This is a genomic window from Trichocoleus sp. ST-U2, from assembly GCF_039961875.1.
Lineage (GTDB): Bacteria > Cyanobacteriota > Cyanobacteriia > Cyanobacteriales > FACHB-T130 > FACHB-T130.
Genome location: NZ_JAMPJY010000007.1, coordinates 57672 through 173014, shown reverse-complemented (window position 1 = coordinate 173014; position 115343 = coordinate 57672). Strand labels below are relative to the sequence as shown.

At 47.1% G+C, this 115343-nt stretch carries 103 protein-coding genes, 1 pseudogene and 1 riboswitch (1 of these 105 only partly in view); of the genes and pseudogenes, 45 read left to right on the top strand and 59 right to left on the bottom strand.

Going from position 1 to position 115343, the window contains the following annotated elements; all coding sequences use genetic code 11:
* Positions 1-1448, bottom strand: partial view of a GspE/PulE family protein gene (locus NC996_RS07040; protein ID WP_190413827.1) — the 5' portion only. The gene continues 544 nt to the left of window position 1, outside the view; only the first 1448 of its 1992 coding nucleotides appear in the window; the start codon lies at positions 1446-1448; its stop codon lies off the left edge, out of view.
* Between the two features lie 838 nt (positions 1449-2286).
* On the opposite strand from NC996_RS07040, the gene grpE reads away from it, so the two are divergent.
* The 6 genes from grpE to NC996_RS07010 all read left to right on the top strand — a co-directional run bounded on the left by grpE (position 2287) and on the right by NC996_RS07010 (position 8223).
* The gene (gene grpE / locus NC996_RS07035; protein WP_190689578.1) at positions 2287-3066 is read left to right on the top strand and encodes a nucleotide exchange factor GrpE; all 780 of its coding nucleotides are present in this window, start codon (positions 2287-2289) and stop codon (positions 3064-3066) included.
* 145 nt (positions 3067-3211) lie between these two features.
* Positions 3212-5170, top strand: coding sequence for a molecular chaperone DnaK (gene dnaK / locus NC996_RS07030; protein WP_190689688.1), 1959 nt, complete (start codon positions 3212-3214; stop codon positions 5168-5170).
* Positions 5171-5271: 101 nt separating this feature from the next.
* Complete coding sequence (gene dnaJ, locus NC996_RS07025; RefSeq protein ID WP_190526929.1) at positions 5272-6396, top strand: molecular chaperone DnaJ; 1125 nt, start codon at positions 5272-5274, stop codon at positions 6394-6396.
* Positions 6396-6671 carry a sulfurtransferase TusA family protein gene (locus NC996_RS07020; protein WP_190427803.1) on the top strand — a complete coding sequence of 92 codons (276 nt, stop codon included), beginning with the start codon at positions 6396-6398 and terminating at the stop codon, positions 6669-6671. Before dnaJ ends, NC996_RS07020 begins: the two co-directional genes overlap by 1 nt.
* Entirely contained in the window at positions 6668-7840 is a 1173-nt protein-coding gene (gene rsgA, locus NC996_RS07015) for a small ribosomal subunit biogenesis GTPase RsgA (protein ID WP_190689575.1), read from the top strand. The genes NC996_RS07020 and rsgA overlap by 4 nt, the downstream gene beginning before the upstream one ends.
* 17 nt (positions 7841-7857) lie before the next feature.
* Positions 7858-8223 carry a type II toxin-antitoxin system prevent-host-death family antitoxin gene (locus NC996_RS07010; protein WP_199303333.1) on the top strand — a complete coding sequence of 122 codons (366 nt, stop codon included), beginning with the start codon at positions 7858-7860 and terminating at the stop codon, positions 8221-8223.
* Here NC996_RS07010 and NC996_RS07005 read toward each other — a convergent pair.
* The 6 genes and pseudogenes from NC996_RS07005 to NC996_RS06980 form a co-directional block, all read right to left on the bottom strand.
* Positions 8186-8437, bottom strand: a pseudogene (locus tag NC996_RS07005) (alpha/beta hydrolase); the annotation flags it as partial. The gene NC996_RS07010 and the pseudogene NC996_RS07005 sit on opposite strands and share 38 nt — an antisense overlap.
* Before the next feature lie 293 nt (positions 8438-8730).
* Positions 8731-9792: an NAD(P)-dependent alcohol dehydrogenase gene (locus tag NC996_RS07000; RefSeq protein WP_190413822.1), complete on the bottom strand. Its 1062-nt coding sequence runs from the start codon at positions 9790-9792 to the stop codon at positions 8731-8733.
* 224 nt (positions 9793-10016) lie between these two features.
* The gene (locus tag NC996_RS06995) at positions 10017-10811 is read right to left on the bottom strand and encodes an SDR family oxidoreductase (RefSeq protein ID WP_190689572.1); all 795 of its coding nucleotides are present in this window, start codon (positions 10809-10811) and stop codon (positions 10017-10019) included.
* Between the two features lie 23 nt (positions 10812-10834).
* The gene (locus NC996_RS06990) at positions 10835-11929 is read right to left on the bottom strand and encodes an alpha/beta hydrolase (protein ID WP_190526917.1); all 1095 of its coding nucleotides are present in this window, start codon (positions 11927-11929) and stop codon (positions 10835-10837) included.
* A gap of 83 nt (positions 11930-12012) precedes the next feature.
* Positions 12013-12540: a cyclophilin-like fold protein gene (locus NC996_RS06985; RefSeq protein ID WP_199300422.1), complete on the bottom strand. Its 528-nt coding sequence runs from the start codon at positions 12538-12540 to the stop codon at positions 12013-12015.
* A complete protein-coding gene (locus NC996_RS06980) occupies positions 12540-13043 on the bottom strand; it encodes a cupin domain-containing protein (RefSeq protein WP_190689685.1) in 504 nt (167 codons plus the stop codon). Before NC996_RS06980 ends, NC996_RS06985 begins: the two co-directional genes overlap by 1 nt.
* Positions 13044-13403: 360 nt before the next feature.
* Here NC996_RS06980 and NC996_RS06975 point away from each other — a divergent pair, with 360 nt between their 5' ends.
* Entirely contained in the window at positions 13404-14387 is a 984-nt protein-coding gene (locus NC996_RS06975) for an AraC family transcriptional regulator (RefSeq protein ID WP_190413815.1), read from the top strand.
* A gap of 365 nt (positions 14388-14752) precedes the next feature.
* On the opposite strand, the gene NC996_RS06970 is transcribed toward NC996_RS06975, so the two are convergent.
* On the bottom strand, positions 14753-15646 hold the full coding sequence (locus tag NC996_RS06970; protein ID WP_348259980.1) for a class I SAM-dependent methyltransferase: 894 nt from the start codon (positions 15644-15646) through the stop codon (positions 14753-14755).
* A gap of 338 nt (positions 15647-15984) precedes the next feature.
* Between NC996_RS06970 and NC996_RS06965 the strand changes: the two genes are divergently transcribed.
* The gene (locus NC996_RS06965; RefSeq protein WP_190678255.1) at positions 15985-16380 is read left to right on the top strand and encodes a hypothetical protein; all 396 of its coding nucleotides are present in this window, start codon (positions 15985-15987) and stop codon (positions 16378-16380) included.
* A 326-nt stretch (positions 16381-16706) separates the two neighbouring features.
* Here NC996_RS06965 and NC996_RS06960 read toward each other — a convergent pair whose 3' ends face one another.
* The gene (locus tag NC996_RS06960; RefSeq protein WP_190413812.1) at positions 16707-16928 is read right to left on the bottom strand and encodes a helix-turn-helix transcriptional regulator; all 222 of its coding nucleotides are present in this window, start codon (positions 16926-16928) and stop codon (positions 16707-16709) included.
* 118 nt (positions 16929-17046) lie between these two features.
* Between NC996_RS06960 and NC996_RS06955 the strand changes: the two genes are divergently transcribed.
* Entirely contained in the window at positions 17047-17502 is a 456-nt protein-coding gene (locus tag NC996_RS06955) for a hypothetical protein (RefSeq protein WP_190689562.1), read from the top strand.
* 69 nt (positions 17503-17571) lie between these two features.
* Here NC996_RS06955 and NC996_RS06950 read toward each other — a convergent pair whose 3' ends face one another.
* The 4 genes from NC996_RS06950 to NC996_RS06935 form a co-directional block, all read right to left on the bottom strand.
* The gene (locus NC996_RS06950; RefSeq protein ID WP_190689559.1) at positions 17572-18951 is read right to left on the bottom strand and encodes a serine/threonine-protein kinase; all 1380 of its coding nucleotides are present in this window, start codon (positions 18949-18951) and stop codon (positions 17572-17574) included.
* Positions 18952-18997: 46 nt separating this feature from the next.
* On the bottom strand, positions 18998-20227 hold the full coding sequence (locus tag NC996_RS06945) for a DUF445 family protein (RefSeq protein WP_190689556.1): 1230 nt from the start codon (positions 20225-20227) through the stop codon (positions 18998-19000).
* Between the two features lie 140 nt (positions 20228-20367).
* Complete coding sequence (gene ubiE / locus NC996_RS06940) at positions 20368-21069, bottom strand: bifunctional demethylmenaquinone methyltransferase/2-methoxy-6-polyprenyl-1,4-benzoquinol methylase UbiE (RefSeq protein WP_190413808.1); 702 nt, start codon at positions 21067-21069, stop codon at positions 20368-20370.
* A gap of 66 nt (positions 21070-21135) precedes the next feature.
* The gene (locus NC996_RS06935) at positions 21136-22080 is read right to left on the bottom strand and encodes a response regulator (RefSeq protein ID WP_190689553.1); all 945 of its coding nucleotides are present in this window, start codon (positions 22078-22080) and stop codon (positions 21136-21138) included.
* Between the two features lie 244 nt (positions 22081-22324).
* On the opposite strand from NC996_RS06935, the gene NC996_RS06930 reads away from it, so the two are divergent.
* Positions 22325-23425, top strand: coding sequence for a RuBisCO accumulation factor 1 (locus tag NC996_RS06930; RefSeq protein ID WP_190526909.1), 1101 nt, complete (start codon positions 22325-22327; stop codon positions 23423-23425).
* 304 nt (positions 23426-23729) lie between these two features.
* Here the strand turns inward: NC996_RS06930 and NC996_RS06925 are convergent, their stop codons facing one another.
* The gene (locus tag NC996_RS06925) at positions 23730-25550 is read right to left on the bottom strand and encodes a glycosyltransferase family 39 protein (RefSeq protein ID WP_190689550.1); all 1821 of its coding nucleotides are present in this window, start codon (positions 25548-25550) and stop codon (positions 23730-23732) included.
* A gap of 231 nt (positions 25551-25781) precedes the next feature.
* Between NC996_RS06925 and NC996_RS06920 the strand changes: the two genes are divergently transcribed.
* Complete coding sequence (locus NC996_RS06920; protein WP_190689682.1) at positions 25782-28139, top strand: ATP-dependent helicase; 2358 nt, start codon at positions 25782-25784, stop codon at positions 28137-28139.
* 1 nt (position 28140) lies between these two features.
* Here the strand turns inward: NC996_RS06920 and NC996_RS06915 are convergent, their stop codons facing one another.
* The 4 genes from NC996_RS06915 to NC996_RS06900 form a co-directional block, all read right to left on the bottom strand.
* Positions 28141-28863, bottom strand: a complete 723-nt coding sequence (locus NC996_RS06915; RefSeq protein ID WP_199303331.1) for a PEP-CTERM sorting domain-containing protein — start codon at positions 28861-28863, stop codon at positions 28141-28143.
* 74 nt (positions 28864-28937) lie between these two features.
* Complete coding sequence (locus NC996_RS06910) at positions 28938-30227, bottom strand: choice-of-anchor tandem repeat NxxGxxAF-containing protein (protein WP_190689547.1); 1290 nt, start codon at positions 30225-30227, stop codon at positions 28938-28940.
* A 135-nt stretch (positions 30228-30362) separates the two neighbouring features.
* A complete protein-coding gene (locus NC996_RS06905) occupies positions 30363-30977 on the bottom strand; it encodes a PEP-CTERM sorting domain-containing protein (RefSeq protein ID WP_190689545.1) in 615 nt (204 codons plus the stop codon).
* A gap of 145 nt (positions 30978-31122) precedes the next feature.
* Positions 31123-31767: a PEP-CTERM sorting domain-containing protein gene (locus NC996_RS06900; RefSeq protein WP_190689542.1), complete on the bottom strand. Its 645-nt coding sequence runs from the start codon at positions 31765-31767 to the stop codon at positions 31123-31125.
* A 684-nt stretch (positions 31768-32451) separates the two neighbouring features.
* Between NC996_RS06900 and NC996_RS06895 the strand changes: the two genes are divergently transcribed.
* Positions 32452-32925, top strand: coding sequence for a tryptophan-rich sensory protein (locus NC996_RS06895; RefSeq protein WP_190413802.1), 474 nt, complete (start codon positions 32452-32454; stop codon positions 32923-32925).
* A 184-nt stretch (positions 32926-33109) separates the two neighbouring features.
* Positions 33110-34168, top strand: a complete 1059-nt coding sequence (gene galK / locus NC996_RS06890; protein ID WP_190413862.1) for a galactokinase — start codon at positions 33110-33112, stop codon at positions 34166-34168.
* A 54-nt stretch (positions 34169-34222) separates the two neighbouring features.
* Here galK and NC996_RS06885 read toward each other — a convergent pair whose 3' ends face one another.
* Entirely contained in the window at positions 34223-34666 is a 444-nt protein-coding gene (locus NC996_RS06885; protein WP_190689539.1) for a late competence development ComFB family protein, read from the bottom strand.
* 130 nt (positions 34667-34796) lie between these two features.
* Here NC996_RS06885 and rpmI point away from each other — a divergent pair, with 130 nt between their 5' ends.
* From rpmI to NC996_RS06865, 4 genes are all read left to right on the top strand, one after another.
* The gene (gene rpmI / locus NC996_RS06880; protein WP_190413800.1) at positions 34797-34994 is read left to right on the top strand and encodes a 50S ribosomal protein L35; all 198 of its coding nucleotides are present in this window, start codon (positions 34797-34799) and stop codon (positions 34992-34994) included.
* A 98-nt stretch (positions 34995-35092) separates the two neighbouring features.
* Entirely contained in the window at positions 35093-35449 is a 357-nt protein-coding gene (gene rplT / locus NC996_RS06875; RefSeq protein ID WP_190413799.1) for a 50S ribosomal protein L20, read from the top strand.
* A 98-nt stretch (positions 35450-35547) separates the two neighbouring features.
* On the top strand, positions 35548-36321 hold the full coding sequence (locus tag NC996_RS06870; RefSeq protein ID WP_190689676.1) for a transporter substrate-binding domain-containing protein: 774 nt from the start codon (positions 35548-35550) through the stop codon (positions 36319-36321).
* Positions 36322-36418: 97 nt separating this feature from the next.
* Entirely contained in the window at positions 36419-36946 is a 528-nt protein-coding gene (locus NC996_RS06865; protein WP_190413797.1) for a tetratricopeptide repeat protein, read from the top strand.
* A 284-nt stretch (positions 36947-37230) separates the two neighbouring features.
* On the opposite strand, the gene NC996_RS06860 is transcribed toward NC996_RS06865, so the two are convergent.
* The 5 genes from NC996_RS06860 to NC996_RS06840 all read right to left on the bottom strand — a co-directional run bounded on the left by NC996_RS06860 (position 37231) and on the right by NC996_RS06840 (position 44571).
* Positions 37231-39408 (bottom strand): hypothetical protein, encoded by a 2178-nt coding sequence (locus tag NC996_RS06860; RefSeq protein WP_190689536.1) that lies wholly within the window; start codon positions 39406-39408, stop codon positions 37231-37233.
* Positions 39409-39527: 119 nt separating this feature from the next.
* Positions 39528-40475: a glycosyltransferase gene (locus tag NC996_RS06855; protein ID WP_190689533.1), complete on the bottom strand. Its 948-nt coding sequence runs from the start codon at positions 40473-40475 to the stop codon at positions 39528-39530.
* Positions 40476-40549: 74 nt separating this feature from the next.
* The gene (locus NC996_RS06850; protein ID WP_190689530.1) at positions 40550-41647 is read right to left on the bottom strand and encodes a glycosyltransferase; all 1098 of its coding nucleotides are present in this window, start codon (positions 41645-41647) and stop codon (positions 40550-40552) included.
* A 105-nt stretch (positions 41648-41752) separates the two neighbouring features.
* Positions 41753-43045, bottom strand: a complete 1293-nt coding sequence (locus NC996_RS06845; protein ID WP_190689527.1) for an O-antigen ligase — start codon at positions 43043-43045, stop codon at positions 41753-41755.
* A gap of 125 nt (positions 43046-43170) precedes the next feature.
* A complete protein-coding gene (locus tag NC996_RS06840) occupies positions 43171-44571 on the bottom strand; it encodes an oligosaccharide flippase family protein (protein WP_190430197.1) in 1401 nt (466 codons plus the stop codon).
* An 874-nt stretch (positions 44572-45445) separates the two neighbouring features.
* On the opposite strand from NC996_RS06840, the gene NC996_RS06835 reads away from it, so the two are divergent.
* The 3 genes from NC996_RS06835 to NC996_RS06825 all read left to right on the top strand — a co-directional run bounded on the left by NC996_RS06835 (position 45446) and on the right by NC996_RS06825 (position 46602).
* Entirely contained in the window at positions 45446-45883 is a 438-nt protein-coding gene (locus NC996_RS06835) for a hypothetical protein (RefSeq protein ID WP_190689524.1), read from the top strand.
* Positions 45884-46095: 212 nt separating this feature from the next.
* Positions 46096-46275, top strand: a complete 180-nt coding sequence (locus NC996_RS06830) for a hypothetical protein (RefSeq protein WP_190436319.1) — start codon at positions 46096-46098, stop codon at positions 46273-46275.
* Between the two features lie 141 nt (positions 46276-46416).
* Positions 46417-46602, top strand: coding sequence for a hypothetical protein (locus tag NC996_RS06825; protein ID WP_190678293.1), 186 nt, complete (start codon positions 46417-46419; stop codon positions 46600-46602).
* Positions 46603-47304: 702 nt separating this feature from the next.
* Here the strand turns inward: NC996_RS06825 and NC996_RS06820 are convergent.
* From NC996_RS06820 to NC996_RS06805, 4 genes are all read right to left on the bottom strand, one after another.
* Positions 47305-48492: a glycosyltransferase family 4 protein gene (locus tag NC996_RS06820; RefSeq protein ID WP_190678295.1), complete on the bottom strand. Its 1188-nt coding sequence runs from the start codon at positions 48490-48492 to the stop codon at positions 47305-47307.
* Entirely contained in the window at positions 48489-49736 is a 1248-nt protein-coding gene (locus NC996_RS06815) for a glycosyltransferase family 4 protein (RefSeq protein WP_190689522.1), read from the bottom strand. Before NC996_RS06815 ends, NC996_RS06820 begins: the two co-directional genes overlap by 4 nt.
* Before the next feature lie 1214 nt (positions 49737-50950).
* The gene (locus tag NC996_RS06810) at positions 50951-53164 is read right to left on the bottom strand and encodes a polysaccharide biosynthesis tyrosine autokinase (RefSeq protein WP_190689519.1); all 2214 of its coding nucleotides are present in this window, start codon (positions 53162-53164) and stop codon (positions 50951-50953) included.
* 773 nt (positions 53165-53937) lie between these two features.
* Positions 53938-55734, bottom strand: coding sequence for a serine/threonine-protein kinase (locus NC996_RS06805; RefSeq protein WP_190689516.1), 1797 nt, complete (start codon positions 55732-55734; stop codon positions 53938-53940).
* A 455-nt stretch (positions 55735-56189) separates the two neighbouring features.
* Here NC996_RS06805 and NC996_RS06800 point away from each other — a divergent pair, with 455 nt between their 5' ends.
* The 5 genes from NC996_RS06800 (at position 56190) to NC996_RS06780 (ending at position 59257) form a co-directional block, all read left to right on the top strand.
* A complete protein-coding gene (locus NC996_RS06800; RefSeq protein WP_190430326.1) occupies positions 56190-56366 on the top strand; it encodes a hypothetical protein in 177 nt (58 codons plus the stop codon).
* A gap of 56 nt (positions 56367-56422) precedes the next feature.
* On the top strand, positions 56423-57106 hold the full coding sequence (locus NC996_RS06795) for an S-layer homology domain-containing protein (RefSeq protein ID WP_190689513.1): 684 nt from the start codon (positions 56423-56425) through the stop codon (positions 57104-57106).
* Between the two features lie 132 nt (positions 57107-57238).
* Entirely contained in the window at positions 57239-58108 is an 870-nt protein-coding gene (locus NC996_RS06790) for an FAD-binding domain-containing protein (RefSeq protein WP_242037699.1), read from the top strand.
* Between the two features lie 33 nt (positions 58109-58141).
* Positions 58142-58558 (top strand): hypothetical protein, encoded by a 417-nt coding sequence (locus NC996_RS06785; RefSeq protein WP_190689510.1) that lies wholly within the window; start codon positions 58142-58144, stop codon positions 58556-58558.
* A 15-nt stretch (positions 58559-58573) separates the two neighbouring features.
* Positions 58574-59257 carry a chromophore lyase CpcT/CpeT gene (locus NC996_RS06780; RefSeq protein ID WP_199303329.1) on the top strand — a complete coding sequence of 228 codons (684 nt, stop codon included), beginning with the start codon at positions 58574-58576 and terminating at the stop codon, positions 59255-59257.
* A gap of 238 nt (positions 59258-59495) precedes the next feature.
* On the opposite strand, the gene NC996_RS06775 is transcribed toward NC996_RS06780, so the two are convergent.
* A complete protein-coding gene (locus NC996_RS06775; RefSeq protein WP_190689507.1) occupies positions 59496-59714 on the bottom strand; it encodes a hypothetical protein in 219 nt (72 codons plus the stop codon).
* A gap of 213 nt (positions 59715-59927) precedes the next feature.
* Here NC996_RS06775 and NC996_RS06770 point away from each other — a divergent pair, with 213 nt between their 5' ends.
* The 7 genes from NC996_RS06770 to NC996_RS06740 all read left to right on the top strand — a co-directional run bounded on the left by NC996_RS06770 (position 59928) and on the right by NC996_RS06740 (position 68261).
* The gene (locus NC996_RS06770; RefSeq protein WP_190689504.1) at positions 59928-61013 is read left to right on the top strand and encodes an RNA ligase family protein; all 1086 of its coding nucleotides are present in this window, start codon (positions 59928-59930) and stop codon (positions 61011-61013) included.
* 167 nt (positions 61014-61180) lie between these two features.
* On the top strand, positions 61181-62536 hold the full coding sequence (locus NC996_RS06765) for a sorbosone dehydrogenase family protein (RefSeq protein WP_190689501.1): 1356 nt from the start codon (positions 61181-61183) through the stop codon (positions 62534-62536).
* A 33-nt stretch (positions 62537-62569) separates the two neighbouring features.
* Positions 62570-63862, top strand: a complete 1293-nt coding sequence (locus NC996_RS06760; RefSeq protein WP_190689499.1) for a pentapeptide repeat-containing protein — start codon at positions 62570-62572, stop codon at positions 63860-63862.
* A 131-nt stretch (positions 63863-63993) separates the two neighbouring features.
* Entirely contained in the window at positions 63994-64497 is a 504-nt protein-coding gene (locus NC996_RS06755; protein ID WP_190689496.1) for a pentapeptide repeat-containing protein, read from the top strand.
* Between the two features lie 143 nt (positions 64498-64640).
* The gene (gene pyk / locus NC996_RS06750) at positions 64641-66425 is read left to right on the top strand and encodes a pyruvate kinase (protein WP_190689493.1); all 1785 of its coding nucleotides are present in this window, start codon (positions 64641-64643) and stop codon (positions 66423-66425) included.
* 244 nt (positions 66426-66669) lie between these two features.
* Positions 66670-67605, top strand: a complete 936-nt coding sequence (locus NC996_RS06745) for an ABC transporter permease (protein ID WP_190411445.1) — start codon at positions 66670-66672, stop codon at positions 67603-67605.
* Complete coding sequence (locus tag NC996_RS06740; RefSeq protein WP_190689490.1) at positions 67602-68261, top strand: HAD family hydrolase; 660 nt, start codon at positions 67602-67604, stop codon at positions 68259-68261. Before NC996_RS06745 ends, NC996_RS06740 begins: the two co-directional genes overlap by 4 nt.
* 10 nt (positions 68262-68271) lie before the next feature.
* On the opposite strand, the gene upp is transcribed toward NC996_RS06740, so the two are convergent.
* From upp to NC996_RS06720, 4 genes are all read right to left on the bottom strand, one after another.
* Positions 68272-68907, bottom strand: coding sequence for a uracil phosphoribosyltransferase (upp, locus tag NC996_RS06735; protein ID WP_190426659.1), 636 nt, complete (start codon positions 68905-68907; stop codon positions 68272-68274).
* Positions 68908-69179: 272 nt separating this feature from the next.
* Positions 69180-70415 carry a URC4/urg3 family protein gene (locus NC996_RS06730; RefSeq protein ID WP_190689487.1) on the bottom strand — a complete coding sequence of 412 codons (1236 nt, stop codon included), beginning with the start codon at positions 70413-70415 and terminating at the stop codon, positions 69180-69182.
* Positions 70416-70487: 72 nt separating this feature from the next.
* Positions 70488-71753 carry a GTP cyclohydrolase II gene (locus tag NC996_RS06725; protein ID WP_190689484.1) on the bottom strand — a complete coding sequence of 422 codons (1266 nt, stop codon included), beginning with the start codon at positions 71751-71753 and terminating at the stop codon, positions 70488-70490.
* 483 nt (positions 71754-72236) lie between these two features.
* A complete protein-coding gene (locus tag NC996_RS06720) occupies positions 72237-72791 on the bottom strand; it encodes a DUF2808 domain-containing protein (RefSeq protein WP_190411440.1) in 555 nt (184 codons plus the stop codon).
* 526 nt (positions 72792-73317) lie between these two features.
* On the opposite strand from NC996_RS06720, the gene NC996_RS06715 reads away from it, so the two are divergent.
* Positions 73318-75135, top strand: a complete 1818-nt coding sequence (locus NC996_RS06715; RefSeq protein WP_190689482.1) for an iron uptake porin — start codon at positions 73318-73320, stop codon at positions 75133-75135.
* A 194-nt stretch (positions 75136-75329) separates the two neighbouring features.
* On the opposite strand, the gene NC996_RS06710 is transcribed toward NC996_RS06715, so the two are convergent.
* The 7 genes from NC996_RS06710 to NC996_RS06680 all read right to left on the bottom strand — a co-directional run bounded on the left by NC996_RS06710 (position 75330) and on the right by NC996_RS06680 (position 87182).
* Positions 75330-76430, bottom strand: a complete 1101-nt coding sequence (locus tag NC996_RS06710) for an ABC transporter ATP-binding protein (RefSeq protein ID WP_190689480.1) — start codon at positions 76428-76430, stop codon at positions 75330-75332.
* 150 nt (positions 76431-76580) lie between these two features.
* On the bottom strand, positions 76581-77387 hold the full coding sequence (locus NC996_RS06705; protein WP_347277800.1) for a carbohydrate ABC transporter permease: 807 nt from the start codon (positions 77385-77387) through the stop codon (positions 76581-76583).
* An 81-nt stretch (positions 77388-77468) separates the two neighbouring features.
* Complete coding sequence (locus NC996_RS06700) at positions 77469-78380, bottom strand: ABC transporter permease subunit (RefSeq protein WP_190436357.1); 912 nt, start codon at positions 78378-78380, stop codon at positions 77469-77471.
* Positions 78381-78507: 127 nt separating this feature from the next.
* Positions 78508-79836, bottom strand: coding sequence for an ABC transporter substrate-binding protein (locus tag NC996_RS06695; protein ID WP_190689477.1), 1329 nt, complete (start codon positions 79834-79836; stop codon positions 78508-78510).
* 589 nt (positions 79837-80425) lie between these two features.
* The gene (locus NC996_RS06690; RefSeq protein ID WP_190689475.1) at positions 80426-83080 is read right to left on the bottom strand and encodes a response regulator; all 2655 of its coding nucleotides are present in this window, start codon (positions 83078-83080) and stop codon (positions 80426-80428) included.
* Between the two features lie 204 nt (positions 83081-83284).
* Complete coding sequence (locus tag NC996_RS06685) at positions 83285-83746, bottom strand: response regulator (protein ID WP_190411433.1); 462 nt, start codon at positions 83744-83746, stop codon at positions 83285-83287.
* A 70-nt stretch (positions 83747-83816) separates the two neighbouring features.
* Positions 83817-87182: a PAS domain S-box protein gene (locus NC996_RS06680; RefSeq protein ID WP_190689473.1), complete on the bottom strand. Its 3366-nt coding sequence runs from the start codon at positions 87180-87182 to the stop codon at positions 83817-83819.
* A gap of 420 nt (positions 87183-87602) precedes the next feature.
* Between NC996_RS06680 and NC996_RS06675 the strand changes: the two genes are divergently transcribed.
* Both NC996_RS06675 and NC996_RS06670 read left to right on the top strand, forming a co-directional pair.
* Positions 87603-87788: a DUF4089 domain-containing protein gene (locus NC996_RS06675; RefSeq protein WP_190411431.1), complete on the top strand. Its 186-nt coding sequence runs from the start codon at positions 87603-87605 to the stop codon at positions 87786-87788.
* The gene (locus tag NC996_RS06670) at positions 87785-89185 is read left to right on the top strand and encodes an AtzE family amidohydrolase (protein WP_190689471.1); all 1401 of its coding nucleotides are present in this window, start codon (positions 87785-87787) and stop codon (positions 89183-89185) included. Before NC996_RS06675 ends, NC996_RS06670 begins: the two co-directional genes overlap by 4 nt.
* 320 nt (positions 89186-89505) lie before the next feature.
* Here NC996_RS06670 and NC996_RS06665 read toward each other — a convergent pair whose 3' ends face one another.
* From NC996_RS06665 to NC996_RS06650, 4 genes are all read right to left on the bottom strand, one after another.
* Positions 89506-89694, bottom strand: a complete 189-nt coding sequence (locus NC996_RS06665) for a hypothetical protein (RefSeq protein WP_190411487.1) — start codon at positions 89692-89694, stop codon at positions 89506-89508.
* 193 nt (positions 89695-89887) lie between these two features.
* Complete coding sequence (locus NC996_RS06660) at positions 89888-91273, bottom strand: aminotransferase class V-fold PLP-dependent enzyme (RefSeq protein WP_348259979.1); 1386 nt, start codon at positions 91271-91273, stop codon at positions 89888-89890.
* A gap of 199 nt (positions 91274-91472) precedes the next feature.
* Positions 91473-92102, bottom strand: coding sequence for a class I SAM-dependent methyltransferase (locus NC996_RS06655; protein WP_190532765.1), 630 nt, complete (start codon positions 92100-92102; stop codon positions 91473-91475).
* Between the two features lie 149 nt (positions 92103-92251).
* Positions 92252-92773, bottom strand: coding sequence for a hypothetical protein (locus NC996_RS06650; RefSeq protein ID WP_190689468.1), 522 nt, complete (start codon positions 92771-92773; stop codon positions 92252-92254).
* A 208-nt stretch (positions 92774-92981) separates the two neighbouring features.
* On the opposite strand from NC996_RS06650, the gene NC996_RS06645 reads away from it, so the two are divergent.
* Both NC996_RS06645 and NC996_RS06640 read left to right on the top strand, forming a co-directional pair.
* A complete protein-coding gene (locus NC996_RS06645) occupies positions 92982-94151 on the top strand; it encodes an FAD-binding oxidoreductase (protein WP_190689670.1) in 1170 nt (389 codons plus the stop codon).
* 76 nt (positions 94152-94227) lie between these two features.
* Positions 94228-95064 (top strand): sulfite exporter TauE/SafE family protein, encoded by an 837-nt coding sequence (locus tag NC996_RS06640; RefSeq protein WP_190689465.1) that lies wholly within the window; start codon positions 94228-94230, stop codon positions 95062-95064.
* Between the two features lie 219 nt (positions 95065-95283).
* Here the strand turns inward: NC996_RS06640 and NC996_RS06635 are convergent, their stop codons facing one another.
* The 8 genes from NC996_RS06635 to speB form a co-directional block, all read right to left on the bottom strand.
* Positions 95284-95739 (bottom strand): cupin domain-containing protein, encoded by a 456-nt coding sequence (locus tag NC996_RS06635; RefSeq protein WP_190411425.1) that lies wholly within the window; start codon positions 95737-95739, stop codon positions 95284-95286.
* A 70-nt stretch (positions 95740-95809) separates the two neighbouring features.
* The gene (locus NC996_RS06630; RefSeq protein ID WP_190689462.1) at positions 95810-96589 is read right to left on the bottom strand and encodes a cysteine hydrolase family protein; all 780 of its coding nucleotides are present in this window, start codon (positions 96587-96589) and stop codon (positions 95810-95812) included.
* A gap of 246 nt (positions 96590-96835) precedes the next feature.
* A complete protein-coding gene (locus NC996_RS06625) occupies positions 96836-97639 on the bottom strand; it encodes an ABC transporter ATP-binding protein (protein WP_190689459.1) in 804 nt (267 codons plus the stop codon).
* 108 nt (positions 97640-97747) lie between these two features.
* Positions 97748-98596, bottom strand: a complete 849-nt coding sequence (locus NC996_RS06620; RefSeq protein WP_190689456.1) for an ABC transporter permease — start codon at positions 98594-98596, stop codon at positions 97748-97750.
* Positions 98593-99612 carry an ABC transporter substrate-binding protein gene (locus tag NC996_RS06615; protein WP_190689453.1) on the bottom strand — a complete coding sequence of 340 codons (1020 nt, stop codon included), beginning with the start codon at positions 99610-99612 and terminating at the stop codon, positions 98593-98595. Before NC996_RS06615 ends, NC996_RS06620 begins: the two co-directional genes overlap by 4 nt.
* 28 nt (positions 99613-99640) lie before the next feature.
* The gene (gene hypB, locus NC996_RS06610; RefSeq protein ID WP_190678341.1) at positions 99641-100351 is read right to left on the bottom strand and encodes a hydrogenase nickel incorporation protein HypB; all 711 of its coding nucleotides are present in this window, start codon (positions 100349-100351) and stop codon (positions 99641-99643) included.
* Positions 100335-100721, bottom strand: coding sequence for a hydrogenase maturation nickel metallochaperone HypA (hypA, locus tag NC996_RS06605; RefSeq protein WP_199299643.1), 387 nt, complete (start codon positions 100719-100721; stop codon positions 100335-100337). The genes hypB and hypA overlap by 17 nt, the downstream gene beginning before the upstream one ends.
* A gap of 3 nt (positions 100722-100724) precedes the next feature.
* Positions 100725-101918, bottom strand: a complete 1194-nt coding sequence (gene speB, locus NC996_RS06600) for an agmatinase (protein ID WP_190689450.1) — start codon at positions 101916-101918, stop codon at positions 100725-100727.
* 116 nt (positions 101919-102034) lie between these two features.
* Positions 102035-102168: riboswitch (guanidine-I (ykkC/yxkD leader) on the bottom strand.
* A 101-nt stretch (positions 102169-102269) separates the two neighbouring features.
* Between speB and NC996_RS06595 the strand changes: the two genes are divergently transcribed.
* Positions 102270-102560, top strand: coding sequence for a hypothetical protein (locus NC996_RS06595; RefSeq protein WP_190411486.1), 291 nt, complete (start codon positions 102270-102272; stop codon positions 102558-102560).
* Here the strand turns inward: NC996_RS06595 and psbN are convergent.
* Positions 102520-102651 carry a photosystem II reaction center protein PsbN gene (gene psbN / locus NC996_RS06590; RefSeq protein WP_190411418.1) on the bottom strand — a complete coding sequence of 44 codons (132 nt, stop codon included), beginning with the start codon at positions 102649-102651 and terminating at the stop codon, positions 102520-102522. The genes NC996_RS06595 and psbN overlap by 41 nt on opposite strands.
* Positions 102652-102734: 83 nt before the next feature.
* Here psbN and psbH point away from each other — a divergent pair, with 83 nt between their 5' ends.
* Together psbH and NC996_RS06580 are read left to right on the top strand one after the other, a co-directional pair.
* On the top strand, positions 102735-102938 hold the full coding sequence (gene psbH, locus NC996_RS06585; RefSeq protein ID WP_190411417.1) for a photosystem II reaction center protein PsbH: 204 nt from the start codon (positions 102735-102737) through the stop codon (positions 102936-102938).
* 132 nt (positions 102939-103070) lie between these two features.
* Positions 103071-103343, top strand: a complete 273-nt coding sequence (locus NC996_RS06580) for a TatA/E family twin arginine-targeting protein translocase (protein WP_190411416.1) — start codon at positions 103071-103073, stop codon at positions 103341-103343.
* Positions 103344-103537: 194 nt separating this feature from the next.
* On the opposite strand, the gene modA is transcribed toward NC996_RS06580, so the two are convergent.
* Together modA and NC996_RS06570 are read right to left on the bottom strand one after the other, a co-directional pair.
* Positions 103538-104395 carry a molybdate ABC transporter substrate-binding protein gene (modA, locus tag NC996_RS06575; protein WP_242037698.1) on the bottom strand — a complete coding sequence of 286 codons (858 nt, stop codon included), beginning with the start codon at positions 104393-104395 and terminating at the stop codon, positions 103538-103540.
* Between the two features lie 59 nt (positions 104396-104454).
* Complete coding sequence (locus tag NC996_RS06570) at positions 104455-105189, bottom strand: response regulator transcription factor (RefSeq protein WP_190411414.1); 735 nt, start codon at positions 105187-105189, stop codon at positions 104455-104457.
* Between the two features lie 23 nt (positions 105190-105212).
* Between NC996_RS06570 and NC996_RS06565 the strand changes: the two genes are divergently transcribed.
* Both NC996_RS06565 and NC996_RS06560 read left to right on the top strand, forming a co-directional pair.
* Positions 105213-105494: a hypothetical protein gene (locus tag NC996_RS06565; RefSeq protein WP_190426037.1), complete on the top strand. Its 282-nt coding sequence runs from the start codon at positions 105213-105215 to the stop codon at positions 105492-105494.
* 464 nt (positions 105495-105958) lie between these two features.
* Positions 105959-106582 (top strand): CPP1-like family protein, encoded by a 624-nt coding sequence (locus tag NC996_RS06560; protein WP_190411412.1) that lies wholly within the window; start codon positions 105959-105961, stop codon positions 106580-106582.
* A 34-nt stretch (positions 106583-106616) separates the two neighbouring features.
* On the opposite strand, the gene NC996_RS06555 is transcribed toward NC996_RS06560, so the two are convergent.
* The 3 genes from NC996_RS06555 to NC996_RS06545 all read right to left on the bottom strand — a co-directional run bounded on the left by NC996_RS06555 (position 106617) and on the right by NC996_RS06545 (position 109479).
* Positions 106617-107345 carry an HAD family hydrolase gene (locus tag NC996_RS06555; RefSeq protein ID WP_190411411.1) on the bottom strand — a complete coding sequence of 243 codons (729 nt, stop codon included), beginning with the start codon at positions 107343-107345 and terminating at the stop codon, positions 106617-106619.
* Positions 107346-107424: 79 nt separating this feature from the next.
* Complete coding sequence (gene hppD, locus NC996_RS06550; RefSeq protein ID WP_190689447.1) at positions 107425-108552, bottom strand: 4-hydroxyphenylpyruvate dioxygenase; 1128 nt, start codon at positions 108550-108552, stop codon at positions 107425-107427.
* Positions 108553-108777: 225 nt separating this feature from the next.
* Positions 108778-109479 (bottom strand): SDR family oxidoreductase, encoded by a 702-nt coding sequence (locus NC996_RS06545; protein WP_190678345.1) that lies wholly within the window; start codon positions 109477-109479, stop codon positions 108778-108780.
* Between the two features lie 344 nt (positions 109480-109823).
* On the opposite strand from NC996_RS06545, the gene NC996_RS06540 reads away from it, so the two are divergent.
* Positions 109824-111296 (top strand): cyclic nucleotide-binding domain-containing protein, encoded by a 1473-nt coding sequence (locus NC996_RS06540; RefSeq protein ID WP_190436402.1) that lies wholly within the window; start codon positions 109824-109826, stop codon positions 111294-111296.
* A gap of 41 nt (positions 111297-111337) precedes the next feature.
* Here NC996_RS06540 and NC996_RS06535 read toward each other — a convergent pair whose 3' ends face one another.
* Entirely contained in the window at positions 111338-113083 is a 1746-nt protein-coding gene (locus NC996_RS06535) for an NYN domain-containing protein (protein WP_190689441.1), read from the bottom strand.
* A 114-nt stretch (positions 113084-113197) separates the two neighbouring features.
* On the opposite strand from NC996_RS06535, the gene NC996_RS06530 reads away from it, so the two are divergent.
* Both NC996_RS06530 and NC996_RS06525 read left to right on the top strand, forming a co-directional pair.
* Positions 113198-114706 (top strand): UbiD family decarboxylase, encoded by a 1509-nt coding sequence (locus tag NC996_RS06530; RefSeq protein ID WP_190428905.1) that lies wholly within the window; start codon positions 113198-113200, stop codon positions 114704-114706.
* 47 nt (positions 114707-114753) lie between these two features.
* Positions 114754-115299 (top strand): SH3 domain-containing protein, encoded by a 546-nt coding sequence (locus NC996_RS06525; RefSeq protein WP_190689438.1) that lies wholly within the window; start codon positions 114754-114756, stop codon positions 115297-115299.
* Positions 115300-115343 lie beyond the last annotated feature (44 nt).

Here is a 115343-nt window from a genome sequence, read left to right as displayed (position 1 = left end):
CCCGATACCATGAATGGCTCGATGCCCATTTCGTCTAAGCGGGCGATCGCACCGGCGGCATCGTTGGTGTGCAGGGTTGTCAGTACCAAGTGTCCGGTTAGTGCTGCTTCAATTGCGGTTTTCGCCGTTTCTTTGTCCCGCGTTTCACCCACCAGAATTACATCCGGATCTTGGCGCATGAAGGCTCTTAAGATCGAGGAAAAATCCATTCCCTTCTCTCGAATTACCTGTACCTGAGTAATCCCAGGCAAGGCATACTCAATCGGGTCTTCTGCGGTACTGATATTAATTCCCGGATCGTTCCGTTCTGCCAGAACTGAGTACAAGGTGGTAGATTTACCAGACCCAGTTGGCCCGGTTACTAAAATCAAGCCGAAGGGACGGCTTGCCATTTCTCTGACAATTTCTAGCGATTCTGAATCGGAAATTAACTTATCCAAACCTAGCTGGGTGGAAGAGTTATCGAGAATTCGCAAGACCACCTTTTCGCCGTAGCGGCTGGGTAAGGTATTCACCCGAAAGTCAACCTTACGCCCTTCAAACACCCGCCGGATACGACCATCCTGGGGCATCCGTCGCTCGGCAATGTCTAGCTCAGCCATGATTTTGAAGCGAGCTGTGACGGCTGGGATGATTTTTTTCGGGAACGGCTCGAAGGCTTGTTGTAGCACCCCATCTTTCCGGAAGCGAATGCGTAAGAATTCTTCTTGGGGTTCAATGTGAATGTCTGAAACCTGCTCTTGCAGACCCTTGAGGAGGATTCTGTTAACCAAGTTAATAACGGGAGCGCCCTGAGCATCCTCTACATTCAGGTCATCTTCAATTTCAGGAGGCGCATCGCCTAAGTCGTTCAAATTATCCAGAACGTCTGAGACATCCACAGATTTTTGGATTCGCGCTACTTCCTCTTTCCTAGTTTGCTCATCCTTGTATTGGTTAATTAGATTCAAACAGTCTTCCAGAGTGATCACCATTCGCTGCAAGGCGATGCCCTGGGGTCGCAAGATGCGGTTGAGATCGTCCTGAGCCGCTAAATTATCTGGATCGACCATTGCCACCAGTACCGAGGGGGGCTGGGTGTCATTTTTCGTTAAGGGTACTAGTTTATAGCGGCTACAGATATCGATCGGAATCAGGGTTTCAATCAAAGACCCAATCTGAGAAGTGGGAATTTGGCTGATTTCCGGATCTAGAGATTCAACTCCGTAAAGAATTTTGAGTTCAAAAAGCTGTTGTTTTTTATACTGACGTAGCAAATCTGGGGGAAGCGATCGCCCAGTAATCGTTTCTAGAACCTCGGTTAAGGGTCTACCAGACTTGCGGCTTTCTACCATAGCCTGCCGCATTTGGTCGGTGTCAACATAGCCTGCCTGAATCAGCTGGTTGCCGAAGGGCGAAAACTCATTGCGGACAGCAAGGGCGCGATTTCGTGGTGAGGATTGAGTCATAGATCCGTGAGAATACCTCTTTACAAATTGTTCCCAAAACCATGAAGCAAAATTGCTATCGTCAGCCAAAAACTAAATTTTTACGGTCTAGATCGCAACTTAGGCTTGCGCCCCCGCAGTATCACCAGACCGTTTCATCATTTATGCTGAGCCGTTGCGGCGATTTTAAAGGCAAAATTGACGCGATAAGCCAATTTGCTCCTGACTAGCCGCAAGCAGTAATATCCGTACAACGATGCTGTAAGTTTTAAGATTTAAGACCTGCCGGAGCCTTGGAAGACTCGGACACGACTTGGTTAATGACAAGGAGCGTGTAAAGCTGAACGTGGTAGGGAACATTCACGATAATAGCCTTAACCAAGTCTTAGGCGTAGGATTGTCTTAATTTATTTTGCGATTCATACATAGTCTACTGTCTAGATTCTGATGTCTGGCACGCCCACTCGCTCAATGGCTATCCTGAAATTCGTGAAGATGACGTTACAATCGGAAAGTAGGCAATTGCTTCTATAAAGAAAATTCTGTGCAAATGCCAGCAGATGGCATAGCTTGGCACAATGTAGGGTTAAGGTAGGGTTGGCGTGTTGATACGGTTTTCCCACCCAAGCCTTGTCAGAAAGTCAAGCCAAAAGCTTTAAAGAGTATTGGCAGGATGCCTGGGCACACTATGATTCTAGAAAGGGGAAAGTTTTGTGGCAATGCGCCGGTTCTCTCCATCCCTAACTCAGGGAGTGGTGAGACACCAACCTGATACAGAAGGGGAGGTGGTAGTGGCGACATCGACAGGACTACCCATTAAAATGAGCGCGAGCAGTCTCTTAGCTGGGATGATAGCCCAATGAACGAGGAAGAAAATCAGCAAGACAATACTTCACCTCCAATGGTTGATAACCAGGCGGTGGCACAGGAAATGGGGAATGAACCATTATCTGAAACGGGAACCTTGAATGGAGAACCATTAGGGGAGGCGTCAGTGTATGGCACAAGCCAAACATCTGATGCGGTATCAGATGCCAGTGCAACCTCCGGAGCCAGCGGAGACGAAAGTAACGCAGAAGCAGCTAGCAACGCAGCGGCTGTAGAAGCATTGACGCGGGAAGTGGAGGCTTTAAAAGCGCAAGTGGAAGAGCGCACGCAACAGTGTGACTCTTTCAAAACTCAGTACATGAGGATAGCCGCAGATTTTGAAAATTTCCGCAAGCGGACTCTCAAAGAGAAGGAAGACTCGGAGGTGCAGATCAAGTGCACCACCATTACTGAGTTACTGCCCGTAGTGGATAATTTTGAGCGGGCGCGATCGCAGATCAAGCCGCAAACTGATGGAGAATGGAGCATCCACAAAAGCTACCAAAGTGTCTACAAACAGCTGGCAGACGCTCTCAAGCGCATCGGAGTATCTCCCATGCGTCCGGAGGGTCAAGATTTCGATCCCAATCTCCACGAAGCCGTGATGCGGGAGCCAACGAATGAATATCCAGAAGGAGCCGTGATCGAACAGCTGGTGCGTGGCTATTTCTTGGGCGATCGCGTCTTGCGCCATGCCCTAGTCAAAGTTGCTGCTGGTATGGAGCCCGTGGTAACCTCAGAGGAAGGTCATCCGCTTTCTGGCGAAAGTTAATGGAGTTTGATGCACTGCATCGACGGTTGAAGGCGTCAGAAATTACAATCAAATTGATGGAAATCTGGTGCCGGGTCCGAACCATTTCGGACAAGCAATTCGACGGCTACTTAACAAATCCTGTAAACCTTTACTACAGCTAGCTATGGGAAAAGTCATTGGCATCGACTTGGGCACGACCAATAGTTGCGTGGCTGTTTTAGAGGGGGGTCAACCCATCGTCATCTCTAACACAGAAGGAGGGAGAACGACCCCAAGTATCGTGGGATTTGGCAAGGGCGGCGATCGCCTAGTTGGTCAACTAGCGAAACGGCAAGCTGTCACCAATGCCGAAAATACGGTATACAGCATTAAACGCTTTATTGGTCGCCGCTGGGATGACACTGAAGTAGAGCGATCGCGCGTGCCCTACACCTGTATCAAAGGTCGCGATGATACCGTCGATGTCCAAATTCGGGGACGCAACTACACCCCCCAAGAAATCTCAGCGATGATCCTGCAAAAGCTAAAGCAGGATGCAGAAAACTTTCTTGGCGAACAGGTAGACCAGGCAGTCATCACCGTACCTGCCTACTTCACAGACGCCCAAAGGCAGGCGACGAAAGATGCCGGTACCATTGCCGGACTGGAAGTTTTACGGATTATCAACGAACCCACGGCAGCTGCTCTTGCCTACGGCTTAGATAAACAAGATGAAGAGCAGTGCATTCTGGTGTTTGACTTAGGGGGCGGCACCTTCGACGTTTCCGTACTCCAATTGGGTGACGGTGTTTTTGAAGTTAAAGCTACCTCTGGAAACAACCATCTAGGCGGAGATGACTTTGACAACAGCATTGTCCGCTGGATGATCGAAAACTTCAAACAGCAAGATTCCATCGACCTGGGAACCGACAAAATGGCTCTCCAGCGGTTGCGAGAGGCAGCAGAGAAAGCCAAAATCGAACTTTCCAGCATGGGCAGCACCTCCATCAATTTGCCATTCATCACCGCCGATGAAACCGGGCCAAAACATTTAGAGATGGAACTTTCCCGCGCCCAGTTTGAAGAACTCGTCAACCATTTGGTGGAAGGTACCATTGAGCCTGTAGCTCAGGCGATCAAAGACAGCGGTTTGACAGCCAATGAGATTGACCGGATCATCCTGGTGGGAGGTTCAACTCGAATTCCTGCCGTTCAAGATGCGATTAAGAAGTTTTTTGGTGGCAAAGCACCCGATCGGTCGATCAACCCGGATGAAGCAGTGGCGCTGGGAGCAGCGATCCAAGGAGGCGTCTTAAGCGGCGAAGTCGAGGATCTGCTGCTATTGGATGTTGCCCCCCTAAGCTTGGGCATTGAAACCTTGGGAGAAGTGTTTACAAAAATTATTGAGCGCAACACCACAATTCCCACGACGAAATCCCAAGTTTTTTCCACCGCCACCGACGGACAAACCAGCGTGGAAATTCACGTCTTACAGGGTGAGCGGGCGATGGCGAAAGATAACAAAAGTCTTGGCAAATTCCTCCTAGCAGGAATTCCCCCCGCTCCCAGAGGCATCCCTCAAATTGAAGTGTCCTTTGAAATTGGCGTTGATGGAATTCTCAAAGTATTGGCTCAAGACAAAGGCACTGGGAGAGAGCAGAGTATCCGGATTAGCAATACCGGCGGCTTGAGTGCCAGCGAAGTCGAACGGATGCGGCACGAAGCTGAAACCTATGCCGAAGAAGACCAGCGTCGGATGCAAGTAGTGGAGCTGAAAAATCAGGCTGATAGCCTGTTCTACAGCTATGAATCGACGTTAAATGATAACGGGGAGCTGGTTGCAGAGGATATCAAAACGCAGGCAAATAAGAAGGCTACAGCGGTGCGAGCGGCGCTGGCTAACCCCTCAATTAGTGTTGAGGAGATCAAACAACAGATTGACGATTTTCAGCAGACACTGTTTGCGATTGGTGCTGCCGTGTACCAGCAAGCCAGCGGACGCGAGACACCGGATGATTACGAAAGCCTGGAAAGTGGCATATCTCCAGAGTTTAGTGAAGCGCCTGACTCCACACCCGATGACGATGACTTTAGATTTGATGACGATAATACCGTTCAGGCTGACTACGAGCCAGTTGACTAAATCAAATAAAAATAAAAAAGGAAAAATGAAAAATTGAAGGATATCTAAAGTTTTCATTTTTCCGTTCCCCTAACCCTTAACCCCTAAAGAAGCAGCGTTCTATGGCCCGCGACTACTATGAAATTCTCGGGGTCTCCCGTGACTCAGACAAAGAGGAAATTAAGCGTGCCTATCGCCGTCTGGCCCGGAAATATCACCCGGATGTCAATAAAGAGCCAGGGGCGGAAGAACGCTTTAAAGAAATTAATCGAGCATACGAAGTCCTTTCGGAACCAGAAACCCGGACTCGCTACGATCGCTATGGAGAAGCCGGAGTGGCTTCTGGTGTCGGAGCTGGCCCAGACTTAGGCGATATTGGTAACTTTGCCGATATTTTTGAAAGCTTCTTCAGTGGGTTTGGGGGTGCCGGGGGTCAAACGGCTGCTCGCAGACGTAGCGGTCCCGTTCGCGGTGACGACCTGCGGTTAGATTTAAAGCTGGAATTTCGGGAAGCCGTCTTTGGGGGCGAAAAAGAAATCCGGATTCCCCATCTAGAAACCTGTGCTACCTGTAGCGGTGCAGGTGCCAAGCCGGGAACGCGACCGCGAGCCTGTCCGACTTGCAGTGGTTCCGGTCAAGTGCGTCGTGCGACACGGACTCCCTTTGGTAGCTTTACCCAAGTCTCTGTCTGTCCCACCTGTAACGGTGAAGGGCAGGTAATTGAGGACAAGTGTGAAACTTGCGGAGGCGTCGGTCGCAAACAGGAGACGAAAAAGCTTAAAATTACTATCCCTCCAGGGGTAGATAATGGAACCCGGCTACGCGTTTCTAAAGAAGGAGACGCTGGTCTGCGCGGTGGGCCTCCGGGAGATTTGTACGTCTATTTGTTTGTTGAGGAAGACGCAGAGTTTCATCGGGATGGGATTAACGTCCTGTCAGAGATTAAGATTAGCTACTTGCAGGCGATCTTAGGATGCCGTCTGGAAGTGAATACAGTAGATGGGCCGGTAGAGTTAACAATTCCGGCGGGAACGCAACCGAATACGGTGCTGACGCTAGAAAATCATGGCGTACCCAAACTAGGGAACCCAGTCAGCCGGGGAGATCACCTGATTAATGTAGGAATTGATATTCCCAATCGGATTACGGCTGAAGAACGGGAACTGCTGGAGAAGCTGGCTAAAATCAAAGGCGATCGCACTGGGAAAGGCGGTTTAGAAGGATTTTTAGGAGGGTTGTTCAAGTGATCGACAATCCAGCGACTGCAACGGATGTGCCGGACGCTCAGCTGGACTTGCGGGGGACGCCTTGCCCGATTAATTTCGTTCGCACTAAACTCCGCCTGGAACAAATGGCACCCGACACCTTATTAGAAGTTTGGCTAGATCCGGGTGAGCCAATTGAGCAGGTTCCTGATAGTTTAGCGATGGCGGGCTACACAATTGAAGAGACGCGATTCATTGCGTCTGAAGACCGCACAGGCTTTTTTGCCCTGAGGGTGCGGCGTCCAGCTTCCCTATGAGTTCTGTACCACCTCCGTCGCTACCGCCGACAGGAGAGGAGAGGGAGCAGAAATTTCCAGATCCGGTTGATCGGTTGGAAGAATCTTCGCCGTTAATTGGGACGGTGGTGGCTGTGCAGGCGAATTTCTATCAAGTGCGACTAGACCTCAGTAGTTTGGAGTTGGAAGCTGACACCCCGCCGATAACTCCCTTTCTCCTGTGTACTCGTCGGGCAAGGCTGAAAAAAATAGGTCAGAAGGTGATGGTAGGCGATCGCGTTCTGATTGAAGAAGCTGACTGGGCAGGTGGACGGGGAGCGATCGCCGAAGTTTTCCCCCGCACAAGCGAACTAGATCGTCCTCCAGTGGCAAATGCTCAGCAAATTCTTCTCGTTTTTGCCCTAGAAGAACCTACGTTGGATGCCTATCAATTGAGTCGTTTTCTGGTAAAAGGAGAGTCTACTGGCTTAGAAGTCTGCCTTTGCTTAAATAAAAGCGATTTAGTGACAACTGACCAACTCAACCAATGGCGCGATCGCTTGCAAGGGTGGGGCTACCAACCGATATTTATCAGCGTCCACACAGATCAAGGTCTAGAAGAATTCCAGCATCAGCTAAATCATAAAATTACTATTTTTGCGGGTCTTTCTGGCGTCGGGAAATCGAGCATTGTAAACTATCTTATTCCCAGCGTCAATCTGCGCGTCGGAGAAGTTTCCGGCAAACTCAGCCGAGGGCGTCATACGACGCGACACGTTGAATTGTTTGAATTACCGACAGGCGGGTTCATTGCAGATACCCCTGGCTTCAACCAACCAGACTTGGATGCGACTCCGGAAGAGTTAGTGCATTATTTCCCAGAGGCACGGCAGCGCTTAGCGGTAGCCCGATGTCAATTTAGTGATTGCCTGCATCGGGATGAGCCGAATTGTGCGGTACGAGGGGATTGGGAACGTTACGAGCATTATCTAGATTTTCTGAAAGATGCGATCGCTCTTTCTACTCATCTGAACCAACAAGCCGATCCCGACGCCACCCTGAAAATGAAAACGAAGGGTAAAGGGCACAGTCAATACGAACCCCGGTTGGAAGCAAAAAAATACCGTCGTCCTTCCCGGCGCACTCAACAGCAGGCACTTGACCAAGTGTATCAAGACACGGATTTTTCAGAAAAGATGGAAGATGAATAAAAAAGAGGGTTAGATTTATGCAGCAAATCGATCTCGCTGCGGCATCTCAACCTCTGCCCAAATTAATTGAGGTGGCACTTCGTGGTGAAGAAATCACGATCTCGAAAGACAACCATCCTGTTGTCAAATTAGTGCCAGTGTCGCCCCTGAAGCGTCGTCCTCAGTTTGGGAGTGTACAAATTCTCCATCGACGGACATCGCATGTCCAATTACAAACGAAGTCGCATCCGAATCAAGCCAAAGAACCGCTTCGGGGATTTCGTCAGGCTTACTCGTTGTCACGTCGCTCTCCGGAGTTGAGCTTCCACGGAAGGTGGTCGCAAACGGGCGCTCGATCCGACGACCGCTCTCGCCCCAGAAAGACAAATCGAGGGACAAGGTGACGAATCCCTGCTCAGCCAGCTTTTGGGCATACAGATTTGCGCTCTGTTCTTTGACTGCGCCCATTGGGTGCCCGACTATGATTGCCGGATTCTTGGTGTTCTGATCTAAGGCTTTGGGAATGAAGAGATTCCCAGCAACCTGCATATTGTATTGGTTTCTGAACGTAACCTTCTGCACCGTCACCTTGTCGCTCCTATAGAAGTTGTCTGCCCCCTCGACCACAGGGGACTGCTACACGGGTGCTTGGGGGCTATTACGCCAGACGTGTGTTTTGTCGAGTGCAAATGCCGCCGTTGCGCCGATTGCACTCATCAAGAGGGTTGGTATTAGAACGCGGTGTTTCATTGATTTGTTCGTATGTGTGGGTTTATCTAGCGGGTTAGCTTCGGTTCGACGCGCCTGCCTTCAGCGGGGCTATGTCGATGACGAAGCGATAGCGCGCGTCCTTGTTCACCAAGCGCTCGTAAGCGCGTTTGCATTGGTACTCCTGCGAAGTTTCACCTCGGTTATTCAGATTTCAGAGAAGCCATATCAATTACAAAGCGATATTTCACATCGGACTTGAGCAGTCGCTCGTAGGCTTCGTTGACCTTCTGGATGGGGATGACTTCAACATCGGCGGTGATATTGTGTTCACCGCAAAAGTCGAGCATCTCTTGGGTTTCGGCGATGCCGCCGATCATAGAGCCAGAAAGACTGCGGCGACTCATAATCAGACTAAATGCCGCGACATCTAGAGGCTTTTCAGGCGCACCAACCAGGGTGATGTTACCGTCGAGGTCCAGCAGGTTGAGATAAGCATTAATGTCGTGCTTGGCGGCGACGGTATCGAGGATAAAATCGAAGCTACCAGCGTGCTTTTGCATCTCGTCAGCATTGCGGGAAACAACAACTTCATCGGCACCCAGGCGGAGCGCGTCTTCTTTCTTGTCGGGGGACGTGGTAAAGACAACAACGTGCGCTCCCATTGCATGAGCAAGCTTCACGCCCATGTGCCCCAATCCGCCCAGACCGACCACACCTACTTTCTTACCCTCTGTAACTCCCCAATGACGGAGTGGCGAATACGTGGTAATGCCTGCACACAGGAGCGGTGCAACTCCAGCTAGATCGAGGTTTGGGGGAACGCGCAGCACGAAGCGTTGATCGACAACAATGCTATTGGAATAGCCACCATAGGTAACTGGAGCGGTCTTGTGCTTGTCTGGGGAGTTGTAGGTGAAGATCGCATTTTGGCAAAACTGCTCAAAGCCAGCCTTGCAATTGGGACAGTGACCATCCGAATCGACCATGCAGCCAACTCCCACTAGATCGCCCGACTTGAACTTGGTCACTGCTGAACCGACTTGAGTGACCCGTCCAACAATCTCATGACCGGGAACGATCGGGTAGGTTGTGGACATGAAATCGCTCCACTCATCCCGCACTGAATGGAGGTCGGAGTGGCAGATGCCACAGAAGAGAATTTCAATCTGAACGTCGTGCTCGGTTGGATCGCGCCGTGCGATCGTGTCGGAGGCCAGCGGTGATGTTGCACTGACTGCGGAGTAAGCTTTGGCGTTGTACATAAATTGATGCTCCAATCTGGAAGATAAGCTGGTTTACTTCTACTCGGTCTTGAATCTGTCCTGGTATTGTTCGTTGCTGACCTTTTCCATCCAGTCTAAGGGCTTGGCGTCGAGTACCTCCTGAGTAGCGATATGAGTCATCGCCGTTGGCGGTGAAGGAGACGATGGCGACAATGCTTTATTGTCGTGCGTTTAGGGTTCGATCGGGTTGGCGTTGCACATCACTACACCGTTTGACCGCCATCGACGACCAGGGCGTGCCCAACAGCGAAGGAGGACGCATCCGAACACAGCCAGATGACGGCATTGGCGATCTCTTCGGGTTGACCCATCCTGCCAATTGGTTCCTGCGAGATCACTCGTTCTCGTCCTTCGGGAGTGCCGCCGCTGAAGCGATCCATCATCGGGGTGTCGATAATTCCGGGGCATACAGCATTGATGCGAATGTTCTGCGCGGCGTAGTCGAGAGCCGCCGCCTTGGTCAGTCCGACCACGCCGTGCTTTGCAGCCACGTAAGCCGCTTGACCTTTGAAGCCTTTGACTCCAGCACCTGAAGAGGTATTCACGATCGCGCCACCCCCTTGCTTGAGCATCAGCGGGATTTCGTGCTTTAGGCACAGGAACACGCCGCGCAGGTTGATGTTGACGATGCGGTTCCACTCCTCCTCTGTAAGGTCGGCTGTCGCCGCTATCTTCTGTTCCACGCCAGCGTTGTTGAAGGCAAAGTCCAGTCGCCCGAAAATCTCAATGGTCTTATCCAGAGCCGCCTTCACGTCCTCGGCTCGCGTCACGTCGCACCTGATGGCGATTGCCTTCGGCAGCAGCGAAGCTCCCGCCCGCCCGTCGAGTTCCTCAATTATGCGGACTGTTTCTTGATTGCCTTGTTCTGAAATGTCAGCGACCACCACGTTAGCGCCCTCACGGGCAAATGCCAGCGCTGTCGCTCGACCGATGCCGTTCGCTGCTCCGGTGACAAAAGCCACCTTATCTGTGAAGTTTCCATTCGAGTTGAGTAGCATATATTCTCCTGCCAGTTTCTCGCTTACCGACTGAGGTGCTGATTGAAAAAGGATGCAAGCTTGTCCCACGGGATAAGGTTCACCCGGTCGTACAAATCGACGTGTCCCGCGTTCGGAACGATATAGAGATCCTTTGGCTCGGCTGCGCGTTTGTAGGCATCTTCGCTGAACTCCTTAGAATGTGCATTGTCACCCGTGATGAACAGCATGGGACGAGGCGAAATCGTTTCAATGTCATCGAACGGGTAAAAGTTCATGAATTTGACGTTGCTGGTAAGCGTCGGATGCGTTGTCAGTTTCGGCGACGAACTTTTGGGGGTGTATTCGCCCCTAGGAGTGCGGTAAAAGTCATAGAACTCACGCTCAATGGGGGTAGAGTTCTCATTGAGTTCATGCACGGTTCCGCTTGTGTATTTGGTCTCGCCGCCCGTGAACTCCGCATAGCGTTGCTGGGCCGCCTCTGCGATCCATTTCTTCCTTTGTTCCAGGGTCGTAGAATGCTTAAGCCCGTTGCGAGCGGCAGCACCCATGTCATACATACTGACCGTCGCAATAGCCTTCATGCGCGGGTCGATCTTGGCGGCGCTGATGACGAAGCTCCCGCTGCCGCAAATCCCGAGAACGCCAATCCGATCCCTGTCAACGAATGGTCGAGTGCCCAGAAAATCGACCGCAGCACTGAAATCCTCGGCATAAATATCCGGCGAAACAACGTTGCGAGGCTGCCCCTCACTCTCGCCCCAGAAAGACAAATCGAGGGACAAGGTGACGAATCCCTGCTCAGCCAGCTTTTGGGCATACAGATTTGCGCTCTGTTCTTTGACTGCGCCCATTGGGTGCCCGACAATGATTGCCGGATTCCTGGCGTTCTGATTCAAGGCTTTGGGGATGAAGAGAGTCCCAGCAACCTGTATGTTGTATTGATTTTTGAATGTAACCTTCTGCATGGTCACCTTGTCGCTCTTATAGAAGTTGTCTACCCCCTCAACCACAGCGGACTGCTGCACGGGTGCTTGGGATATCTTCTTACGTGAGACGTGTGTTTTGTCGAGCGCAAATGCCGCCGTTGCACAGATTGCACTCATCAAGAGGGTTGGTATTAGAACGCGGTGTTTCATTGATTTGTTCGTATGTGTGGGTTTATTTAGCGGGTTCACTTTGGCTCAATAGCCGTCGCAAGCAGTTTCATTTCGTACCCTCTTTACTGCGATCGCAACTCGATCGTCACTTTTACAGAACCAGGCACATTCAATGCCTCGATGTCACCGTCAATTTTTCCGAGAATAATGAGTCCGTTTGAGTATCCAAAATCGTTGTAATACATCGCCAAATTCCCCCAGGGAGCGTAATAAGCAATATCTCCAACCGCAGGATCGCTGCCCGGAGGTGCATCTTCTGTGGATAATCGTCTTGGCAAATCACTAATTTTTTCGGTGTTTGCGTAATCTTTTAGCGTCAGTGTTAATGGCAGCAGGGAAATAAAATCCTGAGTGGTTTTGCTGTCAATCAAGGTGGCTGTTACGACCTTGTTTCCGATCTGGATGTTGATCTTCATCCTGTTTGCCTGCTCGGTTGATAGTTCAGTTGGTATCTCTGACGGGGCATTTCTGGTCATACTATTGTCGGCACGGCAGGCTGAGGAACTCAGGGACATCGCCAGGGCGAGAAGCAAAATCAGCATTCGCTTCTGACCGTTTTTTACTTTGGTGGGAAACCCTCTTAAAAGCATCAGGATCTCCCTTCATACTGCTCGTCGCTGACCTGTTCCATCCAGTCCACAGCGGTGCCGTCGATCGCCTCCTGAATGGCGATGTGAGTCATGGTTGTGGTGGCTGTGGCTCCGTGCCAGTGTTTTATGTCCGGTGGAATCCAGACGACATCACCAGGTTTGATTTCCTGAATTGGTTCACCCCATTGCTGAACCCAGCCAACTCCAGCCGTCACAATCAGAGTTTGCCCCAGGGGATGGGTATGCCATGCGGTTCGGGCACCTGGCTTGAAGGTGACACTTGCACCAGATGCACGGGATGGATCGTGTACCGGAAAAAGAGGATTGATACTCACAGAACCCGTGAAATATTCGGCTGCTCCTTCGGTGGAAGGCTGCGAACCATTCCGCGTGATTTCTACGCTCTGTGGGCGATCGCCAGATGAGACTTGTGTATGACCTGCCTGTGCAAACCCCAAAGCCAATAAGGAAAATGCCATAACAGGCATCGTGAGCCGTTTCATTTCTGTTCCTCCATGTTTGTGCTTAGTCATGCAAAGCTTTCCCACAGCGACCGATGCCTGCCGTGGATTTGAGGATGCTTCTGGTGCAATTCTGAGAAGCGCTTGACCAAATAAACCTGAGTGTTCTCTTGAAGAGAAATCCAGACGCTTACAAGAAGCCGGAATCACGTTTCATTGCTTTAACCTCATTCTAGGAATCTTGAAAGGCAAGCAATAGGACGATTGTCTAGGATGGTTGTACAATCCTGCAAACTTGCACCGCTTTCGATTCAAGCCGCGCTAGATTCTTATACAGGCTTAGCTGCCAAACCCTTTCTAGACCTTGATGTGTCTATAAATCGATTTGAACGGACATCAGAAATGAACGCTGCAAGAACGAGTGAAAAGTCCGATAGAGCGTTGATGAATAACCCTCAGGCAAAGCGTGAAGCAGACCGAGCGCAAGCCAACCGAGAGGAACTAAGGGAGCGAATTGCCCAAGCGATTCGTCAAGATGGAGCGATCGAGCTGCTCAAAGGATTGCACTTCTATCGCACCTCGTCTCCTTCGGAATGCTTTCATAGTGTCTCTATTCCTGCCTTTTGTGCGATCGCTCAAGGCAGCAAAGAAGTGCTGCTAGGCAGCGATCGCTATCAGTACGATCCGATGCACTATCTGCTGGGGACGGTCGAACTGCCGATTGCCAGCCAAATTCTAGAAGCAACTCAGGAAAAACCGTACCTGGGCCTTCGTCTCGATCTCGACCCTACCCTCGTTGGCTCAGCTATGGTTGAGGCAGGCTATCCCTCAGTGCAACGGGGTGCTAGTGTAAAAGCGATCGACGTGAGTCCGTTGGATGCAGACCTGTTGGATGCTGTGGTGCGGCTTGTCAGGCTTCTCGATTCTCCTGCCGAAACCCATGTGCTTGCACCCCTGATTAAACGGGAAATTATCTACCGACTCCTAATGGGAACGCAAGGAAATCGGCTGCGTCAGATTGCCGTTTTAGGTGGCTACACTCACCACATCGCTAGAGCTGTCGATCGACTTCGCAAAGACTTTAACCAGCCGCTTCGGATTGAAAGCATCGCACGCGATCTAGGAATGAGTGTCTCAGGCTTTCATCATCACTTCAAGTCGGTCACTGCTATGAGTCCCTTGCAGTTTCAGAAGCAACTACGGCTTCAAGAGGCTCGCCGTCTGATGCTGGGGCAAAACCTTGACGCTAACAGTGCTGCCTACCATGTGGGTTATGATGACGCCTCGCACTTCAACCGGGAATACAAGCGGCTCTTTGGTGCACCACCGATGCGTGATGTGGAGCGGCTGCGAGAAGCTGCCAGGGAGACTGCTGGTTCAATATGACTCTTCAAGACTCCTAATCTTGCCAGAAGTCGCTAAAAAGTTTCTACCGGATAGATGTTCTAATTCGTTATAGGGCATTTTAACTCCCTCTTGCCGTCCTTCTTCCTAAAGTTTTCCCGATTCTCCTTTACCTTGATCGCTAACTGGCACATTGCTTTCCTATTTATGCAGGAGGTCTAAGGATGACACTCTATAGACAATGTTACGGTACGTGCCCACCGAGAAACGAAGCAGGCTAACTATCATTTCATCAGACTGATACAATCTGTTTAACTCCTTTAATTCGGGCAATTATCGCTCTTTTGTTGCTCGCGTTAGAGTAAAATTTAAAACTCTTGCATCAAAGGAATTTGACCAATTTAGTATTAGCGTCGGGCTGACCAGTTGCGTCTATCTACTTTGGCACCGCCTAATATATCCACGCTTCCAATAATGGTGTTGTCAGAAATGCGCCCATTAAACTGCATGGTTACTAGCTTCCCTTGCTTCGGCTGTGTAACTTTAAAACTCAGTTGGTCGCCTGTTAATTTCGCCTGAGTAATCGGCATTTCCTCATTGCTCATTCTCACCGTTCCTGTAACTTCTTGGAACTGTTGACGTAATTGCAGCGTGTAGGGGTTTTTGCTGCCAACGGATTGCATATTCCATTGCCAGGTTCCTGTTACCTGTGCTGGAATCACCCAATAGAAAACTCTATGAATGCGAGAACCGACCCGCAATACTTCAGTCCGATCGGGTTTCCATTCCTTCATGTCGAACTGGTGAGATACAACGGGCGTTCCGGGTTTGAGTTCGCGCAGCAGTTTCGGTCGCAGTTGGACGTTCACTTTAGGCAGCAGGTAAAGCGTCACCACGGTAGCCTCGCTGAGGTCGGTTTGGAACAAATCTTGCTCGACAAACTTTACGCGATCGCTCACACTGGCTAATCTAGCTTTTTCGTTACTTTCCTGAATTAGTCGGGGGTTAATCTCGAAACCGACACCCTTCGCGCCAAATTCCTTCGCGGCTGCGATAACCAGCCTGCCATCGCCAGAACCTAAATCGTAGACGACATCATCTTGAGTGACGTCAGCCATCTTTAGCATTGCTGTCACCACCTCGTTAGGTGTTGGCACATAAGGCACATCAGTCTGCGATCGCACCCCCTCCGGCAAGGGTGGAGGTTGAGCTTGGGAGACGGGTAGCGATCGCCCTTCCTGCCAGAGGAAGAGGCTGCTAACACCCGCACACAACACCAAAAAGCCAAGGATTCGCTTCAAACGCATAGCAACTGATGACCTTTGTGAATGTGACGCTTCTCCTTATCTTGCCAGAAGCGATCGCTTGTGAACACTTGGATTTAGAGAGAGCGATCGCTTCCCATCACTCGTCTTTTACAAATCTTACAAACCGCTATAAATTACTTTTGGCTACAAGTTGCCAGTCTCGACCCGAGAGAAGACATTTCCACAATTAAAAATGAAGAACCCACGTCCCCATTAAGATAGAAATTAAGCGATCGCATCCAAGGAAGATGTCCTGCTGGTACATCCAAGCTGGAGGTAAGTGAAATAGATCACCAGTACGTTTTTACTACAGGTTTGGAGAAGGTTCAATAATGGTATTAGTTAAAGGCTTTTATGATGACATCCACTTCACTGAAAGTAATATTAGTGGATTTAATATTGTGGGCAACGACCTAATGATCGATATACATTCTGGTCTAGAAATTTATCCTCCTCATCCCTTTGCAAATAGCCATACAATGTCAGCTCCCTGTTGCTTAATATTTAAAAATGTAGTGTCATCCCAAAGAACTTTCTCTATTTATGCAGGAGATCCCAAAAAAGATGGATTCAAAGAAACTAAGAAAGTTTTTGATAAGGTAAGTGAGCCTGAACCTAATAAAGCTTATGAAGAATATGGTGTGGAAGGAGTATTGCTAGAACCAAAAGCATGGATTAGCTGGAAGATTATTGCTGAGGAATTTTCTGTTGATAATTTAAAGGAATAGCATAAATTCTGCTGAAAGTTTTAATTTTTACTTACCCCTAAGTTACTAGCAACAGCATAGGAAAACTATAGTGTTTTAGCGAACCAAAGCTTCTAAAATGAATCTGGATGTTGCTTACTTAGAGGCTTTGGTATCACCTATCTTGCTAAAGATAGGTGATACCAAAGCCACCTTCGCCTAATTCTTTCTCGATGGCGTACTTACCATCATGTAGTTTTTGTCCTGCTACCCAAGGCATTTCCTATAATTCCGAGACGCTTGGGTTCATTTTGGCACAGTATCAAGAAAGCGATCGCTCACTTAAACTTTATTGAATGTTACGCCGCTTATTCTTGTACCACTTCCAACAAATCTTCAATTAACACATCAAAAGTTCGCGCTAACTTTCGTAAAGCCGCTAAGTCAGCCATCACCATTCCCGGCGACACTGCATAAGTTTTGATGGTGCTGTAGGAGACTCCGGAACGTTCGGAAACCTCCTTCAGCGTCCAGCCTTCCTTGGCGGCAAACTCCCTAATCCGCAACTTTATTAACTCTGTTCTTGACATAGAGTTTAAATTTCGACTAAAATATTTTATCCAGTAAAAAGCGATCGCCCTTTGGCGTCGGAAACTGAAGAGCGATCGCTAATTCCACAAAAACTCCATGATATTGGAGTTAATTATTATGATATCAAGCTCACAGCCTGAAGCAAGGGTTGTTCATCAATTGGCTCGGTTTGTGACGAAAGAAGCGATCGCGCTTTTGCTTAACCTCAACCCCGAACAGATATATCGGATCGACTGCTGGCAATATGTCATCCACGTTGTTGGCAAAGGCGTGAGTACGTTTGTCAGCTATGCGGATTTGCCACCCATTTTAGGCGCAGAGACACCCACTATCAAAGATTTCCTCAGATGGCGCAAGCGTTGGAGAAAGCATCAATATAAAGCCCCCGGCTTTTGGGTGAAATTTTACGAGCAGAAACTAAACACAGCCCCTTCCTTGGCAGAAATGTACAGATGGGGGGAATTGCTGAGCGTCATTAAATCTGTGCTGTCAGAGGCTCAATTGCAGCGGTTGCGGAGTCTCTACGCCCAGAAAAAAAAAGCAATGGAAAATTTTCAAATTCAACTTGTTTAAGAATTAATTTCCAGAAATCTTGAGAACCAGCTGCTTCAAAACAAAGCGATCGCTCTTGAGTTGATCCGCTTACAAATCGGGACGCGCCAGCAGCGACTCGCCAACCGTTACAAAACAACCCCAAACACCCCCCGAACCCCCGACTCGCCACCCAGGAAGATGTCCGGGGAGAGCATCCAAAGTGAAATTGAGGTCATTCCACCACAACCAAGTTTCGTTAACGCGCCAACCCACGCGATCGCCAAACGTGACAAAATTATTTCCACACTCTTGGTAAATGCGCTTCTGGACACTCAAGCCAAAGCGTCCGTTGCTGTAGTTTACCCAGAGAGTATCGATGGTGCGTAAATCTTCCCCTGGAAACGATTCAATGTGTTCGTAATCCAGCCATTCTTCGTCCCGACGGGCTACCTTCAGCATAATCGCCGCCGTTTCCATATCGGCTTCTCTCCACTTCCCTGCTGCTAATAAATCCCGCAATTGACGGTAATTTTCCCCCGCCTCCGGACTCAGCTTGTTGTGAGAGTCTGAAGAGACAAACATTGTCGTGGGAAGCGTGGTGTCAGACGTAGTAATGACTGATTCAACGTTTCGGATGGGTAACGTCGCCGCATCTTGATTGAGACTGCTGAAATTAAATAAATCCAACCAAGCTTGCACGGAAGCAGGACGATTCTCTGGTTCAAACTCCATCCCGTAGAGAATTGCCAGCTCAACGCGATCGCTAATACTAGAATTAATTTGTCTCGGTGCCTCTAAGGGAACTTTCGCCGCTCTGGCAAAAGCCGGAGTCGGGCGCTTTCCCGTGAGTAAATAATACAGAGTTGCAGCGAGGGCGTAGACATCCGTATACTCGCCTCGCCTCGCTTCCTCAGCATATTGCTCAATCGGTGCAAAACCGTGGGTTAAAGCTTGAGTATGAGCTTGGGTAGTATCCCGGATAAACTCCCGTGCAATCCCAAAATCAATCAAAACTGCCTCTAATTTTCCAGAACGCAGCATGATGTTGTGCGGCTTTACATCCCGATGCAGCAACCCTTTATCGTGAACGACGGTAAGCGCTTCACCAATCTGCTGAATGTAGCGCAGTGCTTCTATTTCCGACAGCAGTCCCCACCTGTTCACCCACTTCCATAAATCTTCCCCTTCCACATACTCCATCGCCATACAGGGAAGCAAGCCTTCCTGAAAAGCATTGTCAATCTGCACGATATGCGGATGACGACATAAGGCTAAGCGTAGCGCCTCATCTCGGAAATCCCGCTGAAATTTATCCCGGAAAGAAGCGAGTTCTGGGTTGTTGAGGACATCGTCCTTCAGCGTCTTGATGACAACTTGATTGCCTTTTCTGTCTTTAGCAAGATAGGTAATCCCAACACCACCCTGACCCAGCGGTCTTTCGATGATATAGCGATCGCCGTATAACCTCTGCCCAGCTGCCCAAGCCATAGCTTACGAAAGACTCCAAGACGAACCGTGTTAATTTTTGCACAGTTTAACGCAGCAACAGCAAAACCCCCTGTAACAAACCCACGACAAACCCTAAGATGCCTCCTAAATTAACAATTGCTTGCAACTCACTTTTGACGATGCCTTGAATTGCCATTTCTAATTCCGCCGCCGATGTTCCTTTGACTCGGTCAATAATCACCTGATCGATCGACAAAATCGGAATTACTTGAGCGACAATTTTTTCCAGATCCCGCTCCAAATAGCGCTCTAAAATTAAAGCCAATTCTTTGCTAACCACTTCTAAGGAAGCGTTGACAGCAGGCGATGTTCGCAGCCGACCCAGGATTAACTTAGCAATATTTTCCCAGTCCACAGAGTCACTCAATCCCTGCAACAAGTCAGCGCCCCGCTCTTGAATATAACTGCGGACGCTGTCGCGCATCGTTTTCCGCAACTGGCGCACCGTCGAAACGGGCAAATTTTGTAAAGAGAGATTTTGCAACCATTCCTGCAAACGTTCTCGCATTCCCAACGAGAGAATCAACTCTGTTATCCGCTGATTTGTTTCCTCTTTTTCATCCAGGCAAAACGTCCGCAGGCGCGTCAGAGTGTTGCGAAGACCAAACAAATTCGCCACTACCCAGTAAGTGCCACTCGTCTTTGCCCGAAAGCCTTCATCAATGACTTGAATATTGCGGTCAGTCAGGAAATCTATCAAAGCTTGCCGCACAATATCTGGCGGTAGCACCACTTGCAATATCCAGTCAGAAAGCTTCTTTGCCTGATCGTCACTCAGCTGAAATTCCAGCAAAACCTTATCAAAAATTTGATTAAGTTGGATTTCCAGAAAATCCTCGCGGCGGGCTAAAACTTTCAGCAGGCGAGGAAACGATTCACCCAGCAAATCCCGCAGAATTCCCGCCATAATTTTAGCGGTTTTCTGCTCGGCATCGGGTTTGACCTGCTCTAGCGCTAGCCGGAGTAACCAAAGAATTGCTCCCTGCACCCGTTCTGTATGCAGCAGCCGTCGTGCCAGATTTTGCAATTCTTCTGGCGTCAGCAGAGAACCCATGATGGTGTCAGAAACCCGGTTGGCTAGGCGTTCCTGATTTCGGGGAATTAATCCAGGCGTGAAAGGGACGCGCCGCCCACCGATGTAAAGAGTCCGATAGGGGCGGAATAACATTTTAATGGCGATATCGTTGGTGAAATAGCCAATAATTGCACCAACAATCGGGGGGCTGACGTAAAGCCAGAGGTTAGACCAATTCAAGGCGGCGATCCAATTAGGCAGGGGTTACGTTTTAAGGGAAGTTATGAATGTTGAATGTTGAGTGTTGAGTTAGGGTCAATTCATAACTGATAATTCAACACTGATTACTCAAAACTCATCTGCTACCCCCTACTACCATCTTAGGCTTTGGTTACTACCAATACGCCCATGACCCCACCCGCAATCTGATAGTGGGTCGCGGCGGTAAATCCCGCTTTTCCGGCTAAATCCACTTGTTCGCTGCCCGTGGGAAATTTATCTAAGCTAGGGCTAATGTAGGCATATTCTTCAGTCAATCCCATGTCTTTGGCGGTTGGGACGACGATGGTATCGAGATACCACTGCTGAAAGCTTCGCATTAAACGATTGCTGGGACGATGGAAGTCTAGGATAGCGGCTTTAGCACCCGGCTTGAGGACGCGGTGCAATTCTTCCAGACATCGAGGAATATTGGTGACGTTGCGAAGTCCGTAACCCATTGTGGCGCAGTCGAAATGGTTGTCGGGGAAGGGGAGATTCAGGGCATCGCCTTCTATCCAGGTGATGGGGCACTCCTTTTGGGTGCCCCTATTTTCCCATCGCTCTCTGGCGATCGCTAATTGCGCCGGTGAAAAATCTACCCCAAATACTTGACCCTTCTCCCCTACCTGTCGCGCCAGTAGCTGGGCGATGTCACCACTCCCACAGCAGACATCTAAGCAAATATCTCCCCGACTTGCATGACTCCACTTCACCGTCATCAGCTTCCATACGCGGTGCTGTCCCAGACTTAAGCGATCGTTAAGCTCGTCGTAAACGGGTGCAATGCGGTCAAAGATGGCTTGAATATGCTCAGAGGTCATGATGTTTCAGTTGCTAACAGGTAAGGGCTAATGGCTAATTAGGAAATTACCATTAGCCCTTAACGATTACTGATGAGTGCGGGTCGTGGTTAGAACCAGAGCAATCTGCTGGGCGGATAAGTGAATGAATTTCAACTCATCTTCGCGTAGTTTACAGGGTCGTTTCCACTGGAGGGATAGCAACGCTAGCACGTCGCTCCGATAGATGATCGGGATCGCTAGATGCGCCTGGAGACCGGAAGCTTGGTATTGTTCGATACTTGCTGGAGGAGTCGTTCCCGGAGTATTTACCCAAACCTGAAGTATTCGAGAGGCGATCGCATCCTGTACCAGAGGGTCTTTTTCCAGCCAGTTTTCCGTGTCGCCTACAGCACTATAAGTTCCTGCCGCTACCAGCTGATTGCCATCTACCTGCTGTAGAATACAGCCATCTGCTGCGAAATTTCTGCCAAAGGCACTGGCGATGGGTTCTAGCGTTGCCTCTACATTGGGAGACTCCTGAGCCACTTGCACAATCGTTGCCAGCAGTGCCGTTTGTGCTTGAGCGCGATGCAGTTCCTCCGTGCGTTGCTTTAGCAATTCATAGGTATCTGCTGCCCGCTGGACTACCGCCTTTAATTCGTTGGGGTCCCAAGGCTTGGTAATGTACTTGTAGACTTGTCCAGAATTAATCGCTTCTACCAAATCTTCCACATCGGTAAAACCCGTGAGGATGATTCGTACCGTATCCGGGAACTTGGGCACGGTTCTGCTCAAAAATTCCGTTCCCTTCATTTCTGGCATCCGCTGATCGGAGATAATCACGGCTACTTCCCCTTCTGTCGCCAGCACTTCCAGGGCGTGAATACCGCTTTCGGCTCTCAGCACATTGAAATCTCGTCGAAAAGTGCGGTAGAGCAAGTCTAAATTATCTGGCTCATCGTCTACCACCAACATTTTGGGCTTCTTGGGGCGTTCTAGGCTCATTAACTGACGGCTGATACTATCAAGCTCTGGAATAGCATTGTCCATAACGATACAACAAACTCTTGGTCAACTTGTTAAGGCAAATTCAGATACACAAAACATCTATCTTAAGACCGATTGTTTAGTAGCGCTTTCGGGACAAATGACATAACTAGGAATTCCTGGTTTGCGTCAAACAGACCGGACATCAAACTAAACTTGCCATGTAAATTTATTCGTGACCCGAACGCGATACATTTAAAAACGTTCCTGGTCGCTTGATAGCGATGAAAAGCTTTTTGAGGTCATTATGACTGAAACACCTTCCGCAGACACTCCCGATCGTAGCCTTCAACCAGAGTCAGCGAACGTGAATGCTGAAGATTTGCTGTTCTTGCTCCGACGTAAAGAAGGAACCTGGGTTGACTGGGGACACGCCTGTGCCAAATTGCAAAAAGCCGGTTACAGTACCCAAGCGATTTTTGAGGCAACTGGCTTTGAGCCAATACATCAGAATCAAGTAATTGTAGGTTCACAAGTCTATACGTCGTTGGTGAACGGTGGGGCAGTAGAAGAAGTGCGATCGCACTATTCTCGCACTGGCAGTGATATTTTATACGAATTGCGGATTCTGACTGAGCCAGAACGGGTCGCCGCGGCAGACTTTATCCGCTCCAGAAACCTCGACGCCGATGTTGCCCGTGAAGTCGCCAAAGACGTGAAAGAATTGTCCCGGATGCGGACTCTACCGCAGGGATTTACCGACCATCCTGGAGACGCGGTTGCTTATCAGTATTGGAGACGGGCAAAACAATTAAGTAATTTGCAAGAGCGATCGCGTTTTATTGCACGCGGCTTAATGTTTGCTCACAGCCAAACTGCCCGAAATCAAATCGAACAGCTGCTAACCGAAGGAATTGCCGGTGCTGCCCCTCGTCGTGCCCCCTCTTTGCCCCTATACCGACTGGACGAGGACGAACAACTCCCTCGGACGATACCCGTTGCTGGTGCCTTGCCCTTGACACCCGCAGACTTGCAATTGGTTCCCCCAGTAGAACAGATTGAGCCGTTCCGGTTAGTGCAAACTTCTTGGAGTGGATCTTGGGTGTCTCTACCCGGTTGGCAAGTCGTCTTGAACGCACAAGACCCGGTCGTCATTCTCTGCAACAGCAGCCAGTTGCCCAGCCAACATACCAACAAACCGGAAGGAATTCTAGTTCTCATCGATCGATCTCGACAAGAATGGAATGACAGCAGCTATTTTATCGTTGACCAGTCAGGAGAGCTGCAACTTCACTGGTTCCCCGATGCTCCTACTGTGCCCATTTTGGGACAAATCCTCCTGGTGTTGCGTCCGAAGAAAATTGTCGATGAAGACATGACTAAGGATTTATGGCAGATCGAAGAATAGTTGTCAATGGCTAATCAGAGTTTTGAGTGACAAGAGAATTCTTTAATTCCAGGGCTTAGGCAAAAACTCTCTCAAACTCTTATTCTTGTCTAAAGCGAAGATATAGCAGTCCTATTTGAGTTGTAAATTTTTTTTAGGAACCGCGTTGGCGTTAGCCTCGCGTTCGCGTTAGCGCTTAGGAAGAGTAAGAAGAGAGAGCCAAGATTTCATAATCATTTAGGATTGCGATCGCGCTTCGCAACACTTACGCGGTTCATTTTGCCGTTCCTAGTGCGTAAGTCCTAAACTCAAAACTCAAAACTGGCTAACGACACCGATATAGCTGATAAGGAACCCCGATTCGGTAATGCTGAGTAGAGTCAATCGTACAACTCGTTGACTCGGCAAGTGCCAAAGACTGGGGATAATCAACCCGCTTGAGTCCAGGGGCAACTACCCACAAGTTCAGGGGCGATTTCAAAGGAGTTTGGATGGCAGAGAGATTTTGCCAAAGGGCATCATAACTAGGTTTCGCGTTTAAGAAAGCAAAGTAGGCTTTCTCGTCTTCCGACTCAAAATCACCGACGCGGGGTGCCCGGATTTTATCGACAGCAAGGGCAAAGCTTAACCCCAAAGCGACATCCTGGGAATCGTTGTATCCCACCACAACCATTAGAGGAACGGTCGGTTCTAAGTTCATGTGGTGGGAGACTTGCAGGGGGTTAAAGGGCTTTAAGAATGCCAGGTTAAAAACGACAAAGACGCTGCTGAGAAGGCAAACTAGCAGTACAACTGAGGACTGAGGACTCAGGAGTAAGTATGGATCTTGGCTTTGGTGCTGAGTTCGTGGATTTCCATCAAAATTTTCTTGGGCATCTTCAGTGGGCAATTCTTTTGCCGCAGTCCCGATGGTGAGGATAGCTCCCAAAAGGGCGCACAAAGCTGGGTAATAGACAAAGTGATAGCGAGGGGCAATGGTGATGTCTTTGTCCAGCAGGTAGACAATGGCTAAGAATTGCAGCAGCACGCAAAAAGTGAAACTACCCAAGGCGAAAATTGCTGAGGAATAGAGGGTTTTAAAGCGACTTGGATTGACCTGCGTGCGCCCTCCAGAGGCGGTTAATTGCCTCTTTCCCTTAAAAAAATTATAAATTTGCCTTCCCAGCCAACAGCCAAACAGAAGCATCAGCAGCCCCGATGGAATCGCAATCCATAAAGGCTGACTTTCTACGGGTAGGGCGATCGCCATCAGCAGCCAACCGACCAAAGTTTGGTATAAAGGCGCAACATTATGGGGAGACGGAAGCCAACTGGTTTCCGAACGTCCAGAATGTCCCAGAAGTACCGGCAACCAAGGCAGAAAGCTGAGTATAATCCCCAAGATTGTCAGACTCAGCCCAATCCAGGTGTGAATTTTAAGCGATCGCCGCCGCCAGTAAAATATCGTCAGGAGCGTCACCAGCTGCGCCACGAAAGCCAAGACAAAAAAGTAGTGGACGTAGAAGGCAATACTGTTGACAACGCCCCAGCCAAGCCAAACGCGCCATCCCGTCTGCCGATTTTTTTCCAGGTCTTGCTGAATTTGAATGAATCCCACCAGTGCCAAGGTAATCAACAGCACCGGGAGGGTGTAGTGCCGTGCTTCTTGGGAGAGGTAGACGCCAAAAGGAGAAACCGCCATGATTGCGGCGGTCATCAAACCGACAGCGGGGAAGAAGGCGACGCGACCCAGCCAGTAAATTGCCGCGATCGCGCCGACTCCGAAAATTGCAGGAAGCGATCGCAAGTCAGTGCTGAGAAGTAGGGGGACGGTAGCGCCGTGTCCGTACTCATGGCTGAGTAATTTTAGCCAGCCGTGCATCAGGCAAAAAAATAGGGGAGGATGGGTAGACTGAGTTGCAAGTGTATGAGCAATTTCAGCACAGCTAACATCTGGCTTCAGGGTAAAAATTTGCTTTAAGGTTGATAGGGGAAAAACCACGTCGAGCGGGACATCATTGTAAGTCCGTCCCAAACTAAATAACCCTGTAATCACCTCATCTAGCCACAGCGGTTTCAGGTCAAGATGCCAAAACCGCAAAGCAGCGCCCAAGACAATTACCCCAGCTAGCGCTAAATAATGTAGAAAGAACTTTAGGCGATTCATGTTTTTCTGTTGTTAGCTGCTAATTAGTAAAAAGTTTTAAGTGTTAAATTTTGAACTAAAAAATTCTCTTGGAACTCAAACCTCAAACGCGATAAACCGCGACTCTACAACTCAAACCTCAAAACTTAAACCTTAGACGCGACAAACCGCGACTCTACAACTCAAAACTCTCACAAGCCATTAGCCATGAATGACGATAATCTTATTCACCCAGATGGTACAGCAGCCCAAATGGTGCCGGATTTGGCTCAGGTGTCGCTAGCAGCAGTGCGCGAACAGGCAATGCAGCGACTCCGCAATGGGTTGCGAGCGGGGCAGCAAAGCATGGCTGACTGGCGAGGTGGCCCTTTAGCGGTTTCTGCCGTACCCGGTGCGGGTAAGTCTACCGGGATGGCAGTGGCGGCGGCATTAGCGATCGCTCGTTACCAATTGCATACTCGACGCTATTTAGTCGTTGTCACCTTTACTCGCTCGGCTGCGGCAAATATTAAAGCCAAGATTCGGCAGTGCCTGCGGGAGGATTTGCGACTACCGCAAACTGGCTTTGTTGTCCATACGTTACACGGTTTGGCACTGAATATTGCTACCCGTCATCCAGAGCTATCGGGTTTGAATTTGGAAACGGTAACTTTGGTTTCTCCGAACCAAAGTCACCGCTTAATTCGGGACTGCGTAGAGCGATGGATTTCTCACAATCCTCAGCGCTACTCCACGCTGCTGGAGGGATTGCAATTTGATGGGGAAGAAACCGAGCGGTTGCGCCGTCAGGCAGTTTTACGCACCGAAGTGTTGCCCAGTCTTGCTAACACAGTCATTCACGAAGCAAAAAGCTCTGGATTGTTGCCGGAAAATTTGTGGGAACTGGCAAGACAGACGCCGGATGATTATGGAATTTTGAGCGTCGCTGCTGGGTTGTACGAGCAATATCAAGCTTTACTGCGATCGCGCGACTTGATCGACTACGACGAAATGATTCTCGGTGCCCTGCGGGTGCTGCAAAACGAAAGCGCCCGCCAACTTTGGCAAAACCAAGTCTTTGCCGTCTTTGAAGATGAAGCCCAAGACTCTAGCCCCCTCCAAAGCCGACTGTTAGAAATTCTCGCCGCTCAACCCGCAAGCAATTCCCCAGCCCTCAACTTGGTGCGCGTGGGAGATCCCAACCAGGCGATTAACTCCACTTTCACCCCTGCCGATCCGATATACTTCCGTCGCTTCTGCGAAGCCTGCCAAGCCCAGGAACGCTTGGCAACGATGGATCGCGCGGGTCGGAGTAGTCAGACCATTGTTGACGCCGCAAACTTCGTCCTGGAGTGGGTGAATCACACCTATGGAGGCAAACCCGACCGTAGAGGAACAACCTCGTCAAAATCCTCCCAAAACCCAACTGAACTGCCCTTTCGTCCCCAAACCATTCATCCCGTTGACGCAGGAGATCCCCAATCTGACGCCAACCCGGAACCAACGGGTCGAGGGCTGGAAATCTACACCCCCCGCGACATTTACCATACCGTCCAGCTGATCGGAGAACGGACGATCGAATTATTTGAGAAAAATCCCAAAGGTCGGGCGGCGGTTTTGGTGCGGGAAAATCGGCAAGCCCGATTTGTGGCTGAAAGGCTGAGTTATCTGCAAAGCCAGCACAAGATTGAGGTGTACGATGTTTCCCAGAGCGATCGCCACTCTAACGTCCCCACCGAAATCCTCGCCCTCTTACAATTTCTCGATCGTCCCCACTCCCCCGACTATATAAAAGCCGCACTAGAGGTACTCGTACAGCGTCAGCTGATTCCCACCCAAGACCTCAACGCCCTCGCCACTTTTCCAGAGCAATTTCTCTATCCCGGCCCGCTCGATCCTCCCCAAACGCCACCCGTGCATCAGGCGGCGCGGTACTGTCGCAGTTTGCTTCGCGCCCGCTTGGAACTGCCCCACTACCAATTGCCCACCTTTCTCGCTCTCACCTTAAAATACGACCCGTCCGAACTCGCCACAGGGGATAAATTAGCCGAACGCATCGCCCAACAAACCTACGGCAACAGTTCCATGAGTTCTACTCTGGAAGTCTTAAGCGAAATTGTGAATTCCGAACGCTTTGAACCCGTAGAAACTGAGGACACAGACGCCCGCTATGTCCGCGCCGGTCAACTCACTATCATCACCATGCACAAAGCCAAGGGATTGGACTGGGATTATGTCTTTATGCCGTTTTTGCACGAAGATAGTATTCCCGGCAGTCCTTGGGTGCCTACTGCTGCCCAATTCCTGGGCGATTTTACCCTAGCAGAGGTCGCTAGGGCGCAGATTCGCGCCAGTCTCCACGGTCAATATCCCTTACCCCCAGCACCCGCAGCCTGGGGACAAGCGGGACAGCTCAAAAACGCAGAGGAATTCCGCCTCCTCTACGTGGCGATGACACGAGCGAAGCGCCTACTCTGGATGGCAGCTGCTCAAAAGGGACCTTTCCGCTGGAACACCTTCAACTGGAATAATCAAGACAATTTACAGGAGAAAAAACCGTGTCCGGTGATACCCGCGTTAAAGAGTCGCTTTCCTAAATCGGTGGTTGCTTTGTCTAGGATGCCGAGTTAGTTTACTTTTTTTGTTTGCGCTTAAGTCGTGAAGTTGCACCGAAAGCACCCAATGCCAGTAAACCCAATACAGAAGCTGGTTCGGGAACCGAAGCGGTTCGATCGGCGGTTAGATAACTAAGGTTGTCAAATCCCCATGAACCTAATTCGTTAGTGAAATCTACAACTGCCCGTTTTACAGGGGTGCCGCTGTAAGTAAAAGTAGTGCCGGAAACACTAATTCTGAGTGGGGAAGGAAAGTCGTCTACGAATGTTTTATCCAGAATTACCTCTGTGATGCCAAGAGAAGTGAAGTCTTCGTCAAAAAGTTGGACGGTTAATTTGGGTAGAGGCTGAAAACGAAAATCCCCTAGCTTCGCCACGTCGAACATAATATTAGAAGTAGACATGGCAAAGTCAAGTGTTAAAATTCCTGGCGCACCGATCTCTAAGACGGGGGGTGATAAATCAAGGAAATAAAATGCTTCTTCAACGCCGAATAAACCTCCGAGATTCAATTTTCTTTCAACATTGTAGGTGGCAGCAGTTGAGTTTTCTCCATTTACTTTAAAGTCAAATGTAACGCCCTTAAAACTCAAATCATCCGCTGGTTGAGTCGGCAGCTCATCAAAAGTTAATGTAGTCAATGTAGCAGCCTGCACGCTTTTAGGTGCTATCAGTGCAGATAAGGAAAAGCAGACTGTGCTGAAGACTAAGGCTGAAAGTGTTTTTCTGAAGGTAGCCATACAAGCTATTTCTCAAAAATTGTAGAAGTTGCAAGTGGGAATGGGTAAAAGTGGAATGCGATCGCTATCTATAATTAGTCGTCGATCTGCTGTTTCTGTTGACGCTGCATCACTGAACCAGCACCCAAAGCACCCAATGCGAGTAAACCCAAGCCTGAAGTGGGTTCTGGAACATCCTTTGGCGGTTCGCTAGACACTCCCGGATCGGCGCGGAAAATGCCCATAGTGCCATCCGCAAGACTGGCAAGAAATGCCACCTGACCAGCATTATTTAATCCTTCCCGCGAAAAACTAAGGGACGTTACGGTGGAACCAAATAGAGTATCACCAGTACTAATTACCTTATCTTTTAGGGGATCGGCTCCAGTGAAGATCCCTGTCCCGCCTGCATCCAGTTTAGTAAAAAAGGCAATGGTTCCCACATCATTAATTGAGGGAACGCCAAGAAAGCCGTTAAAGGAGCCGCTCGTGTCTGCAATTAAGGTTGTTGTTTTGCTGTTGCTAGCGAACAAAGCTTCATTTTTTCCTCCCACAAATGGCTCTGGCGGAGTATACCAATCATTGCTTGGATCAATAGCCGGGGGAGCATAAAAGGCAACGTTTCCTACATTATTGAGGGCAGGGGAACCAAAGCCAGAATCCTCAGGATAATTATTTCCAATGCTGGCAACGATAGTCCTTGTAGTGCCGTTACTCGTAACAATTACCGTGCTAGGATTCCCACTTTCAATTCTATAGGCTACAGTTCTTTCATCATTGATGAAGGGAGAATTGACGCTGCCATAAAAGATAGTATCGATAACTTTTCCTTCGCTGGTGAGAATACGTTCGCCCCGGTAAAGTCTCTCTATGAAAGCTACAACTCCGGCATTATTAATCGAGGGCGAATAAAAATCGCTAAAGTAGTCCTTCGCTACAATAACGTCATCATCAATCCAGGGTGACTCAACACCATTCGAGTCGGATTGAGGGAAAGCAAGGGCGATAGGAGTGGGCGTTGTTGTTCCGTTCCCCTTGAAAATACCTGTGGCTACCTGAGCTAGGACAGCGTTGAAGGCGACGGTTCCTCCATCATTAATGGAGAGAGGAGTACGAAAGCTACTAAAGAAATTATTGGTGTTGGCAATCGTGGTAATTGTGGAGCCATTGGCCGTGAAAATACCTATGCTCCCTGTATCTAGTCCAGCCAAAAAGGCGGCGGTTCCAGCATTATTTAAGGCGGGAGATGACAGAAAGGAACTGAAGCGATCGCTTGTATCCGCAATTTTTGTAAAGGTGAAGCTGGCAGCTTGCACTTCTCTCGCTGCCAAAAAGCTGAGGCATAAGCCCATCAATGCCGTGGGAATGCTCAAGTGTAATTTCATAGCTATTTCTCTTTTGAAATGGAGTGACTAGCGACAAGAGGAGTTACTTGTTTTGCAATTACCAAAAATTTGCCAGAATGTGCAGACTGTAGTAAAACAGTTTATTCTGGCAAATATTGCTAATTGAAAGCTAGTTTAGGCCTGTGGCGAGGACGATAATTTTCTTTTGCGGATTAGCATAGAAGCGCCGATGACACCTAGCGCGATCGCGGCGGTTGGTTCTGGTACGGATTCCGGGACATTCACGGGTTTATGGGAAACAAATCCACTTCCATTAACGCCCGAAACGCTAAAAATCGTAAATCCTTGACATTCTTTAACTAAACACTGAGCAACAGGTTCTCTTGGCCCATTATCACCAGTTGCTACACTTAGCTGAAAGTCAAAATTCGTATCATTAACATCTAGTCTCAAAACCTCTCTGAAAGCAAAAACTCCATTTACCGGAATCAAAGATGTTAAAAATGAGTCTGATGGCTTGCCACTAAAGATATTATTGCCATTCACGCTCAAGGAGAAAAAATCAAAAGGATTCTTGACATCTAGATAATTTCCTATCCGTACATCGCTGACTAATAAGTCTAGAATTTCATCGGCGACGGTGTAGGTGCCTTCGACTGAGTCTCCATCAAGATTCCCTTGAAAGTTAAATGTTATGGCGTTCGCAGGAGCCAAATTAACTGTTCCCAGACCCACCAATGCTGCACTAACAGCTATTGACAATTTCTTCCACATTTTTGAAGTAGACATAAAACAAGGCTCCGTAAAGTTAACTGTTGATAAAATTGGTGCTTCTAACTGCTTATGGAACCGCCATAAATTTGCCATAAATTGAAAAAATGCAGGCTGTTGCCAAGCAGCTTGTTATGACAAATATTGCTAATTGAAATCTAGTTTAGGCGTGTGGCGAGGACAATAATTTTCTTTTGCGGATTAGCATGGAAGCGCCTATCACACCAAGCGCGATCGCTGCCGTTGGTTCTGGTACGGACTCGACAACATTCACGGGTTTATGGGAAACAAATCCATCTCCAAAAACACCTGGAAGAGTTCTACTTCCAAAGCCAAAAATCGTAAATCCTTGACATTCTTTAACTAAACACTGGGCAACAGGTTCTCTTGGCCCCTCATCAGCGGTTGCTACACTTAGCTGAAGGACGAAAAAGTCATCCTGAACATCTAGCCTCAAAAGCTCTCTAAGAGCAAAGACTCCTTTTACCGGAATCAAAGATGTTAAAGATGAGTTTGATGGTTTGCCACTAAAAACGTTATTGCCGTTCACGCTCAAGGAAAAAAATTCAAGAGGATTCTCTACCTGTAGGAAAGGATCTTGTCTCCGTACATCACTAACTAAGAGTTCGAGGATATCATCGGCGACGGTGTAGCTGCCTTCGAGTGAGTTTACCAATCCGTCGATAGCAACATCCCCTTGAAAGTTAAATGTTATAGCGTTCGCCGGAGCCAAATTAACTGTTCCTAGACCCACAAATGCTGCACTAACAGCTATTGACAATTTCTTCCACATTGTTGAAGTAGACATAAAATAAGCCTTCGTAAAGCTGAATGTTGATCGTGGAAATGATCCAAAGAGCGATCGCCACAATTGTCTTACCAAGGGCAACTGTGTATCTTTGGCGCTCAACAGAAGCGATAAATATTTGCGGAAATTACTTAGGCTGGTAATCTGGCGATCGCCAGATTTTTTAGAGTATTTTCGCTTGTCATGAAAGTTTCACATATTTTTTAAGAAAAATGCTAGTAGTTATACTGAATCTTTATCAAAACAATAAACTTTGAAGAGCCAAGAAAACGAAAAAACCCCTAAAGACCCGATGATTCGGTCGGTCTGGCTTTAAGTAGTTATACTGAGACTTTATGAAGTTTTGGTTTAGATAAAACAAGCCTGACTTAAGGAAGATGCATAATCAATACTTTATTTAAACTCCCTTCATTTATGAGATTCATCTACTACCACAGAAATAGTAGAAAAAACTGGAAGTTCTATATCTAGAATAGATTGAAATTTTGAATCTATCTTTTGATAGATAAAGAGTGCTTTGAAGCGAATAACAGCCAAAATTACCCACACTCTCACACCAAAGACTGATTAAAGTCATTCTTGAAATTGACACGATCGATTTGTACAGGTTGCTTCAGCTCAATCGGGAGCGCAAGTATAGCGATAAACCATTTGGCACGCTAGGCGATCGCAGAGGGTAAAAAAATGATTAATTCAATGATGATTATTGGGGGCGTGACCTTATTCGTTGCGCTAGGAAGTCTCTTGTTTAGACCGCGCGATACTCAATGGGTCAAAAACTTGACCCGACCTAGTTGGCTTGTCTTTGAGCCTCTGATTCCGTTTATCTGGACGATTGTTTTTGCAGGCGGAGCTTTATCAGCAACCATAATTTGGGAACAAGATCCAGGTAGCCTCAAAACTTGGTTGTTGATGGCACTTTACCTACTCTTGGAAATTGTCACAGTCGCTTACATTCCTACCACGCTCAGACTCCGCAGCCTTACAGTCGGTACGCTATTAGGGGGATCGGGCGTTATTTTAGGGGTTCTTTTAGCATTGTTTGTATTACCGATTTCTGGATTATCGGCTCTTTTATTACTCCCCTATGTGCTTTGGAGTCCGGTTGGAACCTATACGACTTGGGAGATGATTCAACTGAATCCTGAGTCTATATAGTTAGGAAAGGCTTCTCAGCCGGTTTGAAATCTATTTGTAAAGACCCGAAACTTTGCCTCTCGACAGTCAGCGAAGACAGACTTCGTTTGATAAAAGCTCTCGTAATTTCTGCCCTCCTTCTTCTGAAGGGGGGCAGAAGTTGCGATTATAAACATCGCTAGGTACTTTCTCTCAACAAACCATGATGAATTTTCAACAAGTATTCGGTACAGAACCAGAAGTCGAAGCCAGCGCACCAGGACGAGTAAATCTACTAGGCGAACACACTGACTATAACGATGGATTTGTCCTCCCAACAGCTATCCCCCAAAAAACGACGGTACAATTGGGATTTAGCAAAGATGAACAGCACCACTTTTACTCTGCGGAACTTGACGAAAAAGTAGACGTTTTAGAAAGCACTCATACGCCGTCTAGTTTCGCAAGTTATGTATTTGGGTGTATCCGACTTTTAGAGCAGGAAGGTAACACTATCTTGCCGGTTAACGTGTATGTTACATCCTCCGTTCCTATTGGTTCGGGTTTGTCTAGCAGTGCGGCGTTGGAAGTGGCGACTCTCAGAGGATTGAGATCGCTTCTTTCACTTACTCTCGATGATGTGCAAATCGCCCAACTCGCACAACAGGCAGAAATTCACTATGCTGGCGTGCAATGCGGAATTATGGATCAGATGGCGTCGAGTCTTGCTGACACTGATTCGATGCTGTTTCTGGACACGCGCACGCTGGAACGTCAAGTTCTTCCTTTCCCAAAGGGAGCAGAAGTTGTGGTAATCGATAGCGGCGTACCTCGTACCCTGGCGGCAAGTGGCTACAACCAACGACGCGCTGATTGTGAGGAAGCAGCACGGTTGTTGGGAGTGAAGGCGCTCAGAGATATCACCGATCCGCAAGCTGTAGAATCTTTACCCGAACCGCTGCGGCGTCGCGCTCTTCATGTGGTTACAGAGGATAACCGGGTGCTGGAGGCGATACAGGGCGTCTCTCCGGAGCGCTTTGGCGAGTTGATGAATGCTTCTCATGCCAGTTTGCGGGACGATTACGAAGTTTCCGTACCGGCGTTGGATACCCTGGTGAGAATGTTGCAAGAAACCCGTGGCGTATTCGGCGCACGGTTGACGGGTGCTGGGTTTGGGGGCGCTTGCGTTGCTTTGGTAGAGGTTGGGAAGGCGGAAGCGATCGCCCAAAATGTACTTCAACGCTACAACGGATCGGGTTACACCGGACGGATTCTGGTTCAGTAAGGCGAAGCTAGCGGTATACACTTTATACACTCAGGGGAAGGGCGAGCAGCCGAATCATCCTGGCATCGGCGATCGCGCGATCGCTTCTTTAACTTTCTGGGTAATTAACTCTCGAAGTTCCTCCTTGCCACGCTGACGCTGAAAGCTAGCGCCTTCCTCAGTGGTGGCATAGAGGGGTGGCAGTCGATTGAGCGCATAAGCAGCAATCTCTCCCAGATCCAGAAGGCAAGGGTTGGATACTTCCATTTTTAGCACCTGCACGCTCGCTTCTATTAGCACCAATGCTTCCATCACATTGATAAACTGTTTTCCGGGAATCGCGATCGCTTCATCGGTTAAAAGTTGCCCGAATAAGCGATCTAAAGCGATGTAGTCGTCAACAGAAATTTCCGAAATTTCGCAGATGCTGCCAATCTCTTGTGCTAGAGATGGCGTCATATATCCGTTCTGCAAAGCTTGTTCAACAATTGTTCCTATCGTGAGCTTTTCCAAACTCATCGCATCTCTCCCTGACGATCGCATTTCAAACGGCAATCCTATGATTCTGCCTTAGATTTGAAATTTATAACTTGTCTAATTAGCCTAAATAGTGCTAACTTTATAGATTGTGTCGAATTAAAGACCATCCATGCCTAAACTGAAAACCCGTAAAGCAGCGGCAAAGCGTTTTAGAGCCACCGGCAGCGGCAAAATCGTCCACCGCAAAGCCTTCAAAAGTCACTTGCTACAGCACAAGAGTTCTGACCGGAAACGGCGGATTTCTAAAATGGCTCTGGTGCATGAACGCGATGAAGAAAATGTACGCTTGATGCTGCCCTATTTGTAAGGAAGCAATTTGCTTTCTATGATGAGTCTCTAGTCAATTGCTAATGACTAATGACGAATGACTGCTGACCACCGATCAATAACAACTAATAATTAGCCATGACACGGGTAAAACGCGGTAACGTTGCTCGCAAACGCCGCAAAAAAATTCTCAAACTAGCCAAAGGCTTCCGAGGTTCTCATTCAACTTTGTTCCGGACAGCCAATCAACAGGTCATGAAGGCGCTGCGTAACGCCTACCGCGATCGCAAGAAGCGCAAACGCGATTTCCGCAGCCTCTGGATCACCCGTATCAACGCCGCAGCACGTCAGCACGGCATTAGCTATAGCCAGCTGATGGGCAAATTGAAAAAGGCGAATGTCCAGATTAATCGCAAGATGCTGGCGCAGATGGCTGTTCTCGATCCCGCTGGCTTTGACAAAGTGCTGCAACTCGCTACACAGGCTCAAGGGTAAAGGATGAAGGATGTAGGGCTTTGTCCTTCCCAGAGGGTGGGATGAATGAAGCTCGCCACTCGTTTGTTGCCAGCCTCGTTCCCAGGCACCGCCTGGGAATGTTTTTTCTTTGGCTCTTTGCTAGTATAAAAACGCCAAACTTAGCGGTTGCTGCCGAGCTACAAGAGATTGTGGAGCGCGGCTACCTAATTGTTGCAGTGAAAGACAATGTCCGTCCCCTGGCTTTTCGGGATGGGGAAGGCAAACTGCAAGGGCTGGAAATTGACATTGCCCAGCGTTTAGCAGCAGAACTCCTAGATAAACCCGATGCGGTAAAGTTGCAGCCGGTGGCGAATCGAGATCGGCTCTCGGTGGTGGTAGATGGAACGGTCGATCTGACGATCGGGAGGGTGACACAAAATGCTTCGCGCGATCGCTTGGTCAACTTCAGCATTCCTTACTACCTAGACGGCACCGCTTTAGTCACTCAGGACGCATCCTTACAAAGGCTTAACGATCTGCAACAGAGAAAAGTCGCCGTTCTGAAAGGATCGGATACGATTTCTACGGTGCGCTATCTTATCCCCCAAGTTCAGCTAATTGGCGTAGATTCCTACGAACAGGCGCGATCGCTCCTGGAATCGGGTAACGCCGATGCCTTCGCCGCCGATGCCAGCATTCTCAGCGGCTGGGTGCAGGAATACCCCCAGTACCGACTGCTGCCGGTACGCTTGTCAGGGGAGCCGCTAGCAGTAGTGATGCCCAAAGGCTTGCAGTACAATCAATTGCGGCAACGGGTAAATGATGCGATCGCGCGTTGGAAACGAGAAGGCTGGCTACAAGAACGGGTGAAGTATTGGGGACTCCCCCAGAGCGATACCAACCGATTTTAGAAAACTTCCGATAGGGCACCTGTGGCGATCCACCTCCGCCGCAATCACGTCCCATAATGAATAGAGAAAGCAAATTAATCTCTGTATTTGAAGGGCAATGGATAACTCTCTGGCAATTTTTTATCTCTCCTTGTTGCTGGTACTGCTTGCCGTTGCCGGTTGGGCAGTTGTGCGCCAGGTTTTCAAAACCCGCAAAGTTGAAAGTGTCCTCTCTCGGCTGCAAAATAAGGTGCAAAACGACAAATGCACAACCCAAGAGTTTTACGAACTCGGCAGCATCTATTTAGATAAAAAACTTTACACTCAGGCAATCTCGCTGCTTCAAAAAGCACTCAAAGCTGAGGATGCCGAAGAGGAAAACCTCGCGCCTATCTACAATGCCTTAGGCTTTGCTTACTTCTCCCAAGAGCAGTACGACGTAGCGATTCGCAACTACAAAGAAGCTTTGAAAATAGCTCCAAATTATGTCACGGCGCTCAATAATCTGGGTCATGTTTACGAGAAGAAGAAGTTAACCGCTCAGGCGTTGGAAAGCTATGAGGAAGCGCTGAAGCACGAGCCTGACAATGGCACCGCCAAGCGCCGCGCCGAATCCTTGCGGAAACGGTTGGTTCCCTCGACTTAAAACACCTTGTCATCCCTGAGGCTCTGCCTCCTGCGGAACTCAAATAAAACGTAACGATTGTAGGGGCGCAAACTTTTGTGCCCCTACAGCTTTATCCGTAGCAAGGTCATATTTTCGAGGCTGTAGAACTGATGGGACGCTACACAAGGCAAAGTTAATTAAAAAAGCTGACGCCTGCGATGAGGCTCAGCCTCATCACAGGCGTTTCAAGTTGGAGGCTGGGAGCGGGAAAAAGCAAACTTTCAGTGACGGAGTGCGATCGCCCGCGTGGAAGATGAAGCCGCCTATCCAGAGGAACCATCTGGTTTTCCGTAGTAGATGCCCCTACCATTGGTACCGATAAACACCAGCCCAAACTGCTGCCAACTCGCCTCCATCACATTTGGCTCACCACCGATAGGATTCTCTTGAGAGCCAATGCTCGTCCAAGTTTGGCCTCTATCAAGAGAACGAAAAATTCCCTCGCCCATACCAGCAACTTTTCCATAGAGATAAAGTGCCGGAGTCGTGCTGCCATCCGGCGGTTTCCCGAAGGCAAACAAATGCGCCCTCTCTACTGAAGGCAGCTTAGTCAGCGTCTTGCCACCGTCTGTTGAACGGTACAAACCATTCCAATCCAGACTAAGCCACACCTCATCTTTCACACCCGGAACTGTTTTCAGCCTGCACCACAAATCTGCCCAATACTCGCTTTTAATCGATGAGTTAACAACCTGAAACGATTCACCCCTATCAGTACTGCGATAAACTTTGCCTTCGCTGTAATAGTAAAACGTGTTGCCATCTACTTTATCTGCGGCCAACGGCTCACCCCAATACCAGGGGCCTTTAGCCCCATTAGGTAGCCCCGACACTTTACTCCATGACGCGCCGCCATCAGTTGTCTGTATCGGCTGAGCCTCACTGAGAGTCACGACAAAATTGTTTGGGTTATTTGCCGATATAGCTACGCGCAACGGCATTGCCTTTGAGGGAAATGACCCAAACTTCTTCCAAGTCAATCCGCCGTCTGTCGAAGTTGTTCCGCCATTGTGGATTGGTTCCCACTCCACACCACCAACCCGCACCACCCGCGACGGGTCGCTTTCGGAGTAGGTAATACCGTAAGTATGCTGAGGCCAAGGTCCGATACCGCCCATCCTTTTCGATGGATAAGAATTAAGCCCATTGTTGTGATTGAAACCGTCTACATCGGCTACACCACTCAATAACACAGCACCTTTTGGAGGTGCAGCTAGGGCGAAAGCGACTATCTCTTCTTGTCCTTGCTGATAGTTAGCCCAAGTCACCGGATTGGCGTTGATATTGTCTGTTTGCCAAATTCCAGAACCATTCGTCAACCAAACTTTTCCCGGCACTTTCGGGTCAAATTCAATTGCTGAAACCCACGATTCAAACATGGCATCATGCCACCAAGAAACCGTGTGGTTTATATTTGCCTTTTTTTCTGTCCAAGTCGCTCCCCCATCTAAGGAACTATAGAGGATTTTGCTAGTTATTTGACCTAAAGATACTACTAAATGATTGGGATTCGTTGGGTTAACACCCAAGGCATTGAAAAACGCTGGCTTGCCATCTGGAGTGATGTTACTCCAGGTTCCACCAGCATATTTGCTAACTCCTGATTTGTGCGTAACGTAGAGAATACCGTTGCTGGAAACAGCCATTCGCTGTGCCTGTGTCGGGCTTCCCTGGATTTTGCTCCAAGTATTACCCGTGTCAGTAGATTTATAGATTCCATCTCCATAGACATTTGCGTAGACTAAACCGGGCGATCGCTTGTCAAACGCAATGCCTAAAATTCCAATTCCTTTTGTCAGATTCGGGGAAAAAGAAGTAACTCTAGCCCATGTCGCCCCCGCGTCAGACGACTTCCACAACCCATCGTGCCGCGAACCAAAAAAGATTACTTTAGAGTTAGACGGATCGACAGCTAACCTTTCTCCTGCCCACCGCTCTTCGGAGTTGCTGTCCATCCCTAAGTCTATCTTCAACTTAGTCCAAGTTTTTCCTCGATCGCTAGACTTGAAAATTGACCCCTTTGGCTCCCACTGGGAGTATTTGCCTGCCGCCATGTAGACAATATTTGCATCATTTGGATCGACGGCTAGTGCTTCTCCCCCGTAATAAGTTTTTTGGGCAAGTGGAAAGCTGTCATTTAAAGGAATCCAACTTTTATCTGCTGCATTCCAGCGATAAAAACCACCAACGTCAGTTCTGATATAAACAAGATCCTTTTCTAAAGGATGGGGGTAGACACCTGTAACAAACCCACCTCCACCTATAGAAACGTTAGCCCAGCGATATCCATTTCCCCCGATCGAGTAGATGGGTGCTGCGGCTACAGATGCTATGCCAAGGCTTTTGTATGTTTGCGGTTGTTGGTTGCTAGTGGCACACGCAGCAATAATTCCCACCAAAATAGGCAAACCAGTCAAAGCGATAAATTTTGGTATTTTCATAATTTATAACCAAAGATAAACACAGATGAACACCAATCACTTATTTGTGTAAGTCTCTGTTCATTCCCGATTTCATTCCCAGTAAATTAATGGTGTACGAGAAGTTATATTGCTTAAGTTTAATATTTAGGATTTTTTACAAAATTATAGAAAGCTCTAATATAGATTTTTAGTTTATCTATCGGTTTTACGGTGGCAAGATGATTTTTAACAAGTTTTTTAAACTCCGCATCCATTTCTCCATTCCGGAGATACACACCCATTCCTGTCGCCATCATGTGGTTAGAAAACTCATAAAATGATGGGAATTTGACTCCTATCCAATAGCCTAAAAGGATATTGATCTTGGCGGTTCGCTTCTGATAGTCTTTTGATTTCCCCTTAGTCTCTTTTCCGATAGCATTGGCGTTCTTCCCATGTACCCGATAAAGACTTAATTCCTTATCCAAAACGATCCCTTTACTTAGCCCTAATGAGCTAAAAATTAAAAAAGCATCATTGAGCAAAGTGCTTCCTGCTTTATCCGGCATTGGCAGAATTTGTTGTAAGAGTGACCGTTTCAAGCAAAGACCAGAGGTGGAGGGGTAGGGAAAGTTTTTGTAGAATCTGCCACTTTTCGTTAACTGTGTCAAATCGTACTCGCGGAATAAATCGGGACTGGTTTTAAGTTTTTTATCATTTATTTCCACTAACTTTTCGTCCACAAATTTAAGAGGATGGAAACACCAACCTAAATCTGGGCGATCGCCTAATGCTTCTACTACTTTTTCTGCTTTTTCAGGTACAAAAGTATCGTCAGCATCCAAAAAGCAAACAATATCTCCTTTACTCGCCGCAAAGCCTGCATTGAAAGCTGAAGCTTGTCCCCCATTTTCCTTTAGCACCGGGAGAATTTTATCGCCATAACTGGCAATAACTTCTCGTGAGTTGTCGGTAGAACCGTCGTCCACCACAATTACCTCGACGTGGGGATAGGTTTGCCTTAGGGCGCTATCAATTGCCTGTGATAGGAAACGAGCATAATTGTAGTTATTAATGGCGATGCTAACTTTAGGGTTGCTGTTCATGCTTTTAGTGTTGTTATGAGCGTCTGGTTTGAGTAGTGACAATAGCAGCAAGCTTGGGAAGAACACAGCAATGCCTATGAATCAATACCCAATACTTGCCGATACTGTGCTACAGACTTTTCCAGGGAGAACTCATCAGCTCTTAGCCGCAGTGCTTCCGAGTCAGAAGGCTTATCTAAGGTAGTCGCGATCGCTTCTGCTAAACCTTTGACATCTCCAACACTGACTAACTGACCGTACTTTCCGTTTGCTAAAATCTCTTCTGGCCCGCTAGGACAATCGGTAGAAACTACCCTAGTTCCCATAGCGATCGCCTCAATGAGTACAGTAGGCAATCCTTCATATAAAGAAGATAGGACGAATACTGCTGAAGATGCCATATAAGCATAGGGATTCGCCACAAACCCAGGTAAAGCCACATTCGATGCTACACCCAATTCCTGCACCAAAGCTTCAAGCTGCGATCGCTCCGTTCCCTCCCCTAAAATCATCAGCCGCGCCGGACGCTGTTGTTGCACTTGAGCAAAGGCGCGAATCAAAGAAGGAAAGTCTTTCTGCTTTTCCAGGCGTCCCACACCCAAAATCACCGGAGGCTGTCCCGCCTCAAACCAAGGATGTTCCACAAGTTCACTGGCTTTTTTGAACAGATCCGGGGTAACAACTGGGTTGTAAATAACTTTGATTTGCTCTTTTGCTAATCCTAGATGCACCAAATCATCAGCCGACCCTTGAGACACACTAACAACTGCATCAGCCATCGGGTAAAACCAGCGTACCAAGTAAGGTGCAATTCGCCTTTTCAGCTGCTTAGAGTTTTGCGCCTCTTGGGACAGGGTGTTATGTACGCTCACTACCACTCTTGTAGATACACCAGCCAACCTTCGAGCCAACAAAGCCACGATATTCGTATCTTCCAAAGCCGAAAGCAAAGCTGTAGGTTTATTTTCTTTCAGATAGCGTACCAAGGCGGGGAGACTTGATAGCAGCCGCTTACCTTTCAAGTCCACAATTCTCACCTCTGGCGGTACTAGAGACAGATAAGGTCCTTCCACCTTCACTAAAACTAAGTCTACGCTTAAGCCTTGCTCGACAAAACCACGAGCCAAATTAACTAGGACTCTCTCAGCGCCACCGCCATATAGGGAAGTAAGAAAAATTGTTAGGCTAGACATTTTTATTTGAGGTTGAAAATACTTCTATTGCCTAATTCCCGCTCTCTGGGGAGGAGTTAAGGGAAGGGTTACTTGAAAAAGTTGGTAAATTTATTGCTAACCTTACTACGTTGTTTCAACTAATCCTTCCTTTCTTTCCTCCGTCTCAAACGACCTAATATTCGACATTGGGAGGCGCTTCAATGATAAGGTTACTGATACATACAATATCCAAAACAGAGAGTGCGGTTCTACAATTGTACTTTCGGTATAGTTATACATTAGTAAAAACGTCACGTAGGTTATGGGCCATAAATCTTCTGGTTCTTTAGTCGAACGCACCCATTTTATGGCTCTAAAATAGGTGAAAATAATACTAAGCCCAAAGAAGAATATCCCTACAAAGCCGATATCAACCGTCAAGTTTAAAAAGCCATTGTGAGCGTGGTATACCTTGTAGCGAAGTACACGCCAAACATATTCCGACTCCCCTCCATCCAGCCAAAATCCCTGATAACCATAGCCTAACCAAGGGCGATCCCAGATTTTTTCTATTACAGCATCCCAAATCTCTGTACGACCGCTGAGGGTAGGATCTTTGCCTAAGCTAAACAGCAAGTTATCCCAACTTGCCACGCCCCATGTAGCTAGACTTCCACCGATTAATATCAATGTAATGAAGAAGGGAATAGCTAAGTTGTCGCTCCACCGTAAAGCGCTGTAAAAAGGCAAGAGAATTATCAAAGTCAAGAAGATGATTAAAGCAGTTTTTGAAGTTGTAAGTACAATCACGCCAACGCAAATACCACAGACACCCCATACCAAGTAACGATATTTGCGAACGTTCAGAGCCACAAGTAAGGTAGACAATGCTGGTACCAGCATCAGGCGAGACAAGAGGTTTTTGTGTAACAAAGGCCCCCGCCAAGCTCCTGCATGAGTTCCACTTTCTATTCCACCTCCCCGAAAAACTAGGGTGTACATTACGGTAATTACTGCTCCTATACCCAGCGCCCACGCTATTATGCGTACTTGCTCTTTCAAGGTATAGCGCGAAGCCAAATACAGTCCAAACAAGGTTGTTTGTAATACATTGAGGCCAGCTTTTCTAGAAATAGGCGGAAAATCAGACCAAAAAAATGAGATTACAATCGTTGCGACTAAACCCCATAAGAAAACGTCTCTCAAAGCTGGACGAACAACACTTTTGAACCGGGCAAAAATAAAAAAGATTGTCCCTGCATAGACTCCCATCTGTAGCAGCGATATAATCTTGTCAAACACGGAAGAAACATAAACAGCGTAGCCAGCTGTTCCCTCCGAGGCATTGTTTAAGCTAGCAAAGTTTAATAATCCTGAGAACACTAGCAGCGCCAGAACCGAGAATCTCTTTTCAGCGAAATTTAGGAGTGGATTCACGACTTTAGAGGGTGGTAAAAGTATCTAGAATTAAACTCAAGTCTAGGTCTTTTCAGTCGGGTGAGGGGGGAGAAAATGACTTTTGACAAGTTTCTAGGATGATGCAGTTTTTGTTGAAGGTGGCGTTAAGCTTCGGATGATTTTTCCTGCTTCACTCCTTTGATACTTTTAATATAATCTCTCAGCTTCTGCTGGGTACTGGGCAACAATGCCACGACTACTAAGCCCAAAACTACCCACCATCCTAACTGGTAGGCAAACAAAGCTATTCCAAAGGTCCCGCACCACAAGCCAGCCAATCGATAGTCAGGACTGCCAATGTCCCGCACTAGGTAGAAGTGGATGACAATATAACTCGCTAAAGTCGCCACCTCAGCCCAGCCGTATCCCACTAATTCCAAGCGGGGTAACAGCACGAATGCTGCTCCTACAAAAAGAGCCATATACACGATGTGAAAAACTGTAACTTCCCAGTTCCGCCGCAAAACGTAGAGGGTTGAGGAATGCATATTAAACATGGAGTTGGTCAGATTGCTCAAGGCGATATAAGGATAGATCGCCACTACAGGAAGCCAGCGATCGCCAAACACCAATGGAATAAGCACAGGCAAAGCCCAGCTGACTACTACGAGCAGGGGTCCTAAAGCTAATATCTGAAGACCCATGCCCTCAGTGACAGCTCTGCGTAACCGTTCTCGATCTCCCTGCAAGCGCCCCAAGGTGGCAATGGAAATCCGCCACGTTGCGGTTTTTACGAAACTGAGAATGTCGATGATCCGGATGGCTAGGGCTACATATCCCACTGCCTCGGCACCAGCGTATCTACCTACTAGCAGGGGGTTGATCAGAGTACGTAGTTGCCACACCCAGACTGAGGTAGAAAATCCGATGCTGTATCCCAGCATCTGCTTAACTAAAACCCAATTCCAAGCAAAGCGGGGACGATATCCGGCACTCCAGTAGAGTAGTGCTAGAGTTTGAACTTGCTGTAGCCACCATCCAGCCACCAGCGCCCAAACTCCGGCTCCCCGAAAAGCCATTGGAAAGGCTATCACGTAGTAAACTAACTGACCGAGAAGTTCAATTAAAGCTACCCGCTTGTAATCTAGATTGCGCTCTAGCCGAGCCATCGGGACTTGATTGAGGAGAACGACGGGAAGTCCCAGAAACAAGACTTGCGCTACCGGGCGAAACCCTTGGATGTTCACCCAGCTTTCTATTAAGGGAAGCGCCAAAAAAGCTAAAAGCATTCCTGTAAACGCTTGCAGCAACAGCAGGGTGAAAGCTTGGTGATATACTCCGAGTTCCTCTTCCCCTTCCCGCCGCACCAGATAAACTTCAATGCCTAGCTGGCTGAGCATCTGAAGGTACAAAAATATACTGATGGTGGCAGCATAGAGACCGTATTTCTCCGGTCCTATGACTTTGGTAACTAGCATCACTCCTGCCAGACTGATGAATACTCCCAGTCCCTGACGCAGTACCAGGTAGACTCCTCCCCGCATGACTTGCGTTTTCAGGTTCATGCTTGTCCCTCAAAGTAGCAAATATTACGGAGAAATCCTTGATGTTCTACCAATGAAGACTTCCAGAAAAAGAGATTTATAGATAGCGATCGCAGCTTGGGAGTCTTTAGCGGCGCAAGATGCGGGAAAATCGGTAGAATGCTCATCAATTTTTTGAGCAGGTGGCTCAGCTCCAGCACATTTTTCTCCTTAGTTTGCCTTGGTTCATCGCTACTGCATCAGTAGACGGCCTTCTAAGGTCGTCAGCATATTTCATTGAATAAATAGTCAATTGCTACTAACGCTAGTACAGATTGGCAAAAATATCTCAGCAACAGTTAAAGCGATCGTACTTGGGTGCCAATCTCTTTTTAAGCAAGCAAATTTAATTTACCACAGACAACAGTGTGGATTTGTGAGAATTCCCCCCCAAAGTTTAAAGCTTTTATAAAGACACTGAATATTTACACATTTGGCATTGAGCTATGGAAGGCTTGATAATTCTTCATTAGAACTTCAACTTTATGAAATAGATAACTTACATTATTCTCTGCAAAATGTCTGTAATCTTACCAGTGTTTAGGCAATCATGATATTAAAACTTCTCCATCGGGCTGTGGCTCCTGTGTTTATTGGCACTATGCTTGGGTGTACTGCTAGTAGCAATAGGTAGCAACCAACAGCCGATTGTAGGCGCGGATCTTGTGTCCGTACCGATGGCACCCACTTCCTACGTCGCTGGGCTAACGTGTCGATAGGCAGTAGAGGGTTTGTTACAGGTGTTTATACTTACAACGCACAAAAGGATCTGGTTTAGATCAGAACCGACGTAGGTGGCTTTTATCGCTGGAATGCCGAAGATAAAACCTGCATTCGATTACATGACAGCTTCACAATGAAAGAGAAAACATATTACGGGGAAGAAGCGATCGCAACAGATCCCATCAACCCAAATATCGTTTACATGGCAGCAGGTAAATACTCCCAGCGGCAACCCAAAGGATCAATCTTTAAGTCCACAGAGCGAGGTAAAAACTGGACTAAACTAAACATAAACTTAGGGATAGACAGTAATGTTGAGCATTGCTGGGTGGGAAAAAGACTAGCCCTCAATCCGGCTAACTCCAACATTATTTTCTTTGATTCGCGGCACGATGGGGTGTGGAGATCCTCGAATGCAGGCGCGACAATGGGCGAAAGTCGCTTCTTTTTCCCCAACGCTTACCAAAGAGCGTTGGCATCTCGTCCGCGTTGGCGGTTCAAGGTGGCACTCAACTTATACAGAAGCAACTTCAACAGACGCTGGATTAACCTTCAACAGACGCTGGATTAACCTGGAAGAAGTTTGCGTCGTTTCCGGCATCAATTACCACTGCGCGTAGCGATATCGGCAACGCCATCCAAACTTGTTCGTTTTAGCTGTAAGTAAAGCTCTACCCCTACGCACCACTAATGGCGGCGCTTCAGGGAGTGCAGTGTCTGGACTACCAAATTGCTCAGAATGTCCCTGGTATTGAGATCAGCCCTTGGTGGCGAATAAAGTAGATGGAAATACTTTTTACTATTACAGCGACAGCAAAGTTTACCGCAGCACTGACCAAGGTGCATCCTTTAGCCTTTAGCATTGTCAACTCATCGATTCCCAATATTAGGAGTGACTACTATTCGTATGCGCTGAAAACAGTTCCAGATGCGAAAAATGAAGTCTGGCTCAGCTTAGACTAGGAAGGTTTATTCCACTCCACAGACGGTGGCAAAACGTTCGCTAAGCTGCCTTCAGTAGAAAAGGCGCATTTGTTTACTTTTGGGAAACCGCAGACCGGAAGGACAACTCCAGAGCTTTATTTGTATGGAAAAATTTCTGGTATGGGCGAGGGGATCTTCCGTTCTCTCGACAGAGGCAGAACTTGGATAAGCATTGGTTCTAGCCAAAATCCCATCGCTGGCGAGCCAAATGCGATGGAGGCGAGTTGGCAACAGTTTGGCTTGGTTTTCGTTGGTACCAATGGCAGGGGCATCTACTACGGAACTCCTGACGATTCCAAGGAGTAGGCTGCTTTATCTTCCGCGCCCGTACACGCAATTCGCCCCTGAATACTGGTTAAATTTACCCGAAAAGTACCAAGGCATTAGCCTTTAACAGAAGACGGTTCTTTCACGCTAGTAACACGTTCTGTTAAAGAATGATTTTGTAGTGCTGTTACTTGTGACAACACGTACGAGACGAGGGATTCAACCGTCATCAAGACTACCGAAAATGCCAATACTACGAAACCAGCAGCCGTGAAGAGAAACATGACGCTTGTAGAAATTAGTTTCTTGATAAAGGCGTTCATTTTGGTAAATAGTTTTGTTTACCCCTCTAGGATATGAAACACTACAGGGTCTTGACATCAGTGAATTTTTTGAATTTTTTGTAAAGAACTCCTTTATAAACCCGAAAACATACGGAGACGCTTTAAGTATATTTTTCTACAAATAAATTAAAGGATGTTTTTCTGATTTTGTCCTGAAAGCTAAGTTTTTTTAACTGAATGCTGCTAAATGCTGCTAGTAAATACGGAATTGAATGTAAATATGTGTGTCGCGCTTATAACACTGGTGAAGTGAGTGTTCATGGCTATTTTGTGTAAAAAAAATATAAAGATAATATAAAGACAAAAAATAGTAGGGGCGTACAGCTATTTGTGCGCCCCTATCACCTGGCAGGAAAATATTAAGTTATATTGACAATTTAGAAATGCAACAGCGCTCTTAAGCCTTGACCAGGTCTGATGGAACTGGAATTCGTTTGCCGTTTTCGTTGTCTAGTGGAGCAAGGGCGGTGAGTGTTCTGTACAACTCCAATGTTTCGCTAGTAATCTGGTTCCAGGTATAGTGTGCTTGCACATAACTCTGGGCGTTTTTAGCCATTACCGCCAATTCATTCTGGTGATTGATTGCCCATTCCAAGCTGCGGAGGCAGGAGTCTACATTTTTTACCTGGAAAAGCATCCCTCGGTTTTTGCCAATCAATTGCTGATGCACGGGAATGTCACTACCGAGTACGGGAACACCTTCCTGCATTGCTTCCAACATTGATAGAGGTAATCCCTCCAACTCAGAAGGAAGTACAAACAATCCCGCACCCCGAAGGATTTCTGCAAGACGGGGACCTCTAAGTTCACCTGTGAATATGATGTTCTTGTTATTCGCCGCCATCTCGGTGATCTCCGAGGTGAACTCATTGGTATCGCTGGTACCGCCCACCATGACGAGTTTCCATCCTTCTTGCTGAAGATTTTGGAAGGCTTTGATGAGTAAGTCGGGGCACTTTTCCGGTACGAGTCTACCTAAAAATAGAATATAGCGTCCCTGTTCCAGACCTAGCGAAGTTCCATAGCTAAAAGTAGGGTCTGAATCACCCATATTTGAGGGTGCGTTAGGAATATAAATTGTCTCCTTACCGTAAGTTTCCTTAAAGTATGAGCGCAGTTCCTCTGAGACGACGATCATGCTATCAGAGAAGCGGACAGCAGCACGTTCGCCGCGACGGATTAGGTCGCTAGAAGCTTTGTTCCATTTGGCACGTTGCCAATCTAAGCCATGACAGGTAACAACAACTTTTGCCGAGGAAGCAAGTTTGGGTAGCCAAGTAAAGAGGGCTGGTCCTAAAGCGTGGAAGTGAACGATATCATAACGCTTCGCATTGCAAGCGATCGCTCCCAGCGCCGAACTCAACAGAGCATCCATTCCCTTGATATTCAAGCTGGGTATGGAAACAACCTTCACACCATGAACGTTATAGTGGCTGAGCGAAACATCTCCAGTGTATGAGGAACGGGCAAACAAATCCACTTCATGACCCTGTTCCACAACCCGTGAATAAATTTCTTCACAGTGGTGCTCGATACCACCCTGTTTAGCAGGCAACCCTTTTGCTCCAATTACGGCAATTTTCATGGCGAAACCCCGGTAAAAGTTTTTTGATTAATCTGGCTAGTAGACAAATTCCGCTGTTGCCAGCGGCTTAGCATATCGCTGTAGATATCACCCACGACAGTCTTGGCACTGTAAGGTTTGGCAGCTTTAACGCATGCCTCGATTGGATAATCTCCACCGTTGTGCAGTACCTTCCGCAAGGCATCTGCAATTGCGGCTGGCGATCGCTCCTCGCACACCACTCCACTATCAGTAGTGAGTAGGTTTGGAGTTTCGCCGCATTGGGTTGTCACCACTGGCGTACCACTGGCAAGTGCTTCGAGAACGACCATAGGAAGACCTTCATAGGCGCTCGTTAGTACAAAAACACTACATACACGTTGCAACTGTGCAAGTTCTGCCTGGGCTAATGGTCCCAGCAGCGTTACCTGTCCGGACAATCCAAGGCGGGAAATCTCAGAACGTAGCTTATCCTTTAAGTCTCCATCGCCTGCTATGAGGAGGTGAACATTTGAATCGTTCAGGGCAGCAATGGAGCGGACTAGCAAGACGGGATCTTTCTGGGCGTGAAGGCGACCAGCAAATAGAATAAAGCGTGTATCTTCCGCTAAACCCATCTGCTGTGCAAGTGTGCGCCTACCTTTCTCTCGTTCATCTAAGGTCAATGGGTAGCAGATTTCGTTATCTACTGTGTTTTTGACGTAGGAAATGCGCTCTGCTATCTCTGGGTAATGCTGCTGGTAATGTTGCACCGATTCAGTATTACACGACAAGATTTGAGAAAACTGACTTACAAGATAGCGTTCGATAGCAAAATATGCTGCTGGAAAACGTTGCCACAGAATCGCATTTTTTTTGTCCGCAGAATTAATTTGCTTTTGAATATCGTTGTGAATAAAGAGAGTCTTTTCTCCTGACCAGTTGCGAGTAAAAAGTGTGGGTTCCAGCCTGTGAAAGTGCATGAAATCCGAACTCAAATTCCGACCCAAAAGGGCAGCCGTATATTTAATAGTGGTTGGTACTATTTTTTTAAAGTTATCGTTTTCTATAAAAAACAAGGGCATAAAGCGGATCTCTCTGCCTGCCAACTGGGCGTCTCTCCATACTCCTATGGGTTGCGATGGATCGTTCTCCGTGCCTACCAGCCGGATTTCAAACTCGCTAGGAGCGTATTTAACAAAAGTGCGTATGACTGTTTGTATACCCCCGATGCTAATGCTACTCGGATTGAACTGGTAGAAGATAGTCAAAACAGGTTTACGCATAACAATACCTATATATAGCTAGGTGTATTGGTTGTTTTTTTGTTGTGGCAAAGATTAATTAAGCAGTCTGTCAGTAGATTTATTTCAGCATGATTGCTTAGCTGACTTGAGAGTCTGAGATTCTCTTCCTCATAATTGCTTAGATTACTGTAAAACCCTACTTAAGTAAATTGAATTTGCCAGATTTTACAGAAAGTTCTCAAATTTCCCGCTTGACTTCATGGCAACTTTATAATGAGGTTCAAGACGCTATGAAGGCAAAAAATGGCTCAATTTTAACACTGCCCAATAATTTCTCCCAAACCCGAAAAACCCTGACCCAGCCATTCCTAAGCTTTTACCAAATCTAATACCACCCTAGAAGAGAACTCGTTACTCCTACTACTACTATCAAAAGTAGTAGTTATCAAATACTCCTTATGGAAGATGCGGGCTAAGTTTATACGTAAGATTACTTAGTTATATGGATTGTACTTTACAACTAACTTTCCGAAGCCTATTACTACTATCAAAAGTAGGAATTATGAATACTCCTTATGGAAGATGCGGACTAAGTTTATACGTAAGATCACTTAGTTACATGAATTGTACTTTACAATTAACTTTCCGCAGTCTATTACTACTATCAAAAGTAGGAATTATAAATACTCCCTATGGAAGATGCAAACTAAATTTATACGTAAGATTACTTAGTTGTATGAATTGTACTTTGCAATTAACTTTCCGAAGGCTATTACTACTATCAAAAGTAGGAATTATGAATACTCCTTATGGAAGATGCGAACTGAGTTTATACATAAAGCCGCTTAATTGTATAAATTGTACTTGTGTACTTTACAATTAACTTTCCGAGGCATCGGATATAAACTGCTAATGAAGTCTGTATTTAAAAGTGTAATTTGACAGCCACTATGCAAAAATACAATTTTATTTAATATTCTCTACTAGAAGATATTTCTTTGCCGATCCGCAGTAGCAGCCTGCAAGAGCGAATTTGCTTAGTTGTCCTATTGGTGAGGGGTATCAACGTAACGCATTTAAGCAAGTGTATATCAGCGGTCTTCTCTACACGGAAAGGGGACTCGCCTTTTTCCCATAACAAAATTCTCCTACCCCGAACACGGTTAGGAGAAGAGGATTCGCCATAAGCGTATAGAAGGTCCTTACAACAGTACGCTTATGGTTCGAGCTAGAAGTAATCGATTAATGCTTGTTTAAGCGCGATCGCTATTTTTAGGAGCCTTCGCTGTCAGCATTTTTGGCGTACTGGCATCTTCCTTGTAGTATGCCTTGGCATGGTGGAAATAACTATCAGGTTCGTTTTCCACAATCACACCATTGACGACCAAGCCCAAGACCTTCTGACCTGATTGCACCAAAAATTGCTTACAAGCAGCAGCGCTGACAGTATCAACCACGCCTGGGCGAACTACCAATAACATACCATCAGTCATCTTGCCTACTGCCAGAGCATCTGCCACCAGAACAATTGGAGGCGTATCAAGGATTATAAAATCGTAGTCTTTAGAAAAATTGTCAATTAATCCAGCCATCCGCTTTGAGTCAACAAGAGCCAATGGATTAGGAGGAATCACCCCAGAAGGAAGCACATCCAAGTTATCCATCACTTCTCGCACAGCCATCTCAAACTCAGCTTGATTAACGATGACATCGCTCAGACCAATTGCATTAGTCAAGTCCCAAATATGATGCTGCATGGGATGGTGCAGATCCGCATCTATTAATAAAACTCGTCTTCCTAGTTGAGCCATAGCGATAGCCAAGTTGGCACAAACTGTAGACTTGCCTTCTTTAGAAACAGAACTTGTCACCGCAATGACTTTCAGCTCTTGATCTGGACTGAGAAACTTCAAGTTTGCCTGAAGCATACGGTAAGCTTCACTGATAACCGAATGTGGATTATCTCTAACGGGAAGCTGCGGAAGAATTCTTTCTAGTTTCTTACTGCGAAAAGTTACTTTTTTCTTCAAAGAAGGAACCATTCCCAGGACGGTATACTTAAATAACTCCCGCACCTCTTTGGCGGTTTTGATGGTTGGATCTTTCAGGTCTACAAGGAAAGCAGTAATTACATAAAGTAGACTGCCTGCAACAATTCCGGCAGCTATGATTATTAGCTTGCGAGTACCTACGGGCTTTTCTGGAACTGTAGCGGCGGCAATTAAACTAGCGTTGCCTACATTTTGGTTTTCCGCAATCTGTACCTCTTGAAGATTTTTCAAAAGAATTTGGTAGGTAGATTGCGCGGCTTCTACTTGCCGTTGTAAATCCCGCTGACCCTGTTGCAATCTAGGTAAAATGTTCGCTCTTTGTTTGTACGCCTCCTGAGCGCGAGATAAAAAAGTCACTTGATTAGCCAAACCTAAGCGTTGCACTTCTGCGTTGACTAATTCTGCGGTCAGTTTTTGTTCAAGTTCCCCAATTTGTAAATTTGCTTCGGATACTTGTTGGTTGGTGCCAACAATCTCTCCTACCCGTTCCTGTAGTAAAGCTTTTAATGCCGCTTGTTTGCTTTCGAGATTAATTATTTTGGGGTTTTCATCCTGAAAGCGGGTGCGCTCAACTGTCAACTCGCCTTCAATTTTTTGGAGTTCTATCAGCACTTGCTGAACTGCGGGAGATTGGCTGAGCGAGTTTAGAGCCATAGCCCGCTGTGAATTCAGTCCTATCTTACTTTGGAAGGCGGCGACTCTAGCAGTTGCATCTTCAAGTTCAGCTTGAGTTTGCGCTTTTTTGCTGTCTAGCTCTGCGATCGCTTTTACGGCTGAGCTTCCTTCTTCTTCTAGAGCTACAATGTTATTCTGTTCTTTGAAACTACGCAAAGCGGCTTCTGCTTGACGAACAGTGGCTTCAGTCTTCGGTAGCTGCTTACTAATAAATTCGCGAGCCGCCGCTGCTTGAGCGCGGTTATTAAGTACATTCTTCTCGCGATACAAATCCATCAGTTTGTTGACTATCTTTGCAGCTTCCTGGGGATCTTTGCCTTTAACGGATATCTGCAAAACATCGGTTCCTTTGATCCCTTTTACCGTAAGCTGTTTTAGGAAATCAGCAGGTTTTAGGGGATCTCCCTTTTTGTCTTTTAGGTTTAGAGAATTTATCGTCTCTTGTATCAGAGGCTCAGAACGGACTATCTCGGCTTCTGTATCCAGAGGAGTATTCAAGACATTTAGCGGTTCCAACTGTCCGATTTTTGCCCCCGCCTCTGTGACTAAGGCAGAAGTCGTATTTTGCTTCTTAAACAAAAGCCTCCCTTCGGCTTCGTAGGTAGGCTTTTTTAAGAACGCAAATGCGGCGGCGAGTGCAACTGTAAATATAAAGACGGTACTGGCGGGTAGCCAACGCCGTTTGAGGATAAGCCAGTATTTTTTAAAATCTATATCTTCTGTGTATTGTCTAGTTTCCATAAGAGGCTCGTGTAGGAGAGTGGTAATAAGGTTGTTTTGGAGGCAGGTGTATTAGCCGCTCCCAGAAGCGAGTCCTTGCAGTGTAGACTATTTCCTCGCTTATCGAGAGGCAGCATCTGGTAGTTCTTACTCAGCCGACAATTGTATCCTAACAAGGCTAGTAAAAGTTGGAGTGATAAAAAAAACTGTTAATCAATGAAAGGATGAGCTTAAAGCTGTATGCAGTAGCATTCGGCTGGTAGCTCTAGATAAGAGGGATTAACAAAAGCGGGCTGCGAAATTTTTTTGATGCTGACGGACAACCGGACTATGGCAAAGAGTAGAAGTGCGATCGCTTTGGATGAAAGCACCTTAAGCTTACACCTTAAAGCAGAATTAACTGCGCGATCGCTATAGAATGACTCAAACAATTGAGTCGGAAATATTTTAGGTCATATCGGAGGCAGTTTTGGGACGATTGCCAGAGTGACTGGAAGATTAATTTGGCACAAATATCTGGGAACATATTTCTGCTTTGTGCGATCGCCCTCAAAATCCTGAGATATCTGTATAAACATCCGATTATTCTTTAGCCAAAGAGATTACCACCAGCCTTAACAAATCGGATGATTGCCAGGATTCACGGCATGAATATCCTTGGTGTGTGAATGAAACCGTCCCCGCTCCTGAAGATAAATCTCTTACCTTAAAGCTTTCAACCTGTTTGACAGGTTGAAAGCCTTTGCCTAAACTCCCTAAAAAAAGTTGCACGCGGCGTGAGCCAAATTGCCTGACTACGGCTTAATCAAATGTTGCTCAAACTTGCGATAGTTACCAATTAACCTTGCCCGCTCAAAAGGGGGATAAAACAAGATGGTTCCCAAAGGTAAACCAACTGCCAAAACAGCGCCCATCACCAAAGGATTTAGCAATCCAACTTGGAAGCCAACTCCTAAAGTCATGCCTAACGCCATTGCTAATAGCGACACCCCAATCGCGAGATTGGGACTAAATCCTCTTTTCAAACAACTAACTGCCAGACTCTGCGCCCCAAAACCAGCCATAAATACAGCAAAATCCACCGCTTCAAACCCAACCGCCGCCGAATTTGCCGCTCTAAATTGCTCGCCAAAACCCGTCACAAAAAAAGCGACAATTCCCGCAACCAACAAAGCTACAACCGTGTCTATACCCGCAAACTTAACTTTATACCTGGATAGAAGCTTAGCGACAAACACAGCCCCAGCCGCCGCCGTAGCCGCTGCTGCCACACCAAATGCAGCGACAAACAGTGTGATAAACCCAGCCATGACCACACCCATCGCCCCAACTTGGGCAATCGTTCCGCCCCAAGCGATTCCCTCAATCCAAGCCGCCGAGGCAGCAAGTGTCACCAGTAAAGCGAGCGCGATATAAGGTAGTTTTTTGTTCGCAATCGGAACCGGGGCAGTCTGAATCTTAACAGTAATATCGTGAGTTTCTGGCAGAGAATTTGTGTGTAATAACAGATGTCGCTCGTAGGTCTTATCTGCCATCAACCGGCTGGTATTCACATTGATTTTACACTTCGCCTGATTGTTCTCAAACTTAACGGAATCAAAAGAAATCCAAGTGTGAGTATCTGGTGTATGGGGGGGATCGCTTTCGTGGGGTGCCACTTCCCAATTTCCTTCCAGAAGGGTATCAGGAATCGAGTTCGTAACTGCGATTGTCTGAGTCACCCTTTCACCTAATTTTCTTGCCTTAAATTCTAGGATGGGTTTACTCAGCTTCGCTTCGGGTACGCGAATCACATAGATAGGCTTGAGAGATTCCAAGGCGATCGCTGCGTTAGGATAGCGGTCTTTTGGTTTGATTTCCACCATCTTTTGCAACCAGTCAATCCACCGCAGACTGAGCTTGGGAACGAGATGCTTGAAATTAATTCGATAATCATCATCAATTAACTGGCTAATCTCAGAAGATTTGATGCCAGTTAATAAGCAAATCAGCGTTGCTCCCAAACTATATAAATCTGAGGCTTCAGTGAGTTGGCGATGGAATAATTGTTCGGGCGGCATGAACCCTAAAGTTCCTTTTGCCACGCTGTTCATCGTTACTTCCCCATCTCCAATTCGAGCCAAACCAAAATCAACTAAGAAAACATTGATGTTGCCATCAACCAAGATATTTTCGGGTTTAATATCTCGATGGATAACAGTGGGAATGCGATTTTGCAGATAAACGAGAATTTCTAATAAAGAGACGGCAATTTTCTTAATTTCATCCGGGTCGAAGCTACGAGGTACGGCTAAAGACGGTGCTTTTTTATACTCCTGAACCATGCAAAAGCCATCGGATGTTTGGAAGGAATCTAGGTAGCGGGGGATTCCGGGATGATTCAGTCCCTGTAACACTTGAATTTCGCGCTGGTAGGCGTCGTAGTCTGACCAGGTGGCGTTGATTTTAGCAAACTGAAACCGTTTAATGACAGCGGGTTGCCGAGTTTTCAGATTGAGCGCCAGGTAGGTTACTCGACCACCGGCGCGGTTGTGTCCTAATTCTCGGACGACCTGATAACCGTGGCTGGATAAGTCTGGAAAGTTGCTCATGTGTGAGAGAACGAACGCAGGTTGAATGAGTTTATGCAACTGCTACGCGAGCAGTTGCAGTTAGCGGGAGCAGCTAGAGCGAGTAGCCGCTAACTTGCGGTCATACGCTAGAGCGAGTAGCCGCTAACTGCGGCATACGCCAAAGCGATCGCGCAATCCGAACAAACCAGGGATGGCAGATAAAGGAAGTGGGTGTACGCCTTTTTTGAGACTTCATCTTTCCCCTTTTCCCAGTTGTCCCTTCTCATCCTAGTTCACCAGCTTAGGAGTAGGAATTTCTGTTTTCGCTGTGAAAGTTCATAAAAATAAAGTGAGTGAGCTACACCTAGTTAAGAACTTGATATCTAAGGATCGTAATTATGACACAGCTATCAGAAGCGAATGTGGCGATTTCTAAGGAAGTTAATAATTCGAGAGGTTCCGATTGTTTAGGTTGGGAGTGTCTAGGCTGATTGTTGCGATCGCCTTCTTCCTATGCGCTCTTAGCCGGGATCGTCGCCAGCGAATGCCACTTTTTGCAACGGCTCCTCGGAAGCATCCACGGTCTTAGCACTGGTTGCAACTTTGCAAACTCCAGATTCGTCACCATTATTGCCAACATCCCCGCTTGGATTGACCCGAATGGGCGATGAAGATTTGGTTCCAGTGTTTATACAGTGAAGTTAGCAACTGAAAAGTGATTTTAATTATGCGTCAGATCCTGGGCACTCTTTCTCTATTGGGGTTTCTACAATGTTTTCCAGCAGTTGTTTCTGCTCAAACACAACCTGCTTCAGACGCCCCATCTGACCCCATCGAACAGGTGATTGCTGCCAAATTAATGACTGCATATCCTGATGGACAGTTTCGTTCAGAACAATTCATCAGTCGTGCAGAACTTGCCTCAATTTTGGTCAAAACTTTTAAACTGGACAAACGAGCAGGTGCCACCAAACAAGAAGTTATTTCAGTTCAAGATGTACCTTCTTCCCACTGGGCATATAACGACATTCAGACAGTTTTAAAAACTGGCATTATGAAGGGATATCGGGGAGATATGTTCTTCCCCAACCAAAAAATCAATCGCGCTGAAGCTTTATCTATCTTTGCCCAAGCTCACGGTGTATTTCAGTTTCCGAATGACACCGTTGCTAAAATTCTTGCGAAGTATCCAGATTCCGGGAATATACCGGATTGGGCTAAAAAATCGATGGCAACTGCACTTTACGAGGGATTTGCTAATCCCGATGAACAAGGCAATCTGAATCCCCTAAATCCGATGACGAGAGGGGATATGGCTTACGCCTTGAGTAAATTTTTGGAGCGACAAGAAGCACCCGCAGCGATGTTGGAAGAAGATTTACCTTCGCCAGCGAGCTTACCAATCCAATAAGTTCCGAATAAGTTCCGAAAAAGCCGTTTTCTTTGAGAAAACGGCTTTTTTGTTTTTGAAGAACGCGAGAAGGCGGCTCGCTTGTTACACTCAATAAGTTTGGAGCGATAAGTTTGGAGCGATCGCTAACTGATGAACGCCACGCCAAATAATCGAGATATGCGGCGAGATTTCGCCAGCCGCGACGATTTAATTACCTATCTCCGCGAACAATTCCCCACCGCCACCGAACGCGATGACGCGATCGCTACCACTGTAGGAGGACGTAAAGCCGCAGAAGCCTTCTTAAGTCAAGTAGATCCCGCCCGTTACGCCAAAACGCGCAATTCTTTTAGTGGCGCAGTCACGCGCCTTTCGCCCTATCTCCGCTACGGCGTCTTGAGCGTAGCAGAAGTGCGGGATGCTGTGCTGAACAAAGTGGAAAACCGAGATGACGCACAAAAACTCATCAACGAACTCGGCTGGCGCGATTACTGGCAGCGTCTCTATGCCAAGCTGGGAAACGATATTTGGGAAGATCAAGAGCCTTACAAGACAGGCTACACAGCCAAAGACTATGCCGAAAAGTTACCGGAAGATGTTGACAAAAGTAGCACCGGCATGGTCTGTATTGATAGTTTTAGCCGCGACTTGCACTCCTCTGGCTACCTGCACAACCACGGGCGAATGTGGCTAGCCGCTTACCTAGTTCACTGGCAGCGGATTCGTTGGCAAGTCGGGGCAAGATGGTTTCTGCAACACTTACTGGATGGCGATCCAGCCAGCAATAATCTCTCCTGGCAGTGGGTTGCCAGCACCTTTAGCCAAAAGCCTTATTTCTTCAACCGGGAGAACTTAGAACGCTATACGGATGGCATCTATTGCCGCCAATGCCCCCTGTACGGTCATTGTGACTTCGAGGGCAGCTACGATGAACTAGAGAAGCGATTGTTTCCTAAATCTCAAAGTTTCGATCGAAGTGGCGGTAGCAAGAGTTTTCAGCGCGGGAAGAAGCGTCGGTAGTGCGTGAGTTTTGAGTGCGTGAGTCTTGAATTAATGAAACAGCCGATAATTTGGGTGCATGGAGACTGTTTAAGTCCGGAAAATCCCGCCTTGCAAGCCTACCCTGAAAGCCCTGCAATATGGGTTTGGGATGATGCTTTGATTGAAGAGTGGCAGATGAGTCTGAAGCGGATTACTTTTATTTATGAATGTTTGCTAGAACTGCCAGTAACGATTCGACGGGGTGATGTCGCTGCTGAAGTGCTCGCTTTTGCCAAGGAACACAATGCGGATGGAATCGTTACAGCAGAAAGTCCTAGCCCGCGATTTGACCACATTTGCGACAAAATTGAGGAATCGCTTCCTATTGAAGTGTTACCTATTGAGCCATTTGTGAAATACGACGGATATATTGACCTTAAACGCTTTTCTCGCTATTGGCGCGTTGCCGAACGTTATGTTTTTGATTAGCAATGGGAGACTATTGTGAAGAATACAAGAACTCAGAGTTTGATCGCGATCGCCCTTGTCTCCTCAACTGGCACAGCAGCTTATTCGTGTCCGGCGAACAACCTCCAGGCATCATTACCCATTCAGCAGCAAGTCGGGGAAGTGGTGTCGCATTTGGTAGGAGTGATGGATACTTCCGCACAAGCGCAAGCCAAACCAAAAGCTCCAAATGTGAGAATGACGACCTGTAAAGTTAGTGTGGCGGATACTAAACAAAATCCCCAGGCAGTTTTTCTCTATCAAGAACAAGCCATGTCTGAGAATCTTGCTAAACCTTACCGGCAAAGATTCTTGAAAATTGCCCCCACTACCGATAATCAAAGCATTGAATCGCAATCCTTTAAACCCCCCTCACCAGAAGCTTTCATTGGGTTGTGCAGTCAGCCAGAAGCCAAGCGGGTTGTGAGATTGAGCGAAGTTGGGTCTGCCAAGTGTAGTGTATTCTTGAAACGCGATGGCGATCGCTACATTGGCGAGACACCAGAGGCGGGTTGTCCCAGCGACTACAAAGGCGCTGTCAAAGTAACAAACCGAATTGTCTTGCATTCTACGGGAATGGACACTTTAGATCGCGCTTTTGATGCCGCTGGTAATCAAGTTTGGGGTTCAAAAGGCGAACCTTATCAGTTTCGGTGGGTTAAGCCAAGCACGAGTCGCTGAATTTGCTAGCCATTTTTTGTGATATTCGTTGAACTCGCGATCGCTTCTTCATCCCTGCGGACGCACCACCCGAATTAATTTACCATTCAAGGTTTCTTCATTAGAAATCGCCTCATTAATGCGGGTAGCCATTCTCTGCCTATCTGCGTCATCTTTGCAGCAATAATTTTAGAATGCGATCGCTGCTGAGTTCAACGCCCATTGTCCTGGCAGCAATGCACACTTTCTGACTTTGAGATTAAGCGGCAGCGGAGAGTTCAGCCACTACTCTTACCCGTCCTTTAAGTACAGAACGCAGCAGTCTGTTGACGCAACCTCTTTCTTCCTCATCCAAGGACTCATCCAGAGCGGCTGCCATCAGTCCATAACGGTCAGCCAGAGTCAGAATACCAGTTTCAGTGACAGAGGCTAGGATTTCAGAGATAGCACCGGGGAGCAGTTGGATTTGGGAAAGCATGGTTGTTGGGCGTCAACTCTACGATATTTAATATCTCACCCCTTTCCGTCCCGCCGAGCGATCGCTTAGATGAGTAACGTGTGAAAATTCTCAGCCTTTCGAGTGATCTGAATTACATAGGCACTCAACCCACAAGCGGCTCAAGCGCGATCGCATCCCTCAACTAGCCACGCGATCGCATTTTCTCAGCTTCTTTCCAAAAAAATAAAACCGATGGACAAACAAGAAAGCAACTTCACCGGCTGGACGCATATCAGCTATGAAAAAATACCAGAAAGCTCGAATAATTGGAATTTAACAGAATCAGATTATCGCATTTTCAAGAAAACTGCCTGGGTGGTAACTGAAAAAATTCACGGGGCGAATTTCTGTATAATCGCAGACGGATCAGACGTTCGCTTTGCCAAGAGAAAAGAATTATTGCAGCCAGACGAAGACTTTTTTGGATATCAAACGCTTAGATATAAATTAGCCCAACAAGCCAAAGATATATTCAAAATTATCCAGTTGGAACGTCCGGAAACGTTTAGAGTTTCTGTGTATGGGGAATTGTTTGGCGGAGAATATCCCCATCCTGACGTAGCGACTGTTCCTAGTGTTCAGGCTGTCCAAACAGGAATCTATTATTCACCTAAAATTGAGTTTTGTGCTTTTGATATTGCTGTTGAAGAAAATAATAGAACTGCCAAACGAGATTACATAGATTATGAGAAAGCGCTGAAATTATTTCAGCAAGTAGAAATGCTGGGTGCTAAACCGCTATTTACTGGAAAATACGAACAAGCGCTTGCACAGAAGATAGAGTTTAATTCTACTATTCCTGCCTTATTAGGTTTACCCAAATTGCCGTTTAGCAATCAGGCGGAAGGGATTGTCATTAAACCTGTAAAGTCGATCTATATAGATACTCCCAAGGGAAAAATTAGGCCGATTTTGAAGAGAAAAATCCCAAAATTCGCTGAAGAGAGCCGATTCCATCAGGCAGAAAAATGGAGCGGCCAAAAATTAGCAACATCTCCTCCCTATTTGAGTGATGACAAATGGCTCCATGAGGCGATGCTTGCATTGGTTACAGAAAATAGATTGATGAATACTCTATCAAAAGTAGGCCGGGTTTCTGGTAAAGACCCAAAAGCAATAGACAAAGTTTTTCAATTATTTGTGAATGATGTAATAGAAACATTTAACGAATCTTATGAAAGCATTTTTAAAAACTTACCTGAGAAAAGTCAACAGACTTTAATCGAACAATTGGAGCAGGAATCAAAAAAATTGATAAATAATTACTTCAAAAAATAATATTTAGGAACAGGTGTAGGGTGAGCAGCGGCTAACTAAATATTCGATCTGAAACGAAGAGTGCGAACTGACTTTTTCTGCGCTAGGCTAACGCCTCGCTTCGCATGAGCGCGATCGCTCTCCTGTCTTCAATGACTACCCTGGAATTAGAGTTCCCACCTTTTGACATGAAATCGATACGTTTCTTGCTGCTGCTCATCCTGACTACAGTAGCCGCCTGTGACTCAACTCAGGCATCCCTCGACCCCCAGACAACCCAACCAAGCCAACAACCGACAGAAACTCCGGCACAGCCGAACCAACAGCTTTCCCAAGCGACGCAAACCAACAACGTGGTGCGAACCGAACCCCTGACACCCCAACCGATTCGCATCAACCTCGATAACTTACCCAAACCCTACGCCAGCGACAGCGCCTCCAACTCGCCCAACGTGGTGCCCATCCCGCAAAACCCCACCCTGCGCGTCCCGGCTGGCTTCGTCGTCAATGTCTTTGCCGATGGATTAGATGCACCCCGCTGGCTGGCACTCACCCCTAACGGCGATGTATTAGTCACCGAAACCCGACAAAACCAGATTCGCCTACTGCGTGACACCAACGGCGATGGCGTCGCTGATGTCCGCCAAACCTTTGCCAGTTCCCAAAATGGGGTAAATATCCCCTTTGGCATGACTTTTGCGGGCGGATACTTCTTCCTCGGCAACACAGGCGAAGTCCGGCGGTATCCCTACACGCAAGGACAACAACAACTCACTGGAACCGGCGAAAAAATCGCTAACTTAACCCCTGGCGGCTACAACCAGCACTGGACGCGCAACGTCGTTGCCTCACCCGATGGGCAAAAGCTCTACGTCTCAGTTGGGTCGGCATCCAACGCTTCAGAAGAAGCCATCCCCCGCGCCTCTGTACAGGTGATGAACCTAGACGGTTCCAACCAGCAAACTTTTGCGTTTGGTTTACGCAACCCAGTCGGACTCGACTTTCACCCCACCACCGGCGAACTGTATACCGCCGTGAACGAACGAGACGGACTGGGCGACGACCTGGTACCCGACTACTTAACCCGCATCCAACAGGGAGAATTCTATGGCTGGCCTTACGCCTACCTGGCACCAAATCTCCTTGACCCGCGTCATCTGGTCAACGGAAAGAGCAAACGTCCCGACCTGGTAGCGAAAACAAAGACGCCCGACGTTCTGTTCCAAGCCCACTCGGCTGCTTTGGGATTGCAGTTTTATGACGGTAATACCTTTCCAGAAAAATATCGCAATGGCGCTTTTGTCGCCTTTCGCGGTTCCTGGAACCGTAACCAAGGCACCGGCTACAAAATTGTCTTTGCCCCCTTCTCTAACGGGCGTCCTCAGGGCTACTATGAAGACTTTCTCACTGGGTTCCTGCTTAACCCCTCTGTCCCAACCACCTGGGGGCGTCCGGTGGGGTTACTCGTGCTACCCGATGGGAGTTTGCTGCTGACGGAAGAAGCCAATAACCGGATTTACCGCATCCAGTATCGTGGCTCTTAAGTAGTTGTTAATCGCGGCTCAAAGAACTGCCCCATGCGCCCAAAACTCGTTAATCAATTTGCTGTCCTTAAGCCCGCCTTCGCGGGCTTGGTTTGTTTAGCTGCGACTTCAGCCGTCGGAGTGTTAACGCTTGGCTTACGAACCCCAGCCCAAGCGGCAAACTCCAAAGACTTGCAGAAGTTACTGACGCTGAAAACTTGCCCTGGATGTGACCTAAAAGATGCCCAACTCAGGGGGATTAACCTCAGAAACGCCGACTTGAAGAATGCCCAGCTTGACGGTGCGGATTTAACGGCGGCTGACCTTTCGGGCGCTAAGCTAGAGGGTGCCCAGCTCAACGGTGCCAAACTAACTGCCGCTAATTTGGAAAAGGCGAACTTGAGACAGGCAAAATTGGCGGCTGCAAATAAAATTGTTGCTGATTTAACAGACGCTAAATTGCGGGGGGCAAACTTATATGCAGCGAACCTCACGGGCGCTAAGCTAGAGCGTGCCCAGCTAGCCCAAACTCAACTGAATTTTGCTCAGTTAGTCGGTGCAAATCTCGGACAAGCGAATTTGATCGAAGCGAATCTTTCGGGTGCCAATTTAGGCGGGGCAAACCTAAAAGATGCTCAGATGCAAATTGTTAACTTAGCCGGTGCCAATCTTACAGGTGCCAAGTTGAATAATGCCCAGTTAGAGACTGCCAATATGGATAGTGTCAACTTGAGCAATGCTGATTTGAGTCAGGCTTCTTTGAATAATGCTGACTTGAATGGGGGAATTCTCACGGGTGCCAATCTGCAAAAAGGATCGCTGACAGCAGCGAATTTTCAAAGTGCTACGCTCACAAATGCCAATTTGACGGGTGCCAATTTGACGGGTGCTGGTTTCAATCGTGCCAATTTGACGGGTGCTAAATTCAACGATGCTGATTTAACCAATGCCAAATTGCCGCTTGCCAACCTCACCAACGCTAATTTAGCGGGTGCTAACCTCCAGGATGCTTATCTGGATAGTACCAATCTCAACGGTGCTAATCTCAGCGGTGTAAACTTGCGCGGGGCGAATTTGCGGTCTGCCAATTTAAGCGGTGCGTCGATGATGGGTACCAACCTAGAAAGTGCCAATCTGACGAATGCTATTTTGACAGGAGCCAATTTGAGTTACACCAATTTCAGCAGTGCCGATCTCCGGGGTGCCAATTTAGGAAATACTAATCTGAGTTATGCCAACTTGACTCAAACAGATTTGGGTCAAGCTAGCTTAGCGAATGCCAACCTGACGGGTGCCAACTGGAAGGATGCTAAGCTCAAAGGTGTCATTGGATTGAATGGATATTGAGCGATCGCATTCTATCCCCATTGACTCTTTTGTTCTGATTTTGTGCATTCTATAGCGCGATCGCGCATGGCTACCAAGAGGGTGTTTTGGCAGTTCAATCGGTACTCATTTCCTCAGTTGGCTAGCCTCCCATGAAACCAGGAATCCTCGCTGTTGCCCTGTTGATGCCTGTCTGCTTTGCAGTGCCGGTCAAAGCAGAGAATCCAGAACACGTTCAGAGATTATTAATTTATAAAGAATGCCAATTTTGTGACTTGAGCAATGTGAACTTAACTGGGTATGACCTCAGCGGTGCCAACTTGAAGGGTGCCAATCTACTCAATGCCAATCTCACCAGTGTCGTGCTAGCTGGAGCCGATCTTACAGCAGCCACCTTGGAAAATGCGAATTTGAACAATGCGGTTCTTAATGGCGCGAACCTCAGCGGTACGAAGATGCGGTTTGCGAACTTGCAGTATGCGAGTCTACAAGGAGTCAAAGCGAAGGAAGCATTTGACGTGACAGGTGCCGATCTCACCGGGACAATTATGCCTTCCGGTCTAGTTTACAAGCCGCTTGCTGAGGGTCCAAAGAAACCGGCACCTGAGACCGGGAAACCCCTCAACCAAGACCGAAGCGACCCGATAAACCCGTAAAATCAATAAGCTTTTTAGTATAATACCCACACAGTAGAGAGGGGAACCAGCTCCAAAGCCCTAATAGGAGTTGGAACAAATGTGATAGTATCCCTTTGCTTTCCTGTTACACGCAGTCCTCTTCTGTCCCTGAATTTTGCCCCATGCAACTGCGAAATCCCCAGCGCCGGACAAAAATTGTCGCAACGATTGGCCCTGCTACCAGTAGCCCAGAGGTCTTACGCGCTTTAATTGAAGCGGGTGCGACGACCCTGCGCCTCAACTTTTCTCATGGAACTCATGAAGACCATCAGCGGAGCATTCGCTTGATCCGCCAGATGGCTTTTGAACTGAATCAGCCGGTGGGCATTTTGCAAGATTTGCAAGGCCCGAAAATTCGTTTGGGACGGTTTGAAACGGGTTCAATCGTCCTGAATAAGGGCGATCGCTTCATCTTAACCAGTCACCCTGTCCCAGGCACCCAAGAAATTAGCTCTGTCACCTACGAACCTCTAGCAGATGAAGTTCCAAACGGGGCAACGATTCTCTTGGATGATGGCAAAGTGGAAATGCGGGTCGAGCAAGTAGACCCCACTGCGCGGGAATTGCACTGTCGCGTTGTCGTCGGCGGCCCACTTTCTAACAACAAAGGAGTGAATTTCCCCGGCGTCTATCTGTCAATTAAGGCGCTAACTGACAAAGACCGTAAAGACTTGATGTTTGGTCTTGACCAAGGGGTTGACTGGGTAGCGCTGAGCTTTGTCCGCAACCCCCAGGATGTGCTGGAAATTAAAGAGCTGATTTCTAGTGCTGGTAAGCAAGTGCCGGTGGTTGTCAAGATTGAAAAGCACGAAGCCATCGACCAAATGGAAGCGATTCTCTCGCTCAGCGATGGTGTCATGGTGGCTCGTGGTGACTTGGGCGTAGAATTGCCTGCGGAGGATGTCCCCATTCTGCAAAAGCGGCTGATTGCCACGGCGAATCAACTGGGGATTCCAGTGATTACGGCAACTCAGATGTTGGACAGCATGGTGAACAATCCCCGTCCCACCCGTGCTGAAATTTCCGATGTTGCCAATGCGATTTTGGACGGAACCGACGCTGTGATGCTCTCCAACGAGACAGCGGTGGGTAAATACGCCGTCGAAGCGGTGGAGACGATGGCGCGGATTGCCGTGCGGATTGAGCAAGAACAAATCGCCCGTAACGTCCGGGGCACCACTCGCTCGATCACGAATGCGATTAGTCAGGCGGTTGGTCAAATTTCTGAGCAGCTAGGGGCATCTGCGATTATGTCGTTGACCAAAAGCGGTGCCACTGCTCGAAATGTTTCTAAGTTTCGACCCTCTACGCCTGTTCTAGCAGTGACTCCCCATGTAGACGTGGCGCGGCAGTTGCAGATGGTGTGGGGCGTGAAGCCGCTTCTAGTGCTGGATTTGCCTTCTGCGGGTCAGACGTTCCAAGCGGCAATCAATGTGGCGCTGGAGAAACAGCTGCTGGCTGAAGGAGATTTGGTGGTAATGACTGCCGGGACGCTCCAAGGTATCTCTGGTTCAACCGACCTGATTAAAGTTGAGGTGGTGACATCCATTCTTGGAAAGGGAATTGGGATTGGTCAGGGATCGGTGAGCGGTCGAGCGCGAGTGGCTCGCACTGCCAGAGAGGTGGGCAATTTCAATCATGGGGAAATTTTGGTAGTACCGGGCACAAATGCCGATTATGTGGAAGCAATTCGCAAGGCATCTGGGATTATTACTGAGGATGAAAGCCTAACCAGTCATGCGGCGGTGATTGGCTTACGCCTTGGGGTGCCGGTGATTGTGGGCGTCAAGAAGGCGACGGAAATGATTCGGGATGGGGCGATTTTGACCCTAGATATGCAACGGGGTCTGGTTTACTCTGGTGCAATGGCAGGGACTTCTCAGACGACTCCGGCACTGCCAGTTTAAGTGCGATCGCGTCTGTTTATCTCTACATAAGCGATCGCGCTTTCCCCCAAACCTTCACAATGAGGTAAAGAAAGTAAGGATTTAATTTTTCCTACACGAGACAACAAAAAACATAACCTCCAGCCCCCTTCGCATCTCTCTTCCTGCTCCTAATAGGAGCGGGAAGAAGAAATTTTTATCTGCAAGGGATCTTTCTCCCCTTCCCTTGCAGGGGAGGGGTTGGGGGAGAGGTTCCTCATTCAGCATGGACACTCTCAACTTTTTCACCGACTATCTAATTGCTAGCCTGCGCCTCTCAGTACCATTAGCCTTTGCTGCCCTTGGTGGACTTTTTTCCGAACGATCGGGAGTGCTAAATATTGGACTAGAAGGAATGTTACTCTCCGGGGCATTTGCGAGTGCAGCAGGAGCATTTTTTACCGGCAACGTTTGGCTGGGAATGCTTTTAGCAATCGTCGTCGGGGGATTGGTCGGACTGCTTCATGCCTATCTGTGCGTTACCTTGCGCGTCGATCAATTAGTATCTGGACTTGCCATCAATCTTACAGCAGCAGGATTAACTTCTTTCTGGTCGCGTGTCTTATTTAATAGCGGTCAGGCGCAGCAACTACCAGGCATTCAAATTATCGGCATTCCCGGATTAAAGAATATTCCGATAATTGGGAATCTCCTCTTTCATCAAGACCCCTTAATTTACTTATTATTCCTGTTAGTTCCCCTGAGTACATACCTACTATTTCGTACAAGTTTAGGCTTATCTTTACGCGCCGTTGGAGAATATCCCCGTGCTGCGGATACTGCTGGCGTTTCTGTCACCAAGGTGCGCTATGTTGCAGTCACTCTCAGCGGCTGTCTCGCCGGTTTAGGAGGAGCTTATTTAACATTAGTTCACGTCAGATTCTTTGTAGAGGATATGAGTGCAGGAAGAGGTTTTATTGCCCTTGCAGCTTTGATTTTTGGCAGATGGCATCCCGTCAGTACGGCTTTAGCTTGCTTATTATTCGGTGCTACAGAAGCTTTGCAACTGCGAATTCAAGCTTTTAATCTGAATATTCCCTATCAATTTTTAGTAATGTTGCCTTATGTCATTGCCCTGTTGGCGCTAGTGGGATTAGCTGGAAAATCAACCCCTCCCGCAGCCCTCGGTGTTCCTTACATTCCCGAAAGTCGCGAACAATGAGTCGATATCAGTTAATTATTTTTGACTTTGATGGCACTTTAGCCATTACGCATCCGGCTATCATATCCTGCGTTATTAAAACCTTCCAGACATTTAACATCGACCCGCCAGATGAGGAACAGATTCGCTCAGTCATTGGCGTTACGCTTGCCGAGGCTTTCCCGATTTTCCATCCAGCGATCGCGCCCGAAGAAATTCCTACATGGATTCAAACTTACAGACACTTTTATCAAACAGAAGGTTTATTAAAAATCAATTTATTTTCGGGAGTGAAGCAAGTGATTCAAGCTGCATCTTCCGAGGGTTTGAACTTAGCAATTGTTAGCGTCAAACACACTAAGTTTTTAAAGCTTGCTGTAGAAAAGCTAAAAATTAATACTGACTTCGATCTGGTTATTGGCGATGACGGACAAACGCCAACCAAACCGGATGCAAGATTATTCCACTCAGTCATCCAGCCGATTTATCCAGACATCCAAAGTAACGAAGTTTTAGTATTTGGCGACAGTCATGTAGACTTAATGTTTGCTAAAAATGCTGGATTAGATGCTTGTTGGGCTACTTATGGCTATGGCGATCGCGCAAAATGTTTAGCACTTAACCCAACTTTTGTCGTTAACCAGATTTCCGAATTGATTTCAATCATCAAATCCTAAGTGCAAATCGCTACTTTGTCCCGTACAAGCGATCGCCTGCATCCCCAAGTCCTGGGACAATATAACCGTGTTCATCTAATTTTTCGTCAATTGCAGCCGTATAAATAGGCACGTCCGGGTGTTCGCGGCGTAAGTGTGCAATCCCCTCTGGTGCTGCCAGCAAGCACAAAAACTTGATTGACATCGGGCTAACTTCCTTAATTCTGTCAATTGCCGCGACGGCTGAATTTCCGGTTGCCAACATGGGATCGACAACTAAAATATCTCGCTGTTCGATATCATTCGGAACCTTGAAATAATACTCGATCGCCACATGAGTAGTCGGGTCGCGATATAAACCAATATGCCCGACTCTTGCGGAAGGAATCAGTTCCAAAATTCCATCTAAAATCCCCTGTCCTGCCCGCATAATTGAGACAATCACCATCTTCTTTTCAGCAGCCAGCATCGGTGCCAACATCGGGGCAATAGGCGTCTTAATTTCTTCATATTTTAGCGGTAAATCTCGCGTCACCTCGTAAGCTAACAACATCCCGATTTCTTTGAGGAGATTGCGAAATTTTCCTGTGCTAGTTTCCGTTTTCCGCATCAGGGTTAATTTATGTTGGATCAAGGGATGTTCGATTACAGTGACTTCAGCATTCATTAATAAATTCCTCTCGAAAGATGCACAAAGACAAAGCCTACCTACGCAGGCTTAAAAAATAAGCAAAAATTCCTTTTCACTTGAGTGCAATATATAAAAGAACCTCACCCCCAACCCCTCTCCGTGAACGGAGAGGGAGGAATATTTAACCCCTCTCCGTTTACAAGCAGGAGGGAATATTTAACCCCTCCCTGTTTACGGGGAGGGGCAGGGGTGGGGTTAAACCATACTGCATCCAATAGAGAATTGCTATATTCACCAGGTAATTTCTATTAAAACACGGTTCCATCACTCGCAATTTTAATTGGAGGAACGCCGCCTTCTCGTAATTGTGCGGCAATTTTTCTCCCCGCACTCCAAGTTCCTCCTTGTAAAACTTTTACTAGGGGTAATTCATCAGCAGTCATATTCAGCTTTTGTCGAATCGTTGCCGCAATTTTATCTAACAAACTAACCGTTAAAGCCCTCCATTCTACAATTACCTCAGAACCTACTGGATGACGTTCCTGCAAAACTGCTGAATCTTTGACTTGTAACAATCCAGTATCTAGACATAAACCGCCATTACGATATTCGGGCAAACCTGTAAGTTCCTCTAGTCCAGTGATTTTTAAATCGAGTTCCTGAAGGGGTTCTAAAAGAGAATACGTTAACCACTGGGAGAGTTTGTGAAACGGCACATAATTGTCGCTTTTCTTATCTCCCGATAAAGCTGAATGAATCCACACATCGCCTAAGTTTACCCCAGCGATCGCAAGTCTCCCCGACCAAATTTCCCCTAACCCCTCCAAAACCGCACTCAACACCTTACTCGCAGCCAGTTGTCCATGATTGCTGCTATCCCACAAATAATGGACTAGATTGCCAAGACGCGGGCTTTCGGTGCCAAAAAACTTAGGATTTTGAGCGAGGACTTGTCCCAAACGCTGTAGCAGCTGAACGCGCCCTTCCACCCCTACCAGGGGATTTTTTTCACTTACTTGGAAACCCTGCGCTAAAGCGTGTTCGGTTAACTTTAGGAGTCCAGCAGCATCTACCTGTAATGGTGATTTCGAGTGGCTAGAGAAAGCACCTTGAAAAAACATTCGGAAGCTAGCCACGGCTAAGCCTTCCGAACGCCGAAACACTTGTCCCGTTTCTGGTTCGCAATACTGCCAATGAGTGCCCGCGCCTGCATCCAGTAAAACGCTAAGAATCGCTAAATCAAACTTAACTTTCGCTTTTTCTAATCCAGTCAGTCTCGTTAAAGCTTGTTCAAGTTCCAAAAGACGAGGCACATTTCCGACTTCAAAATGTCGCCAGCGACTGTGAAAAGGAATATCGAGATCGGGATAATCATCGCGCATCACCCCGATAACGTAATCAGCGCATTTGTCTAACTGCGTTAAATCAACTCGAAAGTAACGCAGTTTGTCTTCACAGCCTAAACGAAAGAGGCGATCGCATCTTTCCCGAATTGCCGCCGGACTCCTCAAATATGCGATCGCTTCCGATTCAGAATTGTTCATAAACAATAAAAACGCAAAGATTAACTTTGCGTACCTTTGCGTTAATCTTTGCGTACCTTTGCGTTAAAAAATCTAATCTCCTAAACCCCGTCCCTTAATTTCTGCCAGAGTTGCCGCAGTGGGCACCTCTCCCGGCGTGTAGTAACCAGCGGCTTGCTTGGCAGCAATTTCCACCCACGCATCTTCTGGAATCCAATCATCGGGAATCGGGATGCGTTCGATTACTTCAATGCCAGAATTGGTAATCGCGTTGTATTTCATATCACTCATCGAAACCAAGCGATCAATTCGCGTAATTCCCAGCCAATGCAATACATCCGGCATCAGTTCTTGAAACCGCATATCTTGAAGTCCCGCCACGCATTCAGTCCGGGCAAAATAGGCATCTGCGCGATCGCCTCCTTCCTGACGCTTCCGGGCATTGTAAACTAAAAATTTAGTTACTTCGCCCAAGGCACGACCTTCTTTGCGGAAATAGACAATCACCCCTGCGCCGCCTGCTTGTGCTGTCTGGACGCAGACTTCAATGCCATGCACCAGATAAGGGCGACAAGTGCAAATATCGGAACCAAACACATCTGAACCGTTGCATTCATCATGTACCCGCACGGCAAGCAGTCGGTTGGGATCTGTAATTGCGGCGACATCGCCAATCAGATAAATCGTCGTGCCGCCAATCGGTGGTAAGAATACGTGTAAATCTGGGCGCGTTACCAATTCTGGGAACATCCCGCCTGTTTGCTGGAAGAGAATGCGACGTAAATCGCTTTCTTCAATGTTGAGTCGCTTGGCAATCCCTGGTAAATACCAGACTGGATCGATTGCGACCTTTGTGACGACTAAATTACCGTTATTTTTGATAATTTGACCGTCAACTTGCAAGCGCCCTTTTGCCACAGAATCTTGCAATTCCGGCATATTAATATGAGCTTTGGTGACAGCAATGGTGGGACGAATATCGTACCCCTCTTCATAAAATGAAGGGAAAACTTCACCCACAATTGCTCCAAATGGATCGAGTGAGACAATTTTGTTCGCATCTGCCCAACTGGGATATGGCCCAATGTGGACAACCGGAGAGGTATTGGTTAAATCGGCGCGGTGATTTGCCTGGAGTGCGCCAGATGCGATCGCAAGTGCCCGATAAACGGCATAAGATCCCGAATGCGTGCCAATTGCATTCCGTTGATTTGGGTTCGCTAATGTCCCAATAATGGGTCCTCGTTTAATCGGATCGCTTTCTCCCCAATGAACGGAAACGGATTTTTTACCCGATTTACCGGGATGGGATGTTAAAACAATATGCTTATGCGAAGATACTTTTTTTGGGTTTTCCATAAATAGCTCACAAGATGCACTCAAGATGTCGTCTAGGGCAATCTACGCAGGGAATTGGAAATAAGCTCTCATCATAGCAAGGGGATTTTGGCTCTCGGAGTATCCTGCACAGCCAAATCTGTTTGTGGTTGCTACCCTTTCATTTAGTATTATTTGCTACAAACTTATACAATTTCCAGATTTTTAAATTAACTTAATAGAAATCTAATCCTATCGCTATACTTCCATGAATTCATCGTATACAAACGTTTGTGCTTAACTTTTTTCTCCTGAGGTTTTTAGAGGATTTTCATCGCTAGTTAGGCTTTATGAGTAAGCTCGAGCGGCGCGATCGCGGCAGACGATCCCCGCACTACAATACAACGCCCATACAGAGAAATCATGCTTAACCGAGAATCACTATATTGTCAAGAATATTCACGAAAAAACCGCTAGAGAAAACTCCCCAGCGGTTGCGGCTTGGCTTTATTGATAATACAAACTTTACCGAGCATCAAAAAAGCGCAAAGGACCATAACCTAAAAATTGCTTTTCGGGTTTATCGCCTGTAGGAAACGCTGACACGCCAAAGTTATAAATCCCAGAAACACTAGGATTTTCAAAGGGTCCAATGGCAACCGTTACAGTTTGACCGGGTTGAATTGGGGGATCGAATACTAGGTCAACTTCCTGAGTTTTTTTGTCAACTTTTACTTCGCCCAACTTACAATTCTCTTTGGGTTTCTCATTGAGAAACGCTTTAGTTCTGGCAGAATCGAATTCAACTAAATTGCCACCATTTTGACGAATTGTTACTCGATTTAAAGATTGAGACGCCGTTTTTGGTAAGTTAAAAGTGAAGTAATAGCTTGCGCCTCTGAACCGGACGCTGGCTTGACTCGTTCTGGTATTACTTAATTGAAAAGGAACACCAAAAGAACTTCTGCCGTTTGAAAATTGAATCGCCTGCGCTGATGGATTGTTTACTCCAGAAGCGCCGACGCCAAAGGTAAGAGTGCCTGCAATTAATGCCAGAGACAATTGCTTAAGACGCTTCATTGTTGTGACCTCCTAGGGGTGCGAGTGTCTGGTAGATGCGATTCACGAACTTGGAAAGCTTTTCTAAAGGGAGAGCCATTTACGGCAAAGCGATCGCGTATATCATCTTCAACAATTATTCATGAAAATGATAAGTAACAATGCTACCTAAGAAGGATGCTTTATCTTTCTTATCTTTTTTATAGCAAAGAATTTTAAAAGTAGCTCCGCCTTGAACATATAATTTTAAACCTTCATTTAAGATTTGAGCGATCGCTCCTAATAATTCCCTTCAGATTTGTGCAGTTCTCATTCGCCGCTTCTAAGTTTACAGAATGTCAATAACTGCATCAAATCAGCTAAAAATCGGAAAATAATAGATAAAATCAAGCTACAGATTAATTTTTAAAGCGCGGTTGAGCAAAGCTGAGAACAACCGAGTTTTAACCTAACTACAAAAGATTTTGAAAAACTAGGGAGTTTTTCACAGGTTGTCTTTGCCGACTCAGCGCTTTCACCAGCGTGTATACAGGTGTGCGGAGGAACTATGTTTAAGCTATTCCGGGCTTTAGGACTTGGTATAGGCATCTGGGGTGTCGCTTTGCTATTGTGCAATCGTGCCGTTGCTATAGAAGCGATCGCCACAGAAATTGCCAATACCGAACCTAATACCACTTCCTTAGAAACAATTGCCTCATCTACCCCAGAAACCCTGGAGTCACCAGGAGCAAACAGCACCGAGCTTGCACCAATAGATGTCAGCATAGATGTCAGCTCAGTTGCCGTTCTATCTGAGCCGACTCGTGCCGCTACCGATACAAATTTACCGGAAGCACCAGTTATTGAATCAGTTATTGAAACAGAGTTAAGCGAAAAAGCGACAACAATAGCGCAAACCCCTGACGACTTGGAGCCAACCAGCCTAGATGAGCTAGAAGCTGACTCGATGGAGCAAGTCACTTCCGTCACTCAACTTTCCGATGTGCAGCCGACAGACTGGGCATTCCAGGCGCTGGAATCCCTAGTCGAGCGCTATGGTTGCATTGCAGGTTATCCCGATAGCACCTTTAGAGGCAACCGCGCACTCAGTCGCTATGAATTTGCCGCCGGGTTAAATGCCTGTCTCAATCGAATCAATCAACTCATTCAAACCTCAACTGGCGAACTTGCCAGCCAAGAAGATTTAGCGACGCTGCAACGATTACAAACCGAATTTGCACCAGAACTCGCAACCTTGTTAACTCGTGTAGGTAACTTAGAGGCATCCGTTACTCAGTTAGAAGAACAACGCTTTTCCACGACAACTCGACTCCGGGGAGAAATCCTGTTTGCCGTCAGTGGAGTTGGTGGCGGCGAAATCAACAACCAGGATGTCGATGCGAATGTTGTCCTCAGCAACCGAGTTGAATTGAATTTAGATACCAGTTTCTCTGGTCAAGACTTGTTGAGAACCCGATTAGCGGCTCAAAATACGCCTAACTTTGCAGAAGTCACGGGAACCAACTTTGCCAAACTCTCATTCACCGGAAACAACGAGAATGACATTCAACTTGGCGCACTGTTCTATCGGTATCCGGTGACAGAACAAGCGATTGTTTACTTTGGACTGATCGGGATTGGCTTTGGTGATTTTACGCCTACCCTCAATCCCTATGTCAACAATTCTCTTCTTGCTGCCGTTTCTAACTTTGCCGGAGAATCGCAGCTATTTGGGCTGAATGGAGGCACGGGGTTTGGTTTAGAATATCGCATTAGTCGAGCGGTGCGGCTGTCTTTGGGATATCTCGCATCGAACACCAATCAAGCGGAAACGGGTCTATTTGGGGGTCGTTACGGCGCGATCGCTCAAGTCACTTTATATCCTACAGACAGTCTGAGTGTGGGTTTGACTTATATTCATTCTTATAACATCGTCACTGGCAAAGGCAGTCGTAACGCCGAAGACCCTTTTAATGGTGCGAATCTTTCTACCAATGCTTATGGATTGCAAGCCTCCTACCAAGTCTCCCCTAACTTCAACATTTCTGGCTGGACGGGGTTAATTAATGCTCGTGCCGAATCCGAACCGAATAAAGGTAGCGATGCCAAAATCTTTACGTGGGCTTTAAGCTTTGCTTTACCCGATGTCGGTGGACTCGGTAATCTGCTCGGATTCGTGATTGGTCAACCGCCTAAAGCGATTGAAAATGATGTTGTTGGGCGCGAAGATCCCGATACCTCCTTACATTTAGAAGCCTTTTACCGCTATCAACTCACTGATAATATTGCGATTACCCCAGGATTCTTTGTAATTACAAATCCCGAACACAATGCTAACAACGATCTAATTTATGTCGGCACCGTCCGCACCAGTTTTGTGTTTTAAGAAAGTGTTTTAATCCTGTTACCATTCTGAGCATTACCGAAACGCGATCGCGTTTTGGTGCGTAGCACAGGCAAGCTCTGTAGAGTCTTCGCAGATGTAGGGGCATAGCAAAGAGTCAGGGAAACAATCCCCTGGCTCTTTGACCGAGTCAAACAAAAATTTTTTCTGATTGCAAAATGAACCTTTACGGGTTCCTAACGCCCAACCGCAAGCGGTTGTCGTCTAAAAACAGCATCTCCCGTCTGCACATCAAACCAGTGGATATTCTGAAGTGGCAATGCCAGTGTTATATCTTCGCCACTCCAGCGCCGATCCGTCGGTAACAAGGTACGAATTGTCGTGGGTTCGCCAGCAGAACCCTCAACCCGTACGCTTACTAAGTTGTTCATCCCCAAGTTTTCTACCAAAAACACCCGACCCCGAACGGTGTTTCTATCTTCAGGTTGTGCAATGCGAACATTTTCCGGACGAATCCCCAACACAATCTGCGGCGGCACGGTTGGAACTTCCGGCAGCGGGATTCTAAAATTCCCTAGCATGGCGGAATTTCCCTGGCAAGGCAGCGTTAACAAATTCATTTGGGGACTGCCCACAAACCCAGCCACAAATAGATTTGCCGGATTATTATAAATACGTTCGGGGGGGTCAAGTTGCTGCACATCGCCCTTGTTGAGAACAGCGACTTTGCTAGAAAGCGTCATCGCTTCTGTCTGGTCGTGGGTGACGTAAACAACTGGAACGTGTTGAGATTCAAATAATTGCTTAATTTCAGCCCTGACGTTTTCCCGCAACAGCGCATCCAAGTTACTGAGGGGTTCATCTAATAAAAAGACATGAGGGCGGCGTACCAAAGCCCGTGCTAGGGCGACCCGCTGGCGTTGTCCGCCAGACATTTGACCCGGTTTGCGGCTCATTAATTCGTCTAATCCCAATACTCTTGAAGCTTCAGCAACCCGTTGTTTAATCTCGTCAGAGGGTGTTTTTTGCAGTTTAAGACCAGAACCGATATTCTCGTATACGGTCATGTGAGGATAAAGGGCATAGCTTTGAAATACCATTGCAATGTCGCGATCGCCCGGTCGCAAGTTTGTAACATCTTTATCCCCGATCGAGACCCGACCGCGAGTGGGTTCTTCCAAACCTGCAATCAACCGCAGAATGGTAGATTTACCGCATCCAGAAGGCCCAAGTAACGTGAGAAACTCACCATCTTCTACGCTCAAACTAACGTCTTTGACCGGGATGACTTTGGGATTATAGGTTTTATTTAAGTTTCGGAGTTCGAGTCTAGCCATGATTTTAAACAGGTTGAAGGTTGAAAGTTGCAGAAAGTTGAAGGTTGAAAGTTTTTTTTACCTCGGTTTCTGGCTCAGTCTGAGAAAAGGGATGATTTTTAAGGTTGAGTGATTCATTCATTCATCACTCAAAACTCAAAATTCATCCCTTTATCCTTTAACAGCACCCGCTGTTAAACCTTGGACAATCTTGCGCTGGAAGAACAACACCAGTAAAACTAGGGGCAAAGTTCCCAAGACCGTCGCCGCAGCAATTGGCCCGTATGGAATTTCAAATAGCGACGCACCGCCTAATTGAGCCGCCCCAACCGGAATCGTCTTCATATCTTCACGAGTAATAAAGGTGAGGGCGAAGATAAACTCGTTCCAGGCAAAAATAAAGGTGAGAATCCCAGTTGTTACCAAAGCTGGAACCGTCATCGGCAGTAAGATTTGCGTCAGCATTTGGAACGTATTATAGCCATCGACTTTAGCAGCATCTTCCAAATCTTTTGGCAATTGCTCGAAAAAGCTTCGCAGCACTAAAATCGTCAACGGTAAATTGATGGCGGTATAAGGAATTATCAGCGCCAAATAGTTGTTACCCAAGCGAAATGCCTGGACAATTTCTAACAGTCCCAAGAACAACAAAATTCCAGGGAATAAAGTAATGATGAGGACACCAGCGAGGATAACTTTGCCGCCCCGAAGATGCAATCGTGCCAGAGCGTAAGCAGCGGGTGCCCCAATCGCTAAAGCCAGAGCGGTGGAAGTAATCGAGACGAAGGCACTATTTAAGATGTAGCGCCAAAACGGACGACGAACGAATAACTCAACGTAGTGAGCGAGGGTGTATCGAGTGGGAAAATAGACCGTGGGAACAGCGGCAATATCCTGATTGACCTTGAATGAAGTCAGCAATTGCCATAAAACTGGCGCTAGGCAGAAGATTACTACCAGGGCAACTGCCAGGGGCATGAAGATTTTTTTCCAGGAAAACTTTTTGCCCTTGGTTGGGCTTGGAGCGGTTGGGCGTTCTTGGGGAATGACAGTCATAACTTAAGCGGCTCCTGAAGTTTTGGCACGAGAGCGACTGAGCAAGAAACTAGCGATCGCTACCGCTACAATCAGCAACGTAAAGGTCACTACCACCAGCGCCGCACCATAACCAAAGTCTAAGTAGCGCATCACGGTGGAGTAGATGTACAGCGAGACCACTTCCGTCGAACCTCCAGGCCCGCCACCTGTCATCACCGCAATCAAGTCGAAAATCCCGAAAGATTGGGCAAATCGAAATAGCAGTGCAATTAAGATTTGCGGCATCAGCAACGGTAGCGTAATTCTAGTGAAGTTTTGCCAAGGAGTTGCTCCATCAATCGAATGGGCTTCGTAGAGGTCAGGCGAAATCGACTGCAACCCAGCCAAGAGCAGAATGCTGATAAACGGCGTGGTTTTCCAAACATCGGCAAAAATCACCGCCATCAATGCCAGCGTTGGATCTCCCAGCCAGTTAATCCCACCTTCTATGAGACCGACTCGTCTGAGGATGTCGTTGACAACGCCAAACTGGTCGTTAAAAATCCAACCCCAGGCAAGACCGATCAGAGCAGTCGGTAATGCCCACGGTAAGATAGCTGTCGTTCGCACCAAGCTTCTTCCCCGAAATTTCTGAGTCAGAACCAGAGCGATTCCCAGCCCTAGTAATAGCTCGATAATGACGGCTGAGGTAGTGAAGACTGTTGTTGTCCAGAAACTCTGCCAGAAACGACCATCCCCCGCCATCCGCCCGTAATTATCCAGACCCACGAAGACAGGTTGCAACTCGGTTCCTAGGTTCTTCGTAAACAAACTCAACCAGAATGCCCGGACAATCGGGTAGCCATAGACCAATAACAGGACAAGCAAGGCAGGCAGTAGTAAGATCCAGCCCGTGCGTTGTTCCCGACCTCGGATTGTATTCAGGTTCATCATGAAGTCAAAGGTAAAAATTCAAAAGACTAACTCTTAAACAAGTAAAAAGTCCAAGGTGAAAAGGCAAAAGAAACCGCAAATGATGCAATTGTTTTGATTGACTTTTGCCTTTTACAGGGTTGCCTGGTTATGCCGACGGTTTCGCTTGACCCGCGTTGAGGAGTCGGCGCGTTTCATTGGCGGCAGATTGCATTGCTTTTTCCGGACTCGTTCGGTTGGTGAGTGCGGCACTGAGGTAGCGTTGCAAAATATCAGAGGCTTGGGCATATTGTGCAATCGGCGGACGTAAGACGGCTTTTTGCACCACCTCTAAAATCTGCGGGTAGTGGGGGTATTTAGCGACAATCTGTGGGTCTGTAAATAATGCCCGTCGGCTGGGCAGATAGCCCTCTTTCAATATGAATTGCCGCTGTGTTTCTTCACTGGTAAAGTATTGAATCGCTTTCCAGGCTTCCTCTGGATGTCGAGAGGATTTAGAAATTCCAAAACCCCACCCGCCTAGGCAAGCCGCCCCACTTTGACCGGCGGCGTGAACCATCGGTTTAATCCCGATTTTTCCCTTGATGGGCGAAGTCTCTTCATTCGCTAAAGGCCAGACATAAGGCCAACTTCTTAAAAACGCTGCCTGACCGTTCTGGAAGAAGCGTCGGGTATCTTCTTCGTGGTAGGTTGTCACCCCAGGCGGGGCAATACCCTCCTGAACGGTGCTACGCAAAAACTCGATGGCTCTTAAGGATTCCGGTCGATCTAACCCAACTTCTAACGTGTCGGGATTCACCCAGAAGCCACCAGCGCCTTCGAGAACCTCCATAAACATTGCCACCGCTCCTTCGTATTGGCGACCTTGCCAGAGGTAGCCCCATGTTACCTTTCCTGTCTTCTGCAAGGTTTTGGAAGCTGCCATCAAATCTTGAAAAGTTTCTGGTGGCTGCAATCCGGCTTCTGCTAGCAAGTCTTTCCGGTAGTAGAGCATCCCCGCATCAGAACGAATTGGCAGTCGGTACAGCTTGCCTTCGTAACGTCCCCCTTCGACATCATTGGGTGAAAATGCTGCCAATTCGTCTTGGGAAATCCGGTTGCTGAGGTCTAGCAGCCAACCCGCCGCCGCAAATTTTGGCGTCCAGATGATATCCATGACCACCAGGTCATAAGGAGATTCTCCCAAGATGAAAGCAGAGGTATAGAGGTCTTCAACCAAGTTTGTAGCGTTAGGACCTTCAACGATGTTGATGCGAATGCCTGGATTCTCTGCCTCGAAGTCTTTGATCATCCGCTGCAAGGGTGGGGCATCTGGGGCAGGCAGCAACAGGTTGAGCGTGACTGGCTGCTGAGCCATCACGAACCAGCTAAACAATACGATGCCCAAGAAAAGAAGAATAGATATCCCAAAGCGACGCAAAGAGCGGAGGTTTGGTAGGAATTTTCGCAGTTTGTTTACCGATTGGCGATATAACATTGTCGCTTTATCAAGCAAAGGTTTAATAGTTGATTGGGAAACAAATAAAGACAATTAAATTTTCTCAACCGGCTTATTTGATGGCTAGCTTACTCACTTTGCTTAAAATTGCTTAATACTCTGATAAGAAGCCCGAAAAAAATAGCTCGTGCTACAGACATTTCAGCTTGTCATCAATGCAGATGATTCCTTTGAAAAAGGCAAAGTTTGCAGAAACGTATCCTAGGCTGAACTGAGATCGTCTCTGGTTCTGCTAGGAGTACAAACTGTTTATTTCCGATAGATAAAAATGCTTTGATATCAGTAAATTAATTTCTTATTAATGAGAGATCAACCTTCCAAAGAGATAGCAAGCTATAAACAAAAAACTTTCCTGGGGGGTTTGAGTTGCAAACCTAAAAGTGGTAAAATCCTCGTTAATATAAGATTAAGTTTTATTAAATTTAAAAAAAGTTTGATTAACCTTGGAAGGGTTAAGACTCGCGATCGCTACGAAAAACTCTAAGGTTAAGACTAGCGATCGCTGCGAAAAACTACCCAATTGTACAAACCACAATTTCTATTGATATTCATCTATTAGAATTAGCAGTTATCGATTTGAAGTGCTTGCCGCCAGCTTTGCAACCACATTCGCCAATTCATCTGGCTCAACTGGCTTCGCCAAATGCATCTGAAAGCCTGCCGAGAGAGCCTGCGTGCGGTCTTCTTCCCTCGCATAGGCAGTCAGCGCGATCGCCGGAGTCTCTCCTCCTTGGCTGGCATCCAGTTTCCGCACTTTCCCAAGCAAAGAATAGCCATCCTCGTCGGGCATCCCAATGTCACTCACCAGAACATCCGGTCTGACTTGAGGGATTCGCTCAAATGCTTCTTGTGCCGATGCCGCTGCGATCGCTTCAGCGCCATATTGTTCTAGCATGAAGGTCAGAAATTCCCGCGTGTCAGTATCATCGTCCACAACCAGTACTCGCACGCCATCGAGTAAAGCGCTGCCGACGGAGGATTCAGAACCCAATAAAACATCTTCTTCCATTGTTAGTTTTTTCGCCTCACTCTTGATAAGTGGCAATATTACTGTGAAAGTTGCTCCCTGTCCTTCGCCCGGACTTTCTGCGTAGACAGTCCCACCGTGCAGTTCTACTAAATGATGCACGATTGCCAAACCGAGTCCCAGTCCACCGTGCTTCCGAGTCGTTGAGCCATCTGCTTGTCGGAAGTAATCAAAGACATGGGGCAAAAAGTCAGCACGGATGCCCTTCCCGGTGTCGAGGACTTGAATTTGGGCATAGTTGCGATAAGTCCTGAGTCCTTCATTTGTCATGAGTTCGCGTTCGTTGGCGAATGACTTTTGACCGCTGACCATTGACAGTCTTATCTCAACACGACCGCCTTCCGGCGTAAACTTAATCGCGTTTGAGAGCAAATTCCAAACAACTTGTTGTATGCGGCTGGAATCGCCCGAAACCAGCCCTACAGATGGATCGAGGAAAGACTGAAGCTGAATCGATTTCGCGTCAGCCGCCAGACGCACCGTGTCGATAGCTGCCTCAAGGGTAGAGACTAGGTTGATTGGGGAGATATTTAGACCGACTTTTCCGCGGATGATCCGCGAGACATCCAGCAAATCATCAATGAGCTGTGTCTGCAATTTAGCATTGCGCTCGATGGTTTCAATCGCACGAGCAGTGGTAGCTTGGTCAAACTTTCGGGTGCGGAGTAGTTGCGTCCAACCGAGGATTGGGTTGAGCGGCGATCGCAACTCGTGAGAAAGTATCGCCAAGAACTCATCTTTCATGCGATTCGCTTGCTGAGATTCTTGGTAAAGCTGTGCATTGTCAATCGCCGCCGATGCCATCTGAGCCATTTGTACCAGGATGGCTTCATCCTCTTCGGTGAATTCCCCGTCGTATTTGTCGGAAAGCTGAATTAAACCGATATTTTTTCCATTCCGACCAATCAGCGGTACAGCCAGCCAACCCCGCATGGGTGGGTGCTGGTCAGCCGCCTTCCCAAAACCTCGCCAAGCTGGATGTGCTTCTAGTTCGGCTTGCGTCATCCGCATCGGGCGCTTCATGCTACAGACCAGTGCATAGATGCCAGAACCATCGGTTGTTTCACTGTAATCTCGCCACTGCGCGTACTTATCTGACAGAGAAACTGAGTTAATCGCCTGTTCCCAGTTCTCGCCTACCGTGATGCTAGTGACTGACTGATGTGTCCCGATGATTTCGCGGGACTGTGCGGTAATCAGCGATAGCATTTCGTCGAGAGATAGGGTTGAGTTGATGGAAACGGATGCCTCTGCGAGGCGTTGCAAACGGCTGGTATATTGCCGTTGACGGGTTAACATTTGGGCGCGTTCTAATGCGATCGCTACCTGATCGCAAACAACCTTCATCAATTCAATTTCATCCGTCTCGAAACGGATGCGGTTGCGGGTGCCAAAAGAAAGGGTTCCCATGAGCTGACCGTGGGCGAGTAACGGGTGACAAGTATAAGCTGTCATTCCCAGCGATCGCGCCATTTCTATTTTCGGGTCTGTGGATTGCTGAACGTTCTCTGCGACGAAGTGGTGACGCTCTAAAGCGACACGTCCACACACAGTTTCACCCAAATCCAACCACTCTCTTTCTTGGGAAACTTGCTCGGAAACTCCACCACAACAGTTTAAACGCAGAAGTTGTTTTTCCCGATCGACCAAGTAGTTGAAATAAACTTCAAGCCCCAGATGAGAAGAAAGTTCTTGAAATAGGTTTTCGATCAGTTCTTGCGGTCGATCGTTCAACAGTAACTTGCTTGCCGTTTCAGAGAGAAGCTTGAGCCGCTCGTGGCTTTTGTGTAGGTCTTGTTCGGCAGCTTTGCGATCGCTGCGTTCCTGGCTTTCTCGCAAAGCTCGCATGACTGATGGCACCAGTCGCTCTAGCCGTTGCTTCACCACGTAGTCTGTGGCACCGTTTTTCAGAGTGTCAATCGCCAATTCCTCCCCAATCGTCGCCGAGACAAAAATAAATGGCACGTCGCAACAAAGGGAGCGAGCGATTTTCAGCGCTGAGATGCCATCAAACGACGGCAGCGAGTAATCTGAGAGAATCAAGTCAAAAGAGTCTGTTTCTAGTGCTGTAACAAAGTCAGTGCGCGTCTCTACTTGCACCAACTCGCAGTCAATCCCACCATTGCTTAAATTCGCATAGATGAGTTCTGTATCTAGCAGACTGTCTTCGAGTAGGAGGATACGCAGTACTTTCACTGGACTCAAACCTTTTTTTGATTATTCAGCGCAACCGTGGAAATCAACATTACTGCTTAAAGCTGAAAACGAAAGTTTTGATTTTGAGTGATTAGATTTTTTTTTGATTCCAAATTTAAAACTCATAACTTAAAAATTTTTCGTTTATAATCCCTTGTTTTCATGAATAAACTCCATCATGAATGCTTAATTTCTTCTACCTGCTTAGACAGTACAGGCAATGGGTAAAGAACCAGGTGGTGGCTGATTGACGATTGCCCAAAAAAGCCCGATTTCCTTGATGGCGTTCACAAATTCATGAAAATCAACTGGCTTCACAACATAAGCATTCACCCCTAAATCGTAACTCCTAATCAGATCTTGCTCTTCCCGTGAAGAAGTCAGCATGACGATTGGGATTACTTTCATCGTAGGGTCAGACTTCAACTGTGCTAGCACTTCCAGCCCATCCACTTTGGGTAATTTTAGATCTAGCAGTACCACGACCGGATTCCCTTCAATCCGCAGCTTAAAAATCCCCCGTCGATAGAGATAATCTAGCGCTTCTTCCCCGTCGCGCACGACCACCACTTCATTCGCTAGATGGTTTTCCTCTAGCGCTGCGAGTGTTAACTCAACATCGTTGGGACTATCTTCAACTAGCAAAATTCGTTTCAATTCTTTCATTCATCCCCCTGTATCAATTAAAAATTAAAAAATTTATTCTTCTTAATTTTTAATTTTGCATTTTTAATTTTCATGTTTTTCCTGCCAATTTTGGCAATGAGAAGTAGAAAGTTGCTCCACCCTCTACCGCACCCTCTGCCCAGGTTCGACCGCCATGACGATGGATAATTCGCTGGACGTTCGCCAATCCAATGCCAGTCCCCTCGAACTCTTGTTGGCTGTGCAGGCGCTGAAATACGCCAAAAAGTTTGTGTACGTACTGCATATCGAATCCTACGCCATTATCACGAATAAAAAAGACAACCTCAGACTCATTGTCAGTGCTGCCAATTTCTATTTCGGCATGGGTGCGTGTCTGCGTGTACTTAATAGCATTCGCCATCAGATTCTGGAGTACCAGCCGTAACATGGAAGGGTCGCCTTGGACTTCAGGTAAGTTTTCAAGTTGCCAAGTTACCGCCCGGTTATTGATTTCCGGCTCTAGATCGCGTTGGACTTCTCGAACCAGCCGATCCATATTAATCGATGCATAGCGCATCTCAGTGCGCCCCATGCGGGAAAAGGCGAGCAGTTCATCGACGAGAACTCCGGCTTGTTTAGTGGTCTGGGCAATCGTTTTGAGATAACGCAGACTGGTTTCATCGAGGGTTGTTGATCCTAGCCGTTTTAGGAGCAAGTCCACGAAACCGCTAATATGGCGAAGTGGTGCCCGCAAGTCATGGGAAACCGAGTAGGAGAAAGATTCAAGTTCTTTATTAGCAGCTTCTAGTTGAGCAGTCCGTTCTTGGACCCGTTTTTCTAACTTTTCATTGAGTTGTCGAATCGATGCTTCAGCTTCTTTGCGATCGCTAATATCGATACACGAGCCGATATAACCCAGAAAAATGCCCTCTGGCGTAAATCGGGGAATCCCAATATCTAGAAGCCATCGGTACTCCCCATCAAAGCGTCTGAGGCGATATTCCATTTTTAAATCTTGACGAGCATCAAACGCATTTACATAAGTGTCTAAACAAAATTGGAGATCGTCAGGATGAACTCCTTCCATCCAACCGTTGCCCATCTCTTGTTCCGTTGTCCGTCCGGTAAAGTTCAGCCAGGGTTTATTGAAGTAGTAACAGAGCTTGTCTAAACCAGACATCCAAATCAAGACGGGAGCCGTATCTGCCATTAAGCGAAAGCGTTCTTCACTTTCGCTTAAGGCGGCTTCAGCGTGCTTGCGATCGCTAATATTGCGGAAGTATAGCGATAGTCCTCCGGTTTCCGTAGGGTAAGCGCGGACGACAAACCAAGCGTCGAATGGTGGGTAATAGTCTTCCAGTTCCAGAGGCACTTGCTCAGCAATTACCCGCCGGTACATCTGATCGAAGCGGGTGTTGACAACTTCTGGCAACTCTTCCCAGAAGTTCTTGCCCAGAAGTTCTTCCGGGGAACGACCCAAAGTTCTGGCTCCCTCGCGGTTGACGTAGGTGAAACGCCACTCGCGGTCGAAGGCGAGAAAGCCGTCGGTGATGCTTTCGAGAATATTGGAGACTTGCTCTCTAGCGGCTTCTGCTTCCGCACGGGCAATTTGCTCCAAGGATAAAAGCACAGCGCGTTCTGCCTCTACTTGTTTGCGATCGCTAATATCCAGTACGAAAGCTACACCCTCTTGTTGGGAGTCGTTGAGCAAGGCAATCCCCAGAACGATCGGCACTCGCTTGCCGTCCCGTTGGACGTACTCTTTCTCGTAAATATTGGAAACTCCCGTTGCTAGAACCTCTGCGATCGCTCGCTCATCTACGTGTTGGTACTCTGGGGGCGTTAGGTTTTTCCAACTGATTTTTCCCAATTCGGTAAATTCTTCGCGGGTGTAGCCAACCAAGCGGAGGTAAGCGTCATTGGCTTCAGTGATGAAACCATCCAAATTCCAGAAGGCAATGCCGCTCAGGTTAGAGTCGAACAGTCTACGGAAGCGTTCTTCCGAGCGACGCAGCGCTTCCTCAGCCGCTTTGCGATCGCTGATATCGCTAACTAAGCCGACAAATCCTTCAACTTGCCCAAGACTGTCAAACTGGGGAATGTAAGTGGCACTGATGTAGCGGGTATCACCATCTTTATAGGGGAGTTTGGTTTCGTAAGTAACTTGTTTTCCTGACAAGACTGTCTCAATATACGGACGAGTCGCTTCATAAGCGGCTTCGCCCAGAACCTCCCGAACTTGCTTTCCATTCACTTGCGTGCCAGAATCCCCGAACCATTCTTCATAGGCTTTGTTGTGAAAGCAATAGCGCTGTTCTGAATTGATATAGGCAATCAGGACTGGCAAGGCATTTGTAATCAGGCGGAGTTCATTTTCTTTTTTTTCCAGCGTCTCCTGCGCTTGCTTGCGCTCGGTGATGTCCCGGTAATAAATGCTCAGCCCGTCTTCGGAAGGATAAGCATGGATCTCTAACCAGATGCTTAACGGCTCGTAGAACACCTCGAAATGGACAGCCACCTGCTCGGTAATTGCCCGTCGATATTCTCGCTCAACTTTCGTCCCTACTGACCAAGGCCATTGCTCCCAGTGAGTTTTTCCAACGATTTCCTCCAGCTTTTGCCCGTTGAGCCTCGCTGTTTCATGGTTTACATAGGTGATCCGCCACTGGCGATCCAAAGCGACAAACGCATCAGTGATGCTCTCTAGGACGTTCGTAACGCGACGGGTGGACTCCTGTAGCACCAACTCTGCTTGCTTGCGATCGCTGACATCGGTAATCATGGCAAGCGTGCCGAGGAATTCCCCCATGTCGCTGAAAATTGGACTGGTACATACAATTGCCCAGAGATCCGAGCCGTCTTTGCGGCGGAACTGCAAGTCATATTGAGCGGTGACGTCTGGGTTGGGTTGTAGTATTTTTTGCAGTGCTTCCTGGCGCGACGCTTCATCCACAAAGTCGAAAATGGATCGTTCCAGGATTTCTTCCACCCTGTATCCCAGCATTTGCGCCATTCGCTGGTTGACGTAGTCTGTCCGTCCTTGGGTATCGATTGTCCAGATGCCTTCGTTGGCAGTATCGATGAGGCGACGATAGCGCTTCTCACTTGCTTGTAGCTTCAGCAGACTCGTCTCTAGCCGCTGTTTTGCAGTGTGTAGTTCTGAGTTCAGCGAGCTGATCAGGAACGTCACAAGAATAAATACACCCAGTCGCACTACAAGGCTCGTGCTGGCGACGTTTAAAGAATAGAGCGGCCCTAAGAAGAGGAAATTGGTAACTAAAGCCGATAAAATTGCAGCTAGCAGCCCCGGAACCATGCCACCATACCAGGCACTAATCGACACTGCTGCATAAAAGAAGGGGAAAATGAGCGGTCCCATCAGTGGCTGTAACAGGAGTGTCAGTAGCAGAGCTACCACCACACTCAATACAACCACGCCATAGCTCAAGAGTTGGGAGCGTGTTACTTTCAGCATGAACCTTTCAAGATCGAAATCCAAAGCGCACCTTCATCAAGGCTTTTTTAACCCTAAGGTAGATGACAATTTTTTGGCATTCACCTTATGGATTATTTATTGAGTTGTTAGGTTTCGCAATGATTAGCAGCGATCGCACTCAAAATCGCAACTCGCCACTTTTTCCCGGTATCTTTAGGTTTTAGTGTCTAAATTCACGCGAATCTCGTTCATTCAATGCGATCGCTCTAGAAATTTATTCATAAAATTTAAATTAAACTCAGTTGATAAAAACGACATGAAAACAAAAAAATACTTGGCGCATAGAGTTCGCATCTGAATAAACTTATGCAAACCCTCCGCGAAAGTTAGTATGCTTTCATCGAACTAATCGGGGATCTGCCCAAGTAATCCGCACCATTAGCCATTCTCTTTTCCGCAATGACCACTGACGACATCGCTGAAGAATATGTCAATTTGATGGCAAAATTAATTGATTTGCCACTGGCTCCAGAACACCATCCAGGTGTGGTGGAGAATCTGAGTAAAATTGCTGCGATCGCGCAACTCGTCAACGAGTTTCCTCTGCCCGATGAAATCGAAGCCGCACCCGTGTTTCAACCATGAGCCAAGCCTATCCTGACGCTACTCAAATTGCCTATGCCGTGCGGAATTCTGAAGTTTCAGCAAAAGCCGTCGTTGCTGCTACCTTGGCGAGAATTGCCGACCAGAATCAGACGCTGAACTGTTTTACAGCTGTTACGGCTGAGACGGCAATTGCAGACGCCGAAACCATCGATCGCGCGATCGCTCAAGGCGACGATCCGGGTGTTTTAGCAGGGGTACCTTTCGCCGTTAAAAATCTCTTCGATATCGCGGGTTTAACCACCCTCGCAGGCGCAAAAATTAACGCCGAAAATCCTCCAGCGATCCAAGACGCCACCGCCGTCGCCAAACTCAAACAAGCAGGTGCCGTCCTAGTCGGGGCGCTGAATATGGATGAGTACGCTTACGGCTTTGTCACTGAAAACAGCCATTACGGTACATCAGCAAACCCCCACGATCTGACTCGCGTTACCGGAGGTTCTTCTGGAGGTTCTGCGGCTGCTGTGGCATCTGGGTTAGTGCCGCTGACGCTGGGTTCGGATACGAACGGCTCGATCCGCGTTCCTGCGGCATTTTGCGGAGTTTTCGGCTTCAAGCCGACTTATGGGCGTTTGTCCAGAGCAGGCGCGGGATTGTTTTCGAGTAGCTTCGATCATATTGGGCCGTTTGCCCGTTCTGTACGCGACCTAGCTGCCGTTTTTGATGTCTTGCAAGGGGCTGATGCCAGAGATCCGGTTTGTACAACTCGCCCCCCAGAACCGTGCTTACCGCACCTCAAACGCAGCATTGAGGGGTTGCGAATTGCGGTGGCGGATGTTTATTTTGCCCAAGGTGCAGAACCAGAAGCGTTGGAAGCGGTTGCTAATGTCGCGCGGGCGTTAGGCGTGCAAGAAACTGTCACCATCCCGGAACCCCATCGGGCAAGGGCGGCGGCGTATGTGATTACGGCGAGTGAAGGGTCGAATCTGCATTTAGCTTCCTTGCGATCGCGTCCTCAAGATTTCGATCCGGCAACCCGCGATCGCTTTCTAGCGGGTGCCCTCATTCCAGCAAGCTGGTACATTCAGGCGCAAAGATTTCGGCAATGGTACCGCGATCGCGTTCGGGAAATCTTCAGCGAGGTTGATATCATTCTCGCCCCAACCACTCCCTGCATTGCCCCTCCGATTGGACAAGAAAAAATGGCGATTGCTGGCGAGGAGGTGCTAGTCCGTCCCCACCTAGGACTCTTCACGCAACCCCTATCTTTTATTGGTTTGCCGGTTCTCTCTGTCCCCATTCATCGCCCCGATGCCATGCCTTTAGGCGTGCAAATCATCGCCGCACCTTACAACGAGACGCTGATTCTCCGGGTGGCGGCGGTACTGGAGGCACAGGGTATTATTTCAGCGCCGATTGCTAATAGCGATCGCGCTTAACCCGATACATCTCCTTATCGAGATTCAGTTTTTAGAAATCCCATCCCTGATAACGTCGGGGTACGGGGCTTTCTGATCTATCGTTGCCCAAAAGTTAAAGGGTATCCCAAGAAAAAACCTCGGTTGTGTATGCCGAGGTTAATGTCTAGAGAAGAGATATCCGGTTTAGGAAAGTGTTTTAGCCGTGTTGAGCTTTTTCAAACCCCCGATCTTGCTATGGGTGTCAATCGCTCTAACAACCACTCTGTAACACTTCCAGAATTCTTTAATTTTTGAAGTTTCTGCAACAGTAAAGCCATTACACCTTCGTAGGGAGCGGTTTATGTGCGATCGCTTGGATTGGCTGCTACTGCTTTCTTCGGTTTCTTGCCTGCTTTTAGCTCTTGTTTTTCGTCGAAATGCATCTCTAGTGGTTCGCCGACATACACATCAGCCTCCATAAAGAAGCTGTCGGCAGTCATACACTCATCGAGGGTTAGGGTATTCCCTTCTTTATTGGTGTATCGCATGAATGTGTAACCTCGTGTGAACCTATGTAAACTAATATAACATCTTTTTTAATTATCTTGACATAATTTCAATTTCATAATAAAAATCATGCTTTGGGAGGAGCATCCTGATGCATGCGAATTTAGTCCCACCGCCTCAAGCTTGGGGATATGTGCGTATTCAGTCCGCCTAGTCGCCCTGACATTTTTGCTGTCATGGGGCACACTTCAGGGAATTGATTAATTGTGCAAGACACAATAGGTCATTTTCCGGTAAAGATTCAGACACCGGCAGGTAAAGCACATGCTGGATCAGCCGTTGTGCATTCTCCGCTGCTTCAGTCGCTGGTTTGTCACCTGACGAAGCGTTATCTATATCTATATCTATATCTATATCTATATCTATAAAGGTCAAACTGGTATTTCCTTGAGTGGCGTCAAAACCATGCTCTCTAAGCTTTTCCATCACCGATGGGGGATTTGAAACCAGTATGGGAACAACCCAAAACGAGTTGTACTCAGTTTGGCTTCCGGGGCAAGGAATTTCGGGTTTGAGAAGAGACAGAAATTTGCGGGCATTTTTTGACCGCCTTTCAAACCATTGGGTATCGCAGGTTCTTAATCTCCGCCTCAAAAGAACCAGCATCCGAGTCGGAGGACGATACCTAATTTTTGCCAGAATATCTCCTTGAGAAAACCCCCGTGTCATTGAGTTGATCGCGGAGTCGAGATTCTTTCCCAAGTATTTAAGAAAAACCAGTAGAGGGTAATATATCCAAGGAATCGAAAAAAGCTTTAAGCAAAAATACTTAAGGATACGTTTAAAAAACCAAGGCTCGCTCTTGGAGGGATATTGTTGCTCGATCTCTCTCATTTGTTGAGCAAGCGATCGCTCTCGAATGATAGCGATCGCTCCCCCAAGCGCGGTACAGGACTTGATCGGGCCAAAACTAAATAAACTTACATCCGCATCCTGATAACCGTGATATTTGTCACCAGCAAAAGCTTGGGCACAATCCTCTACTAAGAAAATCTGGTATTTCTTGCACAGTTCGGCATAAGGCTTTAGATCGATAATCGAGCCGAATAAATGTGCCACAATCAAAACTTTACTTTTTTCCGAAATCAGAGATTCCAGTAAATTGAGATCGGGTGCAAGCGTATCTAAAGAAATATCAACGGGTATCGGCACTAACCCGTGCCGTTTCACCACTTCAACCATATCCCGAATATTGACACTACTCATCAAGACTTCCGATCCAGCAGGAAGGTTTAATGACTGTAGCAGCAGGTCGAGAGCTGTTCTGACTGAAAGCGTAACTAGAACCTTGCTACACTCATCAATTTCTTCGTCCCATCTACGCTTAAATCCAGGCTTAGGGAGAATTTTGACGCGATCGTATTGTGTTTCTAAAAGTTCTCGCCCCAGCCAATCAAGTTGAATTTCTCGGATAATTTGCTCTCTGTTTGGGAAGTAAAGAAAGGAAAAAAGACTTGCTATAAGGTCGGCAAAGCTAATATGCAGACGCAATCTAGGATAAACTTTCAACCTTGTTACAGGCGACTTTAAGCTCGACGCTAACGATAAGTTGGTTGTCACATCTTTCACCAGTCGCATTACCCGCCCGGAGCTTAATTCCTGGCTAACAGAATCAAGTCTTCTAAGAGAAGACTGCCTAAGAATTTTAGTTTATTTCAATGGACTTGAGCGATGAGCCTTGAACTTGAGTTTAAGGCGGACTTGGGGCTACACAAAGAGCGCACTCCAAGCACTTCAATTACTTTCCCAAACAATCCTGCTACTTGGTCGCGACACCGGCGATTTGAGGGCTAACAATGGGGAAATCGATCTCAAACTTTTCGTAATTGAGGCGGTCAAAACCAGCGTTTTCCAATGCTACCCAAGTTTCTCGATCTGGGTTGCAACCATCGGCAAGAAATTTCCACACTGGACGCACTCCCTCCTGTACCCGTCGCAAGAAAGTGTCTTGGGGTGCGGCGACGTGTTCGAGAAACAAGAAGCGCCCGCCGGGTTTGAGGACTCGCAAGATTTCATGGAAAGTTGCTGTTAAATCCGGCACCGAACACAAGACAAGGGTACTAACAACCGCATCGATACTGTTATCTTCAGCTTCCAGTCGTTGGGCGCTAATACTGCGGATATCGGGATTGTTTAAGCCATTTCGTTCGGCTTCTTTTCGCAGATAAGGATGCATATACGGGTTCGGCTCGATGCCAATCCAGCGAATGTCTTTGGGATAATAAGGGAAGTTAGCACCCGTTCCGGGGCCAATTTCCAACACGTCGCCGTGCAAGTCAGAAAATAGATCGCGCTTGCGATCGCTTACCAGTTTTTCATATCCAGCGTTGCCTTTGGATAGCAACCACGCAAATAAGCGCTTATTCCAGCAACAGGGACAGCTTTGCATTTGTAACTCCATAGAAATTTCTTATTATCTACTAGCTGCTGACCGAGTGCTGAGTGGCTGTGCTGGGCGGCTATAAAAATACCCTAGGGGCATGGCAATACCATATCCCTAGGGAACACGAACTTTATACGTTATTTAAGCCCGATTCCTTATTCAATCGTCAACTTAAATGTATATCTGGAATTGGTCAGCTTATAAGGCTGTGCAACCACAACCCGATAATCGCCTGTTGACGTTGCCTCGAAATAAATATTTTGTGGGTGTTCCATCACTTCTCCGTTAGGCCAAACGAAGGTGAAGCCAGACAGTCCTTCGTCGTTGTTATCGGCACCTACGCGATCGCCTTCCCAGGTTATTTCTGTAATAATTGTTTGACCTTTCCGTGCCCTGAAAGTATAGATGTCTTTTTTGCCTAGGGGCACCGCTCCCTTAATCGTAGTAGAGCTTCTCCCCCGTGCAAACTGTACGCGCCGATTGACGCCGGTTTGGGGTTGGGCGGCTATTTGGAGGGTAGTATTGCCTACGTTAGTCTTAGAAACATGAATACCGGAAGCGTTGTTAGTGAGTGCTGTCGCCCATGCTTGGGAGTTCAACAATACAAATGCGCCTGCACCGAGTAGCGCCAGCGTTGAAACATATTTGTAATTAAATTTACGAAGACCGAATGCCATGTGTTAACCTTCCTTTGAACTGAAGACGAGTTGTCGGCATCTGCACTTAGCACCCTTCAACTGCCTGCTTTTTGGTTCTTCAAATCGACGAAAAGCATTTCCAGAAATCAGGCAAAACCAAGGCTCGTTAGGGTTACAGAGCTTTACAGAGCATATGTGCGCGGGGAAGGAAAATCGTCATTAGACGCAGGAATGACCAATGGCAATGATGAAAACTTACGACTGGATTGTTGTCGGCGGCGGCATTACAGGCGCGGCGCTGGCTTACGAACTGGCAATCAAAGGCTTTTCGGTTCTTTTGTTAGAGCAACACGCCTCACTGCAAGGTGCCACTCGCTATAGTTATGGTGGAATTGCCTACTGGTCAGGGACGACTGAGTTGACGCGACAGTTATGTGCTGAGGGGATTGAGCGTCACCGCATTTTATCTGAGGAATTAGACACCGATACCCAGTTCCGCGAATTAGATTTAATTTTGACCATTGGTACTGATGACGATCCGGAGAAAGTTGCTGCCAACTACGCTGAGTTTGCAATTCCGCCTCGGTTACTCAGCGTTGCAGAAGCTTGCGAGATAGAACCGCTACTCAATCCAGATGCGATCGCTGCTGCTTTAACGGTTCGTCACGGTCACATTGAACCCGAAAAAATAACTCAAGGTTACACTCAAGCTTTTCGCCGCGCTGGGGGTGAGGTGCAAATCGATCGGGTAGTGGAACTACTCGGCACAGGCTCAAAGATTCAGGGAGTCAAAACCCCAACGGCAACCTACCACGCTGCCAAAACGGTTATTTGTGCCGGTGCCATGAGTCGGCAGTTACTCAAAGCTGCGGGGATTCCCATCCGTTTGTATTTCACCCATACCGAACTCATCGAAACGCCACCCGTTGATGTACAGTTGCAGACAACGGTGATGCCAGCAGAAATCAAACGCTTTCAACTAGAAGCGGAAGCAACTATCCCTGAACGCGATCGCTTCTGGGATGAACCCGATTATGAGCCTGTTCCACCGATTCTAGATGCGGGTGCGATTCAGTTCAAAGATGGCAGTTTACGCATCGGTCAAATTAGCCGCGCGATCGCGAACCCCGACGCTAAAATTGATGCGACCCAAAGTGAAGCGCATCTCCGTTCTGCGGTTGGTAAAATCTTACCAGCACTAGAGAATCTACCCGGAAAGTGGCATCACTGCTTGGTTGCGTTTAGTAGCGATCGCCTTCCCTTAGTCGGCGCACTCAATAACGTGGACGGTGCTTATCTCTTCTCCGGATTTTCAAATCCCTTGGTATTCGTGCCATCCTTAGCCAAGCATTTTGCTAGTTGGGCAGCAGGTCAAGAAGACGAGGTTCTCACCCAATTATCGCCGCTACAGTTGTAGCGATACAATCCCTATTAGTCTGCGTAGGCAGGCTTTGTTTGTATAGCCGCGACTTCAATCGTCAGGCGTTTTTACTATGACAACCACGAGTTTATTGATTTTTGCGATCGCTGGAATGTTTGCCGGAATTCTCGCGGGATTTTTAGGCATTGGCGGTGGTACGGTTCTTGTCCCCTTATTAGTCGCTTTACAATACACCCCTGTGCAAGCCGTTGGCACCAGTAGCCTAGCAATTTTAATTACGGCAATTTCTGGCAGTGTCCAAAACTGGCGGATGGGGTTATTCAGCTTCAAAAGAGTGATTGCCATTGGATTTCCTGCTGTAGTCACTGCACAAATTGGTGCTTATTTAGCAACCCAATTTCGTCCCTATTTACTACTAGCCGCTTTTGGATTATTGCTACTTTTAAATATTTACTTAGTTGAACTACGCAAGCAGCTAACAATCAAGAAAAAGCAGGAAGAAGAACAGGAACTAAAAACTCCAGGTAGCCACGATACCATCCCTAAAAATTCAAACATCTTCTTCAATCCAAATTTTGCCAGAATTGCCACTGGCAGCGCCGCTGGGATACTCGCAGGTTTATTTGGGGTTGGTGGCGGTGTAATTATGGTGCCGCTGCAAATTTTACTTTTAGGAGAAACTATCAAAGTCGCCATTCAAACCAGTTTAGGTGTCATCGTTATTACAGCTATATCAGCGACTATTGGACACGCTTTCAGAGGCAATGTTTTGTTAGTTGAAGGACTTCTTTTAGGATGTGGTGGTTTCTTGGGGGCGCAAATAAGTACGCGGTTTCTCCCCAAATTGCCCGATGAAGTCGTCAGTTTAGCCTTTCGCACCTTGCTAGGGATTTTATCTATTTATGTTTTTTGGCAAGCATGGCAAAACTATAACGATTTTAAAGTTTAAACTTATCTAGAAACTGTTTTTAGATAAGTTTAAACTTTAAATTACAATAAGTACCTTTCTCTATTTATTGAATTTATTTGTATTGATAACGAGCCTGGTTTAGTTATCAGATACGAGCGGTTCAGATCCCCGACTTCTGCGAGAAGTCGGGGATCTCGCCTTCACTAATAACTCGTAACTAATAACTAAGCAGACAAACCGTTTCTTTCTCTTAAACCTTTAGCAAGCGACAAGCGCATCTGAACGATTCAGAACTCTTAAATCCTCCTCATCCAACTCGACGGGGACGCCGCTGCGAATCAGTTCCACAAAGTCCTCGTTGGGAACCATAAAGCACAGCGTATACAAGCGATCGCAACCTGTATTTTCAATTTTATGAATCCCCGTCGGCGGGACTAATAAGCTATCTCCAGGGCAAATCGGGACGGTTTTGCCGTCGCAAGTCGCTAGCCCTTGCCCCTTGAGGACAAAAAACATCTCCACAGCCATTTGGTGACGATTGGGAGGAGTTTTCCCACCAATATCAAAAATTTCTACACAAAAAGTTAATGAAACGTTAGCGCTTGCCGGATCGAAGACAATCGCTAACCGATTGCTATCCTCAGGACTGATGCGAAAGGCTTGATAGTCTCTGGGAGACTTGACGATCGGAATCATGCAACGGGACGAGTCCATCGGGCATTTCTCCTCTAAAAGAGAGCGATTTGGCTAATGGCTAATTGTTCGTTACCATTGGCGATTAGCATTAGCGACTAGCCAACTTAATTGCTTCTACGATAGCTTGAGAATCTGCCACGAAACCAAAACACTGTTTTACGTTATAAAGGGTGGCTTGCCAGCAATACTCTGGGGATGTGGTAGCAGTACCATCCTTCACCAAAATGCAGTCATAGCCGAGAAAGTTAGCATCTTGCAGTGTTGCCATCACGCACTGATCTGCATTGACTCCGGCAAAGAACAAAGTCGTTTTTCCCAGGTTCCGCAAGATGCTGTCGAGAGGTGTATCCCAAAAACCGCTCATCCGGTACTTATCGACGCGGATATCTTCGGGGTTTGGTTCCAATTCATCCACCACCGCCGCCGCCCAACTGCCCACCATCAGCACTGGCGAACCATTCGCGGGCAGCGGATCTCCTAAACCCACGCCATCGCCGGTGGGATTATAGACATGGCGTACACTAGCGCTGATATTTAGTAAGTCGGGGCGGTTCCCCCAGTTAACCCAAATCACCGGAATGTTTGCCGTTCGCAATTCTGGTAACAGCGTTTTAAGCGGGTTGATAGGAGTTCGGGCGGGTGTCACGTCTACGCCAATGTGGGCTAGCCAGCCATCTGGATGACAGAAATCATTCTGCATATCAATCACCAAAATCGCAGCCTTTGCCAAATCCAGGCGTAGCGTCTTGGTTTCTGTGGCTAGGGTGATAACTTGCGGTTTTAAAGGAGGGCGCGTGATATCAGCAATTTCCGCATCAACTGCCCAAGCATTCGGGGGCACACCCAAGGTACGGAGGGGTCGATTCATAGGGAGAGTGCTAGGGGGCAATCTTGAGAAATACTACTTTTTCTGCCCAGGACTCTTAAATTTTTCTATTTCTTAACTTAAGGGAAAATGCGCGAGTTCTACACTACAGCCGGTTTGGAGATATTCCCAAACCTAACCCCCAGCCCCTTCCCTACAAGGGAAGGGGAGCCATTTTCAAAGCCCCTCTCCGATACGGAGAGGGGTTTGGGGAGAGGTTCCGGAACAAGAATGAAACAATCTTGTTGCTTAAACCACCATCGGTAACTCTTGAAAGCTACTTTTTAATAAAGTTTTATCTTCCTCGGCACGGAGGAGTCCCATTACCCGATCCTTATAATCCTGAAACAGAGGATCGCACTTAATGTCATAAGTGCGATCGCTTGGAAGTTTTATACTCAATTCCTCTTTAACCGTACCGGGACGCGAACTCAGCACATAGATGCGTTGAGAGAGAAAAACGGCTTCCTCAACATCGTGAGTAATCATAAATATTGTTGTCCGTGTGCGTTGCCAGACTTGCAGCAAAAATTGCTGCATCGCTTCTTTCGTCTGCACATCCAACGCCCCAAATGGTTCATCCATCAGTAAAATTTTCGGTTGCGAGGCTAAAGCACGCGCGATCGCTACCCGTTGCTTCATCCCGCCTGAGAGTTCCTTCGGAAGTGACTTGGCAAACCCAGACAACCCCACCACATCCAGATAGTAAGCCACCCGTCGCCGTCGTTCTACCGAAGAGACACCTTGCAGCTTTAAACCAAATCCCACGTTATCTGCAACAGTCATCCACGGATACAGCGTATAGCTCTGGAACACCATACCCCGGTCAGGCCCAGGCCCCGTCACGCGCACCCCATCGACCAAAACTTCCCCCGCCGTGGGAGTATCCAGCCCAGCAATCAACCGCAGCAACGTTGACTTACCAGAACCCGAAGCACCCACTGCACAGATGCATTCTCCCTCTTCAATATGCAAATTGATATCTTTGAGAGCAACAAGCGAACCGCGTCGGGTTTTGAATTGTTTATGGAGTTGAGAAACGTGCAAATGCATAATGAGTGATAATTTTGAGTTTTAGATTGAATTGCCCGATGTAAGAGGTATTAGTCAGTAGCAACAACCTAATCACTAAGCACTAAAGCCTACTGACCATTCCTTTTTTTAATCATTAGCCCACTTACAAGACACGCGCAGTAACAATCGAAACAAAAGATCGATTGTCAGACCAATCAAGCCAATTACAATCAGCCCCGCAAAAATTTCATCAGTCTTGAGAAATCTTTGTGCAACACTAATTCTGCGGCCCAAGCCTTCTGTCGCTGCCACTAACTCAGAAACGATGACTAAGTTCCAAGAAGCTGCCATATTGACGCGACCCGCATCAATGATACTCGGCAGAATAAAGGGTAAAATTACTTGCAATAAAACTTGCTTTCTCTGACCGCCCAAGGTGTAGGAAGTTTCCAATAACTCTTTAGGTACAAACTTCACCGCATCCATCACCATGAGCGTATTAAAAAATAGCGTTCCGATAAAAATCAGCAGAATCTTAGGTTCTTCTCCCAGACCAAAATACAAAATTAGTAAGGGAATGAAAGCCGGTGCTGGCATATAACGCACAATGCCAATAATCGGTTCCATCAGCGCCCGAATGCTGGGAAAAGTTCCCATCAGTGTCCCTAAGGGAATTGAAATCAGCGCCGCCAAAAAAAAGCCACTCAGAACGCGAAATAGACTGTAGGCAATATCTTTTTGCAAATCGCCAGTTGCTAAAAGCCTCTGAAAAGCGCCCCAAACTTGAGCGGGAGTCGGCAAAAATAAAGGCGCGACTATCCCAGCGTTGGAGACTATCCACCAAAGAGCAACCGGGATACAAATTGACAGAACCATTAAAGTCCATGCCAATTTTTTAGGAATATCCTCGCCAATCCGCCAGAAGACGCTAGGCGATAACATTTTGCGAGGACGATCGGAATTATTTTTCGGCAAATCTTCAGCGTAGCGGTTCATGATTTTTGCTTTGCCGCGTAGGCTTTGATAAACTGATCGTCAAATATTTGGGTGAGATTCGGAGCCTGTTTAGCTAATTTAGCCTCAACTAAAAATTTGCTAATCTCTTGGGCGGCGTAACCCAAAGAAGTCATGTCGTTACCGGGACTAAATGCTTTCAAGTTATCTTCAATGGTAAAGATTTTAGTCCCGGCTTCGTATTTCTTGTATTCCTCAACCGTGACCCCAGCCCGTTTTGCCATCGCGGCGTAAGCTTTGTCAGGATTGGTGCGGATAAACGCCAAGGTATCGAACCATGTATTGACCAAAGCTTGCACGTCTTGAGGACGTTCGTTAATCAGTTTTCGGCTGACAGTTAAATGATCGGGAATTGCTCCTGGAAAGTCTTTAGAACTGAATAATTCTTTACTTCCAGCACGTTCTAGCGCCTTGCTGGTAAATGGTGCAAAAACTCCAACTGCATCCACTTGACCCGCAACAAAAGCAGCTGCGGCTGCGCCGGTTTCTAAGGGTTGAAAAGTAATATCAGCTTGGGTTAAACCCGCTTTCTTCAGTCCTAGAAGTAACAGGAAATGATCGACGGTTCCTTCTTCAGCAGCGACTTTTTTGCCTTTGAGGTCGGCAATACTATTGATACCTTCCCGAACAATAATTTTATCGTTGCCTGTTGAATTGTCATTAACCAATACAATCACTTGATCGGAACCAGCAGCCACTGAGCTGATCGTGTCATTCAAGGTTTGGGTATTCGCGCTGAGCTGACCAGCATTGAGGGCGTTAATGGAATCTAAATAGCCATCGAACCACTTCAAATTCACATTAACTTTGTTCGCGTCAAACAGCTTTTCTTCCTGAGCCACCTGCCAGGGCAACCACCCAGGCCAGACACTGAAACCCATTTGGATTGTTTCAGTTTTTGAGGATGTAGCGGTTTGCTGGGGGTTAGCACAACTAACCGTAATGACGAGGCTGAGCAAAAAGACCGAGAATAGAGAAAGTAACTGGCGGGTCTTCATTGAGTCTCACTCTTTACTAGCAGGCTCATTAGGCGGGTAGCATTTCTGTTGCCGCAGCAGATGAACGTTGATTTAAAACTTGCGACTTTACCCAATCAAACCAATTTTCTAATCCCTCACCCGTCTTGGCAGAAACCGCAATAATTGTGACATGAGGGTTCATCTGACGGACGTTGGCTGCAATCCGATTAATATCAATATCGAGATAAGGAGCCAAATCGATCTTGGTAATTAATAAACAATCCGCTTCTTGAAACATCACCGGATACTTGAGGGGTTTATCTTCTCCTTCAGTCACGCTCAACAAAGCAACTTTAACGTGTTCTCCTACTTCAAACTCAGCAGGACAAACTAAATTACCGACATTTTCAACTAGCACTAAATCAAAATCCGAAGGATTATATTGGTGTTCTAGTTGATGAATTCCTCCAGCTACCATCTTGGAATCCAAGTGGCAGGAACGCCCCGTATTAATTGCAATTACAGGGACTCCAGATTGACGCAAACGGTCGGCATCCAACTCCGTCGTCATATCCCCTTCAATTACGGCGATTTTTAAATCATCCGTCAAAACCGCAAGCGATCGCTCTAACAGTGCTGTTTTACCCGCCCCAGGACTACTCATAATATTGAAACAAGTAATCCCCCACTTATCGAAATGCGCCCGATTATGATCGGCTCCTTTCTGATTAGCATGGAGCAAGTTAATTCCTAATGCAGCGTCAAATGTTTGATGCATAAGCGTTTTTCTGTACTTCGTCAAAACTATACTCAATTCGGTCAATTTTTAGTTCTCTACCTGAGCGAATATCCTCCATCGGTGAGTCACACTCAGGGCAGCCGTATTGCAATCCAACTTGGGGTGCATATTCTTGTTGGCAGCGGTGACAAAAGGCAATCAGCGGTGTTTCCTGAATTACCAGTTCTACCCCTTCTAAAAAGGTGTTGCCAGTCTGTACTTCAAAAGCAAATTTTAGACTGACAGGTTCGACACAAGTGAACTTACCAACAATTAAGTGAATCTGGGTAATCTGGGGGCGCTCGGTTTGGGATTCCCACCAGTCTTTTACTGTGAAAATGAGCGCCTTTGTCATATCAGTTTCGTGCAAAGCTCAACTCCACTCTTCAACTAATTCTGGTTGGGCGTAGGGGTGAATGTATGCAGCTTTTTCTTTTCGAGGTAACTGTCCTGACAGCACTAGATGCGCCATCGTGTCGCAAATCACTCGCGTTGCCATCAAAGATGTCATGTCGCTGATGTCGTAAGGGGGCGACACTTCCACCACCTCAAGCCCGCAAACGGGTGCTTTCTGAACAATTTTTCCCAGCATATAAAGAGCCTCGCGGGGTAATAATCCACCTGGTTCAGGCCAACCCGTTCCTGGGACAAAACCGGCATCAATGCAGTCAATATCAAAGCTGATATAAACGCAGTCGGTTCCGTCTAAAGCTCTTTCTAGAGCGAAGTTTACCGCTGCATCCAAACCCATTTCTGTGATGTCTGTAACTGTCAGAATATTTGTGGCTCGTTCTCGACAAACTTTCACACCCTGACGCGGCACTTGCCAGCCGCCGATTCCTAATTGCACGAGGTTTTTTGGATTGGCATTTTTGATGTTTGTGGCATGGAACCAAGGGCAGGTGTGCATGCGCTCATCGAGGTCTGTTTCCTGGGTATCGACGTGGCGATCGAAGTGAATAATCCCCAGTTTTTTATCGCCTAAATGGCGGCAAACTCCCCGTACTGTGGGATAGCCAATTGAATGATCGCCTCCCAAAATAATTGGGAAAGCTCCGGAACTAAAGATGTGAGCAATTCCTTTAGAAATTTGGTCAAATGACTTTTCGTTGTTTCCCGGAATTGTGAAAATATCTCCGACATCACACAGGGTAATTTGCTCTCGCAAATCAACGCCTAGTTCAAAGTTATAGGGGGTATACAAAGCCGAAATCCGCCGAATTCCTTGGGGACCAAACCGGGTTCCAGGTCGGTAGGTGGTGCCAGAATCGTGCGGTACGCCTACAATTGCCACATCGTATTCACCCACTTTTCGCACATCTTCTATATAAGGTGCTTTCAAGAAGGTGTTAATGCCTGCGTAGTGGGGAAGTTCGCCGCGAGAGAAGGTAGAAATAGAGCGATCGCGTATACTTTCTGCTGCCTCTAATCCAAACTCTAACCCTTTTGCAACCTCCTGTTGCCAGCCTGTCATTGGCAGATGGGTTTCTTTCTCTAAGGCGCGACTCGCTTCAGTAGACGGCGGCTGAAAATCCGAATTCGAGTTTTGAGAATTTATGTCAGTCATGTTTGGAAAAATGGGATGTTTCGTCAGTCTAAAAGCTCTATTTTTTCTCCCAAGTCAAAGAAGACTTGCAAAAACAATAGCCCGGGTAAGCCATAACAGATAAGCTTCTGCTATGTACCTCCCGGGCTTTTCTCCCGCCGTGTAACCAGTCCGTGTTTCAATTTCTAAAAACACTCTATGACTGATTCGCTTCTCTCGGACCAGCCGTTTAAATCTTCAGGCTTAAACCGGAACCCTAGAAGCTATTAATTTTTTTTACCCGATAGCTATCAATATTTGTTGGATGAACTTTGAAAGCTTAAATGTATAGATATCAATAAATTTTAAGGGAGAATGTAATCAAAGTTACAATTGGGCGGATTCCCCCCTGGGGGGAATCCAGAGTCAAGCGATCGCTACCTAGATGAACGCTCGCATCACAGCCTACAAGCAGGATTTTGCTACCGAGAAGGCTCAAATCGTACCGGACACCGCAGCCAAACCTGGATGCAAACGACTCCAGGCTTGGCGCATCATCAGCGCCCAATTAGGACAATCTTGTGTAGTTGCGCCTACCCCTTAGGAGAGCGATCGCCCTACACGGGTCAGTCGTCAGAAAGCTTTAGTCTTCGTGATCTTCAAACGGATCGCTCAATTCCTTAGAAGGAGGCCCGAACGCAGTGTAGATGGTGAAACCAGTGATAGCGACGAGAAAGGTAGCGATAGAAATGCTAAGAACTGTTGCGGGTTCCATAGGTGAGATAATTTATGAGAGCAGTTCCTATACAATATTACAAAACGTTAAAAACTTCTGTCGAGATTGATCCTAGGAAAGCTATGGCACAACGGACTTGGTTAGGAGATGTCCTCAAACCCCTTAACTCTGAATATGGGAAAGTATCTCCGGGGTGGGGCACTACGCCATTGATGGGCGTCTTTATGGTGCTATTTTTGGTCTTTTTACTGATTATTCTGCAACTTTACAATTCCTCACTCCTCGTTGAGGGTGTTGATGTCGATTGGAAAAGCCTAGGGCGTTAATCGACTGTAATCTGGCGCGAAGTCCTTGGGCTTTACATAACGCCACGATTAAAAAACACTGATGCTTTCCCGGCTAGACCGGGTTTTTTTGTCGGTTCTATACTAAAGTTAACCTTTTGCACGAAAAATCCTATGAATATCTTTGGCATCGGTCTGCCGGAAATGGCGCTGATTATGGTTGTGGCTCTTTTGATTTTTGGTCCTAAAAAGTTGCCAGAAATTGGTCGCAGTATGGGCAAGGCAATTCGCGGCTTCCAGGAAGCATCCAGAGAATTTGAAACTGAGTTCAAGCAGGAAGCAGAGCAGATAGAACAAGCTGTCAAGACACTTCCCCAGGCTGACTCAGAGAAAGTAGCAAACGGAAAGTCAGAGAATCCCGCAACTAGCTCATCGCAACACAGCTAAAACTGGCAATTCTCGTTGCCACGCTAGCGATTCTCACTCTTAGTGGAATATACAGGAACCTCACCCCCGACCCCCTTTTATGAACCGAGAGGGGATATCGAACCCCTCCCCGTTCGCTGGGAGAGGGCAGGAGTGGGGTTAAACCGTAGTGCATCCAATAGAGAATTGCTATAGAACAGGAAAGGGGGTAGACGCTAATTGTCAGCGACTGGTAGAAAGCCATATTTCTGCAATATCTGCTGCCCTCTGTTACTAGTAACAAAGTTGATGAATTCTTTTGCCTGCTGGGAATTTTGACTTTGCTTGACAACCGCTATCCAATAGCGGATAGGTCGAGTTGATTCAAGGGAAATTCGGGCGATCGCCTTCACTTTCTTCGATATCGCCGCATCCGTTGCATAGACAAGGGCGGCGTCAACATTTCCCTGCTCCACATAAGTCAAAACTTGACGCACATTGTCACCAAAGACTAACTTTTTTTCTTTTTCCAGTTTGGTATAAAGATTTTCTTTTTCGAGAGCTATTTTTGCGTACTCTCCCGCTGGCACTGTAGCTGGATTACCGATTGCTAAACGTTTCAGACGACTATCCCTTAAGTCAGATAGTTTCTTCAGCCAAGGGGTTTGAGCAGTAGTTGCCACCAGGACTAATTGATTACGAGCAAACGTCTTGCGAGTTTGGGGAAGCAACAAATTCTGCGTTTCTAAAGCATCCATCGGTCGAGCTGCTGCACTCGCGAATACATCAATGGGGGCACCCCGTTCGATTTGCTTTTGCAAGAAACCAGAAGCGGCAAAATTAAAGTGAACGGTAAAGGTAGGAAGCTGAGCTTGAAAGGATGTGGCAATCTCTGTAAAAGCTTCGCTCAACGAAGCAGCAGCAGCAACAGTCAGCGTGGTAGATGTAGATTCAGATGCCTTTGGGGAAATAGCTGGGGCACTGCAAGCCCCCAGCAGAAAACTCATAACCAGACTTAGCAGGATGAGAGGGGGTAGGATAGCGTACCGATTGGCATTCTCCGGACACTTGCGTGGCATCAAAAAAGAACTCAAGCGTTTTTTCCTTAGCAAAAACTATGATTTGAGGCTTTGATGTTCTTGAACCATTCGTTTCAGCGCTCCGCTTTGCCATTGAGTTCGGGTTTACCCGGAACTTCAAATTTGTAACCGACGCCCCGAACTGTTTGAATTAACTCAGGCTGAGTAGAATCGATTTCTATCTTCTTGCGAATCTGCCCGATATGAACGTCAACAACCCGTGGGTCTCCAATGTAGTCAGAAGCCCAAACTTCTTTGATTAACTCGGCTCGACGCCAAACCCGACCGGGATGACTCGCCAAGAAATGCAACAAATTAAATTCTAAGGCGGTCAGAGGTACTGGTTGATCGCTCAGATTCACCTCTCGACGCACTGGATCAATCACCAGTTTGTCAAAGATGAGGCGTTGCTGTTCGGCGACTTTCAGGGGCCGATGGCGCTTTAAAAGCGCCCCGACGCGGACGCCTAACTCTCCCAAGCTAAAAGGCTTGGTAATGTAGTCATCCGCACCCTGGGAGAAGCCGTGGATTTTATCGTTTTCGTCGGCGCGACTCGTTAGCAGCAGTACTAATACGTCGGTGCGGCTTTGCAATTCTTTGCAGAGTTGATAGCCATTCGCGTCAGGCAAATTCACGTCCAGAATCACCAGGTTTGGGTTGAATTGATCAAACACGGCGCGGGCGGTCTTGCCGTCTTCAGCAGACTCCATTTGATAATTTTGCTGACTTAAGAAGCGATAGATGAGATTCCGGATGGCCGGATCGTCATCCACGACAAGAATCTTGTGAGTTGCGGAAGCCAGGACCATAACTTTCCACTAAGAACTGGATTATGATTAACGGACAGCGGTATTTTAAGCAAACAGGTCGAGTCGGGGAAATAAGCGCTTTGGAAGGCGAAAAATCGCTTCCTTACCTTATTAATATTCCCAAGCTTAATGACGTAATGAGCATTTTAGACAATTATCGTCGCTCTCCCCAGTTAGTGAAAATATCTCGTAATCGTCAAGTCTCCACGATGGGCAGTCTGGCGGTTTGTTGTAAGTCTTTTTTGTCTAAAAAAATTAAATTTGCCGAGCGAATCCGGATAAATCATCTGACGGTTAGCTGGTAAACGAATAAAAGTGTCTTTCGAGAGAAGCGCTTGTGTTCAAGGATCAAGCTAAACTAACTTGGAGGATAGGATGAATGTAGGCACTCAAGGCTAAGGGTCAACTGCGATTAGGCAGTGATTTCAAGGACTTGAACGGCTTTGAACAAAAAACCAGTATGACAAAACTTCACGGGAAATGTATAGATACTTTGCCAAATGTAGTAATTTATGACCATTCCATCCTTCAAGAGCCGTAGCACCTTCTCCAATCAGCGTGAAAGTATTCCAATCGCGCTCTCATGGGGTCGGAGATCTTCTTTTCGCAACGGGAATTAGGGAGTTTTAGGTTACATAGGTTAGAACGGCTGGCTAACGATACTTTCTTCTAGCCTGAGGAACTGGCAGTGTAGATAGGGAGCTAGATTGCCAGAAACGATTGAGTCGATGAAGACTGCTAAAAATAATAGATCTCTGGGAGGTTTTGGATGAGCGAGCAAAATCCCTACGAAAAGCTTGGACTGTCAGAAGACGCAACTTTTGAGGAAATTCAGGAGACCCGCAAGCGCCTTCTTCAAGAGCATCATGGCGAGAAGGAGCTTCTGGAAGCGATGGAGACGGCCTACGATGCGATTTTAATGGAACGTCTGAGGATGCGCCAAGAGGGAAAAATTAAGGTTCCGGAACGGATTCGGTTCCCAGAGCGGGCGATCGCGCCTCCTCCCACTTTTACTCCTGTGCCGGTCAACCGTTCCCCAGCTTGGTTGCAAAATCTGATTGATACGCCCAGCTTACAGGAGGTGGCGTGGCCTAGCGGTTTGTTCTTGGCATTAAGCGCCATTACAGCCTATCCAGGCACCAATGATTCGATGCTGCCATTGAATATGGCGTTAGGGGCTGGATTAACTTTATTTTTGGTCAATCGCAAAGAGCGGAAATTTGGTCGCGCTTTCCTGCTGACGCTGCTGGGGTTGTTCGTTGGAATTGGATTGGGAACGCTGCTCGATAATGTGCTGATGACGCAAATTTCCAATATCGGATTGACGCCAGATAAATTCGTCACGGTGGTGACGTTTATTATTCTCTGGCTGGTTAGTAGCTTTCTGCGCTAAAGCTAAGAATTAAACATGAAAAATTAAGAGTTAATTAGAGAATTTTTAATTTTTCATTTTTTATGTTTAATTCTTCAGGCAGCGGCTGACTCAACACGAAATCTACGGCTTCACCAAGGTTGTTTACGATCAAGTCTGGCTGGTATTGCTCAAGCTGAGCGCGATCGCGTATCCCGCACAAAACCCCGATGACCTTAACGCCGTGGTTTTTTGCGGCAATTATATCAGCCTCGGTATCCCCGATCATCCACACCTCAGAGGCGGGAGGAAGTTCCGCGATCGCGCGTTCCATCAGCAGCGGTTTGTCGTCGATGTCACGAGTCTTCACGTAGTCGTTCGCCAGGTGGTAGCACCGATTCTCTGGGAAAAATCGCGCTAAGTCGTAACGACCGAAAGCGTAATCTAACTCTCGTTGACGGCGCATGGTTAGTACGACCAAATCGACGCCTGCTTCCTGTACTTTTTCCAGGGCGTCAACGGCTCCGGGTGCCAGGGCGTCATAAACTAGATAGGGCATGGTATGCACGGTTTGACGCCGCAGTGCCGCAAATGCTTGGGCTTGCTCTTCATCGAGACCGGAAAGGATGCCGATTTGTCGTTCTGGGACGCGCGATCGCTTCAAACCCCAAAACTCCTCCTTAGACATCTGACGCACTGACTGGTCTTCCCGCCGCGTCTGTTCCAAACAAAACTGGTAAACTTGGTAATATCGCTCCGAAACGTCCATAATTGGGCCGTCGAAGTCACTGATAATTCTTAACATTTTTAGACGCAGGGGTTAATCTATATGATTAAGATTAATCACAAATTACCCCTTTTTTACCTGCCTGCCGATAGGTTCCTCAATACAGGCTACCTCGCTTCATCTGCTCTCGTTCAATCGCTTCAAAAAGAGCGCGAAAGTTGCCTTCCCCAAAACCCCGTGCCTGTAAGCGGCGCTCAATTAACTCAAAGAAGAAAGTAGGTTGTTCAAAAATCGGTTGAGTGAAGATTTGCAGTAGCAACGCTTCGGGAGAGTTTTCCTCCCAATCCACCAAAATTTGTTGCACCGCAATTTCCTGAACTTCAGCCTCCGATAGCTGAAGTCCTTGCCGGTGAAGCAGTTGCGTGTAGTAGGTGCGGGGAACTTGCAGAAAGGGTAGACCGCGTTGACGGAGATAGGCGATCGCATTCACAATATTGGGCGTTTGCAAAGCAATATGCTGAACTCCTGGTCCCCGATTCACCTCCAAAAATTCCTGAATTTGGGAATTTGCAGATGCGGGTTGATTAATCGGTAACTTGACCCAACCATCCGGATGAAGCATCACCTTACTGTGCAGTCCCGAACGCTCGGTTTGAATCGCAAACGACTGCTGCGGTATAAACGCTAGCGTCTTTTCATACCAGCCAACTGCCTGCTCCAAGTCCCCAGCAGCAACATTCAGTACCACATGATCGATGCTGCCAAACGTGACCCGATCGTGGCTACTGCCATCTAACCGCGCGGAATCATCATCTAATAAAACTTTCTCTCCATCCCAGCCAAGCTGGGGAAAAGTCGAAATCAAAGCTCTATTTTGGCGCTTAACAAGCCTAGTCGGTTGCCTTTCTATCAAGGTATGACTCAGAGAACCCCAGGCGGCAATCTTGCCCCACTTCAGCAAGACCTTACCCTGTTGCTGTTCTTGGATGGGTTGCAACACCTTAGCGCCTCCATTGACCGCCTTCGTCATCACCTCTTCCACGTCTGGAACGCTAAAAGCGATGTCAGCAACGCCAGGAGGATGTTGGTGCAGAAACTGAGCAACGGGACTCGCCGATGTCAGGGGTGAAGACAGCAAAAAATAAACTGAGCCGCTTTTGACCACTTCCGTGCGAGTGTGGTTGCTTACCTCAGCGGCTACTGCTTGAAACCCTAGCAGTAGCACAAACCAGTCGCGCGACGCTTTGGCATCTTCAACATAGAAGTGAACGTGGTCAATTTTCATGGTTTATCCAGTCTGAGCAGCTCTACCTGAGTGTAAATTTTGCCCTCTTCCTGGCATTTACAGGTCATTCTTGAGAAAGAATCCCTCCTTTGATAAAGCGCTGAGTGCTTTAGGCATTAGGTTTCCCTGCCCTGTTGAGAACCGAGTGGGAGATGGCAAAGCAGCACAGAGTCAGTAAAAAAACAGCAAATTTTATCCGTGGTGTACTCAGTTCGCAATGACGATTTAGAAAAACAGGTGGCTTTCTGGTTGAATATTAATTTCCATCGGCACCGCTTGCGGATCGGCGCTGAGCGCGAACAGAATTGCATCAGCAGCAGTTTCAGGGCTAAGCATCTTTTTTCGATCGACTTTTAGGCTGACATTGTCCCAAAAAGGAGAATCAACGCCGCCAAAATAGAACAGGGTGAACTTGATGCCGAAGCGCTTCAGCTCATCTGCCATACACTTGCTGAAACCGACGACGCCAAACTTGGAGGCACAGTAAGCCGATGCCATCGCCATTGAGTGCTTGCCCAGAATCCCCACCACATTGCAGATATGACCGCTTTTCTGCTCCTTCATCGCCTCCGCAGCTGCCTGACAGGTGTAGAAGCTGCCTTTTAAGTTCACGTCGAGCATGGCGTCTAAATCTGCGGGTTCTAACTGGTTGTACTGCTTCATGACGCCAGCGCCCGCCGCATTGACTAAAACATCAATTTGACCAAAGTGGGCGATCGCTTTTTCCATTAGCGTCTCCACTTGCTGCGGTTTAGTAATATCTGTCGGTACGGTTAAGACTTGAGGGAGTCCAGATGCCAAGTTTTCCAACCGACTGCTATCTCTTGCCGCTAGTACCAACCGCGCCCCCATCGGTGCTAGTTTGCGAGTTAAGACAGAACCAATGCCGCCGGTAGCACCAACGATGACAACGACTTTATCTTGCATATTCCTTTACATTTCTTTACATCCTCTCCCATCATACTGACCGCGATTCATTCTGCTCAAACCAGTGATTTCTCGTTTCCAAGGTGAGGAGACCTCGCCTAAGAACGCTCTCAGGAGGCTCTTGCTTGCCGCCATCACCGAGAAACTCTAGGAAGAGGGTGGGAACACCGTAGTAGCACCTAAGCGCAGCAGCAGCCCATCCAGTAGGCATTTCCTCGTAGAGCCTCTCAAAGCAGAAACCGCGAAAATGAGCAGACTTCCCAGGTAAAACCTTGACATTTCGTAAAAATCGAGGCTGTGATGGACAAAGTGCGTGAGAGTTCCTGCTTCAGGTTGAGTAAATCATGGATTGGATAGTCAAAGAGACAGGGGAAATATTTGCTGGCTTATCCCAGCTATTTACAACCCCGGTTTTTGAAATCGGCAACACCCGTCTTTCCCTCGGTTCGATTGTCCAACTGATTTTGTTAGCGATCGCTGTCTTTATTGCTTCTCGCGCTACCAGCGAGTGGATTAAGCGGAAAATTCTGGTGCGGGTGAAATTGGATCGAGGAACGCGAGAAGCGATCGCAGCGGTCATCGGCTACCTTTTAGCCGGTTTCGGATTTATGATTGTCCTGCAAACAGCAGGCATCAACCTGAGTTCTCTAACGGTATTCGCTGGAGTGATTGGAATTGGGTTGGGCTTCGGATTACAGAATTTATCCAGCAACTTTATCAGCGGATTGACGCTACTTTTTGAACAACCGATTAGAGCCGGAGATTTTATTGAAGTTGACGGTCTGTTAGGAACTGTAGAAAATATTTCTATTCGTTCTACGATTGTTCGGACACTGGATGGCGTTTTTGTCATCGTTCCCAATGTTCGATTTGTAGAAAACCATATTATTAACTGGACTTATAAAGACCCCAAGTGTCGCATCCATATCCCGATTGGAGTTGCCTATGGGAGCGAACCCATCTTAGTCACAGAAGCACTTTTAGCGGCTGCTCGAATGGAACCAGGCGTTTTATCTTCTCCTGCTCCTAAAGTTTGGTTTAAAAATTTTGGGGAAAGTTCTTTAAATTTTGAGCTATTAGTTTGGATCGATCGACCGCAGGGTAGCGATCCCATCAAAAGTTCTTTAAACTTTGCGATTGAGAATGAATTTCGCGACCGGGGAATCGAGATTCCTTTTCCCCAGAGGGATATCCACATTCGCAATTTAGAAGAAATAACGCATCGGTTTCATAAAACCAGCGCGACAGATGTTCCTAATGGCAAAGTCAATTCGCACAATAGTACTATCACACCCAACCCCAAAGTTCTTCCCAAATCCCCCGATAATTGGACGCTGCGCGATTTGTTGCGGAGAGTCACTTTCTTTGAGTCGTGTACGGATTTAGAACTGCGTCAATTGATTGAGTACGGATATCGACAACTGTATCCAAACGGACAGGCTGTTTGTCAAGAAAATGACCCTGGCGATTCATTTTATATTATTCTGACTGGCTCTGTAGAAGTCTTTTCTCAAAAAGCAGAGAAATATATTGCAACGCTTCACAAAGGGGAATTTTTTGGAGAAATTTCTTTGTTGCTAGGAACTCCTCGCTCAGCAACAGTTCGCACTTTGGAAGATTCCATTTTGTTTGTCGTAGACCGCAACGACTTACAGAAGCTTTTAGTCACGCATCAGGAGTTAGCCGATCAGATTGCCCAAAAGTTATCAGAACGGCAACAGGCGTTACGAGATTTGGGAATACTGACAGAAGAAGTCTCCGAACAGACTCCTTTAATCCGAATCCGTCAACGAATTCAAAGCCTTTTTGGCATCTAAGAATTAATTTGTTTAATTTAAGCAATGGATCGCGATTTGATTTAGGATTTTTGAGCGATCGCTACTTGATATCCTTTATTGGTTTTCTCTACTTTGAAGCAACGACAAGACTTTAAAAATTGAGTAAAGCTACCTTCTGGATTGAAGTGTTTGATAATTTCAGAGATTGGTTGATTGTATTTCTTATGAAATTCTCCTCCTAAACTTTCTAGGGGAATATAGTTTTTTGAAGATTCACCAGTTAGGGTATTCAATATATTGAATAACACTTGTTCCAGCTCAAGACAGGAGTTAATCTTAGGTAGAGAAGCGTGAGCGATCGCTACCTGATAACCTTGCCCATTTTTTTCCACTTTTAACGTAGAACACGACTGTAAAAACTGGGTAAAATTAGTACCCGGCTTGAGTTTTTTAACTAATGCAGTCGGGGATTCACCATACACTTTACTGAATTCTCCACCCAGCGATCCTGTTAATATTTTTGCGTCTAAAGATTGGGCTTGCATTGCCTGAATAATATTTAAAACTGCATTTTCTAGTTCTGTTAGAGAAGTAATAGTAGATAAAGCTTGAAGTTTATCGTCTGATTGCTGTTCAAGTTTAGAATTTTCTAGCGCTTTTGGTGGTTCAACTAAAGTCTGATTCCCGGCTTGACTTTTATCAATTTTTACCTCTGGATCTTGTTTAGTCGTTTTGGTTATTTGACCGATTTTAAATAGAGTAATATATACCTCAGAAGTTTCGGGGAGTTGATGTACTACAAAATCTGAAGGTTTATCTATGAAAATATCTTTATCAGTCTTACCATGATTATAAGTATCAACAACTTGATTGATAGTAATTTCGTACTTTTCGTAAAATAACTGAGATAGGGCAGATAACTTTACCCACTGAATTTTACTCCGTTCTTGTTCTTCTACAACCAACGATTTTAAATAATTAATACATTGCATGAACGGTGGAATAACGGGTAAGTCTTTGGGTGTATAAGTTTCAATTTCACCTGTTTTATAGTTAGATACGGTTATATGAGAACCCTGTCGAAAAACCCGATATACCGTTAACCCATATTTCTGAAGATGATTGCAAAGGTTGGTCATCACAGTATCTGATGAACAAACTAAGACTTCCTTGACTTTTGGGTAATGTTCGCGGATTGATAAGCCAACTGCTATCATTTTTCCATCAGCGTTATCTCTACCAGCAGGAACGTGAATTAAATCATAGCCGCGTTCATGCAATTCCGCATCTAATTTACCCATGCGCCGCCAATTTGCAAAGGCAATTTTAACTTGGATAAAGTAAGTGCAGACGGTTGTTAAAAACTTTTCTGTTTCGGTATCGAGTTGTAAGTTTTCGGCATCCAAAAGCAAAATCGCGATATGTTGCTCTGGAATCAGCACTCGTGGCGCTTCTGCTGGATGTGAAAAGGCTGAGCCATTTCTGGGAGCTATTTCAGATGATGAATCGATTAAGATACGAAGTTTTTCTATTAATTTACTAGATATCGGTAATTCTAAACATTGAGGAGTTAAGATTAATCGCAGTAACTTTTGTACTGTTTTAATTAGTGTGTCTCTATCAGGTGCTTTGTTGAATTCTGTTTGCAATTTTAAGAGGAAGGAGGATTGGTAAGGAGCATCACTCCAGGGAACATTCCGGTACTTTTCAGTTAATAATTTTGGCTGCTGTTGCTGAATGAAAATAATGGTTTGATAGATACAGAAGCTAATTTCATTAATAACAGCAGAATCATTGACCGAAGCCACACGAACGTTATCTGGCATAGTTTTTTTGGGTTATATTCAGGCGGCGTATCCCTAAAGTCTCTAGGGAGCGCTCTTAGGTTTAGGATTCCCCTCATAATAAAAGAAAGTGCTTTATACTTCTTAATCTTTACTATGGCAAGAGACTTGCGGGGATTCATCAAGCTACTGGAAGAACGAGGGCAGTTACGGAGAATCGATGCCCTAGTTGACCCAGATATGGAAATTGCTGAGATTTCTAACCGGATGTTACAACGCGGTGGCCCTGGGCTGCTATTTGAAAATGTAAAAGGGTCAGCTTATCCGGTAGCGGTGAACCTGATGGGTACAGTTGAACGGATTTGCTGGGCGATGAATATGCAGCATCCGTTGGAGTTGGAGGAACTGGGCAAAAAGCTGAGTATGTTGCAACAGCCGAAGCCACCGAAGAAGATTTCTCAGGCGGTGGAGTTTGGCAAGGTGCTATTTGATGTGCTGAAGGCGAAACCGGGGCGCGACTTTTTCCCAGCCTGTCAGCAAGTGGTTATCCAAGGCGATGATCTGGATCTAAACCAATTGCCGCTCATTCGTCCTTATTCTGGGGATGCTGGCAAGATTATCACGTTGGGCTTGGTAATTACCAAGGATTGTGAGACGGGTACGCCGAATGTGGGCGTTTACCGTCTGCAACTACAATCGCACAACACGATGACGGTGCATTGGCTATCGGTGCGGGGTGGTGCGAGACATCTACGCAAGGCGGCGGAACAGGGGAAAAAGTTGGAGGTTGCGATCGCACTCGGTGTTGACCCTCTGATCATCATGGCTGCGGCAACGCCGATTCCAGTCGATTTATCAGAATGGCTGTTTGCCGGACTCTACGGCGGTTCTGGGGTGCAGTTGGCGAAGTGTAAGACGGTAGATTTAGAAGTGCCAGCCGACTCGGAATTTGTCCTAGAGGGCACGATTACACCGGGGGAAGTGCTGTCAGATGGCCCTTTTGGCGATCACATGGGTTATTACGGCGGTGTCGAGGATTCGCCATTGATTCGCTTCCAGTGTATGACGCACCGCAAAGACCCAATATATATGACAACTTTTAGCGGTCGTCCACCAAAAGAAGAAGCGATGATGGCGATCGCGCTAAACCGCATCTACACGCCGATTTTGCGGCAACAAGTGTCAGAAATTGTTGATTTCTTCCTCCCAATGGAGGCGTTGAGTTATAAAGCGGCGATTATTTCCATTGATAAGGCATATCCGGGTCAGGCGCGACGTGCAGCCTTAGCTTTTTGGAGTGCTTTACCTCAGTTTACTTACACCAAGTTTGTGATTGTGGTAGATAAAGACATTAACATCCGCGATCCCCGTCAAGTGGTGTGGGCAATTAGTTCTAAAGTTGACCCGGTGCGAGATGTTTTCATTTTGCCGAATACGCCTTTTGATACTTTGGATTTCGCCAGTGAAAAAATTGGTTTAGGCGGACGCATGGGAATTGATGCGACCACGAAAATTCCTCCTGAAACCGAACATGAATGGGGTGAACCTTTGGAATCCGATCCAGATGTGGCGGCGATGGTGGAACGACGCTGGGCAGAGTATGGTTTAGCCGACTTGCAATTAGGAGAAGTTGATCCGAAATTGTTTGGCTACGATATGAAGTAATTGTTTGGCACCAGCACCAATGCTGGTGTTAAATAATCGGGAAAATTATGGCTAAAAAGGCGAACAAGACAGCATCAAAGCTAACCGTAGGATTAGCGCTATCTAGCATGAGCTGGGTTATCAATACTGGCACGGCTAATCTTAGCGTATTAGCACAACCAGTTAATGAAAAAAAATGCGATATTTCTGCCGTCGTCATAGACAAAGATCCGCAAGGTTTAAATGTGCGTAGTGGCCCAAGTAGTAATAGTCGAATCTTGGGAAAAATCCCCACATACGAGTCAGTTGAAATCATCGCTTCCTCTGGAAACTGGGTAAAAATTACGAAGGCTTATAGAGAAATTGGTGGCTTTCAGGGAACTGGCTGGGTATTTTTGTCGATGTTAGGCACTTCAACGAGGGGTTATGAAACCAATGGCGTTAATCTTTATGCTAGTCCCAGTCAGCAAAGCCGAAAAATAGGACGAGTTCCACGTAGAACCGATGTTAAATTAATAGGCTGTCAGGGAGCATGGGCGCAGATTGAATATCGAGGTGTTAAGGGTTGGCTGAAAAGTGACGATCAATGTGGTGTAGGCACAACCTGTTCTTAATTGTTTTGCATTGAGTAGATTTAACTCTAATTTGTTTGGGTAAG

Coding starts and splice junctions, on each gene's coding strand:
- NC996_RS06665 (WP_190411487.1), bottom strand. CDS start 89,694: ATGCGATACACCAATAAAGAAGGGAATACCCTAACCCTCGATGAGTGT.
- NC996_RS07000 (WP_190413822.1), bottom strand. CDS start 9,792: ATGTACAACGCCAAAGCTTACTCCGCAGTCAGTGCAACATCACCGCTG.
- ubiE (WP_190413808.1), bottom strand. CDS start 21,069: ATGACCTCTGAGCATATTCAAGCCATCTTTGACCGCATTGCACCCGTT.
- NC996_RS06805 (WP_190689516.1), bottom strand. CDS start 55,734: ATGAGCAACTTTCCAGACTTATCCAGCCACGGTTATCAGGTCGTCCGA.
- upp (WP_190426659.1), bottom strand. CDS start 68,907: ATGAATGCTGAAGTCACTGTAATCGAACATCCCTTGATCCAACATAAA.
- NC996_RS06850 (WP_190689530.1), bottom strand. CDS start 41,647: ATGTCTAGCCTAACAATTTTTCTTACTTCCCTATATGGCGGTGGCGCT.
- galK (WP_190413862.1), top strand. CDS start 33,110: ATGAATTTTCAACAAGTATTCGGTACAGAACCAGAAGTCGAAGCCAGC.
- NC996_RS06570 (WP_190411414.1), bottom strand. CDS start 105,189: ATGGTCCTGGCTTCCGCAACTCACAAGATTCTTGTCGTGGATGACGAT.
- NC996_RS06555 (WP_190411411.1), bottom strand. CDS start 107,345: ATGTTAAGAATTATCAGTGACTTCGACGGCCCAATTATGGACGTTTCG.
- NC996_RS06565 (WP_190426037.1), top strand. CDS start 105,213: ATGATTAACGGACAGCGGTATTTTAAGCAAACAGGTCGAGTCGGGGAA.
- NC996_RS06645 (WP_190689670.1), top strand. CDS start 92,982: ATGAAAACTTACGACTGGATTGTTGTCGGCGGCGGCATTACAGGCGCG.
- psbN (WP_190411418.1), bottom strand. CDS start 102,651: ATGGAACCCGCAACAGTTCTTAGCATTTCTATCGCTACCTTTCTCGTC.
- NC996_RS06770 (WP_190689504.1), top strand. CDS start 59,928: ATGGACAAACAAGAAAGCAACTTCACCGGCTGGACGCATATCAGCTAT.
- NC996_RS06815 (WP_190689522.1), bottom strand. CDS start 49,736: ATGCGTAAACCTGTTTTGACTATCTTCTACCAGTTCAATCCGAGTAGC.
- NC996_RS06580 (WP_190411416.1), top strand. CDS start 103,071: ATGAATATCTTTGGCATCGGTCTGCCGGAAATGGCGCTGATTATGGTT.
- rpmI (WP_190413800.1), top strand. CDS start 34,797: ATGCCTAAACTGAAAACCCGTAAAGCAGCGGCAAAGCGTTTTAGAGCC.
- NC996_RS06915 (WP_199303331.1), bottom strand. CDS start 28,863: ATGGCTACCTTCAGAAAAACACTTTCAGCCTTAGTCTTCAGCACAGTC.
- NC996_RS06855 (WP_190689533.1), bottom strand. CDS start 40,475: ATGAACAGCAACCCTAAAGTTAGCATCGCCATTAATAACTACAATTAT.
- NC996_RS06960 (WP_190413812.1), bottom strand. CDS start 16,928: ATGTCAAGAACAGAGTTAATAAAGTTGCGGATTAGGGAGTTTGCCGCC.
- NC996_RS06755 (WP_190689496.1), top strand. CDS start 63,994: ATGAAACCAGGAATCCTCGCTGTTGCCCTGTTGATGCCTGTCTGCTTT.
- NC996_RS06525 (WP_190689438.1), top strand. CDS start 114,754: ATGGCTAAAAAGGCGAACAAGACAGCATCAAAGCTAACCGTAGGATTA.
- dnaJ (WP_190526929.1), top strand. CDS start 5,272: ATGGCCCGCGACTACTATGAAATTCTCGGGGTCTCCCGTGACTCAGAC.
- NC996_RS06725 (WP_190689484.1), bottom strand. CDS start 71,753: ATGGAAAACCCAAAAAAAGTATCTTCGCATAAGCATATTGTTTTAACA.
- NC996_RS06860 (WP_190689536.1), bottom strand. CDS start 39,408: ATGAAAATACCAAAATTTATCGCTTTGACTGGTTTGCCTATTTTGGTG.
- dnaK (WP_190689688.1), top strand. CDS start 3,212: ATGGGAAAAGTCATTGGCATCGACTTGGGCACGACCAATAGTTGCGTG.
- NC996_RS06785 (WP_190689510.1), top strand. CDS start 58,142: ATGAAACAGCCGATAATTTGGGTGCATGGAGACTGTTTAAGTCCGGAA.
- NC996_RS06935 (WP_190689553.1), bottom strand. CDS start 22,080: ATGGACAATGCTATTCCAGAGCTTGATAGTATCAGCCGTCAGTTAATG.
- NC996_RS06895 (WP_190413802.1), top strand. CDS start 32,452: ATGATTAATTCAATGATGATTATTGGGGGCGTGACCTTATTCGTTGCG.
- NC996_RS06900 (WP_190689542.1), bottom strand. CDS start 31,767: ATGTCTACTTCAACAATGTGGAAGAAATTGTCAATAGCTGTTAGTGCA.
- NC996_RS06985 (WP_199300422.1), bottom strand. CDS start 12,540: ATGCTTTTAAGAGGGTTTCCCACCAAAGTAAAAAACGGTCAGAAGCGA.
- NC996_RS06795 (WP_190689513.1), top strand. CDS start 56,423: ATGCGTCAGATCCTGGGCACTCTTTCTCTATTGGGGTTTCTACAATGT.
- NC996_RS06640 (WP_190689465.1), top strand. CDS start 94,228: ATGACAACCACGAGTTTATTGATTTTTGCGATCGCTGGAATGTTTGCC.
- NC996_RS06695 (WP_190689477.1), bottom strand. CDS start 79,836: ATGTTATATCGCCAATCGGTAAACAAACTGCGAAAATTCCTACCAAAC.
- NC996_RS06675 (WP_190411431.1), top strand. CDS start 87,603: ATGACCACTGACGACATCGCTGAAGAATATGTCAATTTGATGGCAAAA.
- NC996_RS06930 (WP_190526909.1), top strand. CDS start 22,325: ATGACTGAAACACCTTCCGCAGACACTCCCGATCGTAGCCTTCAACCA.
- NC996_RS06720 (WP_190411440.1), bottom strand. CDS start 72,791: ATGAAGCGTCTTAAGCAATTGTCTCTGGCATTAATTGCAGGCACTCTT.
- NC996_RS06865 (WP_190413797.1), top strand. CDS start 36,419: ATGGATAACTCTCTGGCAATTTTTTATCTCTCCTTGTTGCTGGTACTG.
- speB (WP_190689450.1), bottom strand. CDS start 101,918: ATGACTGACATAAATTCTCAAAACTCGAATTCGGATTTTCAGCCGCCG.
- NC996_RS06615 (WP_190689453.1), bottom strand. CDS start 99,612: ATGAAGACCCGCCAGTTACTTTCTCTATTCTCGGTCTTTTTGCTCAGC.
- NC996_RS07010 (WP_199303333.1), top strand. CDS start 7,858: ATGCAGCAAATCGATCTCGCTGCGGCATCTCAACCTCTGCCCAAATTA.
- NC996_RS06920 (WP_190689682.1), top strand. CDS start 25,782: ATGGTGCCGGATTTGGCTCAGGTGTCGCTAGCAGCAGTGCGCGAACAG.
- NC996_RS06965 (WP_190678255.1), top strand. CDS start 15,985: ATGGTATTAGTTAAAGGCTTTTATGATGACATCCACTTCACTGAAAGT.
- NC996_RS06775 (WP_190689507.1), bottom strand. CDS start 59,714: ATGCTTTCCCAAATCCAACTGCTCCCCGGTGCTATCTCTGAAATCCTA.
- NC996_RS06950 (WP_190689559.1), bottom strand. CDS start 18,951: ATGGCTTGGGCAGCTGGGCAGAGGTTATACGGCGATCGCTATATCATC.
- NC996_RS06825 (WP_190678293.1), top strand. CDS start 46,417: ATGGGCGAGGGGATCTTCCGTTCTCTCGACAGAGGCAGAACTTGGATA.
- NC996_RS06655 (WP_190532765.1), bottom strand. CDS start 92,102: ATGCAAAGCTGTCCCTGTTGCTGGAATAAGCGCTTATTTGCGTGGTTG.
- NC996_RS06560 (WP_190411412.1), top strand. CDS start 105,959: ATGAGCGAGCAAAATCCCTACGAAAAGCTTGGACTGTCAGAAGACGCA.
- NC996_RS06670 (WP_190689471.1), top strand. CDS start 87,785: ATGAGCCAAGCCTATCCTGACGCTACTCAAATTGCCTATGCCGTGCGG.
- NC996_RS06625 (WP_190689459.1), bottom strand. CDS start 97,639: ATGCATTTGCACGTTTCTCAACTCCATAAACAATTCAAAACCCGACGC.
- NC996_RS06765 (WP_190689501.1), top strand. CDS start 61,181: ATGAAATCGATACGTTTCTTGCTGCTGCTCATCCTGACTACAGTAGCC.
- NC996_RS06740 (WP_190689490.1), top strand. CDS start 67,602: ATGAGTCGATATCAGTTAATTATTTTTGACTTTGATGGCACTTTAGCC.
- NC996_RS06710 (WP_190689480.1), bottom strand. CDS start 76,430: ATGGCTAGACTCGAACTCCGAAACTTAAATAAAACCTATAATCCCAAA.
- NC996_RS06705 (WP_347277800.1), bottom strand. CDS start 77,387: ATGCCCCTGGCAGTTGCCCTGGTAGTAATCTTCTGCCTAGCGCCAGTT.
- NC996_RS06885 (WP_190689539.1), bottom strand. CDS start 34,666: ATGAGTTTGGAAAAGCTCACGATAGGAACAATTGTTGAACAAGCTTTG.
- NC996_RS06980 (WP_190689685.1), bottom strand. CDS start 13,043: ATGAAACGGCTCACGATGCCTGTTATGGCATTTTCCTTATTGGCTTTG.
- NC996_RS06745 (WP_190411445.1), top strand. CDS start 66,670: ATGGACACTCTCAACTTTTTCACCGACTATCTAATTGCTAGCCTGCGC.
- rplT (WP_190413799.1), top strand. CDS start 35,093: ATGACACGGGTAAAACGCGGTAACGTTGCTCGCAAACGCCGCAAAAAA.
- NC996_RS06910 (WP_190689547.1), bottom strand. CDS start 30,227: ATGAAATTACACTTGAGCATTCCCACGGCATTGATGGGCTTATGCCTC.
- NC996_RS06715 (WP_190689482.1), top strand. CDS start 73,318: ATGTTTAAGCTATTCCGGGCTTTAGGACTTGGTATAGGCATCTGGGGT.
- grpE (WP_190689578.1), top strand. CDS start 2,287: ATGAACGAGGAAGAAAATCAGCAAGACAATACTTCACCTCCAATGGTT.
- hypB (WP_190678341.1), bottom strand. CDS start 100,351: ATGCATCAAACATTTGACGCTGCATTAGGAATTAACTTGCTCCATGCT.
- NC996_RS06790 (WP_242037699.1), top strand. CDS start 57,239: ATGAACGCCACGCCAAATAATCGAGATATGCGGCGAGATTTCGCCAGC.
- NC996_RS06685 (WP_190411433.1), bottom strand. CDS start 83,746: ATGAAAGAATTGAAACGAATTTTGCTAGTTGAAGATAGTCCCAACGAT.
- NC996_RS06990 (WP_190526917.1), bottom strand. CDS start 11,929: ATGAAACACCGCGTTCTAATACCAACCCTCTTGATGAGTGCAATCTGT.
- NC996_RS06810 (WP_190689519.1), bottom strand. CDS start 53,164: ATGGAAACTAGACAATACACAGAAGATATAGATTTTAAAAAATACTGG.
- NC996_RS06650 (WP_190689468.1), bottom strand. CDS start 92,773: ATGGCATTCGGTCTTCGTAAATTTAATTACAAATATGTTTCAACGCTG.
- NC996_RS06620 (WP_190689456.1), bottom strand. CDS start 98,596: ATGAACCGCTACGCTGAAGATTTGCCGAAAAATAATTCCGATCGTCCT.
- NC996_RS06635 (WP_190411425.1), bottom strand. CDS start 95,739: ATGGACTCGTCCCGTTGCATGATTCCGATCGTCAAGTCTCCCAGAGAC.
- NC996_RS06925 (WP_190689550.1), bottom strand. CDS start 25,550: ATGAATCGCCTAAAGTTCTTTCTACATTATTTAGCGCTAGCTGGGGTA.
- NC996_RS06760 (WP_190689499.1), top strand. CDS start 62,570: ATGCGCCCAAAACTCGTTAATCAATTTGCTGTCCTTAAGCCCGCCTTC.
- rsgA (WP_190689575.1), top strand. CDS start 6,668: ATGAGTTCTGTACCACCTCCGTCGCTACCGCCGACAGGAGAGGAGAGG.
- NC996_RS06700 (WP_190436357.1), bottom strand. CDS start 78,380: ATGATGAACCTGAATACAATCCGAGGTCGGGAACAACGCACGGGCTGG.
- NC996_RS06830 (WP_190436319.1), top strand. CDS start 46,096: ATGGAAATACTTTTTACTATTACAGCGACAGCAAAGTTTACCGCAGCA.
- NC996_RS06545 (WP_190678345.1), bottom strand. CDS start 109,479: ATGCAAGATAAAGTCGTTGTCATCGTTGGTGCTACCGGCGGCATTGGT.
- NC996_RS06630 (WP_190689462.1), bottom strand. CDS start 96,589: ATGAATCGACCCCTCCGTACCTTGGGTGTGCCCCCGAATGCTTGGGCA.
- NC996_RS06975 (WP_190413815.1), top strand. CDS start 13,404: ATGAACGCTGCAAGAACGAGTGAAAAGTCCGATAGAGCGTTGATGAAT.
- NC996_RS06840 (WP_190430197.1), bottom strand. CDS start 44,571: ATGAACCTGAAAACGCAAGTCATGCGGGGAGGAGTCTACCTGGTACTG.
- NC996_RS06540 (WP_190436402.1), top strand. CDS start 109,824: ATGGATTGGATAGTCAAAGAGACAGGGGAAATATTTGCTGGCTTATCC.
- NC996_RS06870 (WP_190689676.1), top strand. CDS start 35,548: ATGTTTTTTCTTTGGCTCTTTGCTAGTATAAAAACGCCAAACTTAGCG.
- NC996_RS06730 (WP_190689487.1), bottom strand. CDS start 70,415: ATGAACAATTCTGAATCGGAAGCGATCGCATATTTGAGGAGTCCGGCG.
- psbH (WP_190411417.1), top strand. CDS start 102,735: ATGGCACAACGGACTTGGTTAGGAGATGTCCTCAAACCCCTTAACTCT.
- NC996_RS06995 (WP_190689572.1), bottom strand. CDS start 10,811: ATGCTACTCAACTCGAATGGAAACTTCACAGATAAGGTGGCTTTTGTC.
- NC996_RS06535 (WP_190689441.1), bottom strand. CDS start 113,083: ATGCCAGATAACGTTCGTGTGGCTTCGGTCAATGATTCTGCTGTTATT.
- pyk (WP_190689493.1), top strand. CDS start 64,641: ATGCAACTGCGAAATCCCCAGCGCCGGACAAAAATTGTCGCAACGATT.
- NC996_RS06955 (WP_190689562.1), top strand. CDS start 17,047: ATGATATCAAGCTCACAGCCTGAAGCAAGGGTTGTTCATCAATTGGCT.
- NC996_RS06905 (WP_190689545.1), bottom strand. CDS start 30,977: ATGTCTACTTCAAAAATGTGGAAGAAATTGTCAATAGCTGTTAGTGCA.
- NC996_RS06820 (WP_190678295.1), bottom strand. CDS start 48,492: ATGAAAATTGCCGTAATTGGAGCAAAAGGGTTGCCTGCTAAACAGGGT.
- NC996_RS06680 (WP_190689473.1), bottom strand. CDS start 87,182: ATGCTGAAAGTAACACGCTCCCAACTCTTGAGCTATGGCGTGGTTGTA.
- NC996_RS06530 (WP_190428905.1), top strand. CDS start 113,198: ATGGCAAGAGACTTGCGGGGATTCATCAAGCTACTGGAAGAACGAGGG.
- hppD (WP_190689447.1), bottom strand. CDS start 108,552: ATGAAAATTGACCACGTTCACTTCTATGTTGAAGATGCCAAAGCGTCG.
- NC996_RS06835 (WP_190689524.1), top strand. CDS start 45,446: ATGAAAGAGAAAACATATTACGGGGAAGAAGCGATCGCAACAGATCCC.